This window comes from Pseudomonadota bacterium, assembly GCA_018823285.1.
In the GTDB taxonomy this organism is placed as follows: domain Bacteria; phylum Desulfobacterota; class Desulfobulbia; order Desulfobulbales; family JAGXFP01; genus JAHJIQ01.
In genome coordinates this window covers 1-115,343 of the sequence record JAHJIQ010000030.1, presented here as the reverse complement: position 1 = coordinate 115,343, position 115,343 = coordinate 1, and the positions used below count along the sequence as shown (strand labels likewise).

Genomic DNA, 115,343 nt, shown 5'->3' with positions numbered 1-115,343 from the left:
GCCGAGTGGCCGCTGAAGAGTTTATCGAAGTATACAAAGAAAACAGCAAGAGTGACATGCCATCATTTTTTAAAAAACTGTTCACTTGAAGGGAGAACGAAATGAAGAAATATGTCTGCTCAGTCTGCGGTTATGTTTACGACCCGGCCCTTGGCGACCCCGACAGCGGCATCGAACCCGGCACCGACTTCAAAGACCTGCCGGATGACTGGGTCTGCCCCGTCTGCGGCGCCTCCAAAAGTGAATTTGAGGCGGAGTAGCCATTCAGATTCGCCGAATTAATTTTGGCGCAACAGGGTCTAGATTACGGAGTTTAACGAGGAGCAGCCCCAGGTCCAGATATCCGGGAAGAAGAGCCCGACTCACCTTCTTCTCCAGAATTTTGACCGCTTTTGCGGCCATATTCGCCGCCCCCTTTACATTCCCCTGTTCCAGGTGGATGTAAGTGCCTGCTGCCCGAATTAGAGCCTGCAGGATTTCTCGGTTCGCACCGGACGCCTGCTTCCAGTAAAACTCCAGATATTCATGAACTTCATAGAACAACTCTGCATCCCAGAGCTTTAGAGCGATGTCATAGACATCGTCAGGGTCCAGACGCCGGATTCCTGCCAGAACTTTTTCATACCCTCCGAGCCGGCCCTCGATGTACTTTTTCTGGTATGGCTCAACACCCTGTGCCAGATATTTTGCCGCAAGTGTATGCACCGCCTTGAGGTCTTTATTCCGGAGGGCATCCATCAGCCCCTTCGACAGACCATTCCTGATATCCCGGCACACTCTGTTATTGAACGGGTCAAATTTCATGGCCACCGGGTCAGGATCAGAACCTGATCTCAAGTCCTCCGCCGAATGCGTAGTCTGTGTGCCAGCGGGCGGCCAACGAAACCTCCCGGTTGACCAGGTAACTGATCTCGACCCCGCCCTCCCATCGTTCCGCCGAGTCATAGCGGGTCTCGCCGGTGATTGAAAGGCGGGGAGTCAGCTCGAAGGATTTTTCGATGCTGATCCGTGTCTCCTTTTCGTCATCCAGCCAGCAGTTCGCCTCGATATTCAACGGCAGCAGATAGTGAAAACCGACAAAACCTCTTTCATCGTTGCTTTTGCGGTTTTCCCCTTCAACGATCCCGCCGACAAAGGGGGTAAAAAACCGATTGACATAATATCCCCATTTCAGGGTTCCCTCCCACTCGTTGTCATCCACTTCCTGCCAGCCGACTTCCCATTCGGTACTGATCAGATTTCGGGTATTGGACAGCACAAGTGCGGTGTCGGCCATATTGCTGAACAGCCCGGCCCGGCCTTGGAAATACCAGGAGTCCCTGTAGAGCCCGGGCCTGATCGCGGCCAGATCGGGATCGATGGTAAAATCATCATAATGGACCAGCCGGGCCATTCCGCTCTTCATGTGATAGAGCAGGTGGCAGTGGAAAAACCAGTCGCCCTTTTCATTGGCGTCGAACTCGATCACGGTGGTGGACATCGGCGCCACATCAACGGTGTGCTTTAATGGCGCATGGTCGCCCTGACCGTTGAGCACCCTGAAGAAATGACCGTGGAGATGCATCGGATGGTGCATCATCGTCCGGTTGATCATGATCAAGCGGACAACCTCGTCCTCTTTTATCAGCAGGTGGTCGGTTTCGGAGAGCGGCTTGTTGTTCAGGAACCAGACGTAACGCTCCATATCGCCGTCCAGGGTCAGCCGGATCTCCCGCACCGGTTCTCCCCGGGGCAGGGCGGTATTTGTAATAGCGTTAAGTTTATGGTACGGCGGCCAGGGACGGTCGGCCATGCCGTCCATGGCAAGATTGGCCCGCGAGGAAACATCCGTTCCCAGAAAGGAAAAATCGCGGGCGAATTTCTTTCCGGATCTGTCGGCGGGTGCGATGACCATGGATGCGCCGGAATGCTCCATGGTCATGGGGTGCTCTGTTTTGCTCGCAGCCTTCGGGACCATTTCCATGCCCATCTCCGCCATGGCCGGAGAATGAGCGGTTTCATTATTGCCGACCATTTCATGCTGCCCACCGGCCTGTTTCATTGCTCCCATTTCGTGCCCGGAATCCATCGTCATGGTGGTCATTCCCGCCATTCCAGGCCGGTCGAACATTCCCCTCCCGACCTTGCGGTCCTCCATCCCCATGGCCCCGGCAGGCGTCAGGGCAAAGATTTTTTTCAGGCTTAGTCCCCCCATGGCGTGATACAGATTGGGAACGGGAACATCTCCGGCCGGATGTTTTTCACCTTCGCCGATCCAGACCCTGGCATATCCTGAACCGTCATGGGCAGTGGCCCGGAATTCATAAGAACCTGAGCTGGGAACCTTGATCAGTACATCGTAGGTTTCGGCAACCCCGATCAGAAAGCGTTTCTCCTCCACCGGATGTACATTCTGGCCGTCGGCGGCAACAATACGCATCACCCCTCCCGCAAATTCCAGATGGAAGTAGGTGGTTGCCGAACCATCGATGATCCGCAGACGAACGAGTTCACCCGGTGAGGCTTTGAGATGTGATTCGGGCTTGCCATTGGCGAGAAAGCGGTCATAGGCGATATCGGCGATATCCATCGGTGGCATTCTTTGCAGTTCCCGGGAAAAATATGCCCCGGCCATCCCCATCCGGGCAGCGCCCAGAATACTCTGACCACTCCCCTTCTGCAGTGCGTACCAGTCGCTGCCGCGCTTCAGGGTTTTCAGCACCGCCCGGGGATCTTCATCGGTCCAGTCGGAGAGGAGGACAACATGGTCCTGATCGACCTTTTCCGTATCGTTTGCGGACAAAGGCTCGATCACAATTGCCCCATACACCCCCCGCTGCTCCTGAAGATTTGTATGGGAGTGATACCAGTATGTGCCGCTCTGACGAATCGGAAATTCGTAAGTGAAGGTGGCACCGGGTCTGATCGGGGGAAAACTGATCAGCGGAACTCCGTCCATCCCGGGAGGCACCAGAAGGCCATGCCAGTGAATGGAGGAATCCACACCCATTCTGTTACTCACCCTGATCCTGGCAAGATCCCCCTCGGTAAAACGCAAGGTCGGTCCGGGAATACCGCCGTTCAGGGTCATCCCCATTTCCGGATGGCCCGTAAAATTTATCTCCTGCTCGACAATCGCCAGATCGTATTCAACGGTGGCCGCGTTGCCGGGGAGGGCTGCAGCAACGGCAAGCAATACAGCCGTCAGACTCAGTAGTGCCGTGCTCATTCTGCTACTCATCATTTCGCTCCATTGTTAATGGCATTCAAGAAAGTTCATTGAATTACAATTGGGCCTTTCTCACACCATGTCAATCTGTTCCCTCACAAACCCGATGCATTTGAGTGACCCGTTTACAGGATATCTTCGCCGAAAGCCTATCATTACTGACAAACCGGCAGGTTTACATCTGATACGACCCAATAGTATTCCGGCGTATACCTCAACCATTGCCTCCTGCATGGACTATTTCATCAACGCCTCGGCTCTCTTCATAATGGAGAATATTCTTCACCAAATCAGGAATTACACAATATTACGCAACAAATGGGAAGCAGATAGCAGACCAACTGCTCGCCTCCACCAGCGTAGCCAACTGATATTACTAGAAATAATCACGCAGCCCCCCCCCACCCCCTCTGTGGCACGCAAATTGAAACGTTCATGGGCAGAAACATACCCGCCGCTCTTGACTTGACTCTTTCTGATAAAAGGCTGCATTTGTGAACTGGCAAGAAAACAATAATCGAATGGACAATCTGGACGAAGAAACCTTCGAAGAACAGACCGGCCTGCAGAAATACCTTGATGAGATCAACCGGCACAGCCTCCTGTCGGCGGAGGAGACCTTACGCCTGGCGGCACTGGTCAAGGGAAAGAGCGACAAAGAAGCCATCGACAAACTGATCGTCTCAAACCTGCGGCTGGTGGTCAAGATTGCCATGGATTTCAGAAAATATTGGATGGAGGGCTTTCTTGACCTGGTCCAGGAAGGGAATATCGGGCTTGCCAGGGCGGTAAAGAAATTCGACCCCGACAAGGAAGTCAAATTCTCATATTATGCCTCTTTCTGGATTCGCGCATACATCATGAAACATATCATGGAGAACAAACGCCTGATCAAAATCGGCACAACCCAGAACCAGCGGAAACTTTTCTACAAACTCGAAAAGGAAATCCGCAGGCTTGAAATGTTCGGGGAAAAACCGGACCCGGCTGAAATAGCCGCGAACCTTGATGTTGACGTAGAAGAAGTCGTTGAAATGACATGGAGACTGAACGGCTCAGAAGTCTCACTGGATGCACCACTTAATTTTGAAGAGAAAAACACCTTGAACGATCTGTTGAGTTGCAACGGTCCGACGATTGAAGAAATTGTTACGGGCATTGAAGAACAGAACCTTGTCCGGGACATCGTCGTCAGACACGAATCTTCATTTAATGAAAAAGAGTTCGCCATTTTGGACCAGAGGCTTCTCAGCGTTGATTCCAAGACCCTGAAATGTGTCGCGGACCAGTTTGATGTCTCAAAAGAAAGAATCAGACAGATTGAAGTTTCTCTTCTCGGCAAACTTCAGGCCATTTTCGCACGTGAAATGCCGGATCGCGTCGCCGCCTGACATGAAATGAAATAGTTCCGCCCATCATCTTACCGATAACAACTATTCCATCTCACATGATTCTCACCGTGAATTCTCTATACCCCCGCTATCAGTCGGTACGGTGGTTGGAGGGCTGGGTGCTTTGTGCCTGCGCCTTCTTCTTTTTTCGCGGCGTTTCTTCGCTTTCTCTTTCTCAATTTCTTCATTTGCCTTTCGAATAGCCGCTTTTTTCTCTATGGCTTCAGCCACTTTGTTATTGATGATCTCCCGCTCCCTGTCCTGGCGGATCTTTTCCTCGCGGATCTTTTCCTGACGCAATAAACGCTGACGCTGCACTTCTTCAGCCGCTTTCAAGTTGTTGGGGCTGATGTTGATAATTTCCGCCCCAACCGGCGGTCGCACATCTGTAATATGCAACCCGCCCTGCTCATCCTTCCAGGTAAAGAGCTCATCCCCTCCATAGCAAACGCCAAAGAAAAAAGCAGACAGTGCTGCTGCCAAAAAAATTGGATGTTTCGTCATTTATGCCTCCATAAAAAATGCATAACCGCTACAATAGAATTATAATCATATTTTCTGGAGCCAAGCGACAAATGCCGATTTTAAAAAAATTCGAAATTGATCCCCAAACCATCAATGATACGGAGTGTGATAAAAATTTTATCTGCTTGACCGATGAACCACTCTACTGCTCGGTCTGCGACAGTATGGGGCAAAGCATGGTCAGACTTGCGTGTAAGGATCTGCTGGAGTGCAGACACAATAAATCCTACGGAGCGCTTCACCTCTGTGATTGCCCGGTACGAAATGAGATTTTCAGGAAATATCGAGTTTAAGGCATTCCTGTAAACTCGCAACAAACAATCCCCTGCTCAGAGATTCCCGGCTCCGCCCATCCACGCCCCCCTGTCACACCATACTGGTCATTGTTACTATTGACTTTAAACCAGACAGCCTATAGTCTTTTGCTACAGGCTTGTTTATTTGAATCTGTTCTGATCAGGCCTGAAAAGAGCTGTTACATCCAGTCCGGGACAGTTGTAACAGCAGTTTTCCCTCATATTCTCTAAAGGGAGATGCAGATGGGCAATAACGACCTGAAAAAGATGTTGGCCGGTCTTAGCCTGGTTGCCCTGATCGGTGGTGCAGGACTGTCATTGACCGGATGTGCGGCAACCGGCAATACAGCGGCTACAAAAGACAACACCGAATCGAACCAGAAAGTCCGGAACGACGAACCGGAAACTCTTACCGGTTGAAGCGGAGCCGGCTCAATCTTCAGTGGTTGAAGCTAGCATTTAGTGCAGGTTGCACTAACCGTTATTTTTTCGTTGGATTAAGTCCAGCAGATGTCCGCAGTTGATATGTTTTGGTTTATGCCCGGAAATACATCAGAAATATTCGAATGCAGGAACAGCTTCTGGTCAGGAAATTCAACTGTAAATCCTTTGCTGCCGGTTTCCGGATCAAATAAAAGGGAGCCGGCAGCAAAAGACTTTCATCCCGATCTCAAAAGAAATACGCCACATCTTCCCCACCGCCAGCATGATTCCTGAGAAACAGCATAAACGGCCCCATATTCAAGCGACCGCAGGAAGAGAGTTCATCTAGAATATTGGATGGGCCAAACGAAAACCGATCTGGTCATTTTTGGTATCGGGTGTGGCGTGATATCGATCAAAGGTCATCAGGCTACTCGGATCTGAATGCCATGATCCCCCTCTAATAATTTTCTCCACTCCATTTTCCGGTCCAGGCGGATTTCTTTCCGGGGAGATTTTATAATAATCTTCCTCAAACCAATCTGAACACCATTCCGCCACATTCCCACTCATCAGGTAAATCCCAAGTCCATTGGGTTTTTTCGTGTCAACTTCATGGGTTGTCCCGTTACTGAAATACTTGGTCTGTCGCAAACTGCCTGTTGTTGCCCAAGGATCTCCCCCTCCTCCCCAGGAAACCTCTCCATAATCATTCCCTCCAGAGAAAATCTCATTTTTCCCTCCACTCCTTGCCGCATATTCCCACTCAGCCTCTGTGGGCAAACGAAAACTCATCCCGGCCTTCATGTTGAGTTTTTTTATAAATTCCTGAATCTCATTCCAGTTGACGCTATCAACCGGATATTTTGTTGCATCCGTGGTGCCAAACAAGGTTTTATGACTATGTTTTGCGGGATTCCCTCCCATCAATTCTTCCCATGTTTTCTGGTTCATTTCATGCTTGGCCAGATAAAAGTCATCAACACAGACCTTATGCGCAAGAGTAACAACCTCCCGATCGATACGAACCTCTCCTCCGGATTTCCCCCCCATGGAATAACACCCCCCGGGAACCCGGACAAACTCTAGTCCTGTAGACGGCTCTATCCACAGCGGCATTCCAGCACTTTCTCGCTGATCCTGCTGGCTGACAAGCATTGGCGCACTTGATTGTTGCCTTTGGATATTCTGCTGTCCGGCCAACAACTTGCCGGCTGCAAGCTGGATGGTGTCGAAAAGATCTTCCTCACTACATTTACACCTTTCGTTTACTCGCCGAACAGCCTCCTTGTTGTCGGTGTCCAGCAAACGCAGACTCAACGCATATGTCCCGCCAACTTTGGAAATTGACCCGTAAACCATGAGTTTTGTTCCCAGCGCTTTCCCCATATCAGCGAGACAGTCTGAAGTAGTGCAGTTACCAGATTTCTGCTGCAGAGCAAGTCTGTTGGCAAGCGCCTCAATTTCTTCCCGACTGATTATTGAGTACCGACCGATAGCGTCAAGTTCATCTTTAAGGGTATTGGTCATTATCTCCAGAAGAGAATCATTCACTCCGCCAAGCCCCTCCAACTCCATCACTGCCAGCTTTTCCTTGGCAAACGAACAGACCGGAATAATCTGAAATGATAAACAGATGAGTATCGTTACAATAATTCTCATGGCACAAATAACCCCGGAGCAAATGACATCTGAATTCTAAAAATATTTTTCCCTAGGTACTATCAAACATTTGAGCGAACTGTGTCCCGCAGAACAAAACTGACTACCATCCTACTCCACTTTATACTCTGCATATCTCAAATAATCAGTTATCAAAGATTAACATAGTGATACCTCGATGTCTAACACCTGTACGCCTTTCCATCATTCGCATATCAATAAAAAAGGGTTTCCGGAATCAACCGAAAACCCTTTGAAACAACTGGTCGGGATGAGAGGATTTGAACCTCCGGCCCCCTGAACCCCATTCAGGTGCGCTACCAGACTGCGCTACATCCCGACCCAAACTGAAAACACTTCTACCGTGTTTATACCCACGTATATTTTTTTTACCTTTCAAGAAGCTTCTTGATATCCAGAAGTTCTTTCTTCAAATCTTCAAAAACACCCTTGTCTATTGCCGGGGGGCAAATCTCTTCAACACCCGGATCCTTTTTTTCCTGCCGCAGGGCCTTTCTGGCCCCGGCAATGGTAAATCCCTGGTCGTAAAGAAGCTCTTTAATCCTGATGATGTTTTCAACATCACTGCGCCGGTAGAGCCGCTGCTTTGAACTGGCCCGGTGCGGCTTGATCACCCCGAATTCAGACTCCCAGTATCGCAGAACGTGGGGGTCGACTCCGACGATGTCACTCACTTCCCCGATCTTGAAATAAATCTTGTCAGGGATACTGCCGATGCCGTGACTCGGATGCGCCATTTTATTACCACCAGCCCTGACTGAAGGTTTTCTGGGGCAAATACTACAGGGGGCGAAGTCAGATGTTGATCCGCTCCCTTAATCCCTTGCTGGGTTTAAATGACACCATGCAGCGTTTGCAGATTTCCATGGTGTCTCCGGTGCGGGGATTTCTGCCCACGCGGGAATTCTTCTTTCTGATATTGAATGTACCAAACTGCACGAGCTTGATCGACTCTTCTTTCAAAAGTTTATTTTTCAGGCTGTCAAAAACCGTGTCGACAAGCTCACCGGCACTCTGTTTCGAAAAACCGAGTTTCTCATTGATGGCCCGAGCCAGGTCTTTCCGTGTCAGGTTCGAATCATTCATTATTTATGCCTCCCGCAGTTTCCCGCCAAAACGGGATCCGATGATTTCAATCATCTTCTGGTGAATCTTCTGGACTTTTTCATCTTCAAGGGTGGCCGATGGATCACGATAGGTAACGGCCACAGCAACACTCTTGAAACCGGTTTCTATAGTATCGCCTCGATACACATCAAATATCTCGGCCTTCACAACAAATGGTTCGTTACTTCCCATAATGGTCCGGATGATCTCGCCGCTGGGCGCGTCTTCCGGAATCAGCATCGCGATATCCCATTGCACAGATGGAAATCTGTCAAGGGGCTTGAACGATTTGGCGTCAGGAGTGAGACCGGAAACCCCGCTCAGACTCAGGTCAACAAAGAAGACCTCAGCCTCTTTGATCCCGAATGCTTTGAGGCATGAGGCTGACATCCGGCCACAGCCGCCGATGTTTTTCCCGGCCGCCTCAATGGCCAGATATGAAGCCCCATCAACATACTCGGGAGGATTCTTTTCCGCCACCATTTTGACTCCGGACAGCCGCAATTCCGTAAGCAGATTTTCGACACACGCTTTAACATCAAAAAAATCGGCCCCGGTCTGTCCGTAATGAAAAACCGGCGCCTCCGGATGCCGTCGTCCGCTCATGACCGCGACCAGCCGAGTATCCTCGTCGGGCTGGCCATCTCCAGCTGGAATAAACACCTTGCCGATTTCAAACAACCTGATATCAGGACTCTGGTAATTGATATTCCTTCTGACATTCTCGATGATTCCGGGGAGCATCATGGTCCGCATGACACTCTGGTCTTCGGCAAGGGGATTCATGAGCCGGATTGTTTTTCGTGCCAGATGATCAGGGGCAAGCCCCATCATGGCAAAATGCTTCTCGCTGACGAAACTGTAATTGATCGCCTCGTTGAAACCCTGGGCAGTCATGACTGCAGCCACCCGTTTGCGCAGATCCCGGATCGGTTCGTTGTCGGCGAAACTTAAAGGAACATTCGGCAGTGAGGTGGGCAGATCGTTATATCCGATCAGCCTGGCAATTTCCTCTATCAGGTCAACTTCCCGCTCAAGGTCCACCCTGAACCCGGGGATCGTGACCTCAAGCGTCTCATCATCCCTGATGACCGATTCGATTTCAATGGAAGCAAGCAGCTTGGCGATCCGTTCAGCAGTCAAGTCGAGACCCAACAGCTTTGAACATCTTGAAACCCTGAGCGTAAGCCGAACAAGCTCCTGCAACCCGTCTTTCACATCCACTCCGCCGGGCACGGCCTCACCACCTGCCAGCTCCACAATAAGGTGCACCGCCCGTTCAAGGGCTCTAAGCGTTCCCTGGGGATCCACTCCCCTTTCAAAACGATACGATGAGTCGGTTGCCAGATTCAGCTGACGCGAGGTCCTTCTGATGCTCACCGGATCAAAGCAGGCGCTCTCGATCAGAACATCGGTGGTGGTTTTGCTCACCTCTGAATTGCCGCCGCCCATCACACCGGCCACTGCGACCGGTCCTTTGCCATCACAGATCAGGAGCATTTCCGGATCAAGCGCCCGCTCGACCCCATCGAGAGTGGTGGTCTTCTCACCGGGCACCGCTTTACGGACCTCGATCCTGCTGTCGGCCAGTAATGAAAAGTCAAAGGCATGGAGCGGCTGGCCATATTCCAGCATTACAAAGTTCGTGATATCAACAACATTACTAATCGGCCGCAAACCTACCGCCAGAAGATATTTCTGGAGCCACCAGGGCGAGGGGGCAATCCTGACTCCCCTGACCAATCTGGCGGAATAACGCGGACAACCTTTGGAATCTTTTATCTCAACCTTGAAGGGAACCCCCTTGCCATCAAGCTCGGGAAGTTCCCAGTCGACGGGATGACTGATCCGGCCGCCGGTAAAACTCCCGACTTCCCTGCCGATACCGATAACACTGGCACAATCCGGACGATTGGGAGTCAGATCGACTTCGACAACGGTATCTTCAAGTTCAAGGGCATCAACCAGAGGGCTGCCGATCACGAACTCATCGGGAAGATTCATGATCCCCGATTTATCTTCACCGATTCCAAGTTCGCGGGCGGAACAGAGCATCCCCTCGGAGGCCGCGCCCCTGATCTTGGCCGGCTTGATCTTGAACCCTCCCGGCATGATGGTTCCCGGGGTGGCGAGAGCGGTAACCATCCCGGCGGTTACATTTGGCGCCCCGCAGACAATGCGACTGATCCCCTTGCCGGTATCGACATTGCAAAGCACAAGCTTGTCGGCATCGGGATGGGGAGAGACGTCGATCACCCGGGCCACGACAACGCCATCGAGCTTCTGACAGAGACTTTGTATACTGTCAACTTCCAGCCCGGCCATGGTCAGACGGTCGGCCAGTTCGTTGCCGGACAGATCAAAATCGATATATTTTTTCAGCCAGTTAACGGTAAATTTCATTTCGTGTAGGCACGCGAGAAATCAGAACTGGGATAAAAACCGCAGATCATTTTCATAATAAAGGCGAATATCATTAATGCCGTACTTGAGCATGGCGATTCGTTCCACACCAAGACCAAAGGCGAAACCGGTATACTCCTCCGGGTCATAGCCGACCTTTTTGAAAACTTCAGGGTCGATCATCCCGCTGCCGAGAATCTCAAGCCAGCCGGTCTGCTTGCAGACCCGGCATCCGGCACCTTTGCAGATCACGCAGCAGATGTCCACTTCGGCGCTGGGTTCGGTAAACGGGAAAAAACTGGGACGGAAACGAATGGGGGTGTTCTCATCGAACATTCTGGTGATAAAGATCGACAGCACCCCTTTCAGATCGGCGAAGGATACATTGCGATCAACCAGAAAGCCCTCCACCTGATGGAACATCGGGGTGTGGGTCACATCGGAGTCACAGCGATACACCTTGCCGGGAGCAATCATCCTTAAGGGAGGATTCTTGCTGGCCATGGTCCTGATCTGCATTGGAGAGGTGTGGGTCCTGAGCAGCAGGGACTCGCTGACATAAAAAGTGTCGTGCATGTCCCGGGCAGGATGATGAGGGGGGATGTTCAGGGCCTCAAAATTATAGAAATCCGTCTCGACATCGGGCCCTTCGGCAACTGCGAAACCAAGTCCCTCAAAAATCCCGCAGACCTCTTCCATGATCTGGGTGACAGGGTGCAAACGACCAAGAGGGATTGTTCTGCCAGGCAAACTCAGATCTAGAGCAGGCCCCTTCGGTCTGGAGCCGGTTCCTTCCACTTCTGCATGCCTGGCCGCAAAAGCTTCTTCAATTTCCTGCTTCACCTCGTTGGCCAGTTTACCGACCCTCGGTCTTTCAGCGGGATCAACCTGGCCAAGTTTTTTCATCAGGCCGGAAAAGAGCCCCTTGCGCCCGAGGTATTTCACCCTGAATTCTTCGAGCGCAGCAACATCTGCCAATCCGGCAAGACAGTCGAGGGCCTCCGACTTCAATTTCTGAAGTTCGTTCTCCATTCTAGGCGATAATCAGATCAGAAAAGCGGCGGATCAGGAAGCCAGTTTGGCGACCTGGGAGAACGCGACCGGATCAAGAATTGCCATATTGGACAGAACCTTGCGATCCAGACTGATCTCGGCCTTCTTCAGACCACCCATGAGCCTGCTGTAAGAAAGTCCGTTGATCCGGGCAGCGGCATTGATCCTCGCGATCCACAGCTTGCGGAAATCACCCTTGCGTTCCTTGCGGTCACGATAGGCGTACACCAGCGCCCGATCAACAGCCTCGGTCGCGGTCTTGTAGAGACGATGCCGTCCTCCGACATAACCGCTGGCCAATTTCAGAACTTTATTTCTCCGGCGACGCGCTTTAAACCCGCGTTTTACTCTAGGCATTGCTATCTCCTTGCAACTCAAAGCGGCCCCAACGCATGGCGGGCCTTTTTTTAATTCAGAATGAAAAATGCAGCGCGAAAAAAAGACAATTTGCAATCATCCTGAGATTTTACGCTTTGCACTCTTTTTCACCCATCGGGTATAAGTCTCGATGTCTCGCAAGCTCGCTTATCGGTACGAGCAGACAAGCTGCTCAACTCAGCTTTAACACTTCATTTTCAAATATAGGGCAACAACCGTTTCATCTGCTTGAGGTTGGCATGATCAACGATCTCGCCAAGACGAAGCCCCCGTTTCCTCTTGGTGGACTTCTTGGTCAGGATGTGACTGCTGAAAGCCTTTCGGCGGGCAATCTTTCCTGAACCGGTGAGTTTGAACCGCTTGGCTGCGCCTCTGTTTGTCTTCATTTTAGGCATGACACATACTCCCTTTAATAACATGGCCGATTCCGGACAAGCCGGAACCGGCTTTTAAAACAATATTTATAAAATGGCCGCAACCGCAGCCGCATGGATCAGCTTTTTTTCGGTCCCAGAAACATCGCCATCTGCCGGCCTTCCATGGTCGGCGGCTGAATGATTTCCGCCACATCCTCCAAGGATTCTCCGACCTTCTTGAGAACATCCATCCCGATCGTATTGGCATAGACGATTTCACGTCCTCTGAATCTCAGGGTGACCTTGACCTTGTTCTTGTTTTCCAGGAATTTCCTTATATTTCTGACTTTGAAGTCAAGATCGTGTTTCTCGGTCTTCGGCCGCAGTTTGATCTCTTTAACCTCAACAACAGTCTGTTTTTTCTTGGCTTCCTGCTGTTTCTTGCTCTGCTCGTAGCGGAACTTGCCATAATCCATAATCCGGCAGACCGGCGGCTCAGCGTCAGGAGACACCTCGACCAGATCAAGACCTGCTTCATCGGCCAGCTTCAGAGCCGCCTCGATAGAGATGACCCCGACCTGGGCGCCATCCGCACCGATGACTCTGACCTCTTTACTGGTGATCAGCTCATTGATATTGGCCCTTGCTTCCTTGCCGCTTTTAGCACTCTTTTTCCTTCCTTTAATACTCTTACCTCCTGTTCCCGACATGAATGATCTGGCCGCTTTTAAAACAGCTGCTATTCATAGCACATAAAGCCATGTTGTTTCAACTAAATAAAGCTGCGTTAAGCAGCTCGCCGCCGGCTTCACTCAGAAAGCCTCTTTTCCCCGGCCTCCTGGGTGCGGACCATTTCTGCAAACTCCGCAACCGTCATCGGCGGCAGGTTTTTGCCATCCCGCAACCGGATGGTGATTCTGGAAGATTCGACTTCCTTGTCGCCAATGACCAGCATATACGGCACTTTCTGGAGCTGTGCCTCCCTGATCTTGTAATTCAGTTTCTCGTTGCGCAGATCCTTCTCGACCCTGATCCCGAGTTTGCGGAGTTCACTATAAACGGCAGCAGAATATTCCGCCTGGGCGTCGGTGATGTTCATGATCCGCGCCTGGACCGGCGACAGCCAGACCGGAAAAGCCCCGGCATAATGCTCGATCAGGACGCCGAAAAACCTTTCCAGGGAACCCATCAGGGCCCGGTGAATCATGATCGGCTGATGGGCCTGCCCGTCTTCGCCGGTATAACTGATGGCAAAACGTTCCGGCAGGTTGAAATCAACCTGGATCGTCGAACATTGCCAGGAACGCCCCAGCACATCCTTGATCTTGATGTCGATTTTCGGCCCGTAGAAAACACCTTCGCCCGGGTCTAGCGCATAGGCGAGTCCTTTCTTTTCAAGAGCGAGCTTCAAAGCTTCGGTGGCCTGCGCCCAGTTTTCGTCGCTCCCCACATATTTTTCCGGCCGGGTGGAAAGATAGATATCGTAGTGATCAAAGCCGAACATCTTGAGGATTTTCAGGTTCAGATCGAGAATATTGAATATCTCTTCTTCAAGCTGGTCCGGGCGGCAGAAGATATGGGCGTCATCCTGGGTAAAACCCCTGACTCGCATCAGACCGTGCAGGGCGCCGGTCTTTTCATAACGGTATACCGTACCAAGTTCACACCAGCGGATCGGGAACTCCCGATAACTTCTCTTTCTGGTGTTGTAGATCGCGATATGAAAGGGGCAGTTCATCGGTTTCAGCTGATAACTGACCTCATCGATATCGATGGAGGAGTACATGTTCTCCCCGTAGAAATCAAGGTGCCCGCTGGTGTTCCACATATCCCGTCTGGCGATATGCGGGGTGTAGAGCAGTTCATAGTCGTGGCGGTAATGCTCTTCCTTCCACTGGTCCTCAATCAGCTTTCTTGCCAGCGCCCCCTTGGGCTGCCAGAGAATAAGCCCCGGGCCGACCTGGTCCTGAATAGTAAAGAGCTCAAGTTCCCGACCAAGTTTTCGATGGTCTCTCTTCTTTGCCTCTTCGAGCTGCAGCAGATACTGCTTGAGGTCTTTATCATTATAAAATGCGGCGCCGTAGATCCGCTGCAGCATCCGGTTTTTTTCATCGCCACGCCAGTAGGCGCCGGCCAGTCTGGTCAGCTTGTAGGCCTGGAGCAAGCCGCAATGGGGAACGTGCGGGCCGCGGCACAGGTCAAGAAAGTCACCGACCTGGTAGGTACTGACCGTATCATCCTCAATCCCGTCAAGGATCTCAACCTTGTATTTCTGTCCCTGTCCGGCAAAAAGTTTTTTCGCCTCGTCGACCGATAATTCCCTGCGTATAAACGGCTGCGCGGAACCGGTCAGCTGCTGCATTCTGATTTCGATCTTCTCAAGGTCCTCAGGAACAAACGGCTCGTCCCGATCAAAATCATAATAGAAACCGTCATCGGTCGATGGACCGATCGCAACCTTGATATCCTGGCCGAAAAGGTCAATCACCGCATGGGCCATCAGATGCGCGCAACTGTGACGGATAATCTCGACCCCTTCGTCTGAATCGGCAGTGATCAGCTCAACGTCAAGATCACTGTTTACCGGCGCGGAAAGATCATACAGCTGGTCACCACACCGGTATGCCACGACTCTTTTCCGCAGTTTACCGGAAGCGAGTTCCTGCAGTGCCTCGGAAAAAGGGGCCCCGGCGGCAACCGTTGTTTTTTTGTCTCCATCCTTCAGAGACACTGTAAAATCAGCCATTATCAGACCTGTCCGGTGGTACTACGCTTGGCGGAATAAAAAAAAAATAAGCACATTGGCGGCGCCAACCTGCCTATATCTCAACCTCTACAAACAAAAAACAGGATCAGAAAGAAACCTGATCAGTGAAATCTCTGGTAGGCACGGGCGGATTCGAACCGCCGACCTCTTGCGTGTCGAGCAAGCGCTCTAACCAACTGAGCTACGCGCCTATGATCGGTATCATCGCTACCGGAAACAACCTGAAAAAACAAGCCCGGCAACACTGTAACTGAAGGAGGAATGAAATAACAGCAATCGCCTGCCCTGTCAAGGATAAATCGTCGGTTCCGGAAATAAAAATACACCTTCTCAACCCGTATCTTTTCGTGCCTCAATCGCCCTGGCCAGGGTCACCTCATCGGCATACTTGATGTCCATGCCCATCGGAATCCCGCAGGCCAGTCTGGTTGTCCTGACCGGCAGTTTCTTAAGAAGACTGATCAGATACGCGGCCGTTGCCTCACCGGGCACCGTAGAACTTGTGGCAATCAGAACTTCCGCGACCTTGTTCCTCTTCACCCTTTCGAGCAGCGCATCAACCTTTATTTCCGCCGGCCCCACACCATCCATGGGCGAAAGCACCCCGTGCAGAATGTGATACTGACCTTTAAAGGTAGAGACCTTCTCAATGGCGATCAGATCGGCAGGCTCCTCCACAACACAGACCAGACCGGGATCACGGCCTGGGTCACTGCAGATATTGCACGGATCGGACTCGGAAAAGGCGCAGCAGTTGGAACACATGCTGATCGCATCATGGAGACCAGCCAGATCACGGGCCAGATCACGGGCCTCTGCCTGCGGCCTTCTCAGGATATGCAGGGCAAGACGGGTGGCGGATTTCTTCCCGATCCCGGGCAGCCGATTCAGGTCTTCGATCAACCGGGCAAGCGCCGGCGGGACGACATTCATAAAATCCGGCTCCTGCTCAGAACAGACCCGGGATATTCAACCCGCCGGTCAGTTTGGCCATTTCCCGGCGTGCCAGATCCTGAGACTGCCGCAAGGCTTCATTAACGGCCGCAATCACAAGGTCCTGAAGCATCCCGGGGTCGGCCGGATCAATCACTGCCTTCTCAATCGAGAGGCGTACCAGTTCGCTTTTGCCGTTAACGGTGGCCTTCACCATTCCGCCGCCCACCGAAGAACTGACTTCCTTGCCCGCCAGCTCCCCCTGAATTTCAGCCATCTTCTGCTGAAACTGCTGGGCCTGCTGCATGATCTGTTTCATATCCATTCGTTACTCCTCCGAGATATCAACCTTGATCTCGCGACTCCGCGGTCCCGTCCTGATCCCGGCCACCCTGCCGCCAAAAACTTCCGAGGTCATCTGGACCAGGGGGTCGTTGGCCAGGGCCCGTCTCTCCTCCTGAGGCCCATCGCCGTTCCCCTCTTTTCCTTCCTGGGAAACAAGGTCCCGGGCAATGATCCGGACCCGCAGTTCATGCTGAAAATAATCCTGGGCAAACTCGGTGAGATTTTTGAGGTTGTCCTTCTGCAACAGGATGCTGCAGTCCGAATGATCTTCATATTTCATGACCAGATCATCACCCTGAATCCGCATCACATTGCACATCTGGAGAACCGGAGCCATCCACTTGCGCCGGTCCTTGACATAGTCGACAAAACCATCCCAGGCACCACGCACATCGCGGTCACCGTCTTTCTCACCGCCCTTTGCGGCAACGCTGCCCGGAACCGATGGTGGTTCCAGGCCTGCTGCCTCTTCTGCCCGGCCGACAGGTTCCGGATCAGTTAACGGCTCAACGGGAATTTCAGGAGTTTTTTTTTCCGGGACGTCAGGGCTCCGGATCGGTGGACCCGCAACCGGTTCGGCCGTATACAGGGAAGCCCCGGCGGAAACAAGACCTCCACCGCCTTTGAGCAGTGCATCCAGGCGCCCGATCAGGTCGGAAACCGGGACGATCTGGCCGGTTTGCAAGGCTCTGGCGAAGGTCATCTCCAGGACCAGTCGCGGGTGAGGTGCATACTGCATTTCAGCCGCTCCCTTCAGGAGCAGATCAAACAAACGGTAAAGGGTCTCCGGCGTGTATTTGGCCGCCAGCTCCGACATCGCCGCCAGCTCGTGATCGGAACCGTCGAGAAGCTGCCCCGGATTGTCCACAACCCGGCAGATGATGAGGCTCCGGGAAAAATTGAGCAGGTCAGAGGTGAACCGTTTCAGATCGGCCCCGGCCGCGGAAACCTGATCGAGAATTTCGAGCCCGGGTGACAATTCTCCTGCCAGCAGCACCTCCATCAGCCGGAAAAAGACCTGGCGGTCTACAAGGCCAAGCACCTCCCGGACATCAATATCCGTCATCCGGTCTTCGCCGAATGAAAAAACCTGATCAAGCAGACTCAAGCCATCCCGGACACTTCCCGATGCTTCGGTCGCGATCATCTCAAGGGCGCTATCCGAAATCGACACCCCTTCATCGCCGGCAATCTTTTTAAAGAAAGCGAAGAGTTCAGCAAAAAGCACCCGCTTCAACTCATAGCGCTGACAACGGGACAGAATGGTCACCGGTATCTTGTGGATCTCGGTGGTTGCGAACATGAAGATCACATGGGCTGGCGGCTCTTCAAGCGTTTTCAGCAACGCATTAAAGGCCGGATCGGTCAGCATATGTACTTCATCGATGATAATGATCTTGTAGCGGCACTTGGTGGGGTGAAAGCGGATATTCTCTTTCAGCTCGCGGATCTCATCGATCCCGCGGTTGGAAGCGCCATCGATTTCATGCAGGTCGAGGGCTGTCCCGCTGGTGATCTCCCGACAGGACTCACACTGGTTGCACGGCGGTTCAGCGGTCTCCCCGGTGCAGTTGAGGGCCTTGGCCATAATCCTGGCGAGGGTGGTTTTCCCCACTCCCCGCACTCCGGAAAACAACATCGCATGCGGAACCCGCTGCTTTTTTATGGCATTGCGGAGGATCCTGACCACCGGCCCCTGACCGACAACCTGGGAAAAATCCTGCGGCCGCCATTTTCTGGCAAGGACGAGATAAGACATGGGCCCTTACTCCGCAGCATCTGCGCAGGCGGCAGAAGCAGGATCGGTTTTATGGCATTTCGGCATCATTCGCAAATTACCCGGGCCAATGAAGAATGGAGAATTAAAAATGCAAAATAAAAAAACAAAAACCGCTTGGACAACACCCATTCGGCACCAGATATTCAATTTCACATTTCGTATTTTGCATTTTGCATTTTGCATTTTGCATTTTGCATTTTGCATTTTGCATTTTGCATTTTCTGTCAGGGAGTAAACATACCAGAGAGGAGGGGAATGAGACAATAGCCCAAACAAAAAACTTCTCCCACCGCCTGCTCATCCGTAGATTTGCGCAGAGGCAAGGAAGATACCGGGTTGCCATACACCCGTATGCAAACCGGTTGATGACGCAGCATATGCGCAAATCCACGAAGTTCAGAAAATGATAGCCGGGCGACCTGCATCACACACTGGCAATCGCTACCGTTGCTTCCTTCCGGACCTGGCGGAGTTCGCGAACCATTGTTGCGCAGGGCCCGGCTATCAAAGCGGACAGACACCGGAGCGAAAAAAAACCTGTTCACGGCATCCTGATTATTTGGCGGAGAAGGTGGGATTCGAACCCACGGTGCGTTGCCGCACACACGCGTTCCAGGCGTGCACCTTCGGCCACTCGGTCACCTCTCCTGATTGAACCGCACTTTGAACACCGCCCGTCCGGGCGGCGAAGTTGGCTAATATAATGTTTGTTGGCAGAAATTGGTAGAAAAATCTGCGTCATTCGCCAATCCTTCCCGGATAAGCATCTCCAGCCGCAGACCTTCTCTTTTCCTTGAAAAATTCCCGCAACAGACCGGCCGATTCCTCCGCCAGAATCCCTCCGGTAATCTGCAGCTCATGATTCAGGAGACCATCACTGCCTATTTTATAGCAGCTTCGCACTCCGCCGCCCTTCGGATCAGGAGCGCCATAGACCAGGTGCCCGATCCGGGCATGAACCATGGCCCCGGCACACATGACGCAAGGCTCCAGGGTCACATAGACCGTGCAACCGGTGAGCCGATAATTCCCTGCTGCCCGACCGGCCTCCCGCAAAGCAAGAATTTCCGCATGGGCCACCGGATCGTTCCGGCCAATCGGGCTGTTCCCGGCTCTGGCCAGAATCTTGCCTGTCGGGCTTACTACAACCGCGCCGATGGGCACTTCTCCCCTCCCGGCTGCAGCTTCAGCTTCTGCCAGGGCCATTCTCATGAAATCATGGTCCACACTCCACCTCGGTGACATAAGCGGCACGAAAGGATGATTGACCCGCCAAGGCAAATCACCCCTCAACCTGAATATCGTTGTTCACTCTTTTAATTAGTAATTACTCCTCGGATTATTTATATTACAAACCATATTCACCGCCATATCTTTCTGAAATTGCGAAACGGAGTCACGATCATGACTAGAATCACCTGGATTATCCTCCTCCTTTTCATCCTTACCGGCTGCGCGACCCAGAGGATTCCTTTTCCCGAGACGGAACTCTCCCGGATCACCATCAAGGGCGACCACACGATTCAAGGAGAAATCTTCCTGATCGATCAATTTGAAGAAAAACAGGTGGGGATTGAACAGGAAGTAACCCTCGAACCGGTAAGTTCTTATAGTGACCAGTGGTACACAGTCAGTTACCTTGGGAATCGATCGATTAAAAAGGCCGACCCACGTTACGAGCAATATGTTGCGCGGACTCAATCCGATAAGGAGGGGAAATTTTCCATTACCGGAGTCGCACCTGGAGAATACTATCTGACCGGCACCGTCGGCTGGCATGCGGTGAACTGTTCCTCCGAGGTGGTCGTAACCAATGTACCGATCAGCAACAAGTTGACTGTAGATAACACCAATAGAATTCTCGAGGTCAAACTTACCAAACCATACAACAGCCCAACTTTGATCTGCGATTTATATAACCAGGGAGATTGGGACAAGAATTAAAGCTGAGTTGAGCAGCTCGTCTGCTCGTACCGATAAGCGAGCTTGCGAGACATCGAGACTTATACCCGCAGGGTGAAAAGCTGAGTTGAGCAGCTCGCCTGCTCGTACCGATAAGCGAGCTTGCGAGACATCGAGACTTATACCCGCAGGGTGAAAAGCTTAAGTTGAGCAGCTCGCCTGCTCGTACCGATAAGCGAGCTTGCGAGACATCGAGACTAATACCCGAATGGGTGAAAGAGTATTGATTGATGCCGCTCTGGGAAGAATCCATCCCTCTGATGCGGGAGGGATACCATAAAAAAATCCGTGACCTGGCGTATGGCCCCGCTGCGAAAGGACAGAAAGTCTATCCGCCGCCGGAGCTGGTCTTTAACGCCATGCGCCAGACTCCTTTCACCGAGGTCAGGGTGGTAATCCTCGGGCAGGATCCCTACATCAATGAATTCAACAACATCCCCGAGGCCCACGGTCTCTGCTTTTCTGTGCGCCAGGGCCTTCCCGTGCCGCCATCCCTGAAAAACATTTTCAAGGAAATTCAGAACTCCATTTATCCCGGAACGCCGCACAATTTCTCCACCGACCTCACCCGCTGGGCAAAACAGGGAGTACTGCTGTTAAATGCCAGCCTGTCGGTTCTCGCCGGAAAATCCAATTCCCACGCCGATCTTGGCTGGCACCAGTTGACCGACAACATCATTGAGACGGTTTCAGCACAGAAAGAACATGTGGTTTTCATGCTCTGGGGAGCCTTTGCCCAGAAAAAGGAAACCCTGATCGATAAAAGAAAACATCTGGTCCTGAAAACCAGCCACCCATCCCCTCTCTCTGCCCACCGTGGCTTCTTGGGCTCAGGGGTATTCGTAAAATGCAACGCCTACCTGCAGGAACATGGTCTGAAAGAGGTAATGTGGTAGAAATCAGCCATCTTCGCGACTGGGGAACTCCGGATCATCCAGCAGCTTGAAGATTCTCTGCTTCTGGGTCGTTTTCCGTTGATGAAAATCAACGATCTCCCGAATAATCCTTAAGGCTTCACCTTCCTCAAGATTCCGCGCCACCCTTCGCGCCACTTTCGGCGTCGGCCCCCCCTTGCCGCCTGCATAAATATCATACCCGTTCCTGGTTGCAACCACTCCGATATCGGTCAACAGCGCCCCTGAGCACATGGCGGGACACCCTGAAATGGCGATCTTGAATTTTGGTTTAACGTTCTCCAGATCTTTGAAATGCTCAATGATTTTTTCCGAAAGGGCATCGGTATCAGCCAGTCCCAGCTTACAGTTGCCGCTGCCGATGCAGACCTTCGGCAAGGGGAAGAGTCCCGGCTTTTTGAAGGTTGCGCCAACCTCGACAAGCGCCGCTTTTATCGGCGCAAGTTCCGACTTTTCAATGTTATACAGTCTCATATTCTGTGCCGTGGTGAGGTAGATATCAAAGGTGAAAACCTTCCTCAGTTCAGTTACTTTCTGCAGCACAGCGCCCGGAAGTTTGCCACCGGGGAGCATAATGGTCACACTCTGCCTGCCGTTATCTTTTTCTGCTTCATTCATCACATCTCACCTGTACAGTTTAATAAACGGGACCACACTGCCTGACTTTCTGTTGCACCACGAAATCCCCTCGACTCCTGCAGGGGGCTGACAATATATTCCATTTTTGAAAAAATTGTTGGATGATTTGTTCAAGACCGTTTATTTATGATGTGAATCAACAACCACTTAACCGGAGCAGACCATGGGCCATTACAGCACGAATCCATATCGACAAGACGCCAAAACCGGCAACTCGATAGACCGCAAACGAGAGCAGGAAAGGCGATTCATGCTCCAGTCCGCCTTGAAAAACAGTGATGAGCTGGCTACCCGCCTGGTACAGAAGCTGATGGACAAGCAGATCATCGAGACCAACTCCGACGCCGCCATCAGGGAAGTGATGAGCGACCAGCTGCAGAAACTGTCGGACATGGAGGAACACGAGATCAACTTCAAAATCGCCCCGCTCCGCCAACTGGTCCCCAATCCGAATTTCGTGAGCCTTTATATCACCCAGTACATTATTGAAGACCTGATCAACCACCGAAACATTGAAGACATCTATGGAGAGGAAGGCGACATTTACCTGGTTGTCGATTCCGTGCTGAACGTTCTCCGTCCGCAGTGATCATGCCTGAGTTGCGCAGCTTGTCTGCCCTTGCCCGACTTATACCCGAAGGATAAAAAAGTGACGGAGACGATCCATCCCAACCGTCTGCCGTCGCTTGTCTATGCGAACCGGCGCGGCGAGCTGTGCGACTTTCCCGAGCTTGAAATGGGAGGGCGCAGCGCCCATTCCTTTTTCCGCCCCGCCCTCACCGACCTGATCCCGCTCCCCGAAGGCAGCGAACTCTTTGTTCTGGAAGACCGTTATCCGGTCGGCTTTGCCCCTGATGAAAGCGAGCCCTGCCACCTGGAAGATGATCCCGTAAGTCCGGGCAATCCCGTGCAGGCAGTGGCGGCTTTCATGGTCCCGGCCCATACCGCGATTTATTCCGCCGCATTCGAAAAAAAAGACCGGGGCAGCAAACACCTGCCGCTTTTTGCCTATACCGCAGTCGGCTGGCTTGACGACCGCTTCTGGGTGGCGGGATTCCGCAGCGATGCCGATCTCCGCCAGGAGCCGGGCCGATTCACCCAATCGCGGATCAAAAAAGCCACCGAGAAGCGGTTGCGGGAATACCCCAAAAACCGCCTGGTCCAGCATCTCGGCAAATGCAGCCTTACCTATGGCTGCCCGGCCGCGGTCAATTATTTCATGGACAGCTGGGAAGCCCCGTTGCCGACCGCTCCTGCCTGTAACGCCCGGTGTATCGGCTGTATTTCCCTGCAGCCCTCAGGGTGCTGCCCGGCCACCCAGGACCGAATCAAGTTTGTTCCCAGCGAAGCCGAAATCACCGAAATTGGTGTCGGCCATCTGCAGCGGGTGAAAAGAGGGGTGGTCAGTTTCGGCCAGGGCTGTGAAGGAGAGCCGCTCACCGAGGCGGAGACCATTGAAGAGGCGATCAGATCCATCAGGAAGAAAACCGCCACCGGCACCATCAACCTGAACAGCAATTCCAGCCGCCCGGCGGCAGTCGCCAAACTTGCCGCAGCCGGGCTCGACAGCCTGCGGGTCAGCATGAACAGCGCCCAGGACCATTATCACCACCGCTACTACCGGCCTAAGGATTTCACCTTTTCCGAGGTGAAGGAATCGATCAGGATCATGAAAGAGGCGGACAGATTCGTCTCCCTGAACTATTTCATCCTCCCCGGATTCACCGACGACCCCGCCGAATACGATGCCCTCTGCACACTGATCAGTGAATACAAGCCGGACTTTATCCAGCTCAGGAACCTGAACATGGACCCGGACTGGTATCTGGAGGAGATCGGGTTTGCGGCGACCGGCGAAGCGATCGGGATTTTAAATTGGTGGGAGAAACTGAAGAAGAAGTTCCCGGAATTACGGTTCGGGTATTTTAATCCGCCTATAAAGTAAGCCGTCGTTCAAAATCAACCGCCACACTTGAAGGCTGTAAACGGCATAAAGGGCAGTATCCAAGTCGCCAAATGTGACAACAATTGCTCTTGACCCACCTGAATACATATTCGATTACCATCTTTTTCACTTCGCACTATCCGCCCTGATTTTTTTCACCTGCCGATATCGTCTTCAATATTCCCAAGGCCGGTTTTGATGAAATTCCTGCGGAGGATAAAATTCTTGTGCAGCGGCTCAAGAACGACCTTGCCTTTTTCAACCTTCCAATCCAACGCGTCATGCACCGAAAGTTTAAGTTTCTCACGAACTCCCTTGGGAATCGTCGTTTGAAATTTTGAGGTGATTACTGTCCGCATCTCTCCCTCCGATTATTTCGTTGATATCATATATATTATCAACATCGTCTTCGCCTCGAAGGTCTCGCCGGCTCGCTATCTGCATCTGTGCCGATCTCGAACGCTCACGGATTCAGGTTACAGTTATACTGCTTCACCGCTCAATCCTGAGCTTGTCGAAGGATCATCCCGTAGTTTTCAGGAAAGAACAATCTTGAACTTTCTTCTGCCCTGGATCCGGTAGACAGAGAAATCCCGGTCGATGGTTGCAACGGTGTTCAGATCAAGTTTTTCCGCAAGATACACCAGGCAGGAATCGGCAAAATCCATCGGCAGATCACGATATTTTTCCGTTAACTCTTTGAGTCTGCCGAAATCACTGTTTTCAATATTATGCAAGAGAACGGCGCCTCTATAAATCCACTCCATAAAATCCACCTGAGCGTTTCGATTAAAATCCAGCAGGTGCAGGGTTTCCGTAATTGAGGCAAGGGTCGTGACGAGCGGATATTTATTGGTTTTTATAAAATTGACAGCCTGGTGATGATATTTATCGGAAGCGTCAAACAGGGCGATTAACGGGCCGGAGTCTATAAGAATTCTATTCATTTTCTTTTGGCAGCGACCTTGCTCTTCAGCAACTCTTTCCGATCAGCCGACAGATTTCCAAGGCCACTTGAATATTTGCCAAATAATTGTTCACCGGCCTCCCACGCATCAGGTTGCTTCATCTTGCCAAGATAGTCATTAATGCTCAATCTGATGAGTTCAGACTTGGATAAGCCAAGGTTTTCAGCTGCAATATTAACGTCTTTTTCCAGTTTCGGATCAAGTCTTAATGTGATCATGTCGCCACCTCCGTATTACAGATCGTAATACACAAAAACCGGGATGTCAATCAGCTCATGCTGCTCGATATCAAAACCCGCAGGTTGAGAATGAAGCGTAGCGGAATGGCAAACTATCACGTACGGCCCCTTACCTGCCCGATCGTTCTAAGCCATTGCCAGAAAACAACATGGCCGTTTTAGGGAACCGAATGGCATAAAGCTGAGTTGAGCAGCTTGTCTGCTCGTACGAAACTTATACCCGAAGGGTGAAAGGAGTCGTAAGTTATAAGGCAGCCTAAACAGCCATGTTATTTCTGAACGGCTCCTAAATAATTGGTTGACGCCGGGTATTACCATAGTCATACTCTGAACATGAAAACAGCAATCTCAATACCAGACAAATTGTTTCGTGCAGCTGACCGGTATGCAAAAGCCCATGGGGTTTCGCGCAGTAGCCTGTACGCAGAAGCTGTAGCGAAATTCCTCGAACAACACCCTACTGAGCTCATTACCAAACAGCTTAATGAAGTCTACTCATCTGAGCCTGCAAAATTGAATGATACCATTTCCAATCTGCAGTTCGGCTCAATAGAGAAAGAAGAAGCGTGAACAACATTTCTCAAATTATCACTCTCGACAAAGCACTATTAACTGAGAAAGTTCACCATCTCCCCAGCAACATCATAGACCAGGTCGACGAAGGATTAAAGCGGGTCCTCAAACCATAGCCTGAATCAAAATCTTCGCTTGTCTCCGGCAAACTCATTAAAACCCTGCCGCGAGCATCAGGTTCACTTCATGGGCCATCTTTTCATAGGTGGAATCGCCACCGTCTTCCTCATTCAGACAGCGCACTTCAAACATCAGATCGAGATTGTCCATCACTCCGTAGTTTGCGCCCAGGATGAAATTGTAGTCAATATCACCGGTGGCAGGGGTGGAGCGATCATTATCAAATTCCTCATACCGGATGGCCAATTCCAGGGGATCGTTCACCTGATAGGCAAAACCAACGGCAAAAGAGGTTTCCTTGTACTCCTGCCCGCCGATCTTTTCCCGTTTCAGCCCCGTAAAATATTCGGCATCAAAGGTCAGGTTATGGATTGAATATTCCGCGAAGAGGTTGACCGTATTGTTGCGCGCATCAAAACCGGGCTCAGAGGCATAGGCAAGACCGGCGGTCAGATTCTCCATCGGGGTGACCGAGGCCGTGATGATGAACGAGTTCACATCGTCGGTCTCTTCAGCCGCTGAAGCATAATCGCGGGTAAAGGTAGCGCCCATCCCGACGATCTGGTTCATCATATCCTCGCCCCGGTAGACGGTTAGCGAGGTATCCAGATTGGCAACCTTCTCAACCGCAGCACCTATGGTTAATGACGCTTTATTGATCTCATAGGCGTCGTGGGTGACCGGGTCACTGATCGTATGGGTGTAAAACTGACCAAAAGGCAGGGAGCGTTTGCCGCCAACCAGATAGATTGGTGTGCCGCCAAGGCTGTCGACCGTGAAAGTCGCTTCATCAACCCCTATTTTTTCATTCCCGCCGGTATCCCCGGAGTGGCCGACATCTTCGGCAAGCAGCACCACATTCGCGGTAGTGCTGTCATTTACTTTCGCCTCAATTCCAAGTTGCATCGTTGCCAGAAAAAGTTCCGAAGTGCTGTCGGTGTTCGGATCACTGCGGTCGCGGTCCGTCAGATACTGGAACTGCAGTTCGACCGCCCCGCCCATGGTCAGGTTTTCAAACCAGTTGGTTTCATCAGCGACACTCGCCGCATCCTGATCGGTAATGATTCCCTTGCTTTTCAGGATCTCTACGATCTTGTCGGTCTTCCGCTCATGGGCAAAAAGATTCCCTGCCCCGGCAATAAAAATGGTAAAAGCCAGACACCCGCACCACAGTTTCACGATCTTCATTCTCTCCCTCCAGTTTATGGTATTATTCCAAGGCATTTCAGGCCAACATAATCATGACACAACAAAGCGCATATTGAAGTCAAGATCAAACACAGGATATCGCTGATGGAATAAGGGTGTGGAATGTTTAAAAGTACCGGTTGTACCTGAGCCGTCACCCCGGCAGGTTGTAAGCCGGGGTCCAGGAAGGAATGGATTCCGGCTTACAACCTGCCGGAATGACGGAAACCGGGAAACCGGTATATGGACAGTTTCCGAACCCCTAGGAAGACACTTCCATATCCTTGAAGACAACTATATCATCAACCTTATAGTTGGTTCGAAAAGTGGCTGAAATTGGGTGGCAACCACAATGTTTTTAATAAAGTAATGCACACCCACTTTTCTCTCACGCCTTGCTACATCACACAATTGCAAGCTTGCAGCCCAAGGCCTCTACGACCTTCTTGACAGTCTCAAATTTCGGGGAACTATTGGGAGACAAAGCTTTGTAAAGATTTTGACGGCTCAGTTGTGTTTTATTGGCTATTTCGCTCATTCCTTTGGCTTTAGCCACATTACCAATAGCCACCATGAGCAACTCGCTGTCGCCCTCTTCAAAGGCTGCTTTAAGGTATTCATGGATCATTTCCGGGTTGTCCAGATATTCACTGGCATCCCATTTTCTGGTGGTTACTTTCATCGCTGTTTACTCCAGTTCGGCCATAATGCTTCTTGCTCTTTCAATGTCTTTATCCTGAGTGGATTTGTCGCCACCGCAAAGCAGAAAGACAACCTCACCGCCCTTGATGGTGTAATAAGCGCGAAAGCCGGGGCCAAAGAAAAAACGAAGCTCAAACAGTCTTCCACCAAGGTTTTTGTGGTCTCAAAAATTGCCCAATTGAATCTTGTCAAAACGGCTGATAATTCTAACTCTATGCCGTATGTCTTTGACCGTGGCGAGCCACCTGTCGAAAACATTTGTCGTTTCAATCTCGTATTTCACACGCCTATTGTCGCACATAAGAGACATGCTGTCAAGGGGACTTTTCTGTCACAACAATCTTCAGAAGTTCGAACAAAGCCGATTGAAGGTGTCCAGGAAAGGCATTAAATCATGCCCCTTATGTCAAGTCGACGGCTCAGTTGTGTTTTGTTGGCTATTACGCTCATTCCTTTGGCTTTAGCCACATTACCAATAGCCATCATGAGCATTAGTTAATTACTTAAGAGCGTCCCGCATCAATTGCTTTTCAGGATCTCTACGATCTTGTCGGTCTTCCGCTCATGGGCAAAAAGATTCCCCGCCCCGGAAATAAAAATGGTAAACGCCAGACACCCGCACCACAGTTTCTCGATCTTCATTCTCTCCCTCCAGTTTTTCTAATTCTTCATCAAGTATGGAAAGTCGTAAGCGCCGGTTTTACCCGGGTCGTCGCCCCGGCAGGCTGTAGGCCTGCGGCCAGGACGGCATGGATTCCGGCTGACAGCCTGCCGGAATGACCGGAACCGGGAAACAGCATCTCGGCAGTTTCCAAGTCGAAAGTGTTTCCGGCAACCAGTATGATTACACAACAGAGTGAATATTGAAGTCAAGATGAAACGTTGGTTACTACTGATGGCGGGAGAATTCCGCAGGTTATTGAAGTAACAAAAAAAAGGGCCACCCGAATGGGCGGCCCTTGAAGAACACAAACAGAATCTAATCAGGGATTAGAATGTTACATTGACCCTGTTACCAACTACAAAGAGAGCGTCGTCGTTAGCGCTGGCGTTGTCCCAGTCACCATAGGCGATTCCCAGGGTGTAAGTTGCATTCTGAGCGAGCGCATAGCTCATGTACACGTCAACCTCGATCAGGTTCTTGGAATCGTCAACCACATAGCCATGCTCGGAGGCCTGAAGGTAACCAATCCCACCACCGACATTGATCTTGTCGTTGATCTTCATGTCCGCGCCGGCGGCAACAAGATAGGTGGAGTCACCAGGATCACTGGCAGAGGTAGTAGCACCGAAATCGATAATCGCGGTCTCATTACAGGTCCCGATCAGCAGGGAAGGTGCGAAGTCATCGTCACAATCACGGGCAGTGGAAGAACCGCCAGCCTCATTGCCATCCCACATCGCGACGATACCTTTCAAAGTGGCAGGGCCAGCAGCCATGGAAGCGCCTACAAACCCACCAATGATCGCGTCTTTATTGGAATTATCAAGCAAATCGCCGTCTGAGTAGAAAATCTCACCCAGGATGTTCGCCGCGCCAGCCTTTGCATTGAAGAAAGCGTCAACCAGGTAGCCGGTGTCTTCGCCGGAGGTCTTGGCTGCGGAACGATCATCGATTACGTAGTTGGCGATCACACCCCATTTAGTGTCGCCGGCCTTGCCGACAACCAGGGCACCCCAGGTGTCCTTGTCCTGGTCGCCGTTGCTGGTTGCACTGTCTCCCTCAACATCTTTCTGCAGATAACCGGCAAAGGTCAGGTCGCCCGCTTTATAGGTGGCCTTGACGCGGTCAACGCTCGAACCCCAGCCCATGAATTTATTTCCCCAGCTCGCTTCCATCCGGCCAAAAGACCAGGTTCCGCCCAAGGTCTTGATGTCCATCCAGGCGCGATCAACACTGCTGGTGCCATGTCCGTCATCTGCTGTATTGTAAGTATTATCCGTACCCTTGCTCTGGTTATCGGTTGTATTATCATTACCGAATTCCTGATTCAAAAGAACGATCCGGGAACCAATCTTCACATCGTCATTCACTTTGATCGAGGCATTCAGGCGATATCTCTGATCCATGACCTGACGGCGATCCGTTCCGGTGTCGGATGCATCCACGTGGTTGTTCTTGTAAGAGCCACGCCATCTGGCTTCACCGGTGAGGGTCAGATTGTCTGCGGCAACCGCTGCAGAAGCCATGCCGGCAACCAGTCCAAGTGCAACTGCAAAACTCAACGCTTTCTTCATCCTTCATCTCCTTTGTTAGATTTAGCGGGTTGATCGACCAATTTGCAGTTGCAAACGATCGCCGGCTTATATTCAGTAAGACCGGAAAACCAACTTAAAAACCAAATTTATTTGGATTAAGTACCCTTGACTCCTATTGATGTCAAGTTTTTTTTCAGCGGATTTTTTAAAAATAAATTCAAATAAATCCAATGATTTCAGCCCTAACCCCCAATATTTACTGACAAATTTAATTGCCACGATGTGGTATCTTGTAATCTGCCATGGAAAAGCCGTACCTGACAACCAGGTTTTGCAACAAACGGGCCACAATCGGTTTCTATGACAATTATAGCGAATTATCAGTGAGTTACACAATATTCCACCGCAACACTATTCCCGAACAGGTGTTGGTAAAAACCCATCATCGTGTAATAAAAACCACGCACAAAGTTACTGAACCCTCAGCTCAGGCACCGGGTAGGAGGCCAGAAAAGACTGGCTGGATTTGAGCAGTTTGCCCGACTTCTTGCCAATGACTGCGACATTCAGCCTCCTGACTCCCTGTGCATCTTTTTCTTCAAGCTGATAGCCGGCAATATAACTGCCGATTTTGCCGGTCGACCAGAGGTCGACAAAGGAGATGCCGTTCCAACTCTTCGCCTCGATGGAGCCACCGGTGAAACTGGCGATGGTCTTGATCAGGGTAGTCAGGCTGGACGGGTTTTTCATCACCACCAGTTCGCTCCGCCCGTCACCGTTGAGATCTCGGGCAATCAGCCGTGACGGCACATTGAAGTTTTTTCGTTCCTGCGACACCGTTCCCGATGCCTTGCCGACAAATCTGACCGTGTACCCGAAGTTCCCATCACCCCGCCAGAGCAGGTCGCCCCCTTCACTAAAGAGGGTCAGATCGTCATCCTGGTCGATCACCGCAACTTCCAGCTGTCCGTCACCGGTAAAATCGGCCATCGTAAAATCAAAGATATTCACCTCGTCCGGGAGCGCGAGTTTTTCCCCCGCCTCAAGTTTGCCCTCTTTCACCTGCAGCTTGAAGACACCTGGAGCATAAGGAGTGTCAAAATCCCCCTTCTGACCGATCAGCACTTCCAGATCATTTACCAGCAGGGTTTTCACGTGCCACGATTGTTTGTCGAATAGAGGAGCAAAAGCAGAACCATTCCACTCCGCTCCGGAGGAGATCGCATCATTTTCGGAATTGGCGCTGATATAAATTTCCGCCCGTCCGTTCTTGTCAAGATCGGCCACGCTTATTGAGATGATTTTGGCGTACCCGACAGAGAAGGGCACCTCACCTGCCTCATCGAGTCTGCTCCCGTTACGCCGATAGACGTGGACCTTGTCATTTTCAGCGACAACATACTGGGTTGTGCCGTCACCATAAACATCGCCACTGTCAAAATCCTGCACTTCCATTGCAAGATACTGGCTGCGCTCAACCATCCCGGCATTTCCTGCCGGCAGGACAGCCTCTTCCGGAATGGCAACGGGTTGAACGATAACTCCCCCACCAAGCGGGACGGTTTTCCCCCGGTTGCCGAACATACGGTCCGGGTGTTCCGACTGGTCCGTCCCTGCGCCCACCACCGGGGTGATGGCTACCGGAGCCGCCCCGATGGCAAGACCGGTTGATCTCCCGACAGACGGGTCTGAGAGAGCTCCCGATGTTTTGCCGTACATTTTTGCAGAAATTTCACCGGCCATCTTGTCAACCGCCCTGATGATGGCGGACTGATCATCCGCCGAGGCAAAAAAATTCTCAACAACCACCGGTTCTCCTGCCCGGATTGCCCTGAGATCGATACTGACTCCTTTCCCCAGGCTCGTGATACTGCCGGAAAGCACCAGATCCGCCTTCAGCTCCCTGCCTATAGCCTCGGCGGCAGCATCCTTGCCGACTTTGCCGGCAGCTTCCTCAACCGCAGTCCGGCTGATTATGCCGACCCCGGCGCCTGCGGACAGCCTGCTGCCGAGCATGGCCCCGATCCCATCCTTTAAATACCCCATCTCTTCCGGTCCGTGCAGAACAAGAGGCAGAATGGCAACCTGCGGCTTTTCGGCCGCGGCGGCAAAACCGGGAATAAAAACGGCGGCAACCACCGCCAGCAGAAAGAAGACGACTGATCTGAACCTCGGTAATTTCATGTTTTTCCCAACAGTTAAGATTTTGCCAAACATTGACACCGGACCCGGAAACACCTGCCCGGGAACACTCTCCGGAAGGGCCGGAAAACTATAAATCAACAGTTCTTTACTATGTATTCTCGTGGATCGGCAAGGGATATTTTGCGGGATAGCAGATGGCGGATTTCGAACAGGAAATGGTGGATGATGAGGTTCCCATCGACAGCGAAAGCCGGAGCGGCCTTTCGACCTCATGTTCGCGACCGGGAGGTCGCTCCTACAGCCGGCGGATCTTTGTTGCGGGAGCGGCCTCCTCGTTGGAGCGGCCTCCCGGCCGCGAATTGCCCAAGGTGCATACCCCAGGCCCCATCTTCGCGGCCGGGAGGCCGCTCCAACGGAACACCTTTGTTCCGCCATGCCCCTTTTCACGTGAATCACGCGTTGTTCCAGAACCATCTGGTTTGCTTCAATTTAATCGCAATGACGAGGCGATAGCTGAAATTCAACGGCAATCACATTGCTTTTTATACCACCCTGTAGTAATAATCTTTTTCCGAAACCATCACTGATGGAAGTCGGAGTATAAAGCTGAGTTGAGCAGCTCGTCTGCACATACGAAACTTATACCCGCAGGGTGAAAAAAGTGAGTCGGGCCATCCTTCGACAGGCTCAGGATGAACGTGGCTTCAACTGGCACAGGGAAACAGACTTCGACAGGCTCAAAGTAGGGAGCACAGCAGCATGTCCGCTCGCCCTGAGTCTGGTGAAGAGTGAAAAGATCGGCATGAAATCAGAAACAGGTATCAACCGCAGGAGAGACAGAGATGCAGCATAAAAAAATAGTACTTCAGGATTGTTTGAAAACTTACACCTATGATCAGGACAAGGCGATGACCCCCGAGGAAACGGTGAACCGCTTTGAAGCCAAACTCAAAAAAGTCAATCTCGACATCCTGCGCGAGATCCGGCGGATCGATAACGGTCGCCTTGATATCCCGGTCTATTTCAGCGTCTGCGGCAAGGATGCCTTTGAGACCATCGGCAACAAGAAGCAGATGGGCAAGGGCAGCACACCCGAGCAGTCCCGGGCCAGCGCCTGCATGGAACTGGGGGAGAGGTTCAGCTTCTTCAGCTTCAAGAAAAATCCGGCCAATTTTATCGTCGACACCTACGATAATCTGAAAAGAGCCGGGCAGTCCGTGCTGCCGGTCGCCAAGCTCCTGCAGTCGGTCCATGACGAAAAGACCACCCCTGCACTCCTTGAAAAACTTCTCGAAGGGCTCACCATGCAGTGGGTCTGGGCCACCAATATCACCACGAATGCTGAAGTCCTGGTCCCCTTTTCCTGGTTTTATGCAATCAACGAATTCAACGGCCCTTCAGCCGGAAACACCTATGAGGAGGCAATCAGCCAGGGGGTCTGCGAGATTGTCGAACGCCACGTCTGTTCGATTATCAGCCGCGGCAGGCTCAAAACCCCGGCCATCGACCCGGCAAGCGTTAAAGATCCGGTGGCCCGCGAACTGCTGGATAAATTCAACCGGCACGGGATCAAGGTCTATCTGAACGATTTCAGCCTGGACACCGGCATCCCTACGGTCGGCGCCCTGGCCTATGACCCGTCGACCTTTCCGACCGACAGTGAGATTGTCTACACCGCCGGGACCACCCCCAATCCGGAAAAATCCCTGATCCGGGCCCTCACCGAGGTGGCCCAGCTGGCCGGTGACTTCAATACCAAGGCCAACTACGTTGCTTCAGGCCTCGAAAAACCATTGAGCATGGAAGAGGCACGCTACATCACCGAGGTTGAAAAAACGATCACCATCAACGAGATGGCGGACCTCACCGACGACAACATGAAGGTCGAAATCGAAAGGTGCCTCGGTGCTCTCAGGAAACTCGACATGGAAGCCCTGATCGTCAATACCATGCACCCCGATCTGCAAATTCCGACAATCTACACCATCGTCCCTGGAGCCCATTTCCGGGAACGATCAATGGTTTCAAACGCGGGTCTTTTCGCGGCCAAGCTGGTCAATGAACTGATCGCTGATCCGGAAGAAAAAGTCCGGCAGTTTGCCCGGATGGAAGAGCTCTTGCCCGATGCCTATTTTATCGAGTTTTACCTGGGGCAGAACCTCTACGAACAGGGAAGACCGGATGAAGCGCTTCCCCACCTGCGCCGCGCCCTGGTCCTTGACCCGGACCGGGAGGACATTCCCTATATCTACTCCTACATGGGAAACTGCCTGAAAGATCTGGAGCAATACGCAGATGCCATCGAAACCTTGAAAAGAGGCACCGAGCATGACGACGAGCGGCCGGATCTCCACAACCTGCTCGGCTTCTGTTATTTCAAACTCGCCGATCACGAAGCGGCCATCGAGCATTTCTCAAAGGCCGTTTATCTTGCCCCGACCTCGGCGATCGACTACGCAAACCTCGGAGTAAACTACCGGAAACTCGGCCGGAAAGACGAGGCCCTGAAATCATTCGCCCTGGCCCTGTCACTGGACCCGTCGATCACTTTCGCCAAGGAACACATGAGAGAGCTTTCGGCGGAAAGCTGAAACAGAGAACCGTGGAATATCGAACAAGGACTGGCGAAGGCTAAGGACTCAACTTTCTGAGTTTGGCAAATCTCCCGATAAAGCTGAGTTGAGCAGCTTGCCTGCTCGTACGAAACTTATACCCGAAGGGTGAAATAAAAGGGTTTTGGCGATTTGTTCGAGCCTGCGTTCCACAAGAAGCCAGAAGCCAGGAGTCAGAAGCCAGGAGAAAAGCTTAAAGCTGAGTTGAGCAGCTGGCCTGCTCGTACCGATTAGTGAAGTTAAGCAGCGTGCCTGCTTATACGAAACTTATGCCCTCTGGGCGAAAGCGAGCTTGCGAGACATCGAGACTTATACCCCTCAAGGGGGTACTGAAGTGAGTACCCGAAGGGTGAAAAGAGTTTGATCTTCCGAACCGATTGATCAAGGATGATGGACATGCAGTAACCCCTCACACCCGCCTTGTTGCAGGAGCCGCCAGTGGGAGCGACCTCCCGGTCGCGAACAATGGAAGAATGCGGCTCCGGATCTTCGCGACCGGGAGGTCGCTCCAACTGGAGGCCGCGCCTACGGAATTATGGAATCTCCGGGTTGTTCCGAGTGCGGTTTTCCTCTCTCCGGAGCATAACAACTCTTCATTTCAGGGCTGTATTCACCGCCCTTTTCATTATATATGAAAAAAGGCGGCAGGGTCTTCAGGACTCCGTCGCCTTTTTTTATTGCCTCAAGCAGAACCAGCATCTCCGTCGCCCCGGGAAAACCACGTACCGGGCGCAACTTCGCAGGTATGAGATCATGTTTCTTCAGCGCGGAGGCAAGGGAAGGGAGCCGGTTGGCCGGATACACCAGGTCAAGCTTGCCGCCATCAACCAGCAGTCGGGCGGCGGCACGGGCAAGGTTCTCGGGCCCGGCCTGGAGCCCCTGCCGGGCAAGAAACCTCTCCTGATTCCGGCTGCCTCGTGATTTCTGCGGATCCATATAGGGCGGGTTACCGACAATGCGGTCAAATAAAGCGCCGGCAAGAACGTCGGCACCGTTGAGATCACCTTCGACGACCTCAAAGCGGCCGGCAAAACCATTATCCTGCGCGTTACGCCTGGAAAGAGCAACGAGGTCCGCCTGGATTTCAAGACCGACAATCCTGACCTCAGGCCGGCGATAAGCGAGAATCAGGCCGATCACTCCGCAGCCTGATCCCAGATCAAGAATACGTTCTCCGGGAGCAGGCTGGACAAAGTGGGCCAGGATGACCGAATCCTGATTGAAGCGGTAACCATCCCGGTATTGCAGACAGGTCAGAGCACCTGCAAAAAGAGTGTCGAGGGTGGTTTCCCGACCGGAATCAGACATCCACTTTTTCACCATCGACCAGTTGGTTCATCACCATGCCGGTCAGGATTTTTGGGTAGAAGTAGGTTGATTTGTGCGGCATCACCAACTCCGCATCAGATACGTTTTTCACCTGCGAAACCAGGGTGTTGTTCATCAGAAAGATCACGCTGGTGCTGTTCAGGCCGGCGCTTTCCTTTACCGCCTTGTCCAGAGCCTCGTCCGGGTCGCTGAAGTAATCAATCAGGTTTTTGTCGACACAGATTTCATGATCAAGGCCGAGGTGATGCCCGAGAATCAGCTCCGACAGAACCACCACATCAAGCTCCCGGAGCGGAGCGGGAATGGTATCGAGGCCGGCCCCGGCCATCGCCCCGTCTTTCATCCGCAGCAGGAAACAGCGGTCTTCTCCAGGATGGTAGAGTCCGAAAACCGTTGCCGCATCGCGAGCCTCATCCATTCCGGCCAGCACCTCGGCAACCAGAACTTCTCTGGTGCCGCCGGCAACCTCCTTCACCTGAAACGCTTCACCGAGTTTTGCGACCAGAGCATCAGCCGATGTCTCCGGCAGACGGACCAGCCGATGGGTGGGGAGGACGGAAAGACCGGGATCTTCGATGGCACAGAGATACATCATCACAAAATTGAACGAGCTGTCGGCAGCAACATTTTTCCTGCCTTCCATACCGGCAATCTTCTCCCGCATCTGCAGGGCGGTTGTATATCGATGGTGTCCATCGGCAATATAGACCGACTTTGCCGCGAAAAGCGCCCGGGCCCTCGCTATCGCCTCCCGGTCAGAGACCTGCCAGAGAGAATGGCGGCAACCATCCTGATCTTCACACTCGGCCAGAGGTTCCGGTTTTTTAGCCGATTCAAGGGCCGCCATAACCTCGCCCATTTCATCGGGATACACCGCAAACACCTGACTGAACTGGGTACGGCAGGCATCAAGAAGACGCAGCCGGTCGGTGACCACTCCCCTGAAAACCTTCTCATGGGGTTTGACAATCCCTTCCGAAAATTCGGCCAGCCCGGTCAGGCAGATCAACCCCTTACGGGTAAAGCGCCGACCGGAGGGGTGCTGGTAATCGATAAAGTAAAGGTAGATGGAGTGGTCCTCGTCTCTTTGCAGAATGCCTTCGGACTGCCAGGTATCGAGCAGCTGCCGGGCCCTGCTGTACCTTTCATCGGAAACCGCTTCCTGGGAGGTCTTACCCAGATCAAGCTGAATCATATTGTAGGGGTTTTTCTCCAGCAGGTCCTGCTGGCCTTTGGCATTAATGACGTCATAGGGAGGGGTGACAACTTCTTCGAGACGGCTGACCACATCTTTGTTATATCTGAGTCCGCGAAAGGGGGCAATTATAGCCACGGGTGACACTCCGGTTTTAGATTGTCTTTAATAAAAATCATGTGCAGAATCTCAGTCATCGAGTAAAAAAAGAACTGGTTCCGAGCAACGCGCGCCGTCGACCCTGCCACCGACGTCGCAAACTGCAAAGTGGGTGACAAATGCGATGCGAGTCGACGCTTTGCCATGTAATGGCTTACAAAAGTGAAGACATTTGTAGTCAATAAAAGGCCAATTTTCAAGCACTATTATATGAACCTCGGCGGTCACCAGTACCCCGGCAAAAGGGGTGGCGCACCGCCGTCCAGAGACGGAGTTGAAAATGTTCGATATTTTTGTGAAAACCCATTTTTCTGCAGGACATCATCTGCGTGAGTACCCGGGAAATTGTGAAAAACCCCATGGCCACAACTGGAAAATCGTCGTAACCATCCGGGCAACTTCGCTTGACGAGCTGGGAATGGCCATCGATTTCAGGGTCGCGAAAGATGCGGTCAATCAAGTCGTGGACGCCCTGGATCATCGGGACCTGAATGAACACCCCGACTTTCTGAACCAAAACCCCTCTTCGGAAAACATTGCCATCTTCATCTATCAAAATCTGAAGGAGATGCTGACCACCGACCGATACCGACCATACAGTGTTGAGGTCCGGGAAACTGACAACTGCGGGGTTATCTATTGTGAAGGTTGACCCGCTTCTCGATGCTTCTCGACCGCCTGCGCCAGCGAACCTTCTGATTTCGCTTAGACCGGCATGACAATCCTCTCCTCCGACCAAAACCTCAAGGTTTCGGAACTCTTCTTCAGCATTCAGGGAGAATCAAGTTTCGCCGGGCAGCCCTGTGTTTTTATCAGGCTTTCCGGCTGTAACCTGCGCTGCAGCTACTGTGATTCAAGTTACACCTATGAAGAAGAGGGAGAGACGACCCCGCTTACCGAAATCATCGACTATGCCGAAAAATATCCTGGTTTTCCGATTGAAATCACCGGCGGGGAACCGCTGATCCAGGAAAACGTCTACCCCCTGATGCACGCCCTGTTGGCGAAGAAGCGACTGGTACTGCTCGAAACCAACGGCAGCATCAAACTCGACCGGGTGCCGGAGTCGGTGGTCAGAATCATGGATATCAAATGCCCCGACAGCGGCATGGCCGAACAGCTCGACCTCACCAATCTGGCCCTGCTGGATATCAAGGACGAGGTCAAGTTCGTCATCAGTTCACGGACGGACTACGAGTGGGCGATCGACCTCATTCGGCAGCATGCCCTCGACCGCCTGCCGATCATTCATTTTTCTCCGGCGGCCTCGCGGCTCTCCCCCGCCACCCTGGCCGACTGGATCCTCACCGACCGCCCTCCGGTCAGAATGCAGCTGCAACTGCACAAGATATTATGGCCGACCGTCAACCGCGGCAAGTAGTAACGCCCGCCAGCGGTCCTGTCCGTAGAGTCCTGCCACCCTGAAGCCGAAATCCCGCATCGTTTCCGCCACCTCGGTCTCCTGCCTGCCAAGAAGCCCTGATAACACGAGATGCCCTCCACCTGCGGAGAGACGGCTGAAGTCATGCACCATCCCCGACATGACCGCCGCCGTCACATTGGCGATGATCAGATTATATGGCCCCGCAAGCTCCGAAAGCTGCCGGGCGGCAAAAACCACTTTGTCGGCAAACGGGTTCAGGCTTTTATTTATTTCGGCAGCACCAATCGCCTCACGGGAGATATCGATCCCCAGAACTTCACGGGCGCCGAAAAGGCAGCTGCAGAAAGAAAGAATGCCGGAGCCGCAACCGACATCAAGCACCCGGGCCGGGAACACACGGTCGGCATAAAGATGCTCCAGAGCCTTCACCGCCAGCCTGGTGCTGGGGTGGCTTCCGGAACCGAACACTGTAGAGCCTGCCATGACCAGCAGGAATTTTTTCGTCGTCCCGCCTGCATCATTGCCATGAATTGCCACAAACCTGGAAAAATCGTCCGGTCTTCCTGAACGCAGCTCCTCCGGAACCGCCATTCTGGTTTCGACAATCTCCGGAGCAACCCCATCCGGTTTATTATCAAACTCCCTCATCACTTCTGCAAGCGCGGGAAGCAGAACTCCCGCTTCATGCTCCCGGCCAGCAATCAAGAGCAGCACACCGCTCTCCCTCTCATGGCGAAGGGCAACATCGGCAAATACATTTTGAACTCGATCGGAAAATGCTCCGGCAATAGCTTCCGGCAGGCGAATGAGCACATGCAGTCGGGACAATTCCCGGAGAGCCGGGTCAAACTCGGGGATACTTACTGGGGGCATCGGATACAATACGGATCAGACATCATGGCCGAAAATCCTGCGGCGGAAAAAATCTACCAGCTGCCGGCGCCGGCTGCTGACCTTGACCTGCTCCGGGATCATGTTCGGCACTTCCATTTTCAGAATCGCCATCTTGTATTCGATATGGGCCGCGAACCGATTGTCGAGATACCACGCATAGATCAGTCCGAAAAGAAGCCCCGGAGGAGTGAACCCTTCCTGGCCGTTGACCAGCCTCGTATAACGCAATGGATCGAGCAGGGAGCGGTTGATCCGGGCCAGTTCAAGATAGGTGTGCAGGTCCTCTTCATCCAGATAGCACTGCCTTAAAGCGGGCGGCCGCAAAGTGACCTGGTAGATCCTGCCCAGAGGCCCGCTTTTGTGCTCCACCGGCAGCATTTCCTTGGCCGCGGCATAGTTGCCGAGCAGGGATTCCCCAAGGGCAACCAGATAGGCAAGCTCAAAACTTTCCGGCTGACCGGAAACATCCCGCCGGATCTTGATCATCCTGTCCACCGGATCATAAAAGGAGAAGATCCGGTCCCACTCCTGGGGATGGACCCAGTCCGCCTTCTCCACCAGCATGATTCCATCGTGAAATGACAGGTGGTCGAGGGAGATGTCACCATGACGCCATAAAATATCGAGCACCCGCTCCCGGATTTGCGGGTCGAGATTGAATTTTGCAAGAGCCTTTGCAACCGCTGCCAATCTGCTGGAGGGGGTCTGATCTCTCCGGCCGATGATAAGCCCCTCTGCTCCCATCTTCTGGGACAAAGTTATTGCAGAAGGGGGCGCCAGATGCTTTCTGACCGCCCAGACCGCCCGGACGGTTTTGGCCATTGCCAGAGAATCATGCTGGACCACCCGCTTCTCCTTCAGCGCTGCTGCTGAGAATATCCTGCATTCCAGGAGGCCAAGCCCCGACGCCCTGACATTTTCCCGATCAAGATAGATCGGGACCTTGCCTTCCAGGGCATAGCTCTGAAGAATGCTGCCGGGGATATCGTCAAGCGACAGGGCAAGAACCTCATTGAACAACCCTTCAATCCCCCCCGGGATATTGCGGTGATAAGCATTGATCAGATCGGAGACATGAAACCGCCTGCCCGGCTCGTCGGTCACCAGGTCGGTCTCTCCTTTCTGGACCCAGATATTGGTCACCAGCAACTTGAGAGCGCGGGTATTCTTCCTGATCTCGACGGAAATTTCCTCCATCTGCATGATCGGGATAATACTTGTATACAGACTGCCCGGTGCAAACAGGATGATATCGGCCAGCCGAATGGAGGCAAGCACCTCCGCCGGGACCTCCGGTCTGCCGGAGGCTTCCACCATCACCCGTTCCACCGGAAACCCCCGATTGGCATGGCCGGATTTATATTCTCCGGTGACCATTACCCCATTCCCGTAAAGAATCTTGAGCCGGGCCGGGGTAAAGGTACACGGCAGGACCGCATCCGGCTCACCCCCCAGAAGATCGGCCAGGAAACGCAGCCCCCTGATCAGGGCCTTCCCGTCACAGGAGAATGACTTGCCATTGTGACGGCAAATCGCAGACACCAGTAAAAGATTCCCCAGGCAATGGGGCCGGTTGACAAGTCTCTGCAGGCGTTCATCGGTAAAGAGCGCCCCCATAAGATCGAGAAGCGGCCGCGACATCCCCGCCGGGAGAGCATCCAGGCAATGATCCAGGGAGGAGAGGAGCGCATCGAGACCGGCCGGAGTTTTGGCATAGCGAAAATTAAACACCTGGTGCAGAGAGGCTGCCACCTTCAGGCAATCCTCTTCATTCAGGCCATATTGGGCGTGCAGCTTGTCCTGCCGGATGGACGAGAGCAGGACATGCCGCAGATCACCCACCGCCACAACATCAAGGTCCTTCAGGAGTTCTCCGGTGGAGCCCCCGTCATCTGTTACACAGACGATGGAGGTTGTTCGGGGAAAAAGCTCTTTCAACCCGTTAAAGGGCGCTTCCGGCCAGGAAGGATGTCGGCTGTCGCCGCCAACCAGATTTGAAAGACCTGTCCCGCCGCCGAAAACCACGACCTTGAGATCTTTGACATCGAACTGTTCAAGCAATCCTGCCAGCCGTTCAAGACCTGAGGTAAGCTCCCGGGGGCCGGGAGGAACCCCGGACATGGCAAGCTCAATCACCTTCTCGACCAGATTCTCCCGGGGGATCAGATCAAACGGATTGAAGCTTTCTGCTGTCAGTTCAGACAGTGTTTCGTTAATAGTCACGGTTTGTCTATCACCCCTGATGGTTCCGGAGGCTTCCCGAGCCGGTCATCATGACCTGATTGCCACGAAAAGTTCTTTGACCCTTTCCAGGTCTTTCGGGGTATCAACCTCAACCGAATCATGCTCGGTGAGGACCACTTTGATCCGATAGCCGTATTCAAGGGCGCGCAGCTGTTCAAGTTTCTCAAACCGCTCCCACTCCCCTTCCGGCAGACCGACAAAGGTGTGCAGGAAACTCTTCCGGTAGCCGTAAAATCCAAGATGCTTGTAATAGGTGGGCTTCTCGACATCTTCAGGATTTCGCTGGTGAGGAATGGGCGACCTGGAAAAATAGAGCGCCATGCCGTTCCGGTCGAAAACGGTTTTCACATGGTTCGGATCGGTGATCTCTTCCTCGCGGATGATCTTGTAGATCAGGGTGGACATCGGCAGGGCGGGGTCTTCCAGGAGGGGCCGGGCGACCTGTTCCACCACTTCATGGGCGAAGAGGGGCTGGTCGCCCTGAATGTTGACGACCACGTCCTGCTCGTTGATGCCGAGAATGGTTGCCGCCTCGGCAAGGCGATCGGTCCCGGAAACATGGGCGTTACTGGTCATCACCACCTCTCCGCCGAAACCCTTCACACAGGCGGCGATCCGCGCATCGTCGGTGGCCACCGCCACCTGATCGATGAGTGCCACCGCTCGCGCCCGTTCATAGACATGCTGGATCATCGGTTTGCCCAGGATATCCGCCAGCGGCTTTCCTTCGAAGCGGTTGGAATGATAGCGGGCGGGGATGATCGCCACAACCTTCGGTTCTGATTTATGGGTCGGATCCATTTTTTTTGCTCACCGGGAATTATTATCTGTAAATTTACTGGCCGTTCATTTACCTTAAACCCTCAAACACGGGACCAAGATAAACCAATTTTCCAGTTATAACAACCATTTATAGCAATGCCTGTAACAATCAACAACGAAATAGCCGTCGCCCCGGCAACCGATCTGCAGGCCACGGAAGCTAAAAATCTGGCAACAGAACTGGGGCTGCAAATGACCTCCCTCGATAACACATCATACCCCCTGCTGCTGGTGAAAACCGGAGAACGACTGGAACTACGCCGAACCGGAGCTGGAAAAACCGGCCCGGTGTATGTTGATTTTACCGGCGGCAGAGCCGACCACCGACGGCGCGAGGGCGGAGGGAAAAAGCAGACAATCGCCCGGGCCGTCGGGATCAAAGGTCAATATCTGCCGACCGTACTTGATGCAACTGCCGGACTTGGTCGTGACGCGTTTGTTCTCGCCTGTCTGGGGTGCAGGGTGACGATGTGTGAACAGAATCCGGTGCTTGGTGCGCTACTGAAAGACGGATTGGCCCGCGCCGCAAACAACTCGCAACTATCTGCAATCATTAATAAGAATATGTTTTTCCAGCATGGCGACAGCCTGGAGATCATGAGCAGGATCAGCCAGGAAAACCGCCCTGAGGTGGTCTATCTCGACCCGATGTTTCCCCATCGCACCAAGAGCGCGCTGGTCAAAAAAGAGATGCAGGTTATCCAGCAGCTTGTTGGCGAAGATCTTATCAGCGACCAGCTCCTGACCCTGGCCTTGAACACCGCTACCCGGCGGGTGGCTGTCAAACGTCCCGCATCTGCTCCGCCATTGAATGGCAGAAGACCCGATCTGACATACGAAACAAAAAAAAACCGCTTTGATGTCTATCTGATCCACTGATTCAGCGGAAAATCGTCGACTACAAAAGCATAAAAAAGGGGTGCCGGCCGGCCCCCCTTTTTTATTTGCATTTCAAGGTCTCTTTATCACACAGCGCCCCCCGCCTTTTTCAAGGCCGCGCACATCTGGGCGAGTCGTTCTCCGGAGAGTTTGATCGGCACCTGGAAGACCAGGAGCCGATCCATGACTGCTGCTGAAGCAGGCAGGGCATCCTTGTCGTAAATCACCCGCCGTTTGCCGTGACTGACAAAGGGCCAGCCGGATTCGGTGAGGGTGGAACCACCCAGGAGATGTTCCCATTTCGGATAGTAGTGCCAGGTATTGGCGGCAAAATAGACGGCGCCGCATCCTTCCGCTTTCAACACCTCGTTTACCGCCCTCGCCTTGGCGCCATCGGGCAGAAAGAATGAAAAGAAGGTGGAATTTTCGCCTTTCTCATCAAGATATCTTCTGAAGGTCACTCCCGGGATCTTTGCCGCCGCCTCTTGCAGTTTCTTCTTATGCACCTTCTGCGCGGCGATCATGCTGTCAAGCTTGGCCAGCTGGGCCAGACCGATCGCCCCCTGCAGTTCCATCATCCGGTAGTTGAAGCCGACAAAACTCCGCCCTTCTCCCCCGCGGCCTCCCGGGTTCTGGACGTGGTCATGGCCATGATCGTGGTATTCGCTCATCTTCCGCCAGAGATCTTCATCATCAGTGATCACCATTCCTCCTTCGCCGGTGGTCATGGTCTTGACCGCGTCAAAGGAGAAGGTCCCAAGCTTGCCGAACGTGCCGAGCCCCTTGCCGTTCAGTTTCGCCCCGGCAGCCTGGGCGGTGTCTTCGATCACCGGGATCCCGTGTTTGTCACCGATGGCCACGATCTCTTCGATCCTCGCCTGGCCGCCCATCATATGGACCGGGATGATCGCCTTGGTCTTCCCGGTGATCTTCTTCTCAAGGTCGGCCGGGTCCATGTTCAGGGTCTCGTCAACCTCGGCGAATACCGGCACCGCGCCGATATCAAGAATGGCCTCCCAGGTTGCAACAAAGGTAAAGCTCTGGGTGATGACCTCATCCCCCGGCCCGACCCCCAGGACCGCCAGGGCAACCTTCAGGGCCACGGTGCCGGAAGTAACCGCCTGGGCATATTTCGCCCCGCAATAGGCGGCGAACTTCTCCTCAAACTCCCTGACCTTGTAAACCCCTTTGCGCTGTTCCGGAAACTCGTAGCGAAAAAGCACCCCGGTATCCAGCACCTCCATGATCTCTTTCTTTTCCTCTGCACCAAACACTTCAAAGCCGGGCATTGATCTCACCTCTATCTGTTCAAACATTGATGTTGTTTTCACTCAAACCGAGGGCGACAAGCCCGGCCATAACCAAGGCGGCAAGGGTTTTGAACGGAGGCGTACAAGAGGTACGCCGAGTATCAAAATCCCGCGGCCAACGAAGGGTATGGCAGGGATCGTCGCCCGGATTATGACGTTTTATTCCCAGCCGACCATCGCATTCTGATACACCTGAATCACCTCATCCCTGGTCGGTTTGCGGGGGTTGTTCTCTACCGGTCTGGTGACGGTGAGGGCAATATCGGCCATCTCCGGAATCTTGTCGACCGGAATCCCGAGATCGGCAAGGCTGCCCGGGATACCGACATCGCGATTCAGGTTGTAAATCGCCTCAACAACCAGCCCGGCTGCTTCCCTGGGAGAAAGGTCGGAGGTGTCATATCCCATCACTTCGGCAACTGCGGCATATTTTCCGGGATTGCCGATCAGGTTGTATTCAACCACATAGGGAAGAAGAACGGCGTTGGCCAGACCGTGCGGGATGCCGAACATCCCGCCCAACGGATAGGCCATCGCATGGACCAGTCCGACCCCTGCCGTGGCAAGGGCCTTGCCCCCGAGAAGACTGCCGAGAAGCATCGCCGAACGGGCAGCGAGATTGCCGCCATGGGCATAGGCAAGGGGAAGATTCTGGCTGATCAGGTCAATGGCTTCGAGAGCATACATATCTGAGATCGGGTGCGCCTGGGTGGAGAGATACGCCTCGATGGCGTGGGTGAAGGCGTCGATTCCGGTGGTGGCGGTGACGGAGGGCGGCATCGAAACGGTGAGTTCCGGATCAAGGAGTGCGGCATTGGGATACAATGGATCACCATTCATCCCGCCCTTGGATTTTGTCGCCTCATTGATAAAAACCGCCGTAAAAGTCACCTCGGCGCCGGTTCCGGCCGTGGTCGGAACCATGATCTTCGGCACCCCGGGTTTGCCGATCTTGCCCAGCCCCAGATAGTCGACCGCCTTGCCGCCGTTGGTGAGCAGGATACTCACCGCCTTGGCAACATCCATGGCCGACCCGCCGCCAACGCCTACCACGCAGTCACAACCGGCCTTCTTGGCAAGCTTGCAACCATTGTCGGCCAATTTCAGCCCAGGTTCCGGATCAATCTTGTCAAAGATCTCAAACGCCATTTTCGCTTTCTGCAGCGGGGCGGTAATTTTTTCCAACAGCCCCGCTTTTTTTACTCCGGGATCGACGACCAGGAAAACCTTGGTGCCGCCCTCGGCTTTGATCATCTCGGCAAGGGTATTGACAGCCCCGGCGCCAAAAGTGATCCGGGTGGGCTGGGTAATCGTGAAAATATTTGCAGTCATGGACGAAGAACCTCTTTTAGTTGTTGAAATAAGACCGGTAAATGCTACCCTGAAAAAGCACAATCGATACTACTTCAGCCAAGTAGCCGATCGCAATAAAAAAAGCTGTTATATCCCCATGAGAACATAGAAAATGGACCATTACGTCAGCCGCTCCGAAAAAAAACGTCAGGCCAAGGACATCGAGAAGATCAGTCACGAACTTGCCGAACTCCCCGCTTCGGACCTGGCCAGATTGCCATGCGATGATTTCCTGAAAGAAGAGATCAAACTTGTCCGGAAGCTGAAAGGCGGTTCCCGGAAACGACAGATCAAACATATTGCCAAGGAATTGCGGCAGCAGCCGGTGGAAGAGATCCTCTCCTTTCTTGCCGAACAGAAAGGCTCGAGCCTCCAGACGGACCTGGCCTTCCATGGCCTGGAAAAACTGCGCGATGATCTGCTGGGCGCCGCCATTGATGAGTACAACGCCTACCAGGAAAAACCAGGCTACTTTTATATGGACCGGGATGTCCCGATCCTGCACCATGTCATCGAAATGTTCCCGGACCTTGATGTCGAGACCATTGTCCGGTCGGTGGAAAACTTTGCGGTGACCAGAAAACCGAAACTGTCACGGGAGGTCTTTAGAATTCTGAAGGCAGCCGCCGAAAGAAAAAAATATTCCGAACAGGGAGCGATCTGAAAGTGGATTACCGACAGGGAAAAACCGGACGGGTCTTCTGTATCCGTTTCGACGAGGGTGACGACTTCCTGCAGGAACTCACCGCAATCATCAAAACTGAAAATATCCGCCAGGGCTGGTTCCAGGTGATCGGCGGGTTGCGCCAGGCGGAGGTGGTCACCGGCCCGAAAGAGCCGGTGATGCCGCCGGAGCCGGTCTGGGCGACTGTCGAAGGCGCCAGGGAGACCCTCGGCACCGGCACAATTTTCTGGGATGGCGAGGAACCGAAAATCCATCTTCACGCAGCCATGGGCCACCACGGTGACACCCTCACTGCCTGTGTCAGAAAGGGAACAAAGGTATACCTTGTGCTCGAAGTCATACTGACGGAAATCGTGGGCATAAATGGTGACCGACCCTGGTATGAGAAAGGTGGGTTCAACAGGTTGACATTTTATTGAGCTTATCTGGGGGAACGGGGGGCAGACAGTCTGCCCTTTCATCATTATTCCTCCCTACTCTTTTGCAGTATCCGTGGAGAGGTACCGAAGTGGTCGCAACGGCCCCGACTCGAAATCGGGTTGTCGGTTCATAGCCGGCACGTGGGTTCGAATCCCACCCTCTCCGCCAATTTCACTCCCGGCATTTTAGAGGCAGCAAAAAGCCGGAATTTCTCCCGACCACTTGACCTTGCGACACCCTTTCTCCCAGAAAGACTTGACTCCACCTGCCAGGTTCCCCTGCTGAAGAACTGACCAACATCATTTTTTCGGTCTCGTAAAAAGCCACGAGACGGACGGGCAACGTCATCTAACTATTTGATTGATCGTCGACCAATCTGGAAGCATACGGCTTTATACGAATTCATCAAATTTTAAGATTTCAAATTCGGATTCCAGAATTTTACCGCCGGATTTCATTATTTTGGGTTTTTGATTTTTTTAATTGACATCGCAGCCGATTTTTTAAGAACATCATCTAGCGACACCTGTATTGTTTGCTAGAAATTTGCCTTGATAGAGATCTCGAGTCCTATATTTTCTGAACAGCAAGGAGGAATAAAATGACTGCAGCAACCAATAAAAAAGCAAGCCCCAAAACGGCGGCAAAAAAATCTGTCGCTAAAAGCACACCATCAACCGAGTTTGCGGTTTTTGCGCCGGACGCCCGGGAGATATTTCTGGTGGGAGATTTTGTCGACTGGAATATCGGGAAGCACAAAATGAAGAAATCCAAAACCGGACACTGGACGAAAAAGGTGCAACTGAAACCCGGTCGATACGAATACCTTTTCGTGATTGACGGCAACTGGCAGTGCGACCCGGAGAACAACAACCGTCAGGCCAACCCCTTCGGCTCTGAAAATTCGGTATTGGTCGTCTCCTGATCAAACACAGAAAATTAAGCAAAAAAAAAGGCGGAGCATCGGAATGCTCCGCCTTTTGGGATTTTTCATCGGCAACAGCCAGGGATCACTCCCCAGCAACCGCGATCTTGATCATTTTGTCGCCAAGCTTCAGGCTCTGGCCGAGTTCCATTGATATTTTTTCGACCTTGCCGGCCACTTCACTCTCCACCGGGGTCTGCATTTTCATCGCCTCAAGGATCGCCAGCCGATCCCCCACCGCAACCACCTGGCCGACCTCAACACTGATCTCGCTTACATTGGCATTGAAGGGAGCCCGTAAATCACCGGCCTTTGCCAGGTCGACAATCTCCTCTTTGGAGAGCTTTGCTTCCTTGGGGGCACCGTCGCCAACGGTTTTTTCCTGAAAGAGATAGACCCGCTCATGGTGATCAACATTCAGATACACGTTCCATTCGCCATCTTCACTCTTTTCCTTGGGACCGATTTCAATCACATGTTCCTTGCCGTCATGATCTCTGAATTCAAGGGTCTCGCCAAGTTTAAATCCACCCCGGCGCAGAAAAATTGACGGGGGCAAAACATAAGTGCGCCCGTATTTCTCTTCGAATTTGAAGAAATCAACCGCATCGTTCGGGTGCTGCAGATAGGTCACCAGCTGCTGTTCGGTGGGAGCATACCCGAGACGCTTGGTCAGGGTTGCCCTCTCCTTTTCGATGTCCATATCTTCAATATCTTCAATCCCGCCTTCCTCTTCCAGGATCTTCTTCCACTCCGGACCGAAAACCTTCTCGTAAATCCAATCAGCCGGCTGGTAGAACGGGAACGGCCCGTATTTTCCCAGGAGCACGTTTTTCAGATCACCGGTGGGATTTCCATAACGGTCCCCACCGAGAACATTGTTGACTGCGGTGGTCCAGAGGATCTGGGAACCGGGGGTCACACTCCAGTAATTGCCGAGATCGACCTGGACTTTCGGCAGTTCATCATGGAGAATTTCCGGCATTTTATCGAGGAAACCGCCCTTCACCGCCTGTTCGAAACTGCTGCCCATGGCGCCGCCCGGCAGCTTGTGAATCTGGACAGTCGGCGAAAAACCTTTGAACTGCGACTCAAAATACTCGTAATGCTCCCTCTCACCTCGGAGCACCTCGGAGGTCTCAATCACGGCCCCTTCATCAACCCCCGCCGTCTCATACCCCATATCCTTCAATCCCTGGATGACGCTCAGGATGGGCGGGGGGCCATAGTAGCCGGTGAAGGCGTGGTCCGCGGCATCAACAATTTTTGCGCCGTTCCGGACCGCTGCCATGATCCGGCCCAGATCGTTGCCGTCGGTATTATGGCCATGATAATGAATCACGATATCCGGATATTTATCCTTGATGGCCGCCACCAGCTCACCGATTCTTTTCGGGGTGCCGAGACCGCCGTGATTCTTGATACAGAGCAGGATCTCCTCCCCGGTGACATCAAGAATTTCGCCGACCTTTCTGACATAAAACGCATCAGTATGTTCCGGTCCGGTGGAAAAACAGATACAGGGTTCCAGGATCTTGCCGGCTTTCTGAACCTCCTCAAAAACTGCGAGCATATTGGGGATATGGTTCATGAAATCAAACACCCGCCACACATCGACATATTTGGCAAATTCCCTGACCGTCAGCCTGATCACATTTTGCGGATAGGGGCGATAACCGAAAAGATTGACTCCCCGGCACAGGGTCTGGAACATGGTGTGCGGCATCTTTTCCCGAAGCAGCTCAAGCTTCAGGAAAGGATCAACCTGTTTGCGCAGAATATCGACATGTACGGAAGCACCGCCGGTGATTTCCAGCGAAAAATAATTCGCCTTCTCCCTTGCTTCCGCGGCAAGCAGATCGGTGTGCAGCAATATTCGGTTCTTGAAATCAGACTGGGAAAGATCGCGGGCCGTGTTGGTAATAAAATACCTGTCCGTGCCCTTCATGATCTTTAACACCTCGGTAATACTCATACCGGTTACAATTCTATCCATAACAGCTCCTGTATTCATGCCCTGAACCGGAAGATTTCGGCAATTCCGGCAATCCATTTATCTTCTTGTCAAATTGCGTAAATATTTTCCTGCTCGTGATGAATTTCGGCGATCAGACCTGCCATCTTGTTCACCTCGGATTCAAACTCCTCGTAATCCATGAGATGGGAATTGACTTCCAGAAAGGAGGTATCAAAATCACCCTTCTTGAACTGGGGATCGTTCACCAGGTTCAGGTAGAAGGGAATGGTGGTTTTCGGCCCCACTATCACATAGTTCTTGAGGCAACGGCGCAGACGGTCGACAGTTTCATTCCAGCTGAAGCCGAACACCGTCAATTTGACCAGCAGAGAGTCATACACTTCCGGAATGGTGTATCCCTGATAGACAAAACCATCCAGCCGCACCCCGTAACCACCGGGAGAACGATACACGGAAACGGTTTTGCCGCCTTCCGGCATGAAATTATTCTGGGGATCCTCGGCATTGATCCTCATTTCGATGGCAAACCCCCTCATCCTCACGTCCTTCTGACTGAAGGAAAGATCTTTCCCGAGAGCAAGTTTGATCTGGGTCCTGACGATGTCAATTCCCGTCACCATCTCGGTTACCGTGTGCTCAACCTGGATTCTGGTATTGATCTCCATGAAATAAAAATTCATGTCCTTATCAACCAGGAATTCAACCGTTCCGGCGTTGAAGTAGTTCGCGGCTTTGGCTGCAGTAACCGCCGTGTTGCAGATCCTTTCAACAAGATCCTGGTCCTTCAGAAGGGCCGGGGCAATCTCAACAAGTTTCTGGTTGCGCCGCTGGATCGAACAGTCGCGGGAACCAAGATGAACGGTGTTTCCTTTTGCATCGGCCAGAATCTGCACTTCGATATGCTTGGGGGTAACAACCACCTTTTCCATATAAACGGAATCGTCGTTGAACGCCGCTTTGGCCTCCGACCGTGCAATCTTCACTTCTTCACGAAGCTGGGCTTCATTCTCGACCCGGCGAATCCCCCTGCCACCGCCACCAGCCGTGGCCTTCAACATTACCGGATATCCGTACTTGGCACCGAAAGCCACCGCTTCTTCCACACCCTCGGCGCCGGGCTTAAGGTTCTGGGTACCGGGAACCATCGGGATGTTTGCTTCAGCCATAATCCGGCGGGCTTCAACTTTATTGCCGAGTTTACTGATCACTTCGGAGGATGGACCAATGAAAATAATCCCGTTCTCCTCACAGGCTCTGGCGAATCCTGCATTTTCAGCAAGAAATCCATAGCCGGGATGAACCGCATCGACCCGGGCCTTTTTGCAGGCCTTGATAATTTTCTCAATACTCAGATAATCACACCGTGGCCCATTCCCAAGCCAGACCGCTTCATCGGCTATTCTTATATGGAGGGCATTATTGTCAGGCGTTTCGTATACCGCGACTGCAGTATGCCCTAACTCCTGAATTGCACGGATTATGCGGATGGCAATTTCGCCCCGGTTTGCCACAAGTATTTTCTTTTTCAAAGGAACACCTCTAATAAAATTATCGCACCACCAGGCCGGAATGTCCGATAGTATTTTCTACAAAATAGTATGGGAGGGATGAACGTCGGCAGCACTTATCTTCTTAAATTGACGAAATGATCAACGGCGGAAATTATCACATTTACCCATCACAGGCAAGAGTAAAATAATATCCATTTATCGAGCGCAATCATCCCCCCACAGTTTCTCCTGCAATCCCCCCCTCCGGGATGTAACAGCGTCAAGAGCCACCCTCAGGACATCTTCACTCCCCCAGATTTCAATCTTTTCCCTGGCCCTGCTGACCGCTGTATAAACCAGCTCCCTGGTCAAAACAGGAGACTTCTTGTCAGGCATAACCAGAATCACCCGATCGAACTCGGACCCCTGACTCTTGTGAACGGTCATTGCGTAACAACTTTCGTGCGGTGGAAGACTCAGCAAACTGACCGACCTTACTCCCTCTGATGCCCGGAAGAAAGCTCTCAAGTGTTCATGGTGCCCGGGGTCTCGCGCCACCACTCCGGTATCGCCGTTAAACAGCTCGAGCTGATAATCATTTCTGCTGACCATTATCGGCTGCGCCTGATGATAGTTCATCTTCCCGGAAAGGGTCAGATTTCCCACAACGCTCTTCCTGACAAAAGCGTTAATCCCGGCGACACCAAACGGGCCGTTTCGCAAGGCGCATAAAATCTGGAACTTCCCCAGAGATGCCAGGAGTTCTCCGGGGAGAGACTGTTCCGAAGTATTCCACCAGATTTCCCGAAGAATTTCTCGCAGCAACGATTCAATCTGGTCGGGGTTCGTACACTCGCGCCAGATAATCTCGGGACACTCTTCGTCATGTGCCAGCCGCAACACTTCATCACCGTTCCCAACATTTACCGCTCTGGCCAACCTGCCGACACCACTCTCCGCCGCAAATCGAAATCCTCTCCGGAGCCCCACCAGAGAATCGGCAAGACCGCCTTTTTCCTGTCCCGAAAGATCAAGATCATCAGTTTTTGCCAGAATCGTGGCCTCCGAAATAAAGCTCCTTGAAAAACAGTTCATCATCGAGCGGCAGCAGATATCACCAAAAACCGCTCCCGGCTCAACAGAAGACAACTGATCCCGGTCACCCAGGAGAACAAGCCTGCATTGCTCCGGAAGGGCACGGACCAGTTTCGCCATCAGAGGTAAATCGACCATTGACGCTTCATCGACCACTACCAGGTCATAGGGCAATCGGTTATCACCATGATATCTGAAATTCGGGGCATCTCTGATCACTCCCAGCAGCCGGTGGATTGTGGTCGCCCTGACCGGGATCCGGGATCGAAAATGACTCGGACTGTCGAGCAGACTGAGAGATTTGGCAATTGACTCCTGAAGCCTCATAACCGCTTTACCGGTTGGCGCAGTCAGCGCTATCCTCATGCCGCAATCCCCTGAACACTCAACCAGGAGTGCCATGATCCCGGCGACAGCCGTTGTCTTCCCGGTGCCGGGACCACCGATTATGCACGTTACAGATCTTCTCAGCGCGGAGAGAGCTGCCAGTCGATGCCATCTGAACTCACCCCCTTCGTCCGGGAAAAGACGATTCAGGATTTCATGCGGTGCGCCGTCACCATCTCCAAAATCACCTCTAGACCCTCTCTGCAGAAGAAACGAGACAATCTCCTCTTCGTATTCCCAATATCGTCTGAGATAAAGCCGCTCATTCTCAAGCACCAGCGGGGTTACGAGTTCCGTGCCGCTTCCGGCAACGACCGAATTGGCAATTTTCTCGTGCCAAACGTCGAAATCAGGGAGGCAAACATCCACTCCTCCAGCCCCCCTGATTTGCTGTCCGGCCCATTCCCGGAGATCTATACAACCATGACCTTCCCGGGTTGCCAGACTGACCAGCTCAGCAGCCGTTCGGATTTCGGGGTCTGTTTTATCCGCAAGCCTGGAAATAAGACTTCCAAAATAACGGTCGAGAGCATTAAAATTCAATTTTTGATCCATCGGCATGAGCCCTGGGTTTTATTCTTTATTATCAAGCATTCCTAATATAATTTATATGGAGATTCCACCTTACCTTTTGTAAGCTCCGGGGACAACACGGGACATCGAAAAACACTTATTAGGCAATATAATCAACAACTTGCCCCCACAAAAACTCACATCGAAACAGAGGAATCAACAGATCAGAAGTATCGCAACAGCAATCATAAACATATTGAATCATTCAAAAAAACAGCTTAACATTCTGCATGTTTTCTGATACAACATTTTCTGCGGTATTATTCAGCCAGAAGGGCATATGGCAAAATAACAGACCTTTTTTTTATGGATAACTGTTAAGGAGATTTTCCGTGACAGACTTTATTATTACAGCACAAGCGCAGGAAAAAGCCGGCAACCTGATTGTTAACGGCCTGATCAAGGCCGGGGTTCGAACAGCTTTGTTGATAGATTCCGCTGGTAACGTCCTGGCCAACTGCGGGCATGAGCAGCAATCTATTGATATCGATGCCATCTCACTTGCTGCCCTGGCCGCAGCGAGCCTGGCTGCCACCTCACAGATCGCCAAACTCATTGGTGAAGACGATTTCTCCCTTCTCTTCCATAAAGGGAAAAGCGGGAATATCCATTTCGGCAGAGTCGGTGAAGAATTGATTCTGATCACCATTTTCGGCGATGATGTCTCACTCGGTCTGATCCGCTGCAGGGTTGCAGAACTCGCCGAGTCTCTCGAGGACATATTTGAAGGGAAATAATGGCACTCATAGACCTTAGCAAAAAAGAAGTTCATTGCAAGGTGGTTTACTACGGCCCCGGACGCTGTGGAAAAACCACAAACCTCTTGTATATCCATGAAGCCATGGCTGAGAAAGACCGTGGTAAAATGCTTACTATCGACACCAAGGGAGATCGAACTCTCTTCTTCGATCTTCTCCCACTGAATCTGGGAAAAATATCCGGCTTTGACATCAGGATTCAGCTTTATACGGTTCCGGGGCAGGTCATGTATGAGGCAACCCGCGCCCTGGTCCTGAAAGGAGTCGATGGACTTGTTTACGTGGCCGACCCTCTGAAGGTTCGCCAGGAGAGGAACATTGAAGGCCTCGCCGACCTCAAGCGCAACCTGGAAAAGCACAATCTTGACATGATGAAAATGCCACTGGTTCTTCAGTATAACAAACGGGACCTCTGTGACACGCCGGTTCCGACCCTTACCATTGAAGACCTGGAAAAAGACCTGAATTCAGAACTTAAAACGGTCTATTTTGAAGCTGTGGCAACAACCGGCATCGGAGTGTTCGAAACTCTAACCGAAATCACCAAGCGAACTGTTCGGTATGTCGCGGAAAAACATCTGCTGACCAAGATCTAAAGCTGAGTTAAGCAGCTCGTCTGCTCGTATACGAAACTTATACCCGACGGGTATAAATCGCTGAGAAGGAAAAGACTCGGTTGTTACCGGATTAAAGTCTCTGCAAAAAAAAAAATTAACCCTCGGTTAAAAACCAAGGAGAAGGATCGATGACAGATAGGGACGAACTGTTCAAAGGTATCGACGATGCTACAGAAAACCTTTTTGGCCAGTATGTCGTAAAATCCGGGAAAACAACTATTAATGTCGGTGACAACAAACCTGAAGCACCCTCAACAAAACCTGCGCCAAAACCTGTCGCGAAACCATCTCCTCCGCCCCCCCCCGAACCTGAATTAGTACTTGATCTTGAGTCATCCTCTTCGGAACAATCCCGCGAGGCAATTCTCGACGAGATGGAACAGGCGATTCTGACCATCGACTGGGAGGTCAGCCCGGACAATATCAACCAGGCGCGGAACATTCTCGGGCGCCTGATCAAATCAACAGGACTCTCTCCTGAATCACCAGCCGGGCAGGTTGCCAGGCAGATGGACACCGTCCTGTCCTCAATGATCAAATCTCCCGAAAGCACTCCGGTATCCGCCCCGAGCCAGTTAAAAAATGCTCTCCAGGCCATCCGGGCCGCAATAAATAAGGGACCGCAACTCGATTCGGAGACCAGAAAGATGCTCTCGACTGCTCTTTCCGATCTTCATTCAGCCGTTTCCAGCAAAGTTGCTGTTCAGGGTCCGACTCCCAAGACAGCCCGGCCGACAATGCCTGAGACCGTCAAGTCGCCTGAGCCAAAGGAACCGCCCGTTCTTGAGATGGAGCTCAGTCTTGAATCAGACGAAGAACCTGCAGGAGGAGGCCCGTCAGAGCCGGTACCTACTGTACTGTCGCAGGTTTTACGAGGATACGCCCAGGCTCTAGATGTGGCGATCAGAAGAATTGCCCCGATGGAAAAGCTTTTTTCTGAGCGTCCCGGCATGGAAAAACTCTACAATGTCAACCGCCAGACCCGCGAAAAGCTCACCAACCAGCTGGAGCTTCTTGCCACGACCTTCTCTGCAAATTATTCAAAATACAGCGGTATCGGCACTGTAGAAAGCTGGCTTGAATCTCAGCTTGACATCCTGATTCCATGTGTAAAAAGGATGGCCAAGCTTGAAAAACTTTTCAAAAAAACATCAGGGTATGAAAAACTTCATGAGCTGACCGGCAAGATCAGAAAAGGACTCTCCGAACAGGAAGAGGCCATCACTGAAGCTGTTGGCGGCACCCCGACCGATCATCAGTTTGATTTGACCGGTGAGTACCCCACCCTGCAACCGGCCGACACCCCAAAGGCAGGCCCTCCTGCGGCAGTCGTCTCGATTTCAACAGATCCGATCGCCCTTGTCAAAGAATCCATTGAGCTTGCCATGAGCATTGAAATGGGCTCGGCATACAATGTGGTGAAAACAAGCCAGGATTTACGTGAGAATCTGGAAAGAGCACTCAAGGCCATGTCCAGTACTTCCTTTGTATCACCAAGCGCGGCTGCGGCCGCCAGCACCGCAATCATGGCCGCCCATAATGCCAAATGCCGTTGGGACTGGCTGTTAAAATCCACATGGGGAGGCCAGCTTGTCGGTTTTGCTCCTGAGCAGGTTGCCTACGAAGGTCATGCGACTTTTTCCGCAAAAGCATTCAGAGACAAAACCACCTTCCCGCTGAAAAAATTGAAATCCATGCCATGGACCAACCTGCAGAATCTGTTCAGTGGAGATCTTGCCGACGAAGACAAGGCCACTCTCAACTCCATGGAACTTGAAATTGCCCGTCCACCAGACACCTTCCCTGGTTCATCCCAGAAAAAACTCCATATGATCATCCTCTATACGAAAGGCAAAGGGAAAATCTTTCTTCTCGACTCTCCCACCGACCCCATTTCCGTTGCTGATGAAGGCCTATGGAAACCTGGAGTTCCCGGCTCCGACATTGCCGGAACCCTCACATTCTATGGGAGCACGATGCCGGTAATTTCTATAGATTGATGATTGCTTTTCTTCCGGCTGGAACTTTATTTCAGATGATGATACTCTGAAATCCTGGAGCACAAAGTTTGAAATCATTTCAGCAGATGGTGCTTATATGTCCACATCCGACCCAAAATTCGACCTGGATGCCAAACTTCTAGAAGCAGACCTTTACATGCAGCACGGGTTGCGTGAAAATGCAGCCGACATTTATAAAAGCATTCTGGCCCATATTGAAAATCAGGACCACCCCCGCCGGGCAGAAATTGAAAAAAAAGCACAGGCTGCATCCCCTGGCGCAGCACAGCCTCCCCCCACTGCAGCGCCACTCGGTTTCGAACCGGAACAACGTTACGAACAATGTCTTGGCCTCATCGAAGCAGGGTTCCAGGCAGACGCCATTGACGAGCTTAAGGTTCTTCTGGACCGGAATTACCGCCCGGGAGCAGTCAATGCCAAAATTGGAGAATGCCTTCTCTCCGAGGGTGAACCACTTGAAGCTCTGACCCACCTCAGAAACGCCTTGGCAGATCGCACTCTCTCTCAGGAGGAGAGGCTTGATGTCATGGACCAGTTGGCCTCAACCTATGAAATGACCGGAAATGTTCAGGAGTCAATCAACTCCCTCAAGTCGATTATTGCGGTCAAGCCAGACTTTCGCAATGCCCAGCAGCGTCATGATGATCTGGTCAAGAAAATTGAAAAATTCGAGCGTTATTATCATCTGTACAAGGAGCACCATATTACCGAGGAGCAGTTTGATCGGGCAAAACAGATCGCTGTCCAGCGAAACAAGAACTTTGAGTCGGTCCTGCAGAACGATTTTGAAATAGACAAGGCAGATATCGGCAATTCAATTTCCGAGTTTTTCAAGTGCCCCTTTGTCGAGTTCAGTGAACTCGAAGTCGGACCTCCACCCAAATGCCTGAAAACCCTGAAAGAGAATTTCTGGCGAACCAATAAGTGTATTCCCATCAGCGAAGATGGGAAAACCATCAGGATCGCTACGGAAGACCCCCATGACCCGACCATGAATGCCAATCTGCGTTCCATGCTGAAGGGGCATCTTCTCGAATTCGTGGTTTCTTTTCCGAATGACATCAACAAGTTCACCGATTACTTCCATGGCAAACATGACTCGTTGACGGATGAAAGCAGTGATGTTTTCGGCGAACTTGAGCTTGTCGAAGATGATCTTGACATGGATGCGGAAGACGCTTCCGAAGACTACGGCGGCGACGCCGAAGGGGTTGTGGTCAAGGTCGCAAACAGAATCATTGAAGAGGCTTACGCCCGTAACGCTTCGGATATTCATATCGAGTCTCTGGTCGGGAAAAGAGGGGCTCTTGTCAGATTCAGGGTCGACGGCGAATGTTCAAATTTCCAGACCATTCCCTTCAATTACAAAAAGGCCCTCGTTTCCAGGATCAAGATTCTTTCCCGACTTGATATTGCCGAAAAACGTCTGCCCCAGGACGGTAAAATCAAGTTCAGAACCAGAAGGGGGCGAAACATCGAGCTCCGCGTTGCCACTCTGCCGACTGTCGGCGGTAATGAAGATGTGGTCATGCGTATTTTGGCCGGGGGTGATTCCCTGCCCCTGAAGAAGATGGGGCTGCATCCCGACAATCTCGAGAACTTCAAGGCTCTGATCGAAAGGCCATATGGTCTGGTTCTGGTTGTCGGACCGACAGGTTCCGGTAAAACCACCACCCTGCATGCAGGACTTGGTTATATCAACCGGCCGGAGAAAAAAATCTGGACGGCGGAAGATCCTGTGGAAATTGTCCAGGATGGCTTAAGGCAGGTTCAGGTCCTGCCGAAAATCAAACTTGATTTCGCCAGGGTGCTTCGCGCTTTCCTCCGCGCTGACCCGGACGTAATCATGGTCGGTGAAACCCGTGATGAAGAAACGGCAAATACCGTCATTGAAGCAGCCCTCACCGGCCATCTGGTCTTTTCAACCCTGCACACCAACTCTGCGCCTGAAACCGTTACCCGTCTGCTCGGGATGGGAATCGACCCCTTCAACTTCGCAGACTCCCTGCTGGGTGTTCTCGCCCAGAGGCTGATCAAACGACTCTGCCCCCATTGCCGACAACCCTATCAGCCTGACCAGGAAGAAATTGACACGATTATCAAGGAATATGGGAATCATCCGACCAAGCCGCTCCAGCTCGAAAAAGGGGCAACCCTCTACCGTGCCCGGGGCTGTGTTCACTGTCAGAAATCGGGTTTTAAAGGGAGGCTTGCCATCCACGAATTGCTGATCACAGATGACAACATGCGCACCAAAATCGAGAAGAATGCCCCGGTGGCTGATATCCGCATGGCGGCCATGCTGGCAGGGATGAGAACCCTCAAACAGGACGGAATCATCAAAGTCATCAATGGAGACACGGACCTGCATCAGGTGAGCTCTGCCACGATGAAGTAGTGCCCTGAGCCCAGGATGCTAACCTGGCCTATTATACCTGCAAGGCCGTAAATGTCATGCAAGAGTCCAACTGCCTTGACTTTGTCACGCGCCAGAGAGTATAAATTACTCTCCAAATTATTTATCTGCTGAACAAACTACAATCCAGATTGTTAGGATTGGAACCGATAATCAACTATCGCAATAAACCAGAGGAACCGCGACCTGATGAATAAGATTCTGCTTGTTGATGATGAAAAGAATTTCCTGCTCAGCCTGGCTGATATGCTGAAAGCAAATGAGAATGAATTTGAAGTCGTCACTGCCGGAGATGGGCGGGAGGCGGCAAAAATTATCGATAAAGGGGGCATAAACATGGTTGTGACCGACCTGAATATGCCCGAGATGGATGGTTTTGAGCTTATGGCTCACATTACCCATGTCAACTCGGATATTCCGGTTATCGCCATGACTGCATACGGCACACCGGAAATGGAGTCACGGCTCATGAACATGGGCGCTTTCCAGTACATAGAAAAACCTATCGACTACAACTCCCTTCTCCATAAAATCAAGGAAGGCCTGAAATCCGGCACCAAAGGCCATGTTTCCGGCATTTCCCTTCCTTCCTTCATGCAACTTCTGGAACTCGACAAAAAAACCTGCACTCTTCATGTAACCAGTCATGAAGGTAAGGGAAGCATGTTCTTTCAACAGGGTGAACTGATCTCTTCAAAAACCGGCAAAATGGTGGGGCAGGAAGCAGCATTCGAGATCATCAACTGGGACAATTCGGAAATTGAGATCGAAAATGTCTGCAAATTTGATATTGCCAAACGAGACATTAACGTCCCGATGGGCTTCCTTCTCATTGAAAGCGCCCGGATGAAAGATGAAAAGAACAAGCCCAAGGAAGAACGGGAGAAAGAGGAAAAGATAGAACCAGCCACTGAGGCCCTCGAAGGTGTCGATTTTGACAATATTGGTTTCGCCACCAAGGAAAGTGAGGCCAAGAAGGAAACAGCCGTATCGACACCAAGCCCCAAAGCTGCTGCGGTGGCTCCTGAAGCAGAAGTCCGGAAAAGCCCTCTTGAGATCCTGTCAAACACTATCATAAATGCCAACGGTGTAAACCGGATGATCATCATATCAGGTAATGGCACCGTTCTGTCACATAATAATATTCCGGTCAAAGAGTTCGGGGCATTTACTGCTGCCGTCACGGGCGCTTCGATCAAAATCCGGAAAATACTCGGCTTCACCGGGCCCAAGCATATTGTTGTGAATCACTCAAACGGTGAAAAGATACTCATCATAGTCGGTGCCCAGGTGGTGGCGGGGATCGGTCTTGATTCCGATTGCGAGCCGGAGCCGATCTCCGAACTGCTGAAACCAACCGTTTCCAGGTTGCGAGCCTAAACGAAGCCATCATCAATACGCTTTAGAAGCTAACCATTACCAACGGAAAGAGATATGCAAGACATACTTAACGAGATCAAAGCGGTAGGTTCAGTAATCGGATCATATATTCATATCAATGGCGTTGCAGAAATCCATTCCGACCTCCCGAAAATATTCTTGAAAAAAATCAAGGAGGTCGGCCTTTCTGTTGACCGGGTCATTAAGGTTAATGAGTCAACAAGAATGCAGGCCAACAACATTGAACTGACCTACGATGAGGCAACCATTCTGATCAGGCCCATCGACATTGATGCATCCCTGATCACCTTCTGCGAAACAAAAGCCAACAAGAAATTGGTCAATATGACCACCGGGATGCTGGCTAATGAGTTGAGAGACGCGGTAGTAGCGATCAGAAAGGGTGGGACCACGAAAAGTGCCGCTCAGAAACCAGCCCCTGTCACCCAACCGGTTCAGCCCCCTGTTCAGCAAGCCCCCCCGGAACCGGTTCAAACCGCGACCATTGATGTCAACAAAATTCTGCACGGAGGACCATTGGCCAAAAACCTGCAGGCATTCCAGGATGCCCTGGCCATGGCAATCGGGCCCATAAGTGATATGGTCATGAAAGACACCGTCACCTCATGGGCAAGAGCCGGAGAGTGCAGCACCGCGAGGCTCCCAAATCTCGTAAACATGCTCTGCAAAGAGATCGACGACAGCTCACTTGAAAATGAGTTCAGGCAGGCAGTCGCAAATCACATGAACTGATTCCATAAAATCTTCTTTCACTCTTCGGGGACATGTTTTACGCCGACAAGCTGCTCAACTGAATCTTTTCACCCTGCGGGTATAAGTTTCGTACGAGCAGACAAGCTGCTCAACTCAGCTTTTCACCCTGCGGGTATAAGTTTCGTACGAGCAGACAAGCTGCTCAACTCAGCTTTAAAATGAAAGAAGTGCAATTGCAGATCCCTGCGGCAGATAGCGAACTACATGAGACTTCGAGCTTCGGGAATGCATTTTACTTTGCTGGTTCAAACAAAAAAACGGGGCGCAAAAGCACCCCGTTTTTTTTCATCACCTGTAACACTGCAGCTGGACTCTAATCGGTTCTGCTGAATCCGACCCTTCTGTTCAACTCCTGATTCTCGGGGCTTGTGTTGGGCACCTTCGGCCGCTTATGACCATAAGCGGCAACACTCAGCCGGTCACCTGAAACACCAAAATTCTCAAGCAGATAGTCCCTGACCGCCTCAGCGCGCTTCTTCGATACTTCTTCATTCTGCGGTGCATCACCGACATCATCGGCGTGTCCGCCAATCTCAAACCTGACATTTTTCATGTCCGGCCGGTTCATTGCCTGCCCTACAACAACAGACAGAACATCTAAAGCATCCTGCGACAGGGTGGCGCTCTTCTTGGAGAAAGGAACATCAAGACGAATGATGGGCGCCTCGGCATGAACCATCGGGGCAGGGGTTGGTTTCACTTCTTTTTTTGTTTCAGCCGGGGCGACTTCGACCGGTGTGACTTTTGCGGCAACCGCTTTCTTCAATGGCGGAGGAGGAGCAGGAGGCTCGTTCCCGGTCGCCTGTTTGTACTTGGCCCGGGCATCCTTCAATGACGCCTTGGCACGTTCGTCTGCGCTATCATGCTGCAAACCAAGCTGGTACGCGACCACTGCTTCCCGGTAGTTTTTCAGCAACATCTGGATATCACCGACACTGAAATATGCCTTGGCATATGAGGAGTCCAGTTCAACCGCCTTCTTATACTGATCGAGGGCATCTTCGTACTTGCGAAGTCTCTCCATGGTATAACCGTATTCATAGACAATGGCGACATCGTTCGGACACGCCTTGACCCCTTCACCGGCCATATCTTTCTTTTTCATCAGGGTCCGCTCTTTGCGGATATTATCGTACAACACCTTGCAGTCCGCAGAAAAAACGTTGCTGACGGCAACAAGCCCGACAAAATGGGTAACCAGAACCAACCCGGATATAACTTGGAATTTTCTCGTCATAATCATTTTCGTTTCAACATTTTGACAAGACTTATCCGCAAACGATCAATTGAGCGGGCAAGCGTCGCCACCTCATCCTTCATTTTCGATGTCAACAGACTCTTGTCAAGATTACGCCCGACGCTGACTTCTTCCGTTCTGTTGCAGAGTTCCATGATCGGCTTAACGATACGTGCATCCAGGAACAGCCAGATGGCGATCAGACCGAGAAGCATGGTTCCGGCACCACCGGCGAACAGGATCAACGCCTGTAGTTTGGCGGCCGCAACCGCCGGAGCCATTGGTACGTAAACAATGTAGGCTCCGAAAATATCACCAAGTTTGAAATTATTGTCAAAGCCTGCCTCGCCATACATCTCAATCATATCCTTGGGAGCCGTTGCCGGGTTTTTATGACATTTCAGGCAGTTCTCGGCATCCATCTTGATGGGCCGGGCCTTGAAATAGAAAAGCTCGCCTTTTCTCGTGGTTTTCCCGGTCTGCTCCTGAAGATTAATATCGCTCTTGAATTTGTTAATGACCGATTCTTCAAAAAGGTCCGCCTTGTTTGGCGGATGATGGGGCAGCAGGGAGGCCTGGCGGAACTCAAATCCTTTAAGCTCCTTGGCGTTGATCATATCAATGGTTCGCCGGGTGATACCGAATCCGGACTGAAGTTCCGGATAAAAGCGGTCTCTTTCAACCAGCTCAACAATCAGGGGGCGCTGCACCGCCATGAAGTAGGCCCGGCTCGCCTTGACGTAAGCGTCAATGATTCTGGCCTTGGTATCGGCATCTTTTAATGAATTCTGCATGCTGTATACGTATGCAAAATATCCTATACCGGAAAGGGCGAGCAGGCCAAGAATCGCCATCATGATAACGAACTTGGCCCTGATGCCCAATGCTTTGTGTAATTTGGCGACAGCCATTCAAGACCCCCTGTAGTTATTTTGGCTATAAATGTTCAAATAGCTGTATGAAATTAGTTTAGCATACCATGTTTGTCAAGCATGATAGCTTAAAGAACCTTTTATTTCCAGCACTTTACTATTGATGATACACAGGTTCCGAGGACTCGCCGTTTCCACCCGGAGGAGGACATTTGGGCATGGTCAGATTCACCGTTGTTCCTTTGTCCTTTTCACTGCTGATCGTGATCCCGCAATTCATCTGGGCGAGCATCTTCTTGGAGATGACAAGACCGAGTCCAGTTCCATGCGGTTTGGTGGTGTAGAACGGCTTGAAGGCATTTACAATGAGATCATCAGGCATTCCACATCCGTTATCCTTGATTGAGAGCAGAACCACGTCGCCAACCGCCTCACCGATTATTTTCAGGGTCGGGTTCTCCCTGCCGTCCAGGGCATCAAGGGCATTGGCAAGGATATTCATCGATACATGCTGCAGGGCTCTGGTATCGACACTGACCCAGCGTCCTTCCGGCAGAATGTCGATGTTGATCTGGATCTTTTTCTTCCTGACATCGGCACCGAGCAGCTGGGTCAGGCTTTCAAAAAACTCCTGGAGATTCACGGAAACCGTTTTCGGTTTTTCAAACATGTTGAAATTTTTAAAGGATTTCAGCAGAGATTCCATTTTTGCGGCATCATCCGCCATCCGATCAATATAAATCTTGATCTCCTCCTTGGAGAACTTTTCAAGATTGTTCTTCAGAACCGTGAGCGCCATCTTGACCGAATTCAGCGGATTGCCGATCTCGTGCCTGATCCCCGAAAAAACATAACTGATGTTGTTCATCATCTCGGAAGCTTCATCAATTGCCTCAAGCCTGCTCTGGTCGGTGATGTCCTGGATGATGACTGCCACATACTGGGAGATTTCCTGAAGGCGGTAGATGGTGTAGCCGAACGTCCGGTGATCGCAGTTCAGCATGGTCCTTTTACTGCGGGTCTTGCCGGGATTTTCAACCTGCTCCAGACCGCTGAACATCATCGAGTGCAGCTCTTCAAAATCACAGGAGGTATGCAGGAATTCAAGGATTTTACCGGCGTACCTGTTCCGGTAGAAAACCCGACGGTTGACCATATCAAGAATTATGATGCCGGTTTCGATATTCTCCAGTACCTGCGAAAAAATGTCGGCATCGGTGTAGACAGTCGCATCTTTCATTTGTCATCCTTAATAAATCTGGGCATAAATCTAGTTTTTTATATCTTTTTCAAGAGGTTATGTCAAATTCTGCCTGCGCCGACCAAAAAAATATCCCCCCTGATTCATCCTTGCCCGGCAGCCAGCAGCCGAGCCGCCTTTAATACCACTTTTACGTCAGGCACATCGTGGTAAATCCCATAATGTTGTCCACTATCATACCCCACTCCCCGCAGGAAAAGATAGTAGACACCGCCGAAGTGCTTTTCATAGTCATAGCCGGGGAGTCTCCGCTCAAGATAGCGATGCAGGGCAACGGTGTAGATCAGGGACTGAAGAACATACATTTCATGAACCATGACCTGATCCAGAACCGCTCGGGAATAATCTTCACGCCCATAGCCAAGATGGTTTGACTTCCAGTCGACAATGTAAAATCTGCCGTCATGGCAGAACATCAGGTCGACATAGCCCTTCATAAACCCATTCACCCGCTCCGGACATCCGGAAGAGTCCGTCACGCTTCTCGCTTTCCGAATCCCGAACTCTTCAGAGAGGAGAGCCGCCAGAGCATCGACATCAAAACCTGCGAGGGGAAAATAAAATTCCAGTTCATCAAGACGGTCCTTCCGGGTGATCTCGGCGAGGTGCATATTCTGCCTCCCTCCCGGCAGGGGGGTGTGCAGAACTTGAGTCAGCATGGAGTCAACCGCAGGTGACCACTCGGGGGCATATCCTGCCGCAACCAGGTACTTCCTGACCCAGGACTCGCGGGCGCCGGTGTCTGTCAGAGTAAAATCAAGATTTTCAAGAAGCGTATGGAGAAAAGTGCCCGCCCCCGGCCCCTTTGGAAAATTTCTGATATCCCTGTAAAACTGCACCCCGTCATCTCGATCTCCCGGCGCTCCCGGAAAAACGGCATACGCCTCACCCGGTTCATTCGCTATCCCCCTCGCGGCAATAGAACCAGGCAAATTTTCATCCCGGCCCCCCAACCTCTCCTGTTCATCTTCGGTTTCGGGAAGATTGAATCCCGCTGCCGGAAATCCTCGCCGCAGATATGGAACGCGAAGTTTATCGGCAAGGGAGGAGAAACTCGAAATCTTCCACCCGGAATCGATGAAACCGCTGAATTCCGGACACTCTCTCAAGGGTACGCTATCCGGTGGCTTTACCGGGAAGGCCGGAGCATCTTCAGCCAGGGTCCTTACCCGGATATTTTCCCCGGCCGCAGCCACCAGCCCGACAACATCAGCTGCAATTTCACTGTCGGCAAGTGTTTGCAGAATGGCAAATGAGTCTGGAGCACAATCATCACGCATCGCACCCTTCCGGTGGTGCAGGAGATACGCCAGAGCAGAGGTTTCCGCACCGTTGAACGGCCCCCAGAACAGATAGCAGCGCTGGACCGCCCGGGTCAGGGCAACATAGAGAAGCCGAAGGTTTTCCGCCAGCTCTTCAGCAAACGCGGCCTCTCTGCTGATCGCCAGATCGGCAGAGCCGATATCCATGATCAGCTCGAATCCGCGGCTCCGGTCATGGTAGAGAAACCCGTTGCTTCCGGCGACCATCTTGTTGTTCCTGATTTCCTTGAGCCGCGATCCCTCCCAGCAGTATGGGCAGAACACCACCGGATACTGGAGTCCTTTTGATTTGTGGATCGTGACGATCTGGACAAGCGCCGCGTCACTTTCCAGCCGCAGCTGGTATTCTTCAGGAACCCCCTGCCCGGTATCGGAAATCGCCTCCGCCAGATACTTGCATAGCCCTGTTATGCCGAGTTTTCTCTCAACTGCGGCGAGGTGCAGGATCTCGTGCAGATGGAGGATGTTGGTCACGCTCCGCTCACCGCCGGCCAACCTCAAGAGGCGGGGGCGGACCCTTTCCCCGGCGAGCAGAAAAGCGAACATCCCCCCGAAACCATGCTCTTTCCACCGGGTGTGATAGGATCTGAATTTCTCTATCCAGGTCGACAGCTCCTCCCCATCACCGTTCAAATGATCCAGTTGATACCCGTCCAGTCCGAAAATTCTTGTTGCCAGGGCAGCCCGCAGGGTCCGGTTGTCCCCGGGGTCTGCCAGCGCCTTGAGAGTCAGCAGCAATTCTTCCGCCTCCCGGGAGGCAAAGAGGCTTTCCGAACTGTGCAGAACGCTTGCCACCCCAGCTTCAGCCAATGCTTTCTGGGTTTGCCTGGCCTCATTGTTGGTCCTGACCAGAACGGCAATGTCCCCGGCGCTAAGAGAGGCCCCGCCAATAGTGGCCCTGCCCTCAGCCCCTGCCCCGAGCAGCCTGGTGATCTCGCCTACCAGCCAGGTGAGAATCCTTTTCCGGGCGACTTCCTTCCCCAGCAATTTGTCCGGATTGTCCCCGGCGAGCCTTTCCAGCAGCATCATCTGGAACGGCTCTTCCTGCCGTCCGTCAAGCAGGAGATGCTGGTGATCTTTCTCAACCGGCCACCGGGCATCCTCGAACGGAATTTCTGAAAAAAGAAACGGCCGCGGGTGTTTTGCAAAAAAAGCGTTGGTCGCGGTGATCAGACCGGGCACCGAACGCCAGTTATGTCCCAGGGTAAATCGCGACTTCACCTCCCGGACCGCCTTGATGTAGGCAAAGATATCCGCTCCCCGGAAACTGTAAATCGCCTGTTTGGGGTCACCGATCATCAAGAGCAGTGACTCCGGGCCGGAAAATATGGTTTTGAATATTTCATACTGGACCGGATCCGTATCCTGGAATTCATCGATCAGAGCAACGCGGTATCCGGCGCGCACCGACGCCGCGAGCTCTTCCCCTCCCTCACCTCTCAAAGCGAGGAACAGATCCTTCAGCAGATCATCAAATGAATGACGCCCTCCCTCCTCCCTGCCTCTCACAAGCTCCCTGCGTACATACCGGAAAAGCTCACTCTTAAGGGAAATGATATACAGCTCATAGAGATCGACAACCGCATCCCGACTCTTCATCAAATCGTCGCACTGGCTGAAAAACCGATGTTCCGGGGGGGAACATCCTTTATTCATCGATTGACGGAGCGACGAAAGGGTAAATTTATGAAAGTTATCAAAGAGATCAAGATTCGGAACCGCGCCGGCAGCCAGCCGGTCGAGAAGAAGAATCCAGCCCGGAATGCTCTTCAGCGGATACTTTTTCCGGTTCAGCCCCTCATCCGCCAGCAGGATCCCCGGAACCTCATCTCTGACAAGAAGCCATTGCGAAATTGTGGATTCATATATTCCCGTGAAATCATTTTCGGCGGCTTCGATTTCCCGCTGCAGCTCCTGCCCGTCAACTTCCGGGATGATCCGAATGTCATCCCGGGCGTAATAGGCGCCCAGAAATTTTTTCAGCTGCTCGGGAAGAAGCCTGTTCAGGCAATAGGTGGCAAAAAGCAACGATGTCTTGTAGAGTTTTTTCCGGAAGTAGTCCTCGGCGATCTCCCGGACAAACGCCTGTTGATCGGTGATCAGCTCCGAATCAAGGAGCAGGCCGCATTCCAGAAAATTGTCTTGAAGAACCCTCTGGCAGAAACCATGAATCGTAAAAATCGGCGCCTCATCAAAATTCTGCAGGGCGCTATTCAACAATCGCGATGCTGCCGGATGATCACTTGCCGCCTCGGTCAGCGAGGCGATGAAACCGTCCTTTGCCTGCCCGCCGGCAAAGGCCAGGCCGGCCTCGACGATCATCTCCCTGATCCGGGCCTTCAGATCCGAAGCCGCCGCCTCGGTGAAAGTAACAACCAGAATCTCTTCAATGGGGTGTCGATATTCGACAAGCATCCGGACCACCAGCCCTGATATGGTATAGGTCTTGCCGGTGCCGGCGCTGGCATCTATCAGGTGGGCTCCGGTTGCAGGGGCCTGCATGATCTCAAAACTGCTCACCGACGCCCCCCTTGCTCAAGAAGCGGTCCGAAAAACCTGATGGCGATCTCCGCAAACTCACGGTCGAAGGGATCCGTCTCACGAAAACAGAGCTTGTAATAAGGGTCCCCGCCCTCTCCTCTTGAAAAATCGCTGCCCCGCCAGACTTCTTTTGCCCGGGCAAAAGCGGCCTCTTCACCTTTTTCAGCCAGCTTCTCGGCAAAAGCAAATGAGGCCTTCGGGAAAAAACGTACTATCTTTCTGGTTCCGTCCCGGTAAATTTCAAGCAGCTCGGCGAGAATTTCCCGGCTGTTGTCAACTGTGTCGAGCGTAAACGTTTTATCGATGCCGACCACGACAGTCTGTCTCTCTTCACTCTTCCCCGGCAGACAGTTGAAAAACAGATGCTTGAGCCATCCGGAGACCCGATCCTCGGCAGTGATGGCGGCAAAGCGGTAGATAACCTGTCGGCCTGTTTCACAATCGGCGATGAGACTTCCCGTGACCCTCCATCCCCCTGCCTCGACCACCCGCTCCTCCGCCTCCGCGTTTGCAGCAGAACGGTAACCCTTGACCCTGTCGGCCATTGCCGACACCTCATCCCTGAGTCTCGCGCTTTCCGCCCGGCCGACACTCCCGTGGGGCAGAATGCCGCTCAACCTCAGAAGATCAAGGCTGTCATCAGGAGCGCTCCCTGAAAGGAGTTTGTCCAACAGCCAGCTTCCCGCCTGGTATCTGTCCAGACCCCCCAGAGAAAAGCTCTCGCTACTCTCAAAATCATGGCCGTTCCGGTCGATTTCCAACCCGAGCCGGTTGCGGCAGAAATATTCCGCCGGCCTTCTGAAAAACCTGAGCAGAGACTGAAGATCAATCTCATTCCCGATATCGGGCGGCAGCGGAAGATCTCCGCAGAGCAGGGGCGCCGCAGGCACGCCTGCAGACAGCGCCGATGCCGCCCGATATCCGTCTTTTCCATAACTGATCAGCCGGGCATCGCTGCCATCGAAATATTTTCTGCTGAAGCCATGCATTGGATGACGAAGAACCGGATCAGCCCGCCCGTTTCCCGCCTGGTCCCGGCAGGGTTTCAGACCGTCGAGAAGTTCACTCACCAACGCCGATGGCAGTCGCGTCCCGCCATCCTTGTTGGATTGCCCGACAAAGCTGATATACAGGATCTTTCTGGCGGAAAGCAGGGTTTCCAGAAACAGATACCGATCGTCATTCTTTTTCGATCGGTCACCAAGCCGGGGGTTCGCCGCAATCAGGTCAAAACCTGGAGCGCCGCCGATTCTCGGGAATGCCCCTTCATTCATGCCCAGCAGACAGATACATTTGCACGGCACGGCCCGCATGGGCAGTAGTTCACAAAAAGTGACTGCTCCGGTCAGAAACCCGGTCGACAGCCCACCTTGTGCAAGGTCATGGTCGAGGCAGGACCGGACCACATCAAAATCCAGAAGCTCCCGGTACTCAGCCCCAGCCTGTTTTTCAGCCAGGGAGGCAATGACCCTGACGAGAAGAGAAAATTCCTGTTGCCGGTCAATTTCCGGTTCAATCATTTCCTGCAGCAAATCCGCCAGCAGTTCCGACCAGCCGGCAAGATCTCTTTGTTGCCGGATTTCACCGGTGAAGAGAAAGAGCTTCTCCGTGAACTCGATGAACCGGCCCAGAATCTCGCTCTCATTCCCCTCAATATTGTCGGCGGGGAGAATGTCGGCAAAGACCCGGCTGCCGTTACCCGCCATTGCATATCCAAGCAGGAGCCGGTCCAGACCCTGGCGCCAGGTGTTGTCAACAGTCCCGGGCAGACCCATTTCGACCTTGCTTTCCGGGTCAATCCCCCAGCGCACATTCACATCGGCAAGCCAGCTCTCGATCCTCGCAAAATCCTCGCCGGAGAAACCGAATTTCCTCAGCACCGCATCATGCTCAAGAATTCCAAGAACCCGGCTGACCTCAAAGCGGCTCCTTCCGAGGTCAAAAATATCCTGCACGGCGCGCACCAGAACACCTTCATTCCCGAGTTTGCGATCGGCAATGCTGTAAGGGATGGCCACCCCTTCTTCGGGAACGGAAAACACGGCCTGGATCAGCGGACTGTACGCTTCGATATCCGGCATCATGACCAGAATATCGCGCGGCCGAAGATCCGGATCATCGGCGAACATCTTCAGGATCTGATCATAAAGCACCTCCAGTTCCCGCATCGGACTGTGGCACGAATGAAACTGGAGAGACCCGTCACCTCCGGTCAGTCCACACTCCCCATCCGGTCCGGACCTGAGATGCAGGATATCCGCCTGAACCATTTCAAGCGCCGTCGCCCCGGAACCTTCAGCAACGGGATCGACAAACAGGTCATGCTCCTGCCACTCCCCGCGTTCGTGGAGCAGGGTGATCAGTTCACGGCCCTGCCGCCCGGTTGAAGCCAGCAGAGAGTTTCCTTCGACCAGGTGGAGTTCTTCCGGTTCCCGGTTGAAGCCGACGGCAAGTTTGTTGATCCGTTTCCCGGAAACAATATCGTCCCAGTATTCCCGACAGGGATTCATGAAGAAAAAATGAATATCAACCGTTGCTGAAAGGGCCGTCATAATATCGAGATGATATGGCGGAATCGAGGAGAGTCCGAACACCGAAAACCGCCCCTGCGCAAAAACCCCTGCCGCGGTGCCGTTATGGATCGCCGCCAGACAACGTCCGTGCAGTCCGGCACGGTGGATCACTCCCCGCTGGCAGTCGTCCCTCCCCTGCAGATACCGCCATAAACGGGCCTGCCAGTTGCTCTCCGCCCCACGTTCCCAGGCGAGAATCATTTCCGGCCGATAAATGGTATACTGGTCATAAAGGTCGGCCAGGCGACCTGCCAGGCGGAACATCTTTACGCCACCGGCTCCCTGCAGATAGCGTTTCAGGATTTCGAAACCGGGTTCGGAAAGAAGCGGCGGCAGCACCTTCATCAGCTGCCATTGCAGAATATCCCGATCAAAAACTTTCGAAAAATCTTCTCCGCCAAGCACCTTGCGAAACACCCGGTCAACAAACTGGTTCGGGAACGGGCAATCGAGGTTCGCGCAGATTCCGGTTTTCCCCGCAATCTGCATGGAAAGCCACCGGGCCATCCCCCCGCTCTGCAGGACAACTGTTTCCGGAAGCATGGGGGGCAACGGGTCGTCGGTGACCAGACGACTGAACGCATCAGCGAGAATCTCCAGACGGTTACTGCTGTATAGATGAAGCGCCATGAGCTGCCCGATGCCTGAAAGATTTATTGAAAACCACGTTCCCCTCCGCTCTCCTATAGAAATATTTTCCCCTGATCATCTCAAGAAGAATTTCGGGTTCTGCGAAGATGGATGACTCATTTTTATTCCCTTGCAAGCCAATCCGCCTGGATGTAGAATTGCTCGTTTCCCCTCTGTGGTTCATGTGCAGAAAAAGAAGGCCGGCTGCGACAATTTATGAATAACAGATCTGAACCTGCAACACACAAGATATCCACCAGACAGAAGCTTCTCGATTCCCCTGTCCACATTCTGCCGCTCTCAACCCGCAACAGCAACAAACTGGTGCAGATGGGGTTTAAAACAGTCAGGGAGGCATTCCGGGCGGCTCTGGCCGGCCGCCTTTACTCCCGCAAACTCGGAGGAGCCGATTTTGAAAACATGGTGCTTGAAGCGGGATGCACCATCCTCGGTCACCCGGTATTCAACCGAAATACTCTGAAATCCTTCCACCCCCTTGATTGCGAAAATACATTTGCCGACGTCCTCTGCCGTTTCAGCGGTCAGGAGATTGATCTGAACCACGATTTCATGCCCCGCTCGGTCAGGGATATCCTCCTCCCTTCAGCGATGCACAATACCGTTGAGGCCTGCGGCATAAAAACCCTGAAAGACCTGCTGCTCTTTCCCGCAAAAGATCTGGCCCTGATCGATGGAGATACCGACACGAGTCTCGGCCCGTTTCTGGCGCATGTCTTCGACTTCATTTTTATCCTGAATGGCCGGAGCTTCGACTGCGTGGCTACCGGCAATGCACTTTTCAGGCAGGATGAAGCGGGCAGCAGTATCCAGCTTGCCGACCCATCTTCCTTGAGTGACTGGCCCCATGAAGAAATGCTCTCTGAAGGTTCCGCCTTTCTTGAAGAACACCCGCCTGAAACAATATTATTCTTCAGAAATGCCGCCGGGGCGATCTTCACAAACGGTGCCGGCGCCGCTTCCGCCTGTATCACCTTCACCCAGCCCCGGTCGGCTGGCCGGCACAGCTTCGAATTCAGCGACGGGGCCTGTGATCTCTGCCCCAACCCTCGGAACCAGAGAAAAAAATGCTGCCATGTCGCGGCCCTTGCCCTCCGACTGCTGCACGGGGATGATTCTTCCGGCGACATCCGGGAGCCCCTGCCACTTTTTTTCATGAAAACCCCCTGGCCGGTCATCGCGCGGATTCTCTTCGAGATGTTCGGGCACCGAAACGATTCAGGGGCGACTGTCTGCATGCAGGACAACTCCTGGCAGCTGTCTATCCCGGGACCCGGCAACACCCGATATGCCCGGATGAATTTCGATGCGAAAACCGCAGGCCTGGCCGGGGCCCTGTTCGGTGACCGCCTGAACTGGCACACCCCTCCACCGGAACTCCCCGACCCGGCAAGGGTTGTCAGGCTGCAGCAAAAACTTCTGGAACTCGGCAGAAATGAAGCCGAAGCGGAGCTCAACGCTCTCGGTAAAAGGACTCATGGCCAGGAAAGGGACGAATCGGTCTGGATGTGGCTCGCCTCCAGAATGTGCCAGCAGATCGACCCGAAAAATACCAGCCTGGAAGGACCAGGAACCGACACCCTTTTCACCTTCAGCGCCTCCGGAGGAAAAGCAGGAGAATATTCCTTCCGGATGACCGTCCCCAGGGCAAAGACCCCGGACCTCGTTGATGCCCTGGCCAACTGCGGCAAGGGAGAGATTCTTCTTCCCGCCGCCATGGCGATCACCAGGATAACCATGGATGAGGACGGCGCAATCCTCGTTTCCCCACAGCTCGCCCTCACCGATGGCCGGATTCTCGCCAGGTCCGAACTGGAGGAACAACTCTACGGCCGATATTATTACCTCCCCGGAGAAGGATTCCTGCCCGTAAAAGAGCAATCCTCTGAACACACTATTGCGGCAAAGAAAAACCGGCCCCGGAAATTTTCCGCCGATCTGGTCCCCGGAATGATCGAAACCCACCGGGGCGTTTTCACTGCCCCGGAAAACGAGATTGATCCGGATCTTACAGAACTCAAGATCCAGGAGACACCTGATGTCCTGGAAGTAAGCTCCTTCTCCAGTGATCTCGACTGGTGCTATCTTTCCGGCTCATACGGCATCGGCAACCGCCGGATCTCGCTCACCGAACTGCTGAACGCCAGAACCGACAACCGAAAGTATCTCCCCGCCGAACGGAACTGGCTGAAACTAAACGACAGCGCCCTCTCCTGGTTTCACAACCTGGGAGAGGAGCGGCTCTGGGCGAATGGGCAGACGGGAGATAAGGGGGTCCGCCTGACCCGCAGGGAAATGCTGATGCTCTCGGCGATCATCCCCGACCTGCAGATGGCTGAATCGGCCAGGGGGCGGGATCTTCTTGACCAGCTGCTCCAGACCGACCGCTGGATCGAAAACGACAACCTTGCCGGCATGCCGGAGCATCTCAGAAAGTACCAGAAACATGGCGCCGCCTGGCTCAACCAGATTTATCATAACCGGCTGGCGGGCATCCTGGCGGACGACATGGGCCTTGGCAAAACCCACCAGGCCCTTGCCCTGATGAGCATCATTCTCAAAAGCGGCAACCTGAAGGGCCGGTTCCTGGTGGTTTGCCCCGCCACGGTGGTGCCCCACTGGGCTGAAAAGATCAAAGCCTTCTTCCCGGACCTGACGTACTATATCTATCATGGCAGCCGCCGGGACCTGGTCAAGGCCAGTCAGAGCAAAATTTTCATCACCACCTACGGCATCATGCGGCGTGATACCAAGGCCCTCTCTTCCTGGGAATTCGAGCTGATCTTCTTTGATGAGATCCAGCAGGTAAAAAACAAAAAGACCGACGTCCACAAAGCGGCCTCGATGCTGAACAGCAAGGTGGTGATAGGCCTGACCGGGACCCCGCTTGAAAACTCGGTCTATGACCTGAAAGCGATCTTTGACATCTGCCTGCCCGGATATCTGGGAAGTGACCATGATTTCCGGACCAGATTCGGCGACCCGATCGAAGAAGACAACAGTTCCGAGGCCAGGGAGTCTCTTACCAGAATTATCAACCCCTTTCTCTTACGCCGGACCAGGGAGCAGGTGCTGATTGAACTGCCGGAAGTCATTGAGGACTTCCGGATCTGCAAACTGAGCGAAGACCAGATCAGTCTCTACCGGGAGCTGATCAGCGGCCGCGGCCGGGAGATCCTGGAAATGGTTTCCCCGGAACAGGGTGCGGGCTCCCTCCCCTATATGGAACTGCTGGCGGTAATCAATTACCTGAAACAGATCTGCAATCACCCGTGCCTGATAAAAAAATGCACCGATCCCGACCGTTTCCGGAGCGGCAAGTGGGACCTGTTTCTCGAACTGCTGCACGAGTGCCTCGACTCTTCGATGAAAGTCGTCGTGTTCAGCCACTACACGAAAATGCTCGACATCATTGAAACATATCTCGCCAAGAACCATATCAGCTACTGCAATCTGCGCGGGGACATGCCCATCAGCCAGCGCCACGAGATGATCCGGAAATTCAATTCCGACGATTCCTGCAAGGTTTTTTCCGCAAGCCTGCTCGCCGGCGGGGTCGGCGTCGACCTCACCGCCGCCCAGGCGGTTATCCATTACGACCGCTGGTGGAATGCGGCGCGCGAAGATCAGGCCACCGCCCGGGTACACCGGATGGGCCAGAAGAACGTGGTCCAGGTCTTCAAGCTGATCACCGAAGGGACCCTTGAGGAAAAGATCCACACCATGATCACCCGAAAGAGAGAACTGGCAAACCACATGGTCCGCGAAGATGATTCGGCGATCATCAAACGACTGAGCCGCGAGGAACTCATCGACCTCCTCTCCTCCGCCCCCTGACCCTGCTGAAACGAAATCCCCCGATACCGCCTGTTGCCCCGCCCTTTTTCTTGTGTATTCCGGGCTCTGTCAATATAATGGTCTCAGTGTCTGATAACCTATCGCCATGGCAGAGGATAGCAACCATTGAAAACTCCCCCTACCTGCGTCACCCCGAAAGGGTGCTTTGTCTTCGGAATCCATAAACCTTCCTTTACCGTCGAAAATTACCGGGCAGGTGACGGTGTCGAGCAGCTTGGCGCAAAAGGGGATGGAAACGCGATCGACAATTGCCGCAATTACCCGCCGGGCAGGGTGGTTGAAACAGATGCCCCCTGGATCTATGAAATCCCCAACCCCTTTCCTTTCCGGGGGGTGACCTTCATCAAGAAGGACTGGGCCGATGCGCGGGCGAAAAACCCCTCCTCGATCCGCCTGCCCGCCCGCCGGGAGTCCTCTCTTTCCGAAAGCCTGGCAACGATCCTCGGGAACAAGGATCCCGAAAGTCTCGCTGCCGCCTTTGCCGGTCTGCCGCACGCCATGCTCCTGGCCGCCGCCACCACCTCAACCGACCCGGCCGACCTTGTCCGGCTCGCCGAAATTTCCTGCGCCATCATCCATGACCCGGTAAGTCACGAACCGACGGGCATTCTCTTTCAGGACCGTCCCGGGCGGGAACCCTCCCCGGAAGTCTTCGACCACGCTCTTTTTGAGGCCCTGGTGAACAACCCGTTCCTCCCGGACAGCTACAAGAATATCATGGTCCTGAAGCCCGGTATCCAGGGGGGGAGTGAAATAGTCGGCGAATACACCTCGACGGGCGGCGGCGGGAACCATGTATTCGAGTACCTGCGGCGCAACAGCTATATCGGCTGGGGTCATTACGCCGCCAATATGGCAAATGACGCGGTGCGCTACGCAATCAGCGATCTTGACCGGAAAGACATGACCGGCCTGCGACATCTTTATTATCAGCGCACCTACTGCAGGCTGGCTGAAGATCTCGGGTTGACCCCGGAAATTCCGCAACTGCCGATGCCCGAAAGCGCACTTGAAGACCTCCGGCTTGAAATTCTGCGCACCATTGCCGACAAAGGTGCGGGAACATTCACCGCCACCCTATGGGGCTGGAATTTCGGCTTTGACTTTGCCCCGAGCGGATATCGCCTGCATGCCTCGCATCAGCAGATCCATCAACAGTACGCCCTTGTTCCGGCTCTGATCGCAGACCAGAATCAAACAGATTTTAAACCCTTCAGCTGCGGTGACCTGATCGCGGATTTCTGCACCGCCTTCCTGAAAGCCACCGGAAAATTCTTCTTTGCCTGCTACCTCGAAGCGATCCGATCAAACTCCCGGACCGACGGCCGCCAAGACTTGCCGGCAAGCCTGATCGTTTTCGAAGACGAACATGTCATCCTCTTCGTGCCCAAGGCCCAGACTTCTCAATGGGAGCTTCAGCTGATGTGCTTACAAGAAACGGGCAATATCCTGGAATGCAACACCGCGACCCGCAGTTCGCTTGACCGGGGCATCCTTGCCGCCCAGAAAACTCTGGCCGGAATGGGTGCCGGAATGGTCACCACCATTGAGTACGCCAAAAGACTCGACTCCAATGACAGCGACCAGCGGCTCTTGTACTCATTTCTACCGAAACTCCCGGAATCTCCGGGCGCCTTCAGTGAAGCGCAACTCCGTTTCATCAACGGCCATTATCCGGAAGATTTCGCTGAAGCCTGCCGCCTCTCACTCAACAGGAACCCATCATGAATCTGACCGACCACGAGGAGTTGAAAAAATACCAAACCTTTTATCCGGCGGGGAGCGTCATCTTTTCCGAAGGTGATCAGGCCCGTGACCTCTATGTTCTCGATTCCGGCCGGTTGGACGTGGTGAAAGGCGGGAAGAAGATCAGCGAAATCAAAGAACCTGATTTTTTCGGCGAGCTCTCATTTCTGCTCGGAACGGTGCGGATCGCCTCGGTAGTCGCGGTTGAGGATTCGCGGGTGCTCCGTTTCCCGAGCGACGAAGTGAATACTTTATGGCGGCAGTACCCCGAGTTCGGTGAACATCTGGCGAAGATCCTGGCCAGGCGCCTCCATGACACCACCAACATCGCCCAGGGGTTCAGGGAATTCTGCGACCGGATGCCCGATGCGGTGATCATGACCGACACCAGACATCGGGTCCTCTCCTGGAACCGCGCTGCGGAGAAGCTCTACGGCAGGAGCTGGACGGACATGCGCGACAAACCGATTGAAGAGGTCTATGACAATCAGGCGGCCTTTCACCAGTTCATGGCCGAATTGCCCGACCATGGTGTCATGAGCGAAAAAACCCTGAAAATCAACCATCCGGAAAAAGAGTGGTTTTTCGTCTCCACCAGCACCACCCTGCTCAAGGACCCCCATGACAACATCCAGGGGTATCTGTTTCTGAGCCGTGACGCGACCAGCCAGCAGCAGCTCGCGGTCAAACACCGCCGGATCAAGAACTGGCTTCCCCTGCTGCTGCTCGCGGTGGTCATTCTTTCGGGCTGGATTTTCTGGGAACATCTCTCCCCCGCAAAATCCCCCGGCATCGAAACCGCCCACAGCCCCATCGCCTTCCAGACCAGGCTTGCTGATGACATCAAGGCCCTTGAGCTGGCTCTTTCCCCGTTGCTTGGGCAAAATTACCAGAAAAATTCCGGGATGATTCTTGCGGAATATTTCGCCCGCTATCAGCCTTCCCTGGTCGGCATTCCCGGGCTGATGCTCCTTGACCGCAACCGGAAAGTGGTCACCGCCCACACCCCTGCTCACCCCGAATGCTCGACCCTGATCGGCAAACCTTACGACGGCACGAGATACCCCGGCGAGAATGGCAATACCAACGGGACTCTGGCGATTTATCTGGCAGAACGGCCCCCACAGGCCGGAGGCAGAAGCATTGAAGCGGTGGTGGCAATCAGCGACCGGGCCGGAATCAATCAGGGCTGGCTGGTTTTGCGCCTTGACACGGAAACCATCGAGAAAAACTTCTCCGTCACCATCAAGGAGATCGCCGCAGCGTTGTAGTCTTGTCCGCCAGGCTCACTGTCATCCTTCGACAAGCTCAGGATGTGCGGAATTGCTATTACACTGTATATCAGCCCCGGTCACTGCCGTCCTTCCATAGCCCATCAAAGCCCGCTCATCCTGAGCTTGTCGAAGGATGGCCCAACCCCGGCCCCGCTGCACATCGAAGTTGGCATTAATAAACAATATAGGCAGGTTACCTCATATACCAAAACCCGGACTCCCTTGCGCTGGGAATCAGCTGAATCCTTCTCCCCGGATCCAATTTCGGAACGCCCACCCTCTTCTTAATTCACCGCAGAAACCCTCTGCCTGTTGACCGCCTGCATAAAAAAAGCTATTTTGTCCCCTTCCTGAAAAAATTCAGGATTTAACGATGCCAGCAAGGAACAGACACCATGAATAAAGATGAGTTGCGCAGCTCGTCTGCTCGTACCGATAAGCGAGCTTGCGAGACATCGAGACTGGTACCCGAAGGGTGCAAAAAAGGCTATTTCGGACAATGGGGCGGAGCATTTATTCCCGAGGTTCTCTACGAGACCTTCCGGGAACTGGACGAATCATTCGAAAGTGTCCGGAACGACAAGGCTTTCTGGGACGAATATGTCGCCCTGATGCAGAACTACTCCTGCCGTCCCACCCCGTTGACCAAAGCTGAGAATCTCTCCAGACATTTCGGCGGCGGAACCATCTACATCAAGCGTGAAGACCTGAACCATACCGGGGCCCACAAGGCGAACAACGTGATGGGCCAGGGGCTGCTGGTCAAACGGATGGGTAAAAAACGGGTAATCGCCGAGACCGGCGCCGGCCAGCATGGAGTGGCCACCGCCACCATGGCCGCCCGTTTCGGATTTGACTGCACGATCTACATGGGTGAGGAAGACGTGGCTCGGCAGCGGCCCAACGTCTTCTGGATGGAGAAGCTCGGCGCGACCGTGGTCCCGGTGACCAGCGGTTCAAAAACCCTGAAGGACGCGATCAACGAGGCGTTCCGCGACTGGGTCACTTCGATGGATGACACCCATTACGTTATGGGCACGGTGTGCGGGCCGCACCCCTTCCCGGAGATGGTCGCGTGGTTTCAGTCGATCATCGGCATCGAGGCAAGGGAACAGATCTTGGCCCAGCACGGCTCGCTTCCGGCCCGGGTCTTTGCCTGTGTAGGCGGCGGCTCGAACGCCATGGGAATCTTTCAGGGATTTCTTGCCGATCCGGAAGTGCAGCTCATCGGCGTGGAAGCGGGCGGCCATGGCTTAAAATCAGGTCAACATGCGGCCCGCCTGGCAGGCGAAGACGCTTCCCCGGGGGTCGCCCAGGGGTACAAGACCATGTTCCTGCAGGACGATGACGGCCAGATGCTGGACACTCACTCCGTCGCGGCCGGACTCGATTATGTCGGGGTCTCCCCGATCCTTGCCGACTTAAACGATAAAGGCCGGGTGCGCTTTGCTGCCGCAACCGATCGGGAAGTGATGGAGGCGCTCGAACTCACCATCAAAAAAGAAGGGATCATCCCGGCCCTCGAATCATCGCACGCCTTTGTCCAGGCCTACAAGGAAGCGCCGGAAACAAAGAAGGATGAGGCAATCATCATCAATATGTCCGGCCGGGGCGACAAGGACATCTTCACCATCGCCCAGGCCTTCAACGACCCGTCCTGGAAAAAATTCATCATCAAGAAAGGTCAGGAATATGCAGCTCAATGATTATATAAATAACGCCCGGAAAGAGAAGAAGATCCTGCTCATGACCCATCTGGTTCTGGGCTATCCTTCGTTTGCCGTGAACCGCGAGGTGATCCGCCAGATGGTCGAGAACGGGGTCGAGCTGATCGAGATGCAGATCCCCTTCTCGGAACCGGTTGCCGACGGGCCGATGATCCTGAAGGCGAATCAGGACTCGCTAAGCGCGGGAACCAGAGTGAGTGATTGCCTTGATTTTGCCGCCGAGATCACCCGGACCCACGACATCCCCTTCCTGTTCATGACCTATTACAACATCATCTTCAAGTACGGGGTGGAGGCGTTCTTCAGGAAAGCACAGGAGATCGGGATCAGGGGTTTCATCGTCCCGGACATGCCGCCGGAAGAGGGGGAGGAATTCCTGGCCCTGGCCGATAAATATCAGATCGCCCCGATCCTGATCTTTGCCCCCACCAGCACCGATGAGCGGATGAAGGAACTCGCCGCCCATGCCAAGGGATTTATCTACTGCGTCGCCCGGCGCGGAGTAACCGGCAAAGAGACGGAATTTGACGCGGACTTCAATGACTACATCGCCCGCTGCCGCAAGGCCACCAATCTGCCGCTGGCGGTGGGCTTCGGGATCAGCAACCGGAACGACGTGAAATACCTGACCGGCAAGGGCGACATCGCGGTGATCGGCACCAAGACCATCCGCCTGGTGAATGAAGAAGGAGCAGCAGCGGTCGGCCCGTTTATCGCCGGACTGCGACGCGGCTGACGCCGCGAATTAAAAATGTAAAGCGGTAAAGCGTAAAGCGAATAAAGTAAAGTAAAGCGTAAAGCGTAAAGTAATAAAGTGGGACGATCCTAAATAACTAACAAATTATGACAAAGTGAATTTGTTCTGCTTCACGAGCTTTTCGCCTCTTTCCACCGCATAGCCGATGCCGGGGACACTCATTCCGAATGCGCGAGCTAATTCCGTTAATGAGATCCCGAGTTCCCTCGCAGCCCAGAAGCAGACAAGACTTCTCGCCTTCACTTTACGATCTTTGCGCCCTGGAGAATATATCTCTTCAACGTCTATCCCAAAAATTTCCGCAGCCCTTTCAGCTAGACGAGGCAAATCATACCCAAGGGACCTCAGTTTATAGCGTCTCTCAAGGGCTTCTTCTGCTTGAGAAAGTGCAGCTTCAACAAAATCTGATTCTCCCAATATCCGCTCGTCGCCCATGCTATGGTCTCGCGCCCCGGACGTCAGGCGTTTAACTTCCTTCCAACCACCGAGACTTCGCACCAGACCGCCGCCAACCAATTCCGTCCGGCGTCCCTGTTGAAGTCCTTCTTCCATATATGAACGGTAGGCAAGACGCGCGGCGTGGTACGTTTTGTTGAATGAAGAGAGAACATAATCCGTTCCTTGCCATGCTCTCGAAACCAGACCCATGAGCGCACTATGACCACAGTACGGATATCTATCCAATTGCTCAATATCGGTGACCAGCCCGGCCCGAATGGGATTCAAATGAATATAACGAACCAGTTCCTTGAGATAGACTTCCTCCTGGCACACAATTGATTTGAATCGATTCTGAAACAGCTGACCATGACGCTTATGACGCCGATTAAAGCTGATGACATAGCCGGTCAGCAACCTTCTCATCAGGTTAGAAAGAGGGATATCTCCGGTTCGGAACAGGAAGTGGGCGTGATTAGAGAGAAATGACCAGCCATAACAAGCGGTATGTGTTTCCGGAAGCAGTCTTCCAAGCCGTTCCAGAAAATCTTCGCGGTCCTTCTTATTTCTAAATATGTTACGGCGCTCAATCCCACGAATCATTACATGGTGAAACACCCCTGGGGCGTCGAGTCTTGCTGTGCGTGGCATGAGTGCATTTCTACCAATAAAGCCGCCAACAATCAAGATAGTTATTTATTTAAGATCGTCCCGCATTAAAGCCGCCAACAATCAAGATAGTTATTTATTTAAGATCGTCCCGCATTAACATTACATTACATTAATTAACAGTTTCTTGACTCGCCGAGGGTGAATTTATTTCCAGTTGATGAGGGAACAGCCGAGTTCTACTGCTCGGTCCTGAACCAATTGAAAAATGCAGGCACCCCGATCCCCACGAATGACATCTGGATTGCAGCCACGGCTTTCCAACATGGTCTCAAACTCTACACCCTTGATGCCCATTTTGCTCGAATCGACGGTTTGCTCCGCATCTAACACAGGGTAAAACACATGGCTGGCGCCATAGCTGGAATGTAGAATTAAAAATGAAGAGTTAAGAATTGTTGTTTCGTATCACTCTTCATTCTTCACTCTTAACTCTTCATTCTTTAAACCCCAAGATAGGCACTCTTGACGCGGTCATCGCCGAGCAGGTCGGCCGATTCCCCCGACATCGTCACCCGGCCGTTTCCCATCACATAGCCCCGGTGGGCCACATGGAGCGCGAGGTTCGCGTTCTGCTCGACCAGGAAGATAGTGGTGCCGTGCTCGCTGTTGATCCGTCTGATGATCTCGAAGATCTGCCGGATGATTAGCGGGGCAAGCCCGAGAGAGGGCTCGTCCAGCAGGAGCAGCTTCGGCCGCGCCATCAGCGCCCGTGAGATCGCGAGCATCTGCTGCTCGCCTCCGCTTAAGGTGCCGCCAAGCTGGTTGCGACGCTCGGCCAAGATCGGAAAAAGGTCCATGACGTACGCCAGATCCTGCCTGATTGCGGCCCGGTCATTGCGTAAAAACGCCCCCAGGTCCAGATTCTCAAGCACGGTGAGGTCTGGGAAAATATGCCGGCCCTCCGGCACCTGACTGATTCCGGCTGCAACAATCCGGTCAGGGGGCAGGCCATTGAGCTCTTCTCCTGCAAAAACAATCTTCCCCTCCCGGGGCGGAACAATCCCCGAGATCGACATCAGGGTGGTGGTCTTCCCCGCGCCGTTGCCGCCGATCAGGGTGATGATCTCGCCCTTGCGGATCTCAAGATCAACCCCCCGCAGCGCCTCGATCGCCCCGTAATATGTCTTTACCCCGGACAATCGCAGCATCAGAACTCCTCACCCAGATAGGCCTTGATCACCACTGGATCATTCCGCACCTCTTCGGCATTCCCTTCCGCAATCTTCCTTCCGTAATCCATCACCACGATCCGGTCGGATAGGCTCATCACCAGTTTCATATCATGCTCGATCATCAGGATTGAAATCCCCTCTTCATCACGGATCCGGACGATGAGTTCATCGAGTTCCGCAGTTTCCTGGGGGTTCATCCCGGCCGCCGGTTCGTCAAGCAGCAGCAGGAAGGGGTCGGTGGCGAGAGCCCGGGCGATCTCCAAACGCCGCTGGATCCCGTAAGGGAGGTTCCCGGCCAGTTCATTCACATACCCGGCAATGCCGATCTTCTTCAGTAACCGGTAACTTTTCGCGACAATTTCGCACTCTTCCAAAACGGTGTTGCGGTTCCTGAAGATCGCGCCGAATATCCCGGATCGCGTGCGGCAATGGCAGCCGATCATCACATTCTCAAGAACACTCATGTCCGGGAAGAGGCGGATATTCTGAAAGGTCCTGGCAAGACCATGTTCGGTGACCAGATTCGGTTTCAGACCGTTCAACCGCACCTCGTCCCTTCCCGGTCCGACGCAGGAAATCTCGCCACCGGTGGGTTCGTAGATTCCGGTGATGCAGTTGAAGAAGGTAGTCTTGCCTGCGCCGTTGGGACCGATCAGGGCGACGATCTCTCCCGCCCGGACATCGATATCAATCCCGTCCAGGGCCCGAAGCCCGCCAAACTCCATGGTGAGTTTCTTCACGCTGAGGATGGTTCCGTTCATTCGACGTCGCCCTCTTCACCATGAAATGTATAGACCCTGCGGACATTACGGATGATCCCCTGGGGCCGGAAAATCATCATCACCACCATGATCGCCCCGAAGATCAGCATCCGGTAATCGGCGAAAGCACGCAGATATTCGGGAAGCAGGACCAGAACCAGGGCGCCGATGACCACCCCGGCAATGGAGCCCATGCCGCCCAGGACAACAATCGAGAGGATAATGGCCGATTCCAGGAAAGTGAAACTCGCCGGATTGATGAAGGTGGTCTTGGCTGCAAAGATCACCCCGACCATCCCGGCCCAGGTGGCCCCCATGGCAAAGGCGGTCAGCTTGGTTTTCGTCTTGTCGATCCCCATGGCCTGACAGGCGATCTCATCCTCCCGGAGGGCGAGCCAGGCCCGGCCGATCCGGGAATCCTGCAGCCGATTCACCACAAAAACCGTAAAAACAACCAGCCCGACCACCAGATAGTAGAGATAGATGATCGCCGACTGCAGGGAGAGCTCTGCCCCGAACAGTCCCGGCCTCGGGATATTGGCAATCCCGCTGGGACCGAAGGAAAATTCATTCCAGTTCTCCATGACGAGCCGGATGATCTCTCCGAAGCCGAGGGTCACGATGGCCAGATAATCGCCCCGCAGCCGCAGTACCGGAAAGCCGAGAAGGATGCCGAAGGTCGCCCCGAGCACTGCGCCGATAGGTAGAGCGAGCCAGAAACCAATGCCGAAATGATAGTTCAGAAGGGCGTAGCTGTACGCCCCCACCGCATAGAAGGCGACATAGCCGAGATCAAGAAGCCCGGCCAGCCCCACCACGATATTGAGCCCGAGACCGAGCACCACATACATCAGGGCGGTGGTCATGATGTTGGTCTGATAGGCGGAAAAGAGAAAGGGAAAGCCCAGCACGAAACCACAGACAATACATAACCCCGGCAGGGAAAACCTGGGCTCGGCGAGCAGCTTCCTGATCCCGGCTTCGGCAGTGCCGAAACCGGCCACCCTTCGCCCCTCTTCCTTTCGCTGCAGGAGATAGCGCCCCAGCATGGAGAGAAAAAAACTGCCCGCCCCGACCAGAAACATATTCTGCCACCGCCACAGGATCACTCCCTCTATGGGGTTGACCTTGACAACCAGGATCGGAAAGGTCAGGAACATGAACCAGATCGCCAAGAGCCCTGACTTTTTTATTTCATCCTTGATCTTCAGCAAAACCTGCATCCCTAAACCTTCTTGTTGTCCTTCTTGCCCAGGATTCCCGCCGGCCGGAAAATCAGGATCAGCACCAGCAAGGTGAAGGCAAAGACATCTTCATAGTCACTGGACACATAGCCGGTGGCAAAACTCTCGGTCCAGCCGAGGATCAGGCTGCCGAGGACCGCACCCGGCACCGACCCGATGCCGCCGAGTACTGCGGCAGTGAAGGCCTTGATCCCGGCCAGAAAACCGATGTAGAAATTGATCTGCCCGATATGGGAAGCGATGAGCAGCCCGCCGATCGCGGCCAGGGCGGAGCCGATCACAAAGGTCATCGAGATGACCCGGTTGACATCAATACCGACCAGCATCGCCATCTTCCGGTCCTGGGCGGTGGCCCGCATCGCCTTGCCGATCCGGGTGAATTTGATAATCAGGGTTAAAATCACCATGACCACCGAGGTAACCAGAAGAATCGCCAGGTCAGAGGTGCCGACAATATTCACATAGGGTTCCATGAAAGGCATCTCGGGGATCAATGCCGGAAACGGCAAAAAATCGGAGGTCTGGGCGAGGAGCACATAATTCTGCAGAAAGATCGACATCCCGATGGCGCTGATCAGGGGCGACAGACGCGGCGCACGGCGCAATGGCTTATAGGCCACCTTCTCGATGGTGTACCCATAGGCAGCCGCATAGACCATTGCAGCAAGACCCGCACAGAGAAGAATCGCCAGCTGATTCAAACCGAGCACGGTGAGGACACTTGCCGTGATCAGAGCGGTAAAAGCGCCGATCATATAGATCTCGCCATGGGCGAAATTGATCAGCCCGATGATCCCGTAGACCATGGTATAGCCGAGAGCGATCAGGGCATAGATACTGCCCCGGGTCAGGCCGCTGAAAAACAACTCCAGAAAATAATCCACTTGTTCTCTTTTTTGTATTGTCGAATTAAACCGGATCCGCCCATGCACAACCAAATCATCGTTCCCGATAACAAACCAGAAAAAAACGAACAAGTAAATATTCTCAATTCTTTTTGGAACCACTCCAGCGCAACAGGCGGCAGAAAAAGGCAACCGCGTGTAAGGTTTTCCCTACAAAAAAATCAGCAATTTCCTACAGACACGAAATCAATTAAGTTGTAAGGTTTTTTTTCTCAAAAACACAACAATCGGTAAATGAACACTATGAGAAAGAGAGTAAACTGTTGGGAATTCAAGGATTGCGGCCGTGAGCCGGGAGGCCGGAAAGCCGAAACGGAAGGGGTCTGCCCGGCAACCATCGACCAGGAGTTCGATGGGGTGAATGGTGGTCAGGCGGCAGGCCGGTTCTGCTGGATGATCGAAAACACCAGCTGCAACAACCTGAACATCATCGCCTTTAAATTTATCAAATGCACCGAGTGCAAATTTTACCAGCTGGTGGAAGAAGAGGAAAACCGAAATCTGGTCCTCACCAAGTGGGACCTCGGGCGGGACCGTTCAAGAATAAATTCGGGGTGATTCCCATCAGTTTTTCAGATATTTTTCTCTTTCAAGAAAAAAATCTCATCCGGGCACCCAATTAAGCAGCTCCTCTCTTTTCAGACAATGCTTTTACCCTGACGCAATCTTTCTTGACGCACGGCTGTCTCCGGTGTGCGGGCCATCAGGGTAAAGCGGCGGGCATCATCCACCCATTGCAGACGCTGCAGAGGGGTGAGACACTGAAACGCCTCAAGCTGTTCGTCACTGACATGGTACGAAAACCCTCCTTTGCCGACGAGCATCTCTCTCATATCAAACACCATCCTCCCGAAGACGGCGCAGATGTGCAATATCGGCCAGATCCTGTACTCTTCCGCTCATTTCTTTCATCAGAATCATTCACCCTTCGGGTATAAGTTTCGTACGAGCAGACAAGCTGCTCAACTCAGCTATATCTTCAACCGAAGCCAGGGGGACCAGAGTTTTAAAAATATCGATATAAAACATTCTCTATTCCCAAATCCCTCTCAACAACATCGTGAAGAAACCACAATTGTGCTTTGCACGAAAAATAAATTATATTTCTACCTGACATATTTTTCTACTTCAATGATTTCCGGAATCCCCTCTTGTTTGGTGCAAAAAAAAAAGGAGGCCGATCGGCCTCCTTTTTCAGACATGCAAATCACATTCTATTTTACTTCCACATACTTCCCGTTCACCACCTGGAACATGGAGAAGCCGACTCCGATCGCGTCTCCCCGCTCATCGAAGCTGATCCTGCCGAGCGGGGTTTCCACGTACTCGCTGCGCAGGGCGGCGGTGACTGCCGCGTAGTCGGTGGAACCCGCCTTTTCGATGGCGTTCAGGAGCGCCTGGGTCGCGGCGTAGGCGTTCAGGAAAAAGGCGCCGGGGGACTCATTGTAGAGTTTTTTGTGTTCGGCAACCGCCTTTTTGGTCAGGGGGTTGTCCGAGGTGTCCATGGGGCCGGTGGCATAGACGCCTTCGGCGAATTTACCGGCGACCTTGATGAAGGTGTCGTCCTTGACACCATCATCGGAAATGAAGATGGTGTCGAGCCTCTTCTGCCGCATCTGGGTCACGATCTTGGACGCCTCCGGATGGTAGCCGCCGAAGATTACCGCTCCGGCGCCGGAGCGCTTGATCTTCTGGACAATGGCCGAATAATCAACCGCCCCCGGGGTTACTCCCTCATACAAAACAACCTTCGCCCGCGGATCTTTCTCGACAAACGCTTTTGCGAATTCGGCAAGTCCCTTGCCGTAATCGCCCTTGTCGTGAATGATCGCAATCTTTCTGAGCTTCAGCACGGTCAGGGCGAAGTCAACCTCGCGCCGCGCCTGGGCGTCGTCGGAGGCGATGGTCCTGAAGAAGTTCGGATACTCTCCGCTCTGGGTCAGATCGGGGTTGGTAGCCGACGGCGAGATGGTGACCATGCCGGCATCCTTGTAAATCCCCAGGGCCGCCTTGGTGGCGCCGCTGCAGATGTGGCCGATCACCGCATCAACTTTTTCCGAGACCAGCTTGGTCGCGGTATTGGTTGCCACCTCCGGCTTGCAAACGTCATCTTCCTGTAGAAGCTCAACTTTCTTGCCCAAAACGCCGCCGCTCCTGTTCACCTCTTCAACGACCATCCGGACCGCCTTCACCGTCGGCAAACCGTATGAAGCGAGATCCCCGCTGTGCGACCCGGCCACGCCAATCCTGACAGCCTTCCCGTCTTTTTTGTCACCACCACAGGACACAATCAACAATGCGGTCAGCAAAAGGGCCAGGGCCCTTATAATTCCGTATTTCATATTATCTCCATCCCCCCGATCAGTTAACATAGTATTGAATTTCATAAATATTAAAACGTTCCGCCCGACTCAATCACCGTCCCCGGCTCCGGCCTGGCATTTGGATTTACAATACAATTGCGGCCGACTTTCATCCCCTCCGAAACAACCGCTTCCTTGCCGACAACGGTGATGCCGGTAAACAGATGCTTTGGTGAAAGACGGTTCGGCAACTCTTTATCTTCGCCGCAGCCGACCACCGCCCCCTTTTTGACCGTCACCCGGCGGTCGAGCACCGCAAGATCGACCATCGCATCCGCTTCGATCAGGCAATCGGAGAAAACAACCGCGTCCCGGACCGAGGCCCCGGCTCTTACCACAACACCGGGAGAAAGAACCGAGTTGACCACCTCACCTTCAATGACGCAGCCGGCGGAGATCATCGACCCCCTGACTCTGCAGCCTGCAGCAAACCTCGCCGGAGGCCGGTCGGCGATCATCCCGTCGGTTTCGGGGTTGGAACAGATGCCCCACGCCTGGGGCGAGATCCCGGAATCCGGCCTGATGATGTCCATATTCGCTTCCCAGAACGCCTGGATGGTCCCGACATCGCGCCAGTATCCCTGGAATGGATAGGCAAACACGTCGTCCTTGGCAATGGCGGTCGGGATAATGTGCATGCCGAAATCGATTTCCCGCCGGTCGCGCTCAAGGGTTTCAAGAAGATACCCGGTATCGAAGACATAGATCCCCATCGAGGCGAGATTGGTCCTCGGCTTTTCCGGTTTCTCCTCCCATTCGACAATCCGGCCGTCCGGGTCGGTAATCCCGGTCCCGAACTGATGGATCTTGTCGATATCGACTTCCATCATGGCCACAGTGACGTCGGCCTCCTTTTCGCGATGGAAATCAATCATTCTCGCCAGATCCATCTGATAGATATGGTCTCCGGAGAGGATCAGCACCTCGCTGGATGGGTGGGACTTCAGAAAATCGATGTTCTGCCGCACCGCATCGGCCGTTCCCTTATACCAGTCCGAATCCTTCGATCCGGTCCGTGGCGGCAGGATCTTGACCCCGCGGCTCCGTCCGGTGAAATCCCAGGCCTCGCCGCTGCGCAAATGACGCATCAGGGACAGAGGCTTATACTGGGTGAGCACTCCGATCTGGTTCAACCCTGAATTCATCACATTGCTCAAGGAAAAATCAATGATCCGGTAGAGGCCGCCGAAAGGAACCGCCGGTTTCGCCCTGGACTGGACAAAAACATTCAGCCGACTGCCGATGCCGCCGGCCAGCAGGAGGACCACCGTACTGCCGTCATGAAAGGCTCTGGATTCAGCGTTCATTCAACACTCTCCCCGGCTGCGATGTCCCTGCCCAGCAGCTCCCGGGCAAGATGCGGGTAAAGGGTGCTGCCCGGGCCGATACTGCGCCCGGCCGGGATCTCGTTGCTCCAGCCGACCACGGCGGGATCTCCGCCCGGAGCCCCTTCAGCACAACCTACCCGGCAGCCGTCGCCGAAAATCACATCGACATCGCTGATCACCTTGCTGAGCATCGCATCCTCGCCGACGACATCATTGAAGAAAAGGATCGAATCCTTGACCACCGCCCCCCGCCCCACCCTGACTCCGGGAAAAAGAATGGAACGCTCAACCCGCCCCTCGATGACACAACCGTTATAGGCCAGACTATCGCTCACCTCACCATGGTCGCCAATCTTCAGCGGCTGGTAGTCGCGAATCCCCCGATGGTCGAGATTGGTCCGCACTCCCCAGTTTTCCATCTTGAGCCGCGGATTCTCACCCAGCAGATCCATACTGGTCTGCCAGTACTCTTCAACCGTCCGGGTATAGCCCCAGTAATCAAAGAATTTATAGCCATAAACCCTGCGCCCTTCGGCCATCATCTGCGGGATAATGTCCCTGCCGAACTCAAACGAATCACCCTCTTCGGCATTGCTCTTGAGCGTCTTCACCAACGCCTCCGGCCGAAAGCAGTAGACGGTCATCGAGGCCCAGTTGTATTCCGGTTTATAGGGTTTTTCAGTGTAGCGCAGAACCCGGCCTCCCATTTCGCCATCCTCATCGTCAATGTCGGCCACCCCGAAACGGTGGGCCCGTTTCAGCGGGACCTGAAGGCAACCGATGGTAAGATCGGCGCCCTTGGCCCGGTGGTATTCAATAATCTCCCGATAGTCCATATGGTACACATGGTCACCGGAGAGAATGAGGACGACTTCCGGATTATGGTACTGGATAAAATCAAGATTCTGATAGACGGCGTCGGCGCTGCCCAGATACCAGCTCGATTTCTGCGAACCCTTGAAAGGCGGCAGGATGGTCACCCCGCGATTCCGGCCGATCATATCCCAGGATGCGCCGATCCCGATATGGTTGATCAGGGAATAGTTGCGGTACTGGCTGAGAATCGCAACCCGCTCCAGGCCTGAATTCATGAGATTGCTCAGGGAAAAATCGATGATTCTGGCGAACCCGCCGAAAGGAACGGCGGATTTGGGACGATAATAGGTCAGTACATTCAGCTCGTCAACCCTGCCGCCTGCCAGGATCAGGGCCAGGGTACCATGCTTCAGCTTCATACGGGTTCCATTTTTTTCAAATGCTTGGTTGTCAGCCGGATCAGGTTCTGGGTGGTAAACTCCCCTTCGATATCAAAAGACTTCATGGGTATTTCGGCCCTTGCCGCTTCACGATGACCCCCGGCGGAACCAATCTTGCCGAACATGGTCGTAGCAATTTTCCCGGCGTTCTTTTTATAGCCGTCACACCTGTAGATGACGATCAGTTTATCAGCATGCACTCCGGAAACCAGAACCCAGGAAACCTCATGGACCCGGTTGAAAAAGTCGGCGATCATCACCAGGATATCCGGGCTCCTGACCCGCCCCATATGGACATACAAACGACGCTTTATTATACGAAACTCATTGAGAGCGGTCTGGAAATAATTCAGTTCCGATTTCCTGAGCTCGGAAAGCTCGATCTTGCGGACCAGATCGTGGTTGGCGATGTTATACAGGTAACGGAACGAGATGGCGTCAGCCGATACGGTGCGCTTCTCAAAGTTCTGGGTATCGACCTTGATCGCATAAAACAGGGCGGTGGCCAATGGCACCGAAGGCTTCATCCCGGCGGCCCGCAGATATTCCACCATCATTGAGGCCGTTGCCCCATACTCCTTCCGGATATCGACAAAGGGGGCAACCCACCCCTTGGTGGCCGGATGGTGATCAATCACCGCATCAAACCCGATACCTTCGAAACTCGGCAGATGGTCGGGCTGTGAATCAAGGATGATTTTACGATTGTAGTCGCCGATCTTGCAGTTCTGAAGGCGCTCCGCCTGGATCTTCAACAGGTCGACCATAGCGATATTGCTGAGTCTTCTGATCTCGTTGGGATAGGCAATGGTGATGCTTTTAACCCGGTAGCGCAAGAGCCGCTTGACGCTCAGGGCGCTGGCCAGTGCATCCGGGTCTGCGTTAATGATGACCAGAACATCATCATCCTTGCCGAAAATATCCCAGAATTCAATAAGCCGCTCTTTGGCCGTCCGCTTTTGCAGACTTTTGCCCTGCTTACCGTTCTGGCGTTGACCGTTCTTCAAAAACTCCCCCTGGAATACATTTCCTCAAATAAATAAAGCCAGGAATGACCTGGCACGCGGCTGTCAATGCGGTCCACCAATACTTTCACCCGGCCGGACAATGGAAACATCCGGCATCTGCTGAACCAACATCAGCCCTCCCCGTTGCTGAAGGAGAGGAATTTAACACATTTCATCACCAGGATGCAAGAAACTGAACATTTTACCACATCTCATGCTTCATTAAAAAACGGCACACTGGGGAACAGGGTATGATCCGTATGGGGAATGAAGCGGCAACCGGAAAATCTGATCATGAAATCCTGGTTGACGTTCAGTTCGAGGTAGGTGATCTTTCTGGCCAATTCGCGGCATGACCCGATCACGGATCTGTCGATCAGGGCTTTCTCGGCCCCGGCCAGAGAGCTGTTGCCGATGGAAACAAATGTATGAATATCCAGATCGGGAAGCATCCCCAGAACAATGGCCTGGCGCGGCTTGATATGCTTGCCGAAGGCTCCGGCGACATATATTTTTTCCAGTTCCTTCAGTTCGACCCCCACCTGGGAGGCAAGAGTGGTCAAGATTGAATACATCGCGGCCTTGGAGCGCATGACCGCATCAAGGTCGACCTGCCCGAAAACAACCTGCCGGCCGTCGGCCGATTCATCCGATCCGGCAACGACATAGGCCAACCCTTCTTCCGTCCTGACCAGACGGTCGCTCGAACTTTCCTCCCTGAATTTACCCCGGATATCGATCACCCGGCAGAGATACAACGCCGCGACCAGGTCGATGATGCCGGAGCCGCAGAGACCGACCGGCTTTCCGCCACCAATGGTCGTGTAGGAAAGTTCGCCGGTTTTAACCTCGATTTCCAGCCGTTCAATGGCCCCGACCCCGGCCCTCATTCCCATTCTGGCCACCCCGCCTTCAAGCGCAGGGCCTGCCGCTCCGGCACAGGCCATCATCCAGTCCCGGTTGCCGATCACCACCTCGGCGTTGGTCCCGACATCAATCAGCATGCTCACCTTCTCCGCCCGGTCCATGCCGCTGGCGATGATTCCGGAGACCAGGTCGCCACCGAAATAACTGCCGACACTGGGCATCACGAGGACCGGAGCGGCCGGATGCACCGCCAGCGATAGTCCGGATGCGCGAATGGGATCGACACTGTTGCAGAGAGGAGTATATGGTTCCCTGATCAGATGATGTGGATCAAGATTCAGAAAAAAATGAACCATCGTGGTATTGCCGGAGACACAGAGCGCCCTGATCTCACGGCACTCAACCTCCGCCTGGATCGCGAGCCTTTCGGCCAGATGATTGATGTCGGCAACCACTCTCTCCTGAAGCGTTTTCAGCCCCCCCGCAGTGGCCGCAAAATGAATCCGGCTCAAAATATCATCGCCATACCGGATCTGACTGTTTTCAAGATTTTTCCGGGCCAGGCATGACCCGTCCTGAAGATTGATCAGGCTCGCCTCAAGATGAGTGGTTCCGAGATCAAGCGCCATCCCGAGGGGGGCTCCTGCCGGAACCGAAAGAAAATCCACCAGTTCATATCCCCCGGGCAGACAGTTGACCACCGCAACGCCGGCAAAGCCGTTTTTTCGGTAAGCCGCTGCCAGAGGAGTGATATCGCCATATGCAATGGCCGGCTCAGCCCCGCCGAGGGCCACCCCGACCGCGCGCCGCAACCGGTCGAGATCGGCGGTGTTGTCCTGCAGGCTGGGCGGAGTAGAATGTATTTCAAAGAATCGAACGATGGCGTCCATAAATAAAGTTTTTCTCCTGGCTTCCGGCTTCTGGCTTCTGGCTTCTTATGGAACACATGCACTATCAAATCACAGAGACCCCTTTATTATCAGGAGAATAGCCAAAATCGGAAAGTTGTGACTCAAAGAATTCCTTTTGCATAAATATCATTAAATAGTAAATTTGTCAGTTCTGGAAATAAAGCTGAGTTGAGCAGCTTGTCTGCTCATACCGATTAGTTCAGTTAAGCGGCGTGCCTGCTTATACGAAACTTATGCCCCTGGGCGAAAGCGAGCTTGCGAGACATCGAGACTTATACCCCTCAAGGGGGTACTGAAGTGAGTACCCGAAGAGTGCAATTTGTGCGCCGCCGGCCAATCTATTCAATTGCCCTTTCCCCGGTCGCAGACCATTTGGAAACCTGATGCTTAAAATCCTTGCCGTCATGACCGGAGGCTCCCTGGGCGCCGCCAGCCGGTATCTGCTGTTTCTGGTTGTGCAGCGTTTTTCCGGACCGAATTTCCCCTTCGGGACCCTCGCCGCCAACCTGCTGGGTTCTTTTGCCATCGGCCTGCTCTGGAGTTTCTTTGACGGCTCGCGGCTCACCAACGAATGGCGACTGTTCATCTTTACCGGTTTTCTCGGCGGATTCACAACTTTTTCAACCTTTGCCAGGGAGACGACCCAGTTGTTCAAGATCGGCGAATGGCGCACCGCCCTTCTCTATGTCGGGATCAGCAATATCCTTGGGGTCGCCTTGGTCCTGGCCGGCTACTATATTTCCCGCCGCTATCTGCTGACGACCTGAAATGCCCATCCTTCTCTATGCATACCTGGCCTCCGAAATGCTGGGGCCGTTTTTCGCAAGCCTGGTGATCATCAATGCGGTGCTGTTCCTGGGGAAACTTTCATCTTTTCTGGAGATGATCTTCAGTTTCGGCGTCGACTTCCCCGATTTTTTAAGAATCAGCTCATACCTCCTGCCGAATCTCATGCTTTTTTCAATCCCGATGGCCAGCACCATCGGAGTGATCATCGCCTTTTCCAGGCTGGCCGGCGACAACGAGATCCTCGCCTTCAAAGCTTCGGGGATCGGTCTGTATAAAATGCTCCCCCCGGTGATCCTCATCGCGCTTTTCACCTCGCTCCTCACCGGAGCCGCTTCCTGGTCGCTGATTCCGAAAGGCAGTGTGGCCATGAAAAAAACCATGTACCAGCTGGCCAGGGAAAAAGTCGACAAGGGCCTCCGGCCCCGCGAATTCAGCGACAGCGTCAAAGACATCGTAATCTACATCGACGAGGTGGATAACAGCGGTGAGTGGCAGGGGGTTTACATCTCCGACCGGCGGGACAAGGACAATCCGCTCACCATTCTTGCGAAAAACGGTAACCTCAACTCCCGTCTGGACGAGATGATGATCATCCTGAGCCTGAAAGACGGCAGCATCCACCGGGCCGAAGAAAACAGCAGCCAGACGATTGAGTTTAAAAGTTATCGGCTCCACCTGCCCATAAATTTCAACAATCCGACCTATAAAGACGGGACCCCAATCAAGAGTCAGGACACCAGCGATCTGACCCCGGCGGAATTATCCGCAAAGAGTAAAGAGCACCAAATCGCATATCTTGCCGCTACTGACGATCAGGCCAGAATCAGGCACCACGACCGGATGACCTCGATACTCCTGGAGTTTCATAAGCGGCTGGCCCTGCCGGTGGGCTGCTTTATTCTCACCCTGCTGGCCCTGCCGCTCGCCCTGCAGTCAAGACCCGGACAGCGGCAGATGGGGCTCCCTCTGGGGCTTTTCTTTTTCATCCTCTATTACATCATGCTGACCTTTGCCAAATCCACCGCCGAAGTGTCGCCACTCCCGGTCTGGGTCGTCATGTGGTCGCCAAACCTGCTGCTCGGGATCATCACCTTTCTTTTCATCCGGACCTCGGCCCGGGAAAACTCGGTCAGCCATCTTGAGCGGATGATGGGGATTCTCCCGGCACTGCTTGCGCCGTTCAGGAAAAAAACCGGGGAGACCGGCGAATGAACCTTCTGGACCGATATCTGTTCAGCCAGTTCACCCGCAATCTTCTACTGGTGATCTCTTCGCTGATGGCCATCTACCTGCTGGTTGATTTTTTTGAAAAGGTCGATAATTTCCTTGAAGCCGGGCTGACCACCGGCAGGGCCCTTGAGTACCTGTGCCTGAAGATCCCCCTGATCTTCGATCAGCTGCTGCCGGTCTGCCTGCTCTTGGCCGGGATCATCACCCTCGGCGTTCTGAACCACAGTCATGAACTTATGGCCCTGAAGGCCGGCGGGATAAGCGTGCGGCGGGTCATCCGGCCGATTCTCGCCGCCACCATCATTTTCACTCTGCTCGCCGCAGCATCCAGTGAGTGGTTTCTGCCCCAGACCATCGAGGCCACCAACCGGATCTGGCATGAAGAGGTGAAAAAGAGCCGTTCGCAAGGCATTGTCCGAAACGGCCATGTCTTTTTTAAAGGGAATCACAACATCTACTCTTTCAGGCAGCCAAGAGACGGCGAAACTGTTTTCAGGGAATTCAACTACTCAGCATGGGACAACGAGTTCCGCCTGCAGAAGCAGATCATCGCCGCGCGGGCGAGCTGGAAAGACAATATCTGGACCTTTACCAGTGGCCAGATCAAAAAACCTGACAGCAACAACATCTATATCTCCACCACTTTCACCGAACTCTCCCTCCCCCTCCCTGATCGCCCGGAAGACTTCTTCCTCCCGGAATATCGTGAGAGCGAGGCATCCCTTTCCGACCTCGCCTGGGAGTTTCTCTGCAAAACCGATGACCGGATCTATGCCGAACGGAAACTTCACAAACGGCTCTCATACCTCTTCCTGGGTCTCCCCCTGGTTCTTCTTGGCTTACCGATGCTGCTCATCGTTCATCAACGCTTTGGTGCGGAACTCACCGTCGCCATTCCGGTGAGCTGCCTGATGGCATTTGGCGCCTGGGGCTGGTGGAGCACGGCCCAATCGATGACCGCAACCTATAATCTTGATCCGGCCATGATGTCCTGGTCCATTCACCTGCTGACCGGCTCACTTGGTCTTCTATTAATCGGACGCCAGGACCGCTGACTAAATCCATGAACAGCATCCCTGAGAACAGAGCCTTTCATTCCCTCATCAATTCGGGCACCCTCCGGAAGGCGGGGATCGTCGGAGTCCCCTCGCTTGAGATCATCCGGCTGCTGAACGGGAAACAGGTGGAAATTCTCGACCTTGACGCCATGCTGGTGATGGAAGACATGGAAAGCACGGTCTCGTTGCTGCCCAGGGTTTACTGCGCCATCCTGCGGACCGTCGTTTTAAACGCCATGCACCTGGAACTCGACGCGATCTTCGTCGATGTCGGCCCCGGCAAGTGCGACGCCGCTTTTCATGTGGCGACCATCCTTGAAGACGAACTGCCGATCCCGGTGATCCGGTGCGTCAATACCGACCGCACCCCCTTCGGCACCCCGCTCTGCACCGCCCGCATGGACCTCATGGACAAATTCGTGGCGATCACCGAAGGGGTGAAGTCGGCCGAGCCCGGGCCACCCCTCCCGGAGTGCAGACCAACGGCCGGATTCTGGGGCGTTCCGCCCCGTGACTTTGCGATCTTAAAACCCTTCCCGGCCACCACCCATGTCTTCGGCTGGACCAGATGCATGGAAAACAAAACCCCGGCCGACTCCGAACTTGAGGCGATCATCAACCCGGAAATTCCTACGGTGTTCTTTGCCCAGTCTTTCTGCGCCAAGACTGCGCTCGCCCGTCTGCTGGCGAGAAAACACCCCCATTCCCTGTATCTCGACATCGATGTCACCACCGGCAGCAGCGCGATGGCCAAAATCCAGGCCTTCCTTGAACTTTCCGGGGTGAACGGATGATCCTCGCCGATTTCGGAACCTCGTATTCAAAATTTGTCGACCTGGATGAAGCAGGCCGCGAGCCCTACATGCTGCCGACCAAGGAGCTGCCGAAAAGCCTGAAGGTCGATCTGGCCACCGGTCATAACGGCAAACGGTTCTGCACCGAATATGTGAATGAACTGACGGCCCTCGCCAGGGGCGGGGAAGCCCTCATTGCCGAATCCGACTACCTGATCCTCGACTGCGGCAGCAGGGACATCAAGTATGTCCATTACAAAGACGGCCGCCTGCTCGACATGGGCTGGAATGCGGAATGCGGCGCCTCAATGGGCTTTACCATTGAACTCCTGGAAAACTATTACCGACTCGATTTCAACAAGCTGCCGGTCCCCGAACGGACGTTCTCGGTCACCTGCGGGGTTCTCGGGATCAGCAAGATCTTCGATGCCATCACCTCCGGGATCGACGAAGCCGAAGCGGTCGCCCGTTTCGTCAAGGGCATCGCCCTGAACGCCTATCGTTTCGCCGGGGCGCCCGGCAAGATTTATCTGTCAGGCGGGCTCTGTGACAACCGGCTTTTCGTAGAAAGTTTTCCCTGCGAAGTGGTGCCCCTTGGCCGCTATGTCCTCTTGGCCGGACTCGAGGAAAGCCACCGGTTGATCAGGGAGGGAAAATTGAAAAAATGCTCGACCTGACCCGCCCCGACTGCTATAGGTGCATCCACTTTTATATCACCCATGAGCCTTCACACCCTTATGGCTGCAGAGCCATGGGCTTCAAGTCCGCCCAGCTGCCTTCAATAACCGTTTACGGCAGCTCGGGCATGGACTGCCAGCTTTTTTCCAGAAAAACTCCCCGTTCCTGAGCCTCTTCTTCGTGCCACTTCCGCCCCACCGGGCCGTGATAAAATTATAGGTCTGGAACCGCAGGACATTATTCCGAGGAATTTCTTGACCTGCTGAGGCTCAGCTTATATGTTAGTCGGATTCCTGAAATACGGTACTTCGGGGGAGGTGCGCATGGACAGGAAACCCACCTATGGAGAGCTGGAAGTCGCGGTAGCCGAACTGGGGCATAAAATTGCCGACCAGCAGAACGATATCCGTCTGCTCAGTGACGACCACACCCGCCTCCAGGCCATTCTCGAAACCGCAATCCATGCGATCATTGTTGTCAACGACCGGGGAAAAATCATCGAATGGAACAGCCAGGCCGAACTGCTATGCGGCTGGCAAAAAGATGAAATCATCGGCCAGCCCATCTTCAAGATCATGCCTGCCCGCTACCGGAAAATGCACAAGGACCTTTTCTCCAGAGTGGTCTCCGGCGAGCGCGGACGGAACTTCGGCATGCGGATCGAATCCTCAATTCTCTACCGGGATGAATTTGAAGTGGAAGTTGAACTGGCGGTGGCCTTAAACCGGATCGGAACCCGGAATGAAATTACCGTTTTTCTTCAGGACATCACCGAGCGAAAACGCTACGAGAGCCAGCTCCATCTCCTCTCGGTAACCGATGAGCTGACCGGCCTTTTCAACCGCCGCGGTTTCATGACGCTCGGCGACAAACAGCTCAAAGCCGCCTGCCGGGACGAGGACGAAATCTTCCTCCTTTTTGCCGACTTCGACAACATGAAGTGGGTCAACGACACCCTGGGCCACTCGATCGGCGACGACGCCCTCATTGAAACGGCGCTCCTCCTGAAAAACATCTTCCGGCAGGCCGACCTGATCGGCAGGGTCGGCGGCGATGAATTCATCGTCCTGATCTCAAACCGCAAGGGTGAAAAAAGTGAAAAGATGGTCGTCGAACGGCTGGAGCAGGGCATCAGAAAGGCCAACAACAAAAAGGACCGCAAATACAAGATTCTCCTCAGTTACGGCACCGTCCGCTACGACCATGACGCCCCGTGCACCATTGAAGAACTGGTCAGCAGGGCCGACCAGTTGATGTACTCAAACAAGAGAGACAAGAAAGAAGCGGGCCTCGACAGCCACACCTGACCCGGTCAGTTCTTTAGAAGGGGCAGCAGATAGCGGAACGAAGCGAAGAGAAGCATGATGAAAATGCCGATCTTGATCGGTCTTTGCGGGATGTGCTTCTGGCATCTCGCCCCCAGATAGCCGCCGACCATTCCGCCCACCCCGAAGAGCGCGCCCAGCAGAAAATCGGGCCGTGCTTCCGGGATTCCGAAGCTGTAAACGGCTACTCCGACCACGGAACAGACCAGGGTGCCGAGCAATGATGCCCCGGCCACACTGTGCACCGGCAGCCGCATGACCGCAATGCAGAAAGGGGCAAGAACCGCCCCGCCACCTATGCCGTAGGCCCCGCCGACCACCCCGACGATCAGGGAAACGAGAAAAATCGGCCTTGGATCGAAGTCGTAATCACACCCGGCAAAAGAAAAACTCATCCGGGTAAAGCCATATTTCATCCCGGAGATTCTGGCCGTCCGTTCAGGGGCGGGGCCATCATCCTTTCGCGCCTTGCCGAACACACTTCTGCCGACCAGCCAGGCGAGATACAACAGGACCAGTCCGGCGAAGGGTTTGAAGTACCGGAGATCGGTCAGATAAGTGATCCGCAAAAAGTATCCAACGGTAATCCCCGGCAGACTGCCGCCGGTGATGGCCAGAGCCAGCGGCCAGTTGATCCTTCCTTCCTGGCCGTAGCGGGTCACAGTGCCGGGAATGGCGAACACATTGTAGACAAAGTTGGTGGCGGAAACCCCGGCCGCAGTATAGCCGAGGACACTCAACTGAAACGGAAGAAGGAGAAAGGCGCCGGTAACCCCGGCCATGGCCCCGAAAAAGGCGAGAAAAAATGCGACCGCAAACGGCAGCACCACCCAGGTGGTCACCCCGGAAACCGGGAAAGTATAGCGCATCATGACCTGATCACCGTTCTCCTGAATTTTTCTTCAGGCACGCCCGAGCGAGTCCGCGCTGCAGCACTTCAAGCGTGAAGGGTTTGATGATGTAGTAGGTAACCCCTGCGGCAACAGCCTCCGCGAGCTGATGGTTCTGCGCTTCCGCGGAAATCATGATAAATGGAATCGCGGAGGTTTTGTGTTCCGCACGGACAGCCCGCAGAAGGTCGATCCCATACATGCCGGGCATATTCCAGTCGGAGAGAATCAGCTCTATCTCCCCACGCCGGATGATCGCCAGAGCCTCAATGCCGTCTTTCGCCTCCACCACGTTGCGCAGGCCCAGAGTCTTCAGGAACCTGATGACAATCTTGCGCATGATCGCCGAATCATCAACCACCAGAATTTTCATCCACGAATTGAACATACCGGAAAATACCACTTCACCCGGCTGGAAACAAAAAAATTGTGTCTCTTGAGAAAACTCTGCTATTTGGCCGTTCGCTTCCAGGTCAGACAGCGAAGACTTCGAGCCCGGAATGCCGGGGTGATAATGTCATGCCGGACTTGATCCGGCAGCCAGGATATTTCAAGGGAATAAAGGGAATAATGACTTTCAGGCTGAGTTTTCGTATAGCGGTACAAAAAATTGAAGCACGGAACTGACTGCGGCATGATTTTATCCACGCTCCCGCGCAGGGTGAGCGACCATGCCGTCTGGTTCCGGGTAACGCGAAACTCTGCGGACCCGGCCAATGAAGTTGCCGGTAACGCCGCCGACGTTCACCGGGTCGCACCCGCAGTAGTGTTTTGCTAGATACTTTTACTTGAATAGCTCTGCTGCGGCTAAAAGCCCAGACCTAATCATTAAACTTTCAGGAATAGACTCGTATGTGATTTCACCGATTGAGATTGTTCGGCAGTCAGAATCATTACCGTTGTCACGAAGTGGCTCCATTAGGTGATCACGGAGTGGCTCTATTGTGGTTGTCATCAACAAGAATCACCACATGTGTCGCAACATTTACTTTTTCCTGTTGTTCCCCCAATCCATTCCTCAAGTAATTTATCTCCGATCCAAATACGGTTTGACTGAAGCGGGTCTTGGTTAAATATCGGGAAATCGAGTTTCTTTACTTGTAACTCAACAACTATGTTCAGTGCAGATAACGCTTTTTTTAATTTTTCAAATGCTGTTTTTACAGATTCACCCGTTTCGTTACAGCGTGGGCATGTTTGGTCATTATGATCAACGAGTCTTTGCCATTTAATTATTAAAGTCTTCATGGGTAGCTCCGACATCTAACGAGCCTGTAGAAAAAGCCGCTTGGGAAGGGTTAACCTTATTGCCCATGAGAGCTTTTTTCCCGCTCGACAATTTTGTTTTGAATTTATTTTTCAATGATGTTGTGAACCATGCAATACATCAACCATTGACTACACACCTTTTCCTTGCCTCTGAGAGCAAAGCGGTTCACGCCGATGGATATAATTGCGGGTCAGCCCTACCGACTTTTTCGCCATTTCAACTTATTGTTTTTATTGGTTAAATCAATTAAGTGGTCAAGATTGACTTCAATGTAATTGAGAATATTGGTGCATTCATCCTCCGAAAGGAGATCAAGACCTAAAAGACTTGCGACATAGCTGAAGGCAAATGCCATTTGTGGTATATCAAACAATTCACCAACAATATCACTAGTTGCTACATAACTGGATAATGCCGCATCGGTTGCCTTTTTCAGGTTTAATTCATTTTGTTTAATTCCTCTCAATTTTAAACATATTGTTGGCGCAAGATGGAAAAGATCTTTAGGAGTTATTTTCTGACCAGTTAATGGCCCAAATAGAATAGTTTCAAATGCGTCCAAATATGCTTTTGCTATTTCCTCCAACAATTCTTGTTTATTCAATCGAGTATCGTCATTCCACAAAATTTCATCATTATCCATATATTCCCACAATTCATTTTGCTGGAGCCAAATTGGGTCAGCATTATTTTTTATGAATTCATCTACACCCATTCCATCTATTGTCTGAGGTCGCTTGACCCTTTTTTGCTTTCCATTCATGAAAACGGTCATATATTCGTTTTGCCGTTTCTTTTTTGCTGCCTTTTGAGCAGGGGTGAGCTTTTTCTTCTTTTTAGTCATGAGAGATGTGTCGCTATATTATTTACGGCACGAACGCTTAAATCACCGGTGCCGCCAATAAGGAATTGAGGGGCATCAGGTTTGACAAATGGGCATTCCCTATATACAAACACCATTTGTCAAGCCCCCGTTCTTTTGCTGTGTAAAAAATTGTTATGGTTCGGAAAGAGTACCGTTTGCCATCATGTCAGATTCGTTTTGAAATATGGCCATTGCTGTATTCATCTTTTTGAAACCAAGCTTAGCATAAAAGCCTTCTTTGCCAGGATTAGCATAGAGAATGATTTTTTTATGCCCCTGAGAAAGTCGAACAAGATTTAGTACAATTTGTTTACCCAGCCCCAGACCTTGATACTCAGGGTGGATTGCAATATCACAGATATATGAACAATCCTTTCCATCGGCTAACGCTCTTCCAGCACCAATAAGCCTATTATCATGATAGACGAAGCATTTGAACTTGCTATTGGTGAACACAACTTCAAGATCATTCAGCAATTTGATGCCAAGGGGAGCAATTTTATATAGCCCAGATAGCTCGTTCCAACTTATATTTGTCTGGCCAAAATGCCATTTAAAGTCCATAAAGCTTATTCCATATTAAGAACCATAGTAGAGTAGAAGAAATAATTGAGAAATTGAGGGTCAGAATTGAGCATTCCCTATATAAAAACACCCATTTGTTAAGCCCGATAACCCCGTTCCGCAGGTCGCACCCGATGAAGTGTCTTGTTAAACGTCTAGCTGTTATTTGCAATAACTTGATTTTTCAAGACAAGATTTGCTTTATTTAGTAACCGTTGCAAACCTCTATGAGATTTATCTATGTCAGAAACTGACAGGATATCATCTCTAAATCTACTCAACATACTTCCTAATAATATTTTCTCATCTTCGTTTAACTCTGACAGAATATTTTTCAGGATGAAATAATAATTTGTCACTAAATCTCCAGGATAATAGCCACACGTAGGAATGACATTATCCACGTACCAACCTTTTCTTGCACTGTAAAATACAGTTACTTTGTATTCTGAAATATCCTTTTTTGTTGATGAAAGCATTTCAACATTTGGCACTACTGGCCAATTATTTACCGTAATGTTTAATATATTTGAAAATGTCTTTTCAGACCAAACAGGCTCAGTGATTATGAGCCATCTTATCTTTGCCAGGTAACACAAAGCCATTGCGAGCAACGGTGTTTTGTCGCCCTGTTTGAGGATAATTTGAGTATTAACCTTTCCTTCTCCTGCCCTAATAATACCAACTGCATAAAATTGACTATTTCCCTTAATAACAAGGGCGATATATCCAGCGATAAAAAGGGCAATAGCAATAGATATGTATAGCATATTTTAGATTCTGTAATTGAAACGCCACCCTGCTATAGGTAGGAATATTAAGAGTTATTCTTTATGTCTTCCCGAAATTCATTTTCCATGACTGTCATTCGTTCAGCCAAGTAACATTTAACGATGCTGCAAAGAGCTTCTATCTTTACAATGATATTGGCGATATTGTCGCACAAATGAGATGGCCTCTGCACAATAGGAAAGATATCTAACTCCGACCAATAATGCAGCTTAGGTTTGTAAGCTGTTATGTCTCCGTGGGCTATTCGCTGGTCTCTTTCTGTGATTAGTGTTTCATGGTCAGGACTTCCGGACGGGAAAATGGCGGATGCATCTAATGCTTTGAACTTTTTCTGGAATACCCCGCAACTCATTTTAAAGGGTTTGGCATATTCAATAATACAATATCGTACAATCAAAGTTTTCAGAGTGGGATCGTTTTCAGTTTTGGCTAGTTTGAGTAGCCGAATTACATTATCGATGTCCCCATCTGCCAGCCTCAGGCTTACATATTCTTCTTCCTTTTGTGTCTCCATGCTTGTTATCTCAATACGTTTCGGCAGAAATCAGGCGCGGGCCAAAATGCTTGCCACGTCAGCGCCCCCGCGCCCCTTCCCGTCGCCTGAATTGACTTGATATGTGAGTCTTTTCATTTTATTTCTGCAACTTACCGATAATTTCCGCTGTATCTTTGTTCAATTTCTCGAAATGGTTTGTTTGTGTCGCTTTGCATGCTTGGGAAACATAACCGCGCATTCTATTATCAAGTGTCATAAAATCGACATAAGGCAAACATTCTAAATGGCAAAAATCTTCCATGTCTGATGGGGTAGGTTCATCCTGCACATTTTTTATCATTTTATGCCATACTTCATACCCCAATCTTTGAGACGGACATCTTGCAGCATTTGAATAAATCCAATTGGCAAAGGTTTTAATTTCAGCATTTGCCCCCGTGACATTATGCAATTTCAGGTTTTTTTTTACCAATACCGGAAAGTGTTTTTTTAGACTCGGCTTTGGTTGTAATGCCCTGTCTGCCGCAAATGTTTGCTTTAGTTTTTCTGCAAAACGATCAAGTCCTCCTAATGCACCAAACGTATGCAGATCCCAAACAATTTCAGCTAATGGATAATTTAAATAATCCCTTGTTGAAGGCCTGGCGTTGAGTTCCACTGTATAGTCAAAACGGTGAACGTATGGATCTACTTTTTCGTACTCCTCCCCTTTGGCATAGGTTTTCACAGCAGATGTCAGTTCAAGGTGCGGAATTCTTGAAGAATGAATGTAGGTATGTGGCGATTCTTCAACCCTATTTAGCAAGGCCATAACGTTAGTTTTGGCCTTGGCGTGCAGTAAAGGCTCAGATATCTCAGCAATATTCAGCCAAGAATAAACAAGCTTGTGCCCACCCCCTATAAGTATCTTGTCAAAGTCATTCGGTGAACAAGGATTAGATTTCTCAAAAAGATTTATAAGATCTCTCGAATCAAGGTAAATGAGCATTAGCCGATGCTTTCCTGTGAATTTATTTTTCACCGCGCGGTTCGTTACGCATAACCGGCTGGTAATGAAGCGCAGCGGAATTGCCAGTCCGAGTATGCGGTTGTTAGGAGACTGGTTGAGTCACCCTATAATCTGACGTTTTTTCGCCTCTGGCATCTGCCTTCTTAATTCCTCTGCTGCCATTAGCTTACTCTGAATGTTTATAAGCTCCTCGTCAGCCACTTTTCTCAACGCCTCATATTTTTCTTTATCTGGGTTCTCAGTAATTTTTGCCGCTAGGTCTTTCAGATCACTGGCATTGCTATTGACTCCGGCGAGCATTTCAGAAGTGCTCATGCCCAGTATTGTCAGTGGCTTTGGGCCAACATTTTCTTGAAAATCAGCAAGCATAATAGCGCAAGCTTTCATGGCCTCTACCCTCTGGTCATTATTTTCCCGCACTATCTCCAGAGTGATTGCATCAAAAATCTGTTCCTTTGAATAAGGCAGCTCCGAAACGTCTCGAATTTCTCCAACTGGCGGATGGTTTTCGATGTAATTTCCATATTCCGAAATGATTTGCTCTCGCATCTTTGCCTTCTTTCTGTTCTCCTCCGATATCGAGTCACTGGTTCCTTCATCCTCCAGTGCCCTATTTAAGCGAACTGAAAGCTGAGCAGCCGATTTGCATTCAAGAGCCACTTGTGTGAAGGCACGCAACACAGGATTTGTCATTTCCGAGGGTGTTACATATTCGCTGATTTGTGCGTCAAGGGCTTGGGCCATTTTCGCAGCATTGTAGACGTTAGTCTCGTTATAGAGCTTCGCTCCCATGAGGCCCATCCTGGATTTTTTCACGATTACACCGGCCTGAGCCACACTAATCCATATGGGGTCCCCATTTTCCAGATTGACACGTGACCAGCAGCCGGTCTTACCGTCCAAACACCTTATAAGTTTCCCCATTTTGTCTCCTAACAAGTTATTATACAGATCCGTATATCATCCCCAAAAGAATGATATACGTTCTTTCCGAAAATGATTATCGATACTTGTTTTTGGGGGTACAAGAATCATAACCATTGGTTATCCTATATGTTTTTTCTTGACAAGCACTCTTTGGATGTTATTTGCTTTTCCGTATTTCATCTCAAATGGTAGGAATTCCGGTGACAGTTTATTTAACTTTCCGGTAGAGGGGTGAATCTGTTCGCCCGATTTTTCTTCTTTCACTCATCTATTTTCACCTTCGGCAGTTTCTCCAGTTTGCCAAGCATCTCCACTGCTCTGATCTCCATCTTCGAATTATTCAGGGACATCCGTTTCTTACATTACAAATTCACCTTTCATACGGCTCCCTAAATACATTTCAGCAAATGATCCTCAAGCAACTGCCATTTTCCCGGCAGCTCCCCTTCCAGGCTGTGGGCGTAGCATTTCATCTCAAAACTCCATTTCTTCCTGATCGTTTCCTGCCGCCTCGGCAATCAGATAATCAATAATTGTGCGTTTATCGGAACCTTCAGCGAAAATTTCCTGCAGGGCGGCCAGGGCGTGATAGCCGTCGGCCTGGGTGGTGTCATGAAATTCCCGGGCGATTTCGGAGAAGCGTTGCGGGTCGTCTTCAAGCCGGCAGGCCCGGGTCAGGTGGGTGATCAGTTCCGAAAGGTTTCTTTCGAACTCGTGAAAGAAGATGAGGTCGGTCAAAAGGGCGAGGTTGGTCGGGTCGTTTTCAAGCCCGGCAAGGATCAGTTTTTTCAGCGGCTGATTTGCCGCCCTGAAATATCTTCTGATCAGGGGGTAATTGGATTCTTCCGCCTCATGTTCGTTTAAAAAAGCGGTGATCACAGCCGCCGACAATGGCGCCTGACCCTCGAAGTACGAGACGAGCTGCCACTGCCGGTCAATTTCCGGCACTGCGACTTTCTCTTCATCCTCTTCGGATGGATACTCATCGTCGAACCAGGTAAAGCCGATGTCCTCCAAGGATTCCCGGACATTACCAGGGTTTTCGGCAACGGCCTTCCTGACCTTGTCGCGAATCATTTCGGCACGTAACTTTTCATAGTCTTTCATAAGCTTGTTTTCTCCCCGCTGGGGCAATGGAAACCGTTTCCCCCTCCTTTCTTCATCCCACCATACCACCCCCCCTGGGACAAATAGCGTCCTATGGTCAAAAAAATTTGCCGGGTGAAATCATCTCCTCTTTCAGCGTTCCAGCGTTTCAGCGTTCAAGCGTTTCAGCGTTCAAGCGTTCCAGCGTTCCAGCGTTCAAGCGTTCCAGCGTTTCAGCGTTCAAGCGTTCCAGCGTTTCAGCGTTTCAGCGTTCAAGCGTTCAAGCGTTTGAACGTTTGAACACTCAAGCGCTTCATCGCTTATCCCCCTTTTCTGATCCTTTCCAGCATCGCATCGAACTCCGCCATTTCCGGATCAGGTTTCGGGGCCTTGTATTTTTGTCCTTGAAACTTGCTGCCTTTGAGATGTTCCATAAATTTGTACAACATGATCGACAGTTTCCTGTGTTGGTCGATCAGCAATTCTGCTTTTCCCTTCTCGATATAGCCTTGGTCCAGGGCAACATAAAGCTGACAGCGCACCTCGCCACACGATGCCTTGGCAATGGACAAAAACTGGAAGAGTTCCTTGTTGCCGCCCCGCTCGAAACCCTCGGCGATGTTCGACATGACGGAAACCGAGGCACGCTGGATTTGGCCGGCCAGGCCGAAGTCCTTGGAAAAATCACCGTTCCGCGTGATTTTATAAATTTCTCCGGTCAGCCGTCGCGCCTGTTTCCAGATATCCAAATCTTCAAAAGATTTTGCAGCCATCGACTTCTCCTGTTTAAGTGTAACAGCGTTCAAGGGGTTCAACGGTCAAGTGTTCCAGCGTTCAAGCGACACAGCGTTTCAGCGTTCAAGCGTTTGAGCGTTTGAGCGTTTGAGCGTTTCTTCCCCCGAACTATATCCAAAAGTTGTCAGGCTGACAACTGCAAGGGGTTATCTGTTGATAACTACGGCAAAATCAAGGAATTAACGGGAGTTCCGCGACAACCGGATGAGGGCTCTGCCCTCTATCCATGGCCACCAGGGTCAGCTACCTGTCGCAATGCTACTTGATGCAATATCCGGTCAATCAGTATATATCATAGCCATGATGGGTAGCGTTCTCACAGATATCCGCTCCGCCGGGAGTGGAACGGCTGAATTTCTCCCGACCGGCCGGGCCGACATGACCGCCCGGGGCTGGCAGGAGGTGGATATCGTGCTGGTCTCCGGGGATGCCTATATCGATCATCCCTCCTTCGGGATCAGCCTGATCGGTCGCCTTCTTGAGGCCCACGGCTACCGGGTGGCGATCCTCTCCCAGCCCCGGCATGACTCCTCTGAAGCGTTCCGCGAGTTCGGGCGGCCGAGGCTTTTTTTCGGGATCACCTCGGGCAATCTCGACTCGATCGTCGCCAACTATTCCGGCAACGGCAAGGTCCGCGACCAGGACTCCTTTTCCCCGGATGGAAACCCCTATTTCGGGGAAGAAAAAACAAAACAGCAGAGACGCCGCCCCGACCGGGCGGTGATCCGTTACGCATCGCTGGCCAGAGAGGCGTGGCCGGAGGTGCCGATTATTCTGGGCGGCCTTGAGGCGTCGCTCCGCCGCTTCATTCATTTTGACTTCCAGCAGGGGGTGTTGCGGGGCTCAGTCCTGACCGACGCCAAGGCGGACCTTCTGGTTTACGGCATGGGGGAGCGGGCCATTCTGGAAGCGGCCCGCAGGCTCTCGGAAAATATCTCTCTCACCGGGATCGCCGGGACCTGCGAAAGATTGTCAAAGAAGGAATCCGACGAAACACCTGGTACTGATGAGGCGGTCCGGCTCCCCTCCTGGGAGGAAATCAAAAAACGGCCTGAACTCTTCATGGAGGCCGAACTCGTTCTCGACCGCCACGCCCGGGCCCTCTCTTCCGCCCCCATTTACCAGGAACAGCAGGGGATGGTCATCCGGCAGAACGGACCGGCGGAACCTCTTACCGGAGAAGAACTCGACACGATCTACGCCCTCCCGTTCAGGCGCGAACCGCATCCTTCGGCCAAGAATGTGCCGGCCTGGCAGATGATCAAGGATTCGCTGACCATCGTCCGGGGCTGCTCGGGGAACTGCTCTTTCTGCGCCATCACCAGGCACCAGGGGCCGGTGGTAATCAGCCGGAGCGTGGATTCGATTGTCGCTGAGGTCCGGATGGTCGCGGGTTCGAAAGGCTTCCGCGGCACGATCAGCGATCTGGGCGGCCCGACCGCCAACCTGTTCGGCACTTCGTGCAAAATATCGAGCTGTAAAAAACACGACTGTTTCTATCCGGAACTCTGCAGGAATCTGCAGATCAACGAAAAGCTGTTTCTGGATCTTCTGGATCAATGCGAAAAAGTGGCGGGGGTCAACAACCTGCACATCTCTTCCGGACTCCGAATGGAACTGCTCTTAAAGACCCCGCGCCTGCTGGAACGGTTGATCGAAAAACACCTGCCCGGCTCGATGAAGATCGCCCCCGAGCATACCGGGGAAAACATTCTGCGGCTGATGCACAAACCGGGGGGAAACGCTCTGGAAAAATTCCTTTCCCTCTGCCGGGACCGGGCGAAAAAGAGCGGCCGGGAGGCCCGCTTCAACCCCTACTTCATCTCCGCCCATCCGGGCTGCACCCTGGCCGACATGAAAGAGATGGCGTCGACCCTGAAAAAGCTAAACCTTGAGGTCAGGCAATTCCAGGATTTCACCCCCACTCCGGGGACCCTGTCCACCGCCATGTTCGTCACCGAACTCGACCGCGAGACCGGCCGCAGGATTTTTGTGGCCAAGAACAGCGGCGACAAAAAAGAGCAGCGGCGGGTTCTTGAGGCCACCAACCCGCCCCGGTTCAGGAAAAAAAATGTAAAATGTAGAATGCAAAATGCAAAATGACAGACCGGGAACCCTGCTATTCATTTTGCATTTTACATTTTGAATTCTTAATTGTCCCGCAATCAGCGGGAAAGCATTTCGTTCCAGATTTCGAGTTTATCTTTGCACTGCTCCATCAGCCAGCCCGCGTCCCCTTCGATGGCAATCGTTCTGATCAGGTCACCGCCGACGATGCTGTTAACCACCTTCTGGTCCGCCTCGCTCTCCACCATGCCGAATACCGAATGCTTGCCGTCCAGCCACGGGGTCGGCACATGGGTGATGAAAAACTGGCTGCCGTTGGTATTGGGTCCGGCGTTGGCCATCGAGAGAATGCCCGGCCGGTCATGGACCAGTGAATCATCGAACTCATCGGCGAATTTATAGCCCGGCCCGCCGGTTCCGCTGCCCTGCGGGCAACCGCCCTGGATCATGAAATCGGGAATCACCCGGTGAAACCTGAGCTTGTTGTAAAAGCCCCGGTTGGCGAGGTTCACAAAATTGGCCACGGTGTATGGCACCTTCTCACCAAAAAGGACCAGGCGGATCTTGCCCTTGGTGGTGTCCATTACAGCTTTGATTTCTTTAGTGTCACTCATTGCAGCTCCTCATTGTTCAGGAATTTATCTGATCAAAACAAAACAGCCGAGCAATCTAGCACCGGCCGGCATTAAATGCAAGATTTTGGGCGGATACGCGCTCACCGACCTGTAAAAACAGCCATCCGCAGCCAAATCTGACTGGCAAATTTTCTCCTATTGAATATAGTGTTTTTTTCATCCATGACTCAATAAGAGCTGCCGTAAATATCCTGAGAAATACCAGGACACCGTGATTTTATGCTGAAAGAAAACGTCCCCCAGGATGGTGGAATCGCCGAGGGGTTGAAAGAAGTGACCTATGCCGTGGACTCCGACGGCAGGTACGAGCTTGTACCGAGCCTCGGCTGGGAACCGAAAAACATCTCCAACCACCAGGCATGGGAAGTCATTGTCGCCGAAGTGGAAAGAGTTCGGCAGCAGGTTGTTGCGGGTCGTCTCTCCCCCCTCGCCTATCACATGACCAGGAACCTGATGGACATTTCCCTCTTGGCAAGTTATATGGGCATCTTCCGCTGGCGGGTGAAACGCCATTTCAAGCCGAAGGTGTTCAAAAAGCTGAAACCACCGATCCTGGAAAGGTACGCCGCTCTTTTCCGAATAAGTATTGAGCAATTGCAGGACATTGCCAAAGTTGACGAGATGAAGATCCCCGGTCAGGACAGGAAATGAAGATTGATTTCAGACACCGTCAGGCGGCCCATTGTGAAAACGGCGCGACCGCCGGACTCGTTTCCCACTACGGGATTGAACTCTCCGAAGCAATGGCCTTCGGGATCGGGGCCGGTCTCTTCTTCGGCTACATCCCCTTCATCAGGCTCAACAATCTGCCCCTGACTACCTTCAGGACCATCACCGGAACCATTTTCAAACGGGTCACCAGAGAGCTGGGCATAACGATAACCGCCAGAAAATTCCGGAATCCGGAAACCGCGATGCAGGCCCTCGACGAGGTCCTTGCCACCGGCACCCCGGTGGGATTGCAGACCGGGGCCTGGTGGCTCCCCTATTTCCCGGAAGCGTACCGTTTTCATTTCAACATGCACAACATGGTGGTGTTCGGCAAAGAGGGCAACGACTATCTGATCAGTGACCCGGTCTTTCCGGAACCTGTCATCTGCGCCGGAGCGGATCTTGCCAAGGCGCGGTTCGCCAAAGGGACCCTGGCGCCGAAAGGAAGGATGTACTATCTGACCCATGTTCCGTCGGACCCCGATCTCCCGCGCGCCATACGAAACGGAATCACCGCCTCCTGCAAGGCGATGCTGAAGTACCCGTTGCCGATCATCGGCGTTTCCGGCATCCGCTTTCTTGCCCGGCGCCTCGTCAGCTGGCCCGCAAAACTCGGGCCTGAAAAAGCGCTGCTCTACCTCGGCCAGCTCATCCGAATGCAGGAGGAAATCGGCACCGGCGGGGCCGGCTTCAGGTTCATCCAGGCCGCATTTTTACAGGAAGCCGCCGCTTATCTGGGTGACGATTTCCTGACTTTTTCCTCCCGGATGACCGCTATCGGCGACCGCTGGCGGGAGTTTGCCGTGGCCGCCGCCCGAAATTGCAAGGGAAGGGCCGGAGCCAATGATTCCTTCCCGGCCATGGCCGCAATCCTTATGGACATCGCATCCTTAGAAGAACAACTCTATCAGGACCTGAACCGGGCCGTCCTCTGATTAACTTAGGTGAATCCGCAATGAAAAAAATTCTGTTCATAAGCCCTGCCTACCGGACGAAACTCCTTGAGAACATCCGGGTCCTGGCCCTGCCGCCTCTCAATCTGATGATGATTGCCAGCCATACGCCCGACACCTATGAGGTTGAGATCATCGATGAGGCCTTCGACAACATTGATTTCGACCAACAGGCCGATCTGGTGGGCATCACCTGCATGACTCCGCTTGCCCCAAGGGCTTACGAAATCGCCGGCGAATTCAGAAAACGGGGAATTCCGGTGGTGCTGGGAGGGATCCATCCTTCCATGGTTCCGGATGAAGCCGTCCGTTTTGCCGACTCGGTGGTGGTTGGCGAGGGAGAAAACCTCTGGCCGGAAGTCCTGAAAGATTTTGAGAAAAATTCGCTGCAACCGATTTACAAAGGTTCCGGCCGCCCGGATATCGAACATCTTCCCCATCCGCGCCGCGATCTCTTGCACAATGACTATTTTGTCCAGACCGTCCAGACCTCGCGCGGCTGCCCGCACAACTGCAAGTTCTGCTCGGTGACCCTGTTCAACGGCGGCCAGTACCGGATGCGCGATATCGACAATGTGGTTGCCGAGATCAACTCGATTCAAGACAAAAGACTTTTCATCATCGATGACAACATCATCGGTTCCGGCCGAAACTGCATCGACCGGGCCTTTAAGCTATTCGACCGTTTGAAAGGGTCCGGGAAGGAATGGGGTGGGCAGACCTGTTTGAATATCGTTGAGCACGAAGGGTTGCTCAAAGCCGCTTCCGACAGTGGCGCCAAGGCTTTTCTGATCGGCTTCGAATCGCTCCAGACCGACACCCTCGGTTCATTCAACAAGAAGGTCAACATGCGCCCGAACACCAAAAACTTCAAGGACGCGATCAAGAAAATTCATGATAACGGCATCGCCATCGTCGGCTGTTTCATCTTCGGCACCGATACCGACACCCCCGACACCTTCAAGAAGACTCTTGATTTCATCATGGAGACCGGGATTGATGCAGTGCAGCTCAGTATCCAGACCCCGATGCCGGGAACCGCTCTCTATCACGAACTGGCTTCGGAAGACAGACTGCTCCTTACCAATTATCCCGCCGACTGGGAGGCCTACAATATCTTCGAGCCGGTCTATCAGCCGAAGAACATCAGCCCGGAAGAGCTCTACCACGGGCTGGTCAATGCCTACCGGACGGTCTCGTCATTTCCGGTATCACTCAAAAGGGGTTTACGGACCTTCTACAACACCCGCAGCCTCTTCTCGACCGGCATCTCGTTTTTCTGGAATTACGACAGCTATAAAACCATCAGCAAAATCACCAACCCGAGGATTATCTCATAGGCTGGCTACCACCCAATTTCAGCCCATGACTCTTCGACAGTTCGACAGGCCTCACTGTCAGAGCGAACGGAATTACTATTTTACCGCTCATCCTGAGCTTGTCGAAGGATGGTTCGACAGAAGCTCCTCTCCACACCGACCCATTAATAAACCAATATCAACTTCCTGACTTGTCTTATGTTATTGGATTGATGTCATAAAATGGTTCAGAGACAGAGTGGCATTTCATGATGAGAATTCAGAAGCCAGAAGCCAGAAGCCAGGAGCCAGAATGACTGATTTTAAAGCTTTTCTCCTGGCTTCTGACTCCTGGCTTCTGGCTTCTTGTGGAACAAAGGCTCGAACAAATCGCCAAAACCCTTTTATTATCGGAAGATTATCCAAACT

100 protein-coding genes, 4 tRNA genes, 1 other RNA gene and 3 pseudogenes (1 of these 108 running past the window's edge) are annotated in these 115,343 nt (G+C 52.7%); 40 read left to right on the top strand and 68 right to left on the bottom strand.

Features of this window, described 5'->3' with window-relative positions; all coding sequences use genetic code 11:
* A protein-coding gene (locus KKG35_08465; protein MBU1738158.1) for a patatin-like phospholipase family protein crosses the window boundary here: on the top strand, positions 1-89 show its end. Its footprint begins 820 nt before the window's first position; only the last 89 of its 909 coding nucleotides appear in the window; its start codon lies off the left edge, out of view; it ends in the stop codon at positions 87-89.
* Between the two features lie 12 nt (positions 90-101).
* Positions 102-260 carry a rubredoxin gene (locus tag KKG35_08460; protein MBU1738157.1) on the top strand — a complete coding sequence of 53 codons (159 nt, stop codon included), beginning with the start codon at positions 102-104 and terminating at the stop codon, positions 258-260.
* A 4-nt stretch (positions 261-264) separates the two neighbouring features.
* On the opposite strand, the gene KKG35_08455 is transcribed toward KKG35_08460, so the two are convergent.
* On the bottom strand, positions 265-804 hold the full coding sequence (locus KKG35_08455) for a DUF309 domain-containing protein (GenBank protein MBU1738156.1): 540 nt from the start codon (positions 802-804) through the stop codon (positions 265-267).
* Between the two features lie 16 nt (positions 805-820).
* The gene (locus tag KKG35_08450; protein MBU1738155.1) at positions 821-3,223 is read right to left on the bottom strand and encodes a multicopper oxidase domain-containing protein; all 2,403 of its coding nucleotides are present in this window, start codon (positions 3,221-3,223) and stop codon (positions 821-823) included.
* A gap of 479 nt (positions 3,224-3,702) precedes the next feature.
* On the opposite strand from KKG35_08450, the gene KKG35_08445 reads away from it, so the two are divergent.
* The gene (locus KKG35_08445; GenBank protein MBU1738154.1) at positions 3,703-4,599 is read left to right on the top strand and encodes a sigma-70 family RNA polymerase sigma factor; all 897 of its coding nucleotides are present in this window, start codon (positions 3,703-3,705) and stop codon (positions 4,597-4,599) included.
* A gap of 63 nt (positions 4,600-4,662) precedes the next feature.
* Here KKG35_08445 and KKG35_08440 read toward each other — a convergent pair whose 3' ends face one another.
* Positions 4,663-5,103 (bottom strand): DUF4124 domain-containing protein, encoded by a 441-nt coding sequence (locus tag KKG35_08440; protein ID MBU1738153.1) that lies wholly within the window; start codon positions 5,101-5,103, stop codon positions 4,663-4,665.
* Between the two features lie 560 nt (positions 5,104-5,663).
* Here KKG35_08440 and sbtA point away from each other — a divergent pair.
* Positions 5,664-5,840 carry a selenobiotic family radical SAM modification target peptide gene (gene sbtA, locus KKG35_08435; GenBank protein ID MBU1738152.1) on the top strand — a complete coding sequence of 59 codons (177 nt, stop codon included), beginning with the start codon at positions 5,664-5,666 and terminating at the stop codon, positions 5,838-5,840.
* Between the two features lie 348 nt (positions 5,841-6,188).
* Here sbtA and KKG35_08430 read toward each other — a convergent pair whose 3' ends face one another.
* The 17 genes from KKG35_08430 to tadA form a co-directional block, all read right to left on the bottom strand.
* The gene (locus KKG35_08430; GenBank protein ID MBU1738151.1) at positions 6,189-7,373 is read right to left on the bottom strand and encodes an SUMF1/EgtB/PvdO family nonheme iron enzyme; all 1,185 of its coding nucleotides are present in this window, start codon (positions 7,371-7,373) and stop codon (positions 6,189-6,191) included.
* A 395-nt stretch (positions 7,374-7,768) separates the two neighbouring features.
* A tRNA-Pro gene (locus KKG35_08425) sits at positions 7,769-7,845 on the bottom strand.
* A 49-nt stretch (positions 7,846-7,894) separates the two neighbouring features.
* Entirely contained in the window at positions 7,895-8,263 is a 369-nt protein-coding gene (locus KKG35_08420; protein ID MBU1738150.1) for a MerR family transcriptional regulator, read from the bottom strand.
* Between the two features lie 58 nt (positions 8,264-8,321).
* Positions 8,322-8,612, bottom strand: coding sequence for an integration host factor subunit alpha (locus tag KKG35_08415; GenBank protein ID MBU1738149.1), 291 nt, complete (start codon positions 8,610-8,612; stop codon positions 8,322-8,324).
* 3 nt (positions 8,613-8,615) lie between these two features.
* Positions 8,616-11,036, bottom strand: coding sequence for a phenylalanine--tRNA ligase subunit beta (gene pheT / locus KKG35_08410; protein ID MBU1738148.1), 2,421 nt, complete (start codon positions 11,034-11,036; stop codon positions 8,616-8,618).
* Positions 11,037-11,057: 21 nt separating this feature from the next.
* Positions 11,058-12,068: a phenylalanine--tRNA ligase subunit alpha gene (pheS, locus tag KKG35_08405; protein ID MBU1738147.1), complete on the bottom strand. Its 1,011-nt coding sequence runs from the start codon at positions 12,066-12,068 to the stop codon at positions 11,058-11,060.
* Between the two features lie 33 nt (positions 12,069-12,101).
* Positions 12,102-12,446, bottom strand: coding sequence for a 50S ribosomal protein L20 (rplT, locus tag KKG35_08400; GenBank protein ID MBU1738146.1), 345 nt, complete (start codon positions 12,444-12,446; stop codon positions 12,102-12,104).
* Between the two features lie 218 nt (positions 12,447-12,664).
* On the bottom strand, positions 12,665-12,862 hold the full coding sequence (gene rpmI, locus KKG35_08395; GenBank protein MBU1738145.1) for a 50S ribosomal protein L35: 198 nt from the start codon (positions 12,860-12,862) through the stop codon (positions 12,665-12,667).
* A 98-nt stretch (positions 12,863-12,960) separates the two neighbouring features.
* Positions 12,961-13,533, bottom strand: a complete 573-nt coding sequence (infC, locus tag KKG35_08390) for a translation initiation factor IF-3 (protein MBU1738144.1) — start codon at positions 13,531-13,533, stop codon at positions 12,961-12,963.
* A gap of 98 nt (positions 13,534-13,631) precedes the next feature.
* Positions 13,632-15,569 (bottom strand): threonine--tRNA ligase, encoded by a 1,938-nt coding sequence (thrS, locus tag KKG35_08385; GenBank protein ID MBU1738143.1) that lies wholly within the window; start codon positions 15,567-15,569, stop codon positions 13,632-13,634.
* 135 nt (positions 15,570-15,704) lie between these two features.
* Positions 15,705-15,781: transfer RNA gene (locus KKG35_08380), tRNA-Val, on the bottom strand.
* Between the two features lie 139 nt (positions 15,782-15,920).
* Positions 15,921-16,523, bottom strand: a complete 603-nt coding sequence (gene recR, locus KKG35_08375; protein ID MBU1738142.1) for a recombination mediator RecR — start codon at positions 16,521-16,523, stop codon at positions 15,921-15,923.
* Positions 16,524-16,539: 16 nt separating this feature from the next.
* Complete coding sequence (locus tag KKG35_08370; protein ID MBU1738141.1) at positions 16,540-16,848, bottom strand: YbaB/EbfC family nucleoid-associated protein; 309 nt, start codon at positions 16,846-16,848, stop codon at positions 16,540-16,542.
* Positions 16,849-16,851: 3 nt separating this feature from the next.
* Entirely contained in the window at positions 16,852-18,627 is a 1,776-nt protein-coding gene (gene dnaX, locus KKG35_08365; protein ID MBU1738140.1) for a DNA polymerase III subunit gamma/tau, read from the bottom strand.
* Between the two features lie 426 nt (positions 18,628-19,053).
* Positions 19,054-19,151, bottom strand: an RNA gene (gene ffs, locus KKG35_08360) — signal recognition particle sRNA small type.
* Positions 19,152-19,208: 57 nt separating this feature from the next.
* Positions 19,209-19,296, bottom strand: a tRNA-Ser gene (locus tag KKG35_08355).
* 90 nt (positions 19,297-19,386) lie between these two features.
* Positions 19,387-19,893, bottom strand: coding sequence for a tRNA adenosine(34) deaminase TadA (tadA, locus tag KKG35_08350; GenBank protein MBU1738139.1), 507 nt, complete (start codon positions 19,891-19,893; stop codon positions 19,387-19,389).
* A 159-nt stretch (positions 19,894-20,052) separates the two neighbouring features.
* Between tadA and KKG35_08345 the strand changes: the two genes are divergently transcribed.
* Positions 20,053-20,592 (top strand): carboxypeptidase-like regulatory domain-containing protein, encoded by a 540-nt coding sequence (locus KKG35_08345; GenBank protein MBU1738138.1) that lies wholly within the window; start codon positions 20,053-20,055, stop codon positions 20,590-20,592.
* Between the two features lie 248 nt (positions 20,593-20,840).
* Positions 20,841-21,506, top strand: coding sequence for a uracil-DNA glycosylase (gene ung, locus KKG35_08340; GenBank protein ID MBU1738137.1), 666 nt, complete (start codon positions 20,841-20,843; stop codon positions 21,504-21,506).
* 3 nt (positions 21,507-21,509) lie between these two features.
* On the opposite strand, the gene KKG35_08335 is transcribed toward ung, so the two are convergent.
* On the bottom strand, positions 21,510-22,142 hold the full coding sequence (locus tag KKG35_08335; protein ID MBU1738136.1) for a nitrite reductase: 633 nt from the start codon (positions 22,140-22,142) through the stop codon (positions 21,510-21,512).
* A 184-nt stretch (positions 22,143-22,326) separates the two neighbouring features.
* Between KKG35_08335 and KKG35_08330 the strand changes: the two genes are divergently transcribed.
* Both KKG35_08330 and KKG35_08325 read left to right on the top strand, forming a co-directional pair.
* Positions 22,327-22,752 (top strand): hypothetical protein, encoded by a 426-nt coding sequence (locus KKG35_08330; protein MBU1738135.1) that lies wholly within the window; start codon positions 22,327-22,329, stop codon positions 22,750-22,752.
* A 147-nt stretch (positions 22,753-22,899) separates the two neighbouring features.
* A complete protein-coding gene (locus KKG35_08325; GenBank protein MBU1738134.1) occupies positions 22,900-24,108 on the top strand; it encodes a radical SAM protein in 1,209 nt (402 codons plus the stop codon).
* Between the two features lie 155 nt (positions 24,109-24,263).
* Here the strand turns inward: KKG35_08325 and KKG35_08320 are convergent, their stop codons facing one another.
* From KKG35_08320 to KKG35_08310, 3 genes are all read right to left on the bottom strand, one after another.
* Positions 24,264-24,467 (bottom strand): AbrB/MazE/SpoVT family DNA-binding domain-containing protein, encoded by a 204-nt coding sequence (locus KKG35_08320; protein ID MBU1738133.1) that lies wholly within the window; start codon positions 24,465-24,467, stop codon positions 24,264-24,266.
* 177 nt (positions 24,468-24,644) lie between these two features.
* Complete coding sequence (locus KKG35_08315) at positions 24,645-25,055, bottom strand: PIN domain-containing protein (protein ID MBU1738132.1); 411 nt, start codon at positions 25,053-25,055, stop codon at positions 24,645-24,647.
* Entirely contained in the window at positions 25,052-25,294 is a 243-nt protein-coding gene (locus tag KKG35_08310; GenBank protein ID MBU1738131.1) for a ribbon-helix-helix domain-containing protein, read from the bottom strand. The genes KKG35_08315 and KKG35_08310 overlap by 4 nt, the downstream gene beginning before the upstream one ends.
* A gap of 354 nt (positions 25,295-25,648) precedes the next feature.
* Between KKG35_08310 and KKG35_08305 the strand changes: the two genes are divergently transcribed.
* A complete protein-coding gene (locus KKG35_08305; GenBank protein ID MBU1738130.1) occupies positions 25,649-25,885 on the top strand; it encodes a ribbon-helix-helix domain-containing protein in 237 nt (78 codons plus the stop codon).
* A gap of 156 nt (positions 25,886-26,041) precedes the next feature.
* On the opposite strand, the gene KKG35_08300 is transcribed toward KKG35_08305, so the two are convergent.
* The 5 genes and pseudogenes from KKG35_08300 to KKG35_08280 all read right to left on the bottom strand — a co-directional run bounded on the left by KKG35_08300 (position 26,042) and on the right by KKG35_08280 (position 32,281).
* The gene (locus KKG35_08300) at positions 26,042-27,196 is read right to left on the bottom strand and encodes a hypothetical protein (protein ID MBU1738129.1); all 1,155 of its coding nucleotides are present in this window, start codon (positions 27,194-27,196) and stop codon (positions 26,042-26,044) included.
* 403 nt (positions 27,197-27,599) lie between these two features.
* Positions 27,600-27,878 carry a putative addiction module antidote protein gene (locus tag KKG35_08295; protein ID MBU1738128.1) on the bottom strand — a complete coding sequence of 93 codons (279 nt, stop codon included), beginning with the start codon at positions 27,876-27,878 and terminating at the stop codon, positions 27,600-27,602.
* Between the two features lie 6 nt (positions 27,879-27,884).
* Positions 27,885-28,199, bottom strand: a pseudogene (locus tag KKG35_08290) (type II toxin-antitoxin system RelE/ParE family toxin).
* Between the two features lie 689 nt (positions 28,200-28,888).
* Complete coding sequence (locus KKG35_08285; protein ID MBU1738127.1) at positions 28,889-30,136, bottom strand: hypothetical protein; 1,248 nt, start codon at positions 30,134-30,136, stop codon at positions 28,889-28,891.
* 432 nt (positions 30,137-30,568) lie between these two features.
* Positions 30,569-32,281: a VCBS repeat-containing protein gene (locus KKG35_08280; GenBank protein ID MBU1738126.1), complete on the bottom strand. Its 1,713-nt coding sequence runs from the start codon at positions 32,279-32,281 to the stop codon at positions 30,569-30,571.
* A gap of 803 nt (positions 32,282-33,084) precedes the next feature.
* On the opposite strand from KKG35_08280, the gene KKG35_08275 reads away from it, so the two are divergent.
* A complete protein-coding gene (locus KKG35_08275; GenBank protein ID MBU1738125.1) occupies positions 33,085-34,833 on the top strand; it encodes a YcaO-like family protein in 1,749 nt (582 codons plus the stop codon).
* Positions 34,834-35,379: 546 nt separating this feature from the next.
* On the opposite strand, the gene KKG35_08270 is transcribed toward KKG35_08275, so the two are convergent.
* Positions 35,380-36,162 (bottom strand): methyltransferase, encoded by a 783-nt coding sequence (locus KKG35_08270; GenBank protein MBU1738124.1) that lies wholly within the window; start codon positions 36,160-36,162, stop codon positions 35,380-35,382.
* Entirely contained in the window at positions 36,155-37,516 is a 1,362-nt protein-coding gene (locus tag KKG35_08265) for a DUF1015 domain-containing protein (protein MBU1738123.1), read from the bottom strand. The genes KKG35_08270 and KKG35_08265 overlap by 8 nt, the downstream gene beginning before the upstream one ends.
* 301 nt (positions 37,517-37,817) lie before the next feature.
* On the opposite strand from KKG35_08265, the gene queD reads away from it, so the two are divergent.
* Positions 37,818-38,189, top strand: a complete 372-nt coding sequence (queD, locus tag KKG35_08260) for a 6-carboxytetrahydropterin synthase QueD (protein ID MBU1738122.1) — start codon at positions 37,818-37,820, stop codon at positions 38,187-38,189.
* A gap of 63 nt (positions 38,190-38,252) precedes the next feature.
* On the top strand, positions 38,253-38,918 hold the full coding sequence (locus tag KKG35_08255) for a radical SAM protein (protein MBU1738121.1): 666 nt from the start codon (positions 38,253-38,255) through the stop codon (positions 38,916-38,918).
* Here the strand turns inward: KKG35_08255 and KKG35_08250 are convergent.
* The 3 genes from KKG35_08250 to kdsB all read right to left on the bottom strand — a co-directional run bounded on the left by KKG35_08250 (position 38,889) and on the right by kdsB (position 42,860).
* Positions 38,889-39,794, bottom strand: a complete 906-nt coding sequence (locus tag KKG35_08250; protein ID MBU1738120.1) for a 50S ribosomal protein L11 methyltransferase — start codon at positions 39,792-39,794, stop codon at positions 38,889-38,891. The genes KKG35_08255 and KKG35_08250 overlap by 30 nt on opposite strands.
* Positions 39,795-39,809: 15 nt before the next feature.
* The gene (locus KKG35_08245; protein ID MBU1738119.1) at positions 39,810-41,936 is read right to left on the bottom strand and encodes a YvcK family protein; all 2,127 of its coding nucleotides are present in this window, start codon (positions 41,934-41,936) and stop codon (positions 39,810-39,812) included.
* A gap of 150 nt (positions 41,937-42,086) precedes the next feature.
* Positions 42,087-42,860: a 3-deoxy-manno-octulosonate cytidylyltransferase gene (gene kdsB / locus KKG35_08240; GenBank protein ID MBU1738118.1), complete on the bottom strand. Its 774-nt coding sequence runs from the start codon at positions 42,858-42,860 to the stop codon at positions 42,087-42,089.
* 117 nt (positions 42,861-42,977) lie between these two features.
* Between kdsB and KKG35_08235 the strand changes: the two genes are divergently transcribed.
* Complete coding sequence (locus KKG35_08235) at positions 42,978-43,760, top strand: class I SAM-dependent methyltransferase (GenBank protein ID MBU1738117.1); 783 nt, start codon at positions 42,978-42,980, stop codon at positions 43,758-43,760.
* A gap of 86 nt (positions 43,761-43,846) precedes the next feature.
* On the opposite strand, the gene KKG35_08230 is transcribed toward KKG35_08235, so the two are convergent.
* Positions 43,847-45,049, bottom strand: coding sequence for a DegT/DnrJ/EryC1/StrS family aminotransferase (locus KKG35_08230; GenBank protein MBU1738116.1), 1,203 nt, complete (start codon positions 45,047-45,049; stop codon positions 43,847-43,849).
* Between the two features lie 180 nt (positions 45,050-45,229).
* The gene (locus tag KKG35_08225) at positions 45,230-46,402 is read right to left on the bottom strand and encodes an iron-containing alcohol dehydrogenase (protein MBU1738115.1); all 1,173 of its coding nucleotides are present in this window, start codon (positions 46,400-46,402) and stop codon (positions 45,230-45,232) included.
* 133 nt (positions 46,403-46,535) lie between these two features.
* On the opposite strand from KKG35_08225, the gene KKG35_08220 reads away from it, so the two are divergent.
* The 4 genes from KKG35_08220 to KKG35_08205 all read left to right on the top strand — a co-directional run bounded on the left by KKG35_08220 (position 46,536) and on the right by KKG35_08205 (position 48,453).
* Positions 46,536-47,087, top strand: a complete 552-nt coding sequence (locus KKG35_08220; GenBank protein ID MBU1738114.1) for a DUF615 domain-containing protein — start codon at positions 46,536-46,538, stop codon at positions 47,085-47,087.
* 2 nt (positions 47,088-47,089) lie between these two features.
* The gene (locus KKG35_08215) at positions 47,090-47,527 is read left to right on the top strand and encodes a DNA-binding protein (protein MBU1738113.1); all 438 of its coding nucleotides are present in this window, start codon (positions 47,090-47,092) and stop codon (positions 47,525-47,527) included.
* Positions 47,528-47,602: 75 nt separating this feature from the next.
* Positions 47,603-47,696, top strand: a tRNA-Ser gene (locus KKG35_08210).
* A 433-nt stretch (positions 47,697-48,129) separates the two neighbouring features.
* Positions 48,130-48,453 (top strand): glycogen-binding domain-containing protein, encoded by a 324-nt coding sequence (locus KKG35_08205; GenBank protein MBU1738112.1) that lies wholly within the window; start codon positions 48,130-48,132, stop codon positions 48,451-48,453.
* 85 nt (positions 48,454-48,538) lie between these two features.
* Here the strand turns inward: KKG35_08205 and KKG35_08200 are convergent, their stop codons facing one another.
* From KKG35_08200 to recD, 3 genes are all read right to left on the bottom strand, one after another.
* Positions 48,539-50,449 (bottom strand): pyruvate carboxylase, encoded by a 1,911-nt coding sequence (locus KKG35_08200; GenBank protein ID MBU1738111.1) that lies wholly within the window; start codon positions 50,447-50,449, stop codon positions 48,539-48,541.
* A 68-nt stretch (positions 50,450-50,517) separates the two neighbouring features.
* Entirely contained in the window at positions 50,518-51,960 is a 1,443-nt protein-coding gene (locus tag KKG35_08195) for an acetyl-CoA carboxylase biotin carboxylase subunit (GenBank protein MBU1738110.1), read from the bottom strand.
* A gap of 177 nt (positions 51,961-52,137) precedes the next feature.
* Positions 52,138-53,958 carry an exodeoxyribonuclease V subunit alpha gene (gene recD, locus KKG35_08190; GenBank protein ID MBU1738109.1) on the bottom strand — a complete coding sequence of 607 codons (1,821 nt, stop codon included), beginning with the start codon at positions 53,956-53,958 and terminating at the stop codon, positions 52,138-52,140.
* A gap of 362 nt (positions 53,959-54,320) precedes the next feature.
* Between recD and KKG35_08185 the strand changes: the two genes are divergently transcribed.
* From KKG35_08185 to KKG35_08160, 6 genes are all read left to right on the top strand, one after another.
* Positions 54,321-54,713 (top strand): roadblock/LC7 domain-containing protein, encoded by a 393-nt coding sequence (locus KKG35_08185; GenBank protein MBU1738108.1) that lies wholly within the window; start codon positions 54,321-54,323, stop codon positions 54,711-54,713.
* Positions 54,713-55,330 (top strand): gliding motility protein, encoded by a 618-nt coding sequence (locus tag KKG35_08180; GenBank protein ID MBU1738107.1) that lies wholly within the window; start codon positions 54,713-54,715, stop codon positions 55,328-55,330. The genes KKG35_08185 and KKG35_08180 overlap by 1 nt, the downstream gene beginning before the upstream one ends.
* A 149-nt stretch (positions 55,331-55,479) precedes the next feature.
* On the top strand, positions 55,480-57,351 hold the full coding sequence (locus KKG35_08175) for a hypothetical protein (GenBank protein MBU1738106.1): 1,872 nt from the start codon (positions 55,480-55,482) through the stop codon (positions 57,349-57,351).
* A 1,012-nt stretch (positions 57,352-58,363) separates the two neighbouring features.
* Positions 58,364-59,770 (top strand): GspE/PulE family protein, encoded by a 1,407-nt coding sequence (locus tag KKG35_08170; protein ID MBU1738105.1) that lies wholly within the window; start codon positions 58,364-58,366, stop codon positions 59,768-59,770.
* A gap of 207 nt (positions 59,771-59,977) precedes the next feature.
* Positions 59,978-61,168 (top strand): response regulator, encoded by a 1,191-nt coding sequence (locus tag KKG35_08165; protein MBU1738104.1) that lies wholly within the window; start codon positions 59,978-59,980, stop codon positions 61,166-61,168.
* Between the two features lie 54 nt (positions 61,169-61,222).
* Positions 61,223-61,921 carry a hypothetical protein gene (locus KKG35_08160; GenBank protein ID MBU1738103.1) on the top strand — a complete coding sequence of 233 codons (699 nt, stop codon included), beginning with the start codon at positions 61,223-61,225 and terminating at the stop codon, positions 61,919-61,921.
* A gap of 334 nt (positions 61,922-62,255) precedes the next feature.
* Here KKG35_08160 and KKG35_08155 read toward each other — a convergent pair whose 3' ends face one another.
* The 5 genes from KKG35_08155 to recC form a co-directional block, all read right to left on the bottom strand.
* Positions 62,256-63,179, bottom strand: coding sequence for an OmpA family protein (locus tag KKG35_08155; protein MBU1738102.1), 924 nt, complete (start codon positions 63,177-63,179; stop codon positions 62,256-62,258).
* A gap of 2 nt (positions 63,180-63,181) precedes the next feature.
* On the bottom strand, positions 63,182-64,090 hold the full coding sequence (locus KKG35_08150; protein MBU1738101.1) for a DUF3365 domain-containing protein: 909 nt from the start codon (positions 64,088-64,090) through the stop codon (positions 63,182-63,184).
* A 118-nt stretch (positions 64,091-64,208) separates the two neighbouring features.
* Positions 64,209-65,291, bottom strand: a complete 1,083-nt coding sequence (locus KKG35_08145; protein ID MBU1738100.1) for a HAMP domain-containing histidine kinase — start codon at positions 65,289-65,291, stop codon at positions 64,209-64,211.
* A 104-nt stretch (positions 65,292-65,395) separates the two neighbouring features.
* Complete coding sequence (gene recB / locus KKG35_08140; GenBank protein MBU1738099.1) at positions 65,396-69,154, bottom strand: exodeoxyribonuclease V subunit beta; 3,759 nt, start codon at positions 69,152-69,154, stop codon at positions 65,396-65,398.
* Positions 69,151-72,378, bottom strand: a complete 3,228-nt coding sequence (recC, locus tag KKG35_08135; protein ID MBU1738098.1) for an exodeoxyribonuclease V subunit gamma — start codon at positions 72,376-72,378, stop codon at positions 69,151-69,153. Before recC ends, recB begins: the two co-directional genes overlap by 4 nt.
* 216 nt (positions 72,379-72,594) lie before the next feature.
* Here recC and KKG35_08130 point away from each other — a divergent pair, with 216 nt between their 5' ends.
* From KKG35_08130 to trpA, 5 genes are all read left to right on the top strand, one after another.
* Positions 72,595-76,233: a DEAD/DEAH box helicase gene (locus KKG35_08130; protein ID MBU1738097.1), complete on the top strand. Its 3,639-nt coding sequence runs from the start codon at positions 72,595-72,597 to the stop codon at positions 76,231-76,233.
* Positions 76,234-76,359: 126 nt separating this feature from the next.
* Positions 76,360-77,982 carry a hypothetical protein gene (locus KKG35_08125; protein MBU1738096.1) on the top strand — a complete coding sequence of 541 codons (1,623 nt, stop codon included), beginning with the start codon at positions 76,360-76,362 and terminating at the stop codon, positions 77,980-77,982.
* Entirely contained in the window at positions 77,979-79,271 is a 1,293-nt protein-coding gene (locus KKG35_08120) for a cyclic nucleotide-binding domain-containing protein (protein MBU1738095.1), read from the top strand. The genes KKG35_08125 and KKG35_08120 overlap by 4 nt, the downstream gene beginning before the upstream one ends.
* A 398-nt stretch (positions 79,272-79,669) precedes the next feature.
* Positions 79,670-80,980: a tryptophan synthase subunit beta gene (trpB, locus tag KKG35_08115; protein ID MBU1738094.1), complete on the top strand. Its 1,311-nt coding sequence runs from the start codon at positions 79,670-79,672 to the stop codon at positions 80,978-80,980.
* Positions 80,967-81,737 carry a tryptophan synthase subunit alpha gene (gene trpA / locus KKG35_08110; protein MBU1738093.1) on the top strand — a complete coding sequence of 257 codons (771 nt, stop codon included), beginning with the start codon at positions 80,967-80,969 and terminating at the stop codon, positions 81,735-81,737. Before trpB ends, trpA begins: the two co-directional genes overlap by 14 nt.
* Positions 81,738-81,842: 105 nt before the next feature.
* Here the strand turns inward: trpA and KKG35_08105 are convergent, their stop codons facing one another.
* Entirely contained in the window at positions 81,843-82,847 is a 1,005-nt protein-coding gene (locus KKG35_08105) for a transposase (GenBank protein MBU1738092.1), read from the bottom strand.
* Between the two features lie 159 nt (positions 82,848-83,006).
* On the opposite strand from KKG35_08105, the gene KKG35_08100 reads away from it, so the two are divergent.
* A complete protein-coding gene (locus KKG35_08100) occupies positions 83,007-83,195 on the top strand; it encodes a PIN domain-containing protein (GenBank protein MBU1738091.1) in 189 nt (62 codons plus the stop codon).
* Positions 83,196-83,308: 113 nt separating this feature from the next.
* Here KKG35_08100 and KKG35_08095 read toward each other — a convergent pair whose 3' ends face one another.
* Genes KKG35_08095 through KKG35_08080 form a run of 4 tightly spaced genes read right to left on the bottom strand, consistent with a single transcriptional unit; the run spans position 83,309 to position 86,929 of the window.
* Positions 83,309-84,016, bottom strand: a complete 708-nt coding sequence (locus KKG35_08095) for an ABC transporter ATP-binding protein (GenBank protein MBU1738090.1) — start codon at positions 84,014-84,016, stop codon at positions 83,309-83,311.
* A complete protein-coding gene (locus tag KKG35_08090; GenBank protein ID MBU1738089.1) occupies positions 84,016-84,801 on the bottom strand; it encodes an ABC transporter ATP-binding protein in 786 nt (261 codons plus the stop codon). Before KKG35_08090 ends, KKG35_08095 begins: the two co-directional genes overlap by 1 nt.
* Positions 84,798-86,024, bottom strand: coding sequence for a branched-chain amino acid ABC transporter permease (locus KKG35_08085; GenBank protein MBU1738088.1), 1,227 nt, complete (start codon positions 86,022-86,024; stop codon positions 84,798-84,800). The genes KKG35_08090 and KKG35_08085 overlap by 4 nt, the downstream gene beginning before the upstream one ends.
* Positions 86,025-86,026: 2 nt before the next feature.
* Complete coding sequence (locus tag KKG35_08080; GenBank protein MBU1738087.1) at positions 86,027-86,929, bottom strand: branched-chain amino acid ABC transporter permease LivH; 903 nt, start codon at positions 86,927-86,929, stop codon at positions 86,027-86,029.
* Positions 86,930-87,193: 264 nt separating this feature from the next.
* On the opposite strand from KKG35_08080, the gene KKG35_08075 reads away from it, so the two are divergent.
* Positions 87,194-87,508, top strand: a complete 315-nt coding sequence (locus KKG35_08075) for a hypothetical protein (GenBank protein ID MBU1738086.1) — start codon at positions 87,194-87,196, stop codon at positions 87,506-87,508.
* A gap of 80 nt (positions 87,509-87,588) precedes the next feature.
* On the opposite strand, the gene KKG35_08070 is transcribed toward KKG35_08075, so the two are convergent.
* From KKG35_08070 to KKG35_08045, 6 genes are all read right to left on the bottom strand, one after another.
* The gene (locus KKG35_08070) at positions 87,589-87,795 is read right to left on the bottom strand and encodes a hypothetical protein (GenBank protein MBU1738085.1); all 207 of its coding nucleotides are present in this window, start codon (positions 87,793-87,795) and stop codon (positions 87,589-87,591) included.
* A 369-nt stretch (positions 87,796-88,164) separates the two neighbouring features.
* A complete protein-coding gene (locus KKG35_08065; GenBank protein ID MBU1738084.1) occupies positions 88,165-89,292 on the bottom strand; it encodes a branched-chain amino acid ABC transporter substrate-binding protein in 1,128 nt (375 codons plus the stop codon).
* Between the two features lie 50 nt (positions 89,293-89,342).
* Positions 89,343-90,620, bottom strand: a complete 1,278-nt coding sequence (locus KKG35_08060) for an NTP transferase domain-containing protein (GenBank protein MBU1738083.1) — start codon at positions 90,618-90,620, stop codon at positions 89,343-89,345.
* Positions 90,617-91,876, bottom strand: coding sequence for a glucose-1-phosphate adenylyltransferase (locus KKG35_08055; GenBank protein MBU1738082.1), 1,260 nt, complete (start codon positions 91,874-91,876; stop codon positions 90,617-90,619). Before KKG35_08055 ends, KKG35_08060 begins: the two co-directional genes overlap by 4 nt.
* Positions 91,873-92,904 carry a phosphoethanolamine methyltransferase gene (locus KKG35_08050; protein MBU1738081.1) on the bottom strand — a complete coding sequence of 344 codons (1,032 nt, stop codon included), beginning with the start codon at positions 92,902-92,904 and terminating at the stop codon, positions 91,873-91,875. The genes KKG35_08055 and KKG35_08050 overlap by 4 nt, the downstream gene beginning before the upstream one ends.
* Positions 92,905-93,116: 212 nt before the next feature.
* Entirely contained in the window at positions 93,117-94,661 is a 1,545-nt protein-coding gene (locus KKG35_08045; GenBank protein ID MBU1738080.1) for a DUF4445 domain-containing protein, read from the bottom strand.
* A 404-nt stretch (positions 94,662-95,065) separates the two neighbouring features.
* On the opposite strand from KKG35_08045, the gene crcB reads away from it, so the two are divergent.
* From crcB to KKG35_08015, 6 genes are all read left to right on the top strand, one after another.
* Positions 95,066-95,449, top strand: a complete 384-nt coding sequence (gene crcB, locus KKG35_08040; GenBank protein ID MBU1738079.1) for a fluoride efflux transporter CrcB — start codon at positions 95,066-95,068, stop codon at positions 95,447-95,449.
* Position 95,450: 1 nt separating this feature from the next.
* Positions 95,451-96,683, top strand: a complete 1,233-nt coding sequence (gene lptF, locus KKG35_08035) for an LPS export ABC transporter permease LptF (GenBank protein ID MBU1738078.1) — start codon at positions 95,451-95,453, stop codon at positions 96,681-96,683.
* On the top strand, positions 96,680-97,756 hold the full coding sequence (locus tag KKG35_08030; protein ID MBU1738077.1) for an LptF/LptG family permease: 1,077 nt from the start codon (positions 96,680-96,682) through the stop codon (positions 97,754-97,756). Before lptF ends, KKG35_08030 begins: the two co-directional genes overlap by 4 nt.
* Positions 97,757-97,764: 8 nt before the next feature.
* Entirely contained in the window at positions 97,765-98,553 is a 789-nt protein-coding gene (locus tag KKG35_08025) for a hypothetical protein (GenBank protein ID MBU1738076.1), read from the top strand.
* Entirely contained in the window at positions 98,550-99,230 is a 681-nt protein-coding gene (locus tag KKG35_08020) for an ATPase (GenBank protein MBU1738075.1), read from the top strand. The genes KKG35_08025 and KKG35_08020 overlap by 4 nt, the downstream gene beginning before the upstream one ends.
* A gap of 324 nt (positions 99,231-99,554) precedes the next feature.
* Positions 99,555-100,538, top strand: a complete 984-nt coding sequence (locus KKG35_08015) for a diguanylate cyclase (protein MBU1738074.1) — start codon at positions 99,555-99,557, stop codon at positions 100,536-100,538.
* 5 nt (positions 100,539-100,543) lie between these two features.
* On the opposite strand, the gene KKG35_08010 is transcribed toward KKG35_08015, so the two are convergent.
* The 12 genes and pseudogenes from KKG35_08010 to KKG35_07955 all read right to left on the bottom strand — a co-directional run bounded on the left by KKG35_08010 (position 100,544) and on the right by KKG35_07955 (position 109,228).
* Positions 100,544-101,428: a sulfite exporter TauE/SafE family protein gene (locus KKG35_08010; GenBank protein MBU1738073.1), complete on the bottom strand. Its 885-nt coding sequence runs from the start codon at positions 101,426-101,428 to the stop codon at positions 100,544-100,546.
* A 7-nt stretch (positions 101,429-101,435) separates the two neighbouring features.
* Positions 101,436-101,819, bottom strand: coding sequence for a response regulator (locus KKG35_08005; GenBank protein MBU1738072.1), 384 nt, complete (start codon positions 101,817-101,819; stop codon positions 101,436-101,438).
* Between the two features lie 411 nt (positions 101,820-102,230).
* Positions 102,231-102,694 (bottom strand): annotated as a pseudogene (locus KKG35_08000) (DUF2703 domain-containing protein).
* A 104-nt stretch (positions 102,695-102,798) separates the two neighbouring features.
* Positions 102,799-102,900 (bottom strand): transposase, encoded by a 102-nt coding sequence (locus KKG35_07995; GenBank protein ID MBU1738071.1) that lies wholly within the window; start codon positions 102,898-102,900, stop codon positions 102,799-102,801.
* A 453-nt stretch (positions 102,901-103,353) separates the two neighbouring features.
* Positions 103,354-103,560 (bottom strand): annotated as a pseudogene (locus KKG35_07990) (hypothetical protein).
* 153 nt (positions 103,561-103,713) lie between these two features.
* Positions 103,714-104,145, bottom strand: a complete 432-nt coding sequence (locus KKG35_07985; protein MBU1738070.1) for a GNAT family N-acetyltransferase — start codon at positions 104,143-104,145, stop codon at positions 103,714-103,716.
* A gap of 155 nt (positions 104,146-104,300) precedes the next feature.
* Positions 104,301-104,915 carry a hypothetical protein gene (locus tag KKG35_07980; protein MBU1738069.1) on the bottom strand — a complete coding sequence of 205 codons (615 nt, stop codon included), beginning with the start codon at positions 104,913-104,915 and terminating at the stop codon, positions 104,301-104,303.
* Positions 104,916-104,962: 47 nt separating this feature from the next.
* On the bottom strand, positions 104,963-105,451 hold the full coding sequence (locus tag KKG35_07975; protein ID MBU1738068.1) for a hypothetical protein: 489 nt from the start codon (positions 105,449-105,451) through the stop codon (positions 104,963-104,965).
* Positions 105,452-105,569: 118 nt separating this feature from the next.
* Positions 105,570-106,421: a hypothetical protein gene (locus KKG35_07970; GenBank protein ID MBU1738067.1), complete on the bottom strand. Its 852-nt coding sequence runs from the start codon at positions 106,419-106,421 to the stop codon at positions 105,570-105,572.
* Between the two features lie 120 nt (positions 106,422-106,541).
* Positions 106,542-107,366, bottom strand: a complete 825-nt coding sequence (locus KKG35_07965; protein MBU1738066.1) for a hypothetical protein — start codon at positions 107,364-107,366, stop codon at positions 106,542-106,544.
* A gap of 477 nt (positions 107,367-107,843) precedes the next feature.
* Positions 107,844-108,476: a hypothetical protein gene (locus KKG35_07960; protein MBU1738065.1), complete on the bottom strand. Its 633-nt coding sequence runs from the start codon at positions 108,474-108,476 to the stop codon at positions 107,844-107,846.
* A gap of 299 nt (positions 108,477-108,775) precedes the next feature.
* Positions 108,776-109,228, bottom strand: coding sequence for a four helix bundle protein (locus KKG35_07955; GenBank protein ID MBU1738064.1), 453 nt, complete (start codon positions 109,226-109,228; stop codon positions 108,776-108,778).
* A 325-nt stretch (positions 109,229-109,553) separates the two neighbouring features.
* Between KKG35_07955 and KKG35_07950 the strand changes: the two genes are divergently transcribed.
* On the top strand, positions 109,554-111,353 hold the full coding sequence (locus tag KKG35_07950) for a YgiQ family radical SAM protein (GenBank protein ID MBU1738063.1): 1,800 nt from the start codon (positions 109,554-109,556) through the stop codon (positions 111,351-111,353).
* Positions 111,354-111,415: 62 nt separating this feature from the next.
* Here KKG35_07950 and KKG35_07945 read toward each other — a convergent pair whose 3' ends face one another.
* Complete coding sequence (locus tag KKG35_07945; protein ID MBU1738062.1) at positions 111,416-111,931, bottom strand: peptidylprolyl isomerase; 516 nt, start codon at positions 111,929-111,931, stop codon at positions 111,416-111,418.
* A 240-nt stretch (positions 111,932-112,171) separates the two neighbouring features.
* On the opposite strand from KKG35_07945, the gene KKG35_07940 reads away from it, so the two are divergent.
* The 3 genes from KKG35_07940 to KKG35_07930 are packed head-to-tail and all read left to right on the top strand — an operon-like array spanning position 112,172 to position 114,956.
* Entirely contained in the window at positions 112,172-112,603 is a 432-nt protein-coding gene (locus tag KKG35_07940) for a hypothetical protein (protein ID MBU1738061.1), read from the top strand.
* Positions 112,600-113,598, top strand: a complete 999-nt coding sequence (locus tag KKG35_07935) for a BtrH N-terminal domain-containing protein (protein ID MBU1738060.1) — start codon at positions 112,600-112,602, stop codon at positions 113,596-113,598. Before KKG35_07940 ends, KKG35_07935 begins: the two co-directional genes overlap by 4 nt.
* Before the next feature lie 20 nt (positions 113,599-113,618).
* Positions 113,619-114,956 (top strand): B12-binding domain-containing radical SAM protein, encoded by a 1,338-nt coding sequence (locus KKG35_07930; protein ID MBU1738059.1) that lies wholly within the window; start codon positions 113,619-113,621, stop codon positions 114,954-114,956.
* The last annotated feature ends 387 nt before the right edge of the window (positions 114,957-115,343 follow it).

Excerpts from the sequence above, each read along its gene's own strand:
- KKG35_08280 (MBU1738126.1), bottom strand. The coding sequence starts at position 32,281 with ATGAAATTACCGAGGTTCAGATCAGTCGTCTTCTTTCTGCTGGCGGTG.
- KKG35_08325 (MBU1738134.1), top strand. The coding sequence starts at position 22,900 with ATGGGAGGGCGCAGCGCCCATTCCTTTTTCCGCCCCGCCCTCACCGAC.
- KKG35_08010 (MBU1738073.1), bottom strand. The coding sequence starts at position 101,428 with ATGATGCGCTATACTTTCCCGGTTTCCGGGGTGACCACCTGGGTGGTG.
- KKG35_08285 (MBU1738127.1), bottom strand. The coding sequence starts at position 30,136 with ATGAAGAAAGCGTTGAGTTTTGCAGTTGCACTTGGACTGGTTGCCGGC.
- KKG35_08180 (MBU1738107.1), top strand. The coding sequence starts at position 54,713 with ATGGCACTCATAGACCTTAGCAAAAAAGAAGTTCATTGCAAGGTGGTT.
- pheT (MBU1738148.1), bottom strand. The coding sequence starts at position 11,036 with ATGAAATTTACCGTTAACTGGCTGAAAAAATATATCGATTTTGATCTG.
- KKG35_07980 (MBU1738069.1), bottom strand. The coding sequence starts at position 104,915 with ATGCTATACATATCTATTGCTATTGCCCTTTTTATCGCTGGATATATC.
- KKG35_08105 (MBU1738092.1), bottom strand. The coding sequence starts at position 82,847 with ATGCCACGCACAGCAAGACTCGACGCCCCAGGGGTGTTTCACCATGTA.
- lptF (MBU1738078.1), top strand. The coding sequence starts at position 95,451 with ATGCCCATCCTTCTCTATGCATACCTGGCCTCCGAAATGCTGGGGCCG.
- queD (MBU1738122.1), top strand. The coding sequence starts at position 37,818 with ATGTTCGATATTTTTGTGAAAACCCATTTTTCTGCAGGACATCATCTG.
- infC (MBU1738144.1), bottom strand. The coding sequence starts at position 13,533 with ATGTCGGGAACAGGAGGTAAGAGTATTAAAGGAAGGAAAAAGAGTGCT.
- KKG35_08460 (MBU1738157.1), top strand. The coding sequence starts at position 102 with ATGAAGAAATATGTCTGCTCAGTCTGCGGTTATGTTTACGACCCGGCC.
- KKG35_08330 (MBU1738135.1), top strand. The coding sequence starts at position 22,327 with ATGGGCCATTACAGCACGAATCCATATCGACAAGACGCCAAAACCGGC.
- KKG35_08320 (MBU1738133.1), bottom strand. The coding sequence starts at position 24,467 with ATGCGGACAGTAATCACCTCAAAATTTCAAACGACGATTCCCAAGGGA.
- KKG35_08045 (MBU1738080.1), bottom strand. The coding sequence starts at position 94,661 with ATGGACGCCATCGTTCGATTCTTTGAAATACATTCTACTCCGCCCAGC.
- recD (MBU1738109.1), bottom strand. The coding sequence starts at position 53,958 with ATGGATCAAAAATTGAATTTTAATGCTCTCGACCGTTATTTTGGAAGT.
- KKG35_08145 (MBU1738100.1), bottom strand. The coding sequence starts at position 65,291 with ATGAAAGATGCGACTGTCTACACCGATGCCGACATTTTTTCGCAGGTA.
- KKG35_07965 (MBU1738066.1), bottom strand. The coding sequence starts at position 107,366 with ATGGGGAAACTTATAAGGTGTTTGGACGGTAAGACCGGCTGCTGGTCA.
- KKG35_08275 (MBU1738125.1), top strand. The coding sequence starts at position 33,085 with ATGCAGCATAAAAAAATAGTACTTCAGGATTGTTTGAAAACTTACACC.
- KKG35_08255 (MBU1738121.1), top strand. The coding sequence starts at position 38,253 with ATGACAATCCTCTCCTCCGACCAAAACCTCAAGGTTTCGGAACTCTTC.
- recR (MBU1738142.1), bottom strand. The coding sequence starts at position 16,523 with ATGAATGTCGTCCCGCCGGCGCTTGCCCGGTTGATCGAAGACCTGAAT.
- KKG35_08295 (MBU1738128.1), bottom strand. The coding sequence starts at position 27,878 with ATGAAAGTAACCACCAGAAAATGGGATGCCAGTGAATATCTGGACAAC.
- tadA (MBU1738139.1), bottom strand. The coding sequence starts at position 19,893 with ATGTCACCGAGGTGGAGTGTGGACCATGATTTCATGAGAATGGCCCTG.
- KKG35_08020 (MBU1738075.1), top strand. The coding sequence starts at position 98,550 with ATGATCCTCGCCGATTTCGGAACCTCGTATTCAAAATTTGTCGACCTG.
- KKG35_08205 (MBU1738112.1), top strand. The coding sequence starts at position 48,130 with ATGACTGCAGCAACCAATAAAAAAGCAAGCCCCAAAACGGCGGCAAAA.
- KKG35_08455 (MBU1738156.1), bottom strand. The coding sequence starts at position 804 with ATGAAATTTGACCCGTTCAATAACAGAGTGTGCCGGGATATCAGGAAT.
- KKG35_08085 (MBU1738088.1), bottom strand. The coding sequence starts at position 86,024 with ATGCAGGTTTTGCTGAAGATCAAGGATGAAATAAAAAAGTCAGGGCTC.
- KKG35_08315 (MBU1738132.1), bottom strand. The coding sequence starts at position 25,055 with ATGAATAGAATTCTTATAGACTCCGGCCCGTTAATCGCCCTGTTTGAC.
- KKG35_08230 (MBU1738116.1), bottom strand. The coding sequence starts at position 45,049 with ATGCCCGGCTTTGAAGTGTTTGGTGCAGAGGAAAAGAAAGAGATCATG.
- trpA (MBU1738093.1), top strand. The coding sequence starts at position 80,967 with ATGCAGCTCAATGATTATATAAATAACGCCCGGAAAGAGAAGAAGATC.
- KKG35_08440 (MBU1738153.1), bottom strand. The coding sequence starts at position 5,103 with ATGACGAAACATCCAATTTTTTTGGCAGCAGCACTGTCTGCTTTTTTC.
- KKG35_07960 (MBU1738065.1), bottom strand. The coding sequence starts at position 108,476 with ATGAAAGACTATGAAAAGTTACGTGCCGAAATGATTCGCGACAAGGTC.
- KKG35_07945 (MBU1738062.1), bottom strand. The coding sequence starts at position 111,931 with ATGAGTGACACTAAAGAAATCAAAGCTGTAATGGACACCACCAAGGGC.
- KKG35_08170 (MBU1738105.1), top strand. The coding sequence starts at position 58,364 with ATGAATGCCAATCTGCGTTCCATGCTGAAGGGGCATCTTCTCGAATTC.
- recC (MBU1738098.1), bottom strand. The coding sequence starts at position 72,378 with ATGGCGCTTCATCTATACAGCAGTAACCGTCTGGAGATTCTCGCTGAT.
- KKG35_08025 (MBU1738076.1), top strand. The coding sequence starts at position 97,765 with ATGAACAGCATCCCTGAGAACAGAGCCTTTCATTCCCTCATCAATTCG.
- KKG35_08420 (MBU1738150.1), bottom strand. The coding sequence starts at position 8,263 with ATGGCGCATCCGAGTCACGGCATCGGCAGTATCCCTGACAAGATTTAT.
- rpmI (MBU1738145.1), bottom strand. The coding sequence starts at position 12,862 with ATGCCTAAAATGAAGACAAACAGAGGCGCAGCCAAGCGGTTCAAACTC.
- KKG35_08310 (MBU1738131.1), bottom strand. The coding sequence starts at position 25,294 with ATGATCACATTAAGACTTGATCCGAAACTGGAAAAAGACGTTAATATT.
- KKG35_08270 (MBU1738124.1), bottom strand. The coding sequence starts at position 36,162 with ATGTCTGATTCCGGTCGGGAAACCACCCTCGACACTCTTTTTGCAGGT.
- KKG35_08055 (MBU1738082.1), bottom strand. The coding sequence starts at position 91,876 with ATGAAGCTGAAGCATGGTACCCTGGCCCTGATCCTGGCAGGCGGCAGG.
- KKG35_08450 (MBU1738155.1), bottom strand. The coding sequence starts at position 3,223 with ATGATGAGTAGCAGAATGAGCACGGCACTACTGAGTCTGACGGCTGTA.
- KKG35_08060 (MBU1738083.1), bottom strand. The coding sequence starts at position 90,620 with ATGAACGCTGAATCCAGAGCCTTTCATGACGGCAGTACGGTGGTCCTC.
- KKG35_08300 (MBU1738129.1), bottom strand. The coding sequence starts at position 27,196 with ATGAAGATCGTGAAACTGTGGTGCGGGTGTCTGGCTTTTACCATTTTT.
- KKG35_08415 (MBU1738149.1), bottom strand. The coding sequence starts at position 8,612 with ATGAATGATTCGAACCTGACACGGAAAGACCTGGCTCGGGCCATCAAT.
- KKG35_08160 (MBU1738103.1), top strand. The coding sequence starts at position 61,223 with ATGCAAGACATACTTAACGAGATCAAAGCGGTAGGTTCAGTAATCGGA.
- KKG35_07930 (MBU1738059.1), top strand. The coding sequence starts at position 113,619 with ATGAAAAAAATTCTGTTCATAAGCCCTGCCTACCGGACGAAACTCCTT.
- KKG35_08030 (MBU1738077.1), top strand. The coding sequence starts at position 96,680 with ATGAACCTTCTGGACCGATATCTGTTCAGCCAGTTCACCCGCAATCTT.
- KKG35_08225 (MBU1738115.1), bottom strand. The coding sequence starts at position 46,402 with ATGACTGCAAATATTTTCACGATTACCCAGCCCACCCGGATCACTTTT.
- KKG35_08090 (MBU1738089.1), bottom strand. The coding sequence starts at position 84,801 with ATGAACGGAACCATCCTCAGCGTGAAGAAACTCACCATGGAGTTTGGC.
- KKG35_07950 (MBU1738063.1), top strand. The coding sequence starts at position 109,554 with ATGGGTAGCGTTCTCACAGATATCCGCTCCGCCGGGAGTGGAACGGCT.
- trpB (MBU1738094.1), top strand. The coding sequence starts at position 79,670 with ATGAATAAAGATGAGTTGCGCAGCTCGTCTGCTCGTACCGATAAGCGA.
- KKG35_08235 (MBU1738117.1), top strand. The coding sequence starts at position 42,978 with ATGCCTGTAACAATCAACAACGAAATAGCCGTCGCCCCGGCAACCGAT.
- KKG35_08250 (MBU1738120.1), bottom strand. The coding sequence starts at position 39,794 with ATGCCCCCAGTAAGTATCCCCGAGTTTGACCCGGCTCTCCGGGAATTG.
- crcB (MBU1738079.1), top strand. The coding sequence starts at position 95,066 with ATGCTTAAAATCCTTGCCGTCATGACCGGAGGCTCCCTGGGCGCCGCC.
- KKG35_08120 (MBU1738095.1), top strand. The coding sequence starts at position 77,979 with ATGAATCTGACCGACCACGAGGAGTTGAAAAAATACCAAACCTTTTAT.
- KKG35_08200 (MBU1738111.1), bottom strand. The coding sequence starts at position 50,449 with ATGGATAGAATTGTAACCGGTATGAGTATTACCGAGGTGTTAAAGATC.
- KKG35_08075 (MBU1738086.1), top strand. The coding sequence starts at position 87,194 with ATGAGAAAGAGAGTAAACTGTTGGGAATTCAAGGATTGCGGCCGTGAG.
- KKG35_08155 (MBU1738102.1), bottom strand. The coding sequence starts at position 63,179 with ATGACGAGAAAATTCCAAGTTATATCCGGGTTGGTTCTGGTTACCCAT.
- KKG35_08220 (MBU1738114.1), top strand. The coding sequence starts at position 46,536 with ATGGACCATTACGTCAGCCGCTCCGAAAAAAAACGTCAGGCCAAGGAC.
- KKG35_08130 (MBU1738097.1), top strand. The coding sequence starts at position 72,595 with ATGAATAACAGATCTGAACCTGCAACACACAAGATATCCACCAGACAG.
- KKG35_07985 (MBU1738070.1), bottom strand. The coding sequence starts at position 104,145 with ATGGACTTTAAATGGCATTTTGGCCAGACAAATATAAGTTGGAACGAG.
- KKG35_08345 (MBU1738138.1), top strand. The coding sequence starts at position 20,053 with ATGACTAGAATCACCTGGATTATCCTCCTCCTTTTCATCCTTACCGGC.
- KKG35_08305 (MBU1738130.1), top strand. The coding sequence starts at position 25,649 with ATGAAAACAGCAATCTCAATACCAGACAAATTGTTTCGTGCAGCTGAC.
- pheS (MBU1738147.1), bottom strand. The coding sequence starts at position 12,068 with ATGGAGAACGAACTTCAGAAATTGAAGTCGGAGGCCCTCGACTGTCTT.
- KKG35_07935 (MBU1738060.1), top strand. The coding sequence starts at position 112,600 with ATGAAGATTGATTTCAGACACCGTCAGGCGGCCCATTGTGAAAACGGC.
- thrS (MBU1738143.1), bottom strand. The coding sequence starts at position 15,569 with ATGGCTGATTTTACAGTGTCTCTGAAGGATGGAGACAAAAAAACAACG.
- ung (MBU1738137.1), top strand. The coding sequence starts at position 20,841 with ATGCCGCTCTGGGAAGAATCCATCCCTCTGATGCGGGAGGGATACCAT.
- KKG35_08165 (MBU1738104.1), top strand. The coding sequence starts at position 59,978 with ATGAATAAGATTCTGCTTGTTGATGATGAAAAGAATTTCCTGCTCAGC.
- KKG35_08070 (MBU1738085.1), bottom strand. The coding sequence starts at position 87,795 with ATGGTGTTTGATATGAGAGAGATGCTCGTCGGCAAAGGAGGGTTTTCG.
- KKG35_07975 (MBU1738068.1), bottom strand. The coding sequence starts at position 105,451 with ATGGAGACACAAAAGGAAGAAGAATATGTAAGCCTGAGGCTGGCAGAT.
- KKG35_08015 (MBU1738074.1), top strand. The coding sequence starts at position 99,555 with ATGGACAGGAAACCCACCTATGGAGAGCTGGAAGTCGCGGTAGCCGAA.
- KKG35_08370 (MBU1738141.1), bottom strand. The coding sequence starts at position 16,848 with ATGGATATGAAACAGATCATGCAGCAGGCCCAGCAGTTTCAGCAGAAG.
- KKG35_08065 (MBU1738084.1), bottom strand. The coding sequence starts at position 89,292 with ATGAAATACGGAATTATAAGGGCCCTGGCCCTTTTGCTGACCGCATTG.
- kdsB (MBU1738118.1), bottom strand. The coding sequence starts at position 42,860 with ATGGATCCGACCCATAAATCAGAACCGAAGGTTGTGGCGATCATCCCC.
- rplT (MBU1738146.1), bottom strand. The coding sequence starts at position 12,446 with ATGCCTAGAGTAAAACGCGGGTTTAAAGCGCGTCGCCGGAGAAATAAA.
- KKG35_08430 (MBU1738151.1), bottom strand. The coding sequence starts at position 7,373 with ATGACCAATACCCTTAAAGATGAACTTGACGCTATCGGTCGGTACTCA.
- KKG35_08335 (MBU1738136.1), bottom strand. The coding sequence starts at position 22,142 with ATGAATGAAGCAGAAAAAGATAACGGCAGGCAGAGTGTGACCATTATG.
- KKG35_08175 (MBU1738106.1), top strand. The coding sequence starts at position 55,480 with ATGACAGATAGGGACGAACTGTTCAAAGGTATCGACGATGCTACAGAA.
- KKG35_07940 (MBU1738061.1), top strand. The coding sequence starts at position 112,172 with ATGCTGAAAGAAAACGTCCCCCAGGATGGTGGAATCGCCGAGGGGTTG.
- KKG35_08005 (MBU1738072.1), bottom strand. The coding sequence starts at position 101,819 with ATGAAAATTCTGGTGGTTGATGATTCGGCGATCATGCGCAAGATTGTC.
- KKG35_07955 (MBU1738064.1), bottom strand. The coding sequence starts at position 109,228 with ATGGCTGCAAAATCTTTTGAAGATTTGGATATCTGGAAACAGGCGCGA.
- KKG35_08150 (MBU1738101.1), bottom strand. The coding sequence starts at position 64,090 with ATGGCTGTCGCCAAATTACACAAAGCATTGGGCATCAGGGCCAAGTTC.
- KKG35_08245 (MBU1738119.1), bottom strand. The coding sequence starts at position 41,936 with ATGTCCGGGGTTCCTCCCGGCCCCCGGGAGCTTACCTCAGGTCTTGAA.
- sbtA (MBU1738152.1), top strand. The coding sequence starts at position 5,664 with ATGGGCAATAACGACCTGAAAAAGATGTTGGCCGGTCTTAGCCTGGTT.
- dnaX (MBU1738140.1), bottom strand. The coding sequence starts at position 18,627 with ATGTCTTATCTCGTCCTTGCCAGAAAATGGCGGCCGCAGGATTTTTCC.
- KKG35_07970 (MBU1738067.1), bottom strand. The coding sequence starts at position 106,421 with ATGCTCATTTACCTTGATTCGAGAGATCTTATAAATCTTTTTGAGAAA.
- KKG35_08095 (MBU1738090.1), bottom strand. The coding sequence starts at position 84,016 with ATGCTGCGATTGTCCGGGGTAAAGACATATTACGGGGCGATCGAGGCG.